This window comes from Nocardia sp. NPDC020380 (genome assembly GCF_044386975.1).
GTDB lineage: Bacteria > Actinomycetota > Actinomycetes > Mycobacteriales > Mycobacteriaceae > Nocardia.
Genome location: NZ_JBIRVQ010000004.1, coordinates 286284 through 398518, shown reverse-complemented (window position 1 = coordinate 398518; position 112235 = coordinate 286284). Strand labels below are relative to the sequence as shown.

Annotated in this window: 113 protein-coding genes, 3 pseudogenes and 1 riboswitch (2 of these 117 cut by a window edge); of the genes and pseudogenes, 59 read left to right on the top strand and 57 right to left on the bottom strand. The window is 67.5% G+C overall.

Translation table 11 applies throughout. The annotated features are described in order from the left end of the window. Nucleotides 1-426: the 5' end (the start) of an AMP-binding protein gene (locus ACH438_RS12625; protein WP_397004364.1), read on the bottom strand. It extends 1260 nt beyond the left edge of the window; only the first 426 of its 1686 coding nucleotides appear in the window; it begins with the start codon at nt 424-426; its stop codon lies off the left edge, out of view. A gap of 176 nt (nt 427-602) precedes the next feature. Between ACH438_RS12625 and ACH438_RS12620 the strand changes: the two genes are divergently transcribed. The 5 genes from ACH438_RS12620 to ACH438_RS12600 are packed head-to-tail and all read left to right on the top strand — an operon-like array spanning nt 603 to nt 6440. After that, a complete protein-coding gene (locus tag ACH438_RS12620; RefSeq protein ID WP_397004362.1) occupies nt 603-1826 on the top strand; it encodes a cytochrome P450 in 1224 nt (407 codons plus the stop codon). Beyond that, nucleotides 1823-3043, top strand: a complete 1221-nt coding sequence (locus ACH438_RS12615; protein WP_397004360.1) for a cytochrome P450 — start codon at nt 1823-1825, stop codon at nt 3041-3043. The genes ACH438_RS12620 and ACH438_RS12615 overlap by 4 nt, the downstream gene beginning before the upstream one ends. Beyond that, nucleotides 3040-4362 (top strand): FAD-dependent oxidoreductase, encoded by a 1323-nt coding sequence (locus ACH438_RS12610; protein ID WP_397004358.1) that lies wholly within the window; start codon nt 3040-3042, stop codon nt 4360-4362. Before ACH438_RS12615 ends, ACH438_RS12610 begins: the two co-directional genes overlap by 4 nt. After that, the gene (locus ACH438_RS12605) at nt 4344-5612 is read left to right on the top strand and encodes a cytochrome P450 (RefSeq protein WP_397004356.1); all 1269 of its coding nucleotides are present in this window, start codon (nt 4344-4346) and stop codon (nt 5610-5612) included. Before ACH438_RS12610 ends, ACH438_RS12605 begins: the two co-directional genes overlap by 19 nt. A 15-nt stretch (nt 5613-5627) precedes the next feature. After that, nucleotides 5628-6440, top strand: coding sequence for an amidohydrolase family protein (locus ACH438_RS12600; RefSeq protein WP_397004354.1), 813 nt, complete (start codon nt 5628-5630; stop codon nt 6438-6440). On the opposite strand, the gene ACH438_RS12595 is transcribed toward ACH438_RS12600, so the two are convergent. Genes ACH438_RS12595 through ACH438_RS12585 form a run of 3 tightly spaced genes read right to left on the bottom strand, consistent with a single transcriptional unit; the run spans nt 6437 to nt 8346 of the window. Next, on the bottom strand, nt 6437-6808 hold the full coding sequence (locus ACH438_RS12595; RefSeq protein ID WP_397004352.1) for a MerR family transcriptional regulator: 372 nt from the start codon (nt 6806-6808) through the stop codon (nt 6437-6439). The two genes, ACH438_RS12600 and ACH438_RS12595, sit on opposite strands and share 4 nt — an antisense overlap. A gap of 48 nt (nt 6809-6856) precedes the next feature. Next, the gene (locus tag ACH438_RS12590; RefSeq protein ID WP_397004350.1) at nt 6857-7717 is read right to left on the bottom strand and encodes an LLM class F420-dependent oxidoreductase; all 861 of its coding nucleotides are present in this window, start codon (nt 7715-7717) and stop codon (nt 6857-6859) included. A gap of 59 nt (nt 7718-7776) precedes the next feature. Next, nucleotides 7777-8346: a TetR/AcrR family transcriptional regulator gene (locus ACH438_RS12585; protein ID WP_397004348.1), complete on the bottom strand. Its 570-nt coding sequence runs from the start codon at nt 8344-8346 to the stop codon at nt 7777-7779. Between the two features lie 98 nt (nt 8347-8444). Between ACH438_RS12585 and ACH438_RS12580 the strand changes: the two genes are divergently transcribed. The 4 genes from ACH438_RS12580 to ACH438_RS12565 are packed head-to-tail and all read left to right on the top strand — an operon-like array spanning nt 8445 to nt 10398. Beyond that, nucleotides 8445-8864, top strand: coding sequence for a 4-oxalocrotonate tautomerase family protein (locus ACH438_RS12580; RefSeq protein ID WP_397004346.1), 420 nt, complete (start codon nt 8445-8447; stop codon nt 8862-8864). 42 nt (nt 8865-8906) lie between these two features. Next, complete coding sequence (locus ACH438_RS12575; protein WP_397004344.1) at nt 8907-9218, top strand: hypothetical protein; 312 nt, start codon at nt 8907-8909, stop codon at nt 9216-9218. After that, complete coding sequence (locus tag ACH438_RS12570) at nt 9212-9436, top strand: helix-turn-helix transcriptional regulator (RefSeq protein WP_397004342.1); 225 nt, start codon at nt 9212-9214, stop codon at nt 9434-9436. The genes ACH438_RS12575 and ACH438_RS12570 overlap by 7 nt, the downstream gene beginning before the upstream one ends. Next, nucleotides 9436-10398, top strand: coding sequence for an NAD(P)-dependent alcohol dehydrogenase (locus ACH438_RS12565; RefSeq protein ID WP_397004340.1), 963 nt, complete (start codon nt 9436-9438; stop codon nt 10396-10398). The genes ACH438_RS12570 and ACH438_RS12565 overlap by 1 nt, the downstream gene beginning before the upstream one ends. Nucleotides 10399-10404: 6 nt before the next feature. On the opposite strand, the gene ACH438_RS12560 is transcribed toward ACH438_RS12565, so the two are convergent. From ACH438_RS12560 to ACH438_RS12540, 5 genes are read right to left on the bottom strand one after another with little or no spacing between them, the layout of a single operon-like run. Continuing rightward, nucleotides 10405-11115, bottom strand: a complete 711-nt coding sequence (locus tag ACH438_RS12560; protein ID WP_397004338.1) for an SDR family NAD(P)-dependent oxidoreductase — start codon at nt 11113-11115, stop codon at nt 10405-10407. Next, nucleotides 11112-12038 carry a short-chain dehydrogenase/reductase gene (locus ACH438_RS12555; RefSeq protein ID WP_397004872.1) on the bottom strand — a complete coding sequence of 309 codons (927 nt, stop codon included), beginning with the start codon at nt 12036-12038 and terminating at the stop codon, nt 11112-11114. Before ACH438_RS12555 ends, ACH438_RS12560 begins: the two co-directional genes overlap by 4 nt. Nucleotides 12039-12040: 2 nt before the next feature. After that, nucleotides 12041-13534 carry a flavin-containing monooxygenase gene (locus ACH438_RS12550; RefSeq protein WP_397004336.1) on the bottom strand — a complete coding sequence of 498 codons (1494 nt, stop codon included), beginning with the start codon at nt 13532-13534 and terminating at the stop codon, nt 12041-12043. 21 nt (nt 13535-13555) lie between these two features. Then, the gene (locus ACH438_RS12545; protein ID WP_397004334.1) at nt 13556-14584 is read right to left on the bottom strand and encodes a PDR/VanB family oxidoreductase; all 1029 of its coding nucleotides are present in this window, start codon (nt 14582-14584) and stop codon (nt 13556-13558) included. Nucleotides 14585-14598: 14 nt separating this feature from the next. Continuing rightward, nucleotides 14599-15480 (bottom strand): metal-dependent hydrolase, encoded by an 882-nt coding sequence (locus ACH438_RS12540; RefSeq protein WP_397004332.1) that lies wholly within the window; start codon nt 15478-15480, stop codon nt 14599-14601. 97 nt (nt 15481-15577) lie between these two features. On the opposite strand from ACH438_RS12540, the gene ACH438_RS12535 reads away from it, so the two are divergent. Then, entirely contained in the window at nt 15578-16192 is a 615-nt protein-coding gene (locus ACH438_RS12535; protein WP_397004330.1) for a TetR/AcrR family transcriptional regulator, read from the top strand. Here ACH438_RS12535 and ACH438_RS12530 read toward each other — a convergent pair. Continuing rightward, the gene (locus ACH438_RS12530) at nt 16187-17464 is read right to left on the bottom strand and encodes a YhgE/Pip domain-containing protein (protein WP_397004328.1); all 1278 of its coding nucleotides are present in this window, start codon (nt 17462-17464) and stop codon (nt 16187-16189) included. The genes ACH438_RS12535 and ACH438_RS12530 overlap by 6 nt on opposite strands. Before the next feature lie 18 nt (nt 17465-17482). Continuing rightward, nucleotides 17483-17692 (bottom strand): hypothetical protein, encoded by a 210-nt coding sequence (locus tag ACH438_RS12525; protein ID WP_397004326.1) that lies wholly within the window; start codon nt 17690-17692, stop codon nt 17483-17485. Between the two features lie 823 nt (nt 17693-18515). Between ACH438_RS12525 and ACH438_RS12520 the strand changes: the two genes are divergently transcribed. After that, on the top strand, nt 18516-18941 hold the full coding sequence (locus tag ACH438_RS12520; protein ID WP_397004324.1) for a hypothetical protein: 426 nt from the start codon (nt 18516-18518) through the stop codon (nt 18939-18941). An 8-nt stretch (nt 18942-18949) separates the two neighbouring features. On the opposite strand, the gene ACH438_RS12515 is transcribed toward ACH438_RS12520, so the two are convergent. Then, a complete protein-coding gene (locus ACH438_RS12515) occupies nt 18950-19414 on the bottom strand; it encodes a MarR family winged helix-turn-helix transcriptional regulator (protein ID WP_397004322.1) in 465 nt (154 codons plus the stop codon). Nucleotides 19415-19509: 95 nt separating this feature from the next. Here ACH438_RS12515 and ACH438_RS12510 point away from each other — a divergent pair, with 95 nt between their 5' ends. Further along, nucleotides 19510-19953, top strand: coding sequence for an SgcJ/EcaC family oxidoreductase (locus ACH438_RS12510; protein WP_397004320.1), 444 nt, complete (start codon nt 19510-19512; stop codon nt 19951-19953). Here ACH438_RS12510 and ACH438_RS12505 read toward each other — a convergent pair. Continuing rightward, the gene (locus ACH438_RS12505) at nt 19939-21534 is read right to left on the bottom strand and encodes an NRAMP family divalent metal transporter (protein ID WP_397004870.1); all 1596 of its coding nucleotides are present in this window, start codon (nt 21532-21534) and stop codon (nt 19939-19941) included. The two genes, ACH438_RS12510 and ACH438_RS12505, sit on opposite strands and share 15 nt — an antisense overlap. A 146-nt stretch (nt 21535-21680) precedes the next feature. Continuing rightward, the gene (locus ACH438_RS12500) at nt 21681-23015 is read right to left on the bottom strand and encodes a magnesium transporter MgtE N-terminal domain-containing protein (RefSeq protein ID WP_397004318.1); all 1335 of its coding nucleotides are present in this window, start codon (nt 23013-23015) and stop codon (nt 21681-21683) included. A gap of 191 nt (nt 23016-23206) precedes the next feature. After that, nucleotides 23207-23378: riboswitch (M-box (ykoK) riboswitch) on the top strand. Between the two features lie 253 nt (nt 23379-23631). Between ACH438_RS12500 and ACH438_RS12495 the strand changes: the two genes are divergently transcribed. The 7 genes from ACH438_RS12495 to ACH438_RS12465 all read left to right on the top strand — a co-directional run bounded on the left by ACH438_RS12495 (nt 23632) and on the right by ACH438_RS12465 (nt 29908). Further along, nucleotides 23632-23814, top strand: coding sequence for a hypothetical protein (locus tag ACH438_RS12495; RefSeq protein ID WP_397004316.1), 183 nt, complete (start codon nt 23632-23634; stop codon nt 23812-23814). A 118-nt stretch (nt 23815-23932) separates the two neighbouring features. Further along, nucleotides 23933-25678, top strand: a complete 1746-nt coding sequence (locus ACH438_RS12490; RefSeq protein WP_397004314.1) for an NRAMP family divalent metal transporter — start codon at nt 23933-23935, stop codon at nt 25676-25678. 273 nt (nt 25679-25951) lie between these two features. Next, nucleotides 25952-26377 (top strand): response regulator, encoded by a 426-nt coding sequence (locus ACH438_RS12485; protein WP_397004312.1) that lies wholly within the window; start codon nt 25952-25954, stop codon nt 26375-26377. A 149-nt stretch (nt 26378-26526) separates the two neighbouring features. Further along, a complete protein-coding gene (locus ACH438_RS12480) occupies nt 26527-27510 on the top strand; it encodes a M23 family metallopeptidase (RefSeq protein WP_397004310.1) in 984 nt (327 codons plus the stop codon). Between the two features lie 83 nt (nt 27511-27593). Beyond that, the gene (locus tag ACH438_RS12475; RefSeq protein ID WP_397004308.1) at nt 27594-28169 is read left to right on the top strand and encodes a TetR/AcrR family transcriptional regulator; all 576 of its coding nucleotides are present in this window, start codon (nt 27594-27596) and stop codon (nt 28167-28169) included. A 38-nt stretch (nt 28170-28207) separates the two neighbouring features. Continuing rightward, a complete protein-coding gene (locus ACH438_RS12470; protein ID WP_397004306.1) occupies nt 28208-28957 on the top strand; it encodes an SDR family oxidoreductase in 750 nt (249 codons plus the stop codon). 63 nt (nt 28958-29020) lie between these two features. Beyond that, on the top strand, nt 29021-29908 hold the full coding sequence (locus ACH438_RS12465) for an alpha/beta fold hydrolase (protein WP_397004304.1): 888 nt from the start codon (nt 29021-29023) through the stop codon (nt 29906-29908). On the opposite strand, the pseudogene ACH438_RS12460 reads toward ACH438_RS12465, so the two are convergent. Beyond that, nucleotides 29896-30771: pseudogene (locus ACH438_RS12460) on the bottom strand (acyl-ACP desaturase); the annotation flags it as partial. The gene ACH438_RS12465 and the pseudogene ACH438_RS12460 overlap by 13 nt on opposite strands. Nucleotides 30772-30783: 12 nt before the next feature. Here ACH438_RS12460 and ACH438_RS12455 point away from each other — a divergent pair. The 3 genes from ACH438_RS12455 (at nt 30784) to ACH438_RS12445 (ending at nt 32052) form a co-directional block, all read left to right on the top strand. Next, nucleotides 30784-31044: a hypothetical protein gene (locus ACH438_RS12455; RefSeq protein ID WP_397004302.1), complete on the top strand. Its 261-nt coding sequence runs from the start codon at nt 30784-30786 to the stop codon at nt 31042-31044. Nucleotides 31045-31083: 39 nt separating this feature from the next. Next, entirely contained in the window at nt 31084-31461 is a 378-nt protein-coding gene (locus ACH438_RS12450) for a hypothetical protein (RefSeq protein WP_397004300.1), read from the top strand. Nucleotides 31462-31551: 90 nt separating this feature from the next. Continuing rightward, nucleotides 31552-32052 carry a hypothetical protein gene (locus ACH438_RS12445; protein WP_397004298.1) on the top strand — a complete coding sequence of 167 codons (501 nt, stop codon included), beginning with the start codon at nt 31552-31554 and terminating at the stop codon, nt 32050-32052. Here ACH438_RS12445 and bla read toward each other — a convergent pair. Next, nucleotides 32036-32962, bottom strand: coding sequence for a class A beta-lactamase (gene bla / locus ACH438_RS12440; protein ID WP_397004868.1), 927 nt, complete (start codon nt 32960-32962; stop codon nt 32036-32038). The two genes, ACH438_RS12445 and bla, sit on opposite strands and share 17 nt — an antisense overlap. 133 nt (nt 32963-33095) lie before the next feature. Between bla and ACH438_RS12435 the strand changes: the two genes are divergently transcribed. Further along, entirely contained in the window at nt 33096-34004 is a 909-nt protein-coding gene (locus tag ACH438_RS12435) for a LysR family transcriptional regulator (protein ID WP_397004296.1), read from the top strand. Beyond that, entirely contained in the window at nt 34001-34903 is a 903-nt protein-coding gene (locus ACH438_RS12430) for a serine hydrolase (RefSeq protein WP_397004866.1), read from the top strand. Before ACH438_RS12435 ends, ACH438_RS12430 begins: the two co-directional genes overlap by 4 nt. 16 nt (nt 34904-34919) lie before the next feature. Here ACH438_RS12430 and ACH438_RS12425 read toward each other — a convergent pair whose 3' ends face one another. Then, the gene (locus ACH438_RS12425; RefSeq protein ID WP_397004294.1) at nt 34920-37361 is read right to left on the bottom strand and encodes a phosphoketolase; all 2442 of its coding nucleotides are present in this window, start codon (nt 37359-37361) and stop codon (nt 34920-34922) included. A 282-nt stretch (nt 37362-37643) separates the two neighbouring features. Here ACH438_RS12425 and ACH438_RS12420 point away from each other — a divergent pair, with 282 nt between their 5' ends. From ACH438_RS12420 to ACH438_RS12410, 3 genes are read left to right on the top strand one after another with little or no spacing between them, the layout of a single operon-like run. Beyond that, nucleotides 37644-41618 (top strand): amino acid adenylation domain-containing protein, encoded by a 3975-nt coding sequence (locus ACH438_RS12420; protein WP_397004292.1) that lies wholly within the window; start codon nt 37644-37646, stop codon nt 41616-41618. After that, nucleotides 41615-42313 (top strand): DUF6875 domain-containing protein, encoded by a 699-nt coding sequence (locus tag ACH438_RS12415; protein WP_397004290.1) that lies wholly within the window; start codon nt 41615-41617, stop codon nt 42311-42313. The genes ACH438_RS12420 and ACH438_RS12415 overlap by 4 nt, the downstream gene beginning before the upstream one ends. A gap of 38 nt (nt 42314-42351) precedes the next feature. Further along, nucleotides 42352-43323, top strand: coding sequence for an alpha/beta hydrolase (locus ACH438_RS12410; protein ID WP_397004288.1), 972 nt, complete (start codon nt 42352-42354; stop codon nt 43321-43323). A gap of 12 nt (nt 43324-43335) precedes the next feature. Here the strand turns inward: ACH438_RS12410 and ACH438_RS12405 are convergent, their stop codons facing one another. Then, nucleotides 43336-43983, bottom strand: a complete 648-nt coding sequence (locus ACH438_RS12405; RefSeq protein WP_397004286.1) for a TetR/AcrR family transcriptional regulator C-terminal domain-containing protein — start codon at nt 43981-43983, stop codon at nt 43336-43338. 96 nt (nt 43984-44079) lie between these two features. On the opposite strand from ACH438_RS12405, the gene ACH438_RS12400 reads away from it, so the two are divergent. Next, nucleotides 44080-44535: an ester cyclase gene (locus tag ACH438_RS12400; protein ID WP_397004284.1), complete on the top strand. Its 456-nt coding sequence runs from the start codon at nt 44080-44082 to the stop codon at nt 44533-44535. Between the two features lie 16 nt (nt 44536-44551). Here ACH438_RS12400 and ACH438_RS12395 read toward each other — a convergent pair whose 3' ends face one another. Together ACH438_RS12395 and ACH438_RS12390 are read right to left on the bottom strand one after the other, a co-directional pair. Continuing rightward, nucleotides 44552-44962, bottom strand: coding sequence for a VOC family protein (locus tag ACH438_RS12395; protein WP_397004282.1), 411 nt, complete (start codon nt 44960-44962; stop codon nt 44552-44554). 55 nt (nt 44963-45017) lie between these two features. Next, nucleotides 45018-45764: an SDR family oxidoreductase gene (locus tag ACH438_RS12390; RefSeq protein ID WP_397004280.1), complete on the bottom strand. Its 747-nt coding sequence runs from the start codon at nt 45762-45764 to the stop codon at nt 45018-45020. 103 nt (nt 45765-45867) lie between these two features. Between ACH438_RS12390 and ACH438_RS12385 the strand changes: the two genes are divergently transcribed. Then, entirely contained in the window at nt 45868-46791 is a 924-nt protein-coding gene (locus ACH438_RS12385; protein ID WP_397004278.1) for a LysR family transcriptional regulator, read from the top strand. 32 nt (nt 46792-46823) lie between these two features. Then, complete coding sequence (locus ACH438_RS12380) at nt 46824-49112, top strand: molybdopterin-dependent oxidoreductase (protein WP_397004276.1); 2289 nt, start codon at nt 46824-46826, stop codon at nt 49110-49112. On the opposite strand, the gene ACH438_RS12375 is transcribed toward ACH438_RS12380, so the two are convergent. Continuing rightward, nucleotides 49081-49527, bottom strand: a complete 447-nt coding sequence (locus tag ACH438_RS12375; RefSeq protein ID WP_397004274.1) for a pyridoxamine 5'-phosphate oxidase family protein — start codon at nt 49525-49527, stop codon at nt 49081-49083. The genes ACH438_RS12380 and ACH438_RS12375 overlap by 32 nt on opposite strands. A 258-nt stretch (nt 49528-49785) precedes the next feature. Between ACH438_RS12375 and ACH438_RS12370 the strand changes: the two genes are divergently transcribed. The 3 genes from ACH438_RS12370 to ACH438_RS12360 all read left to right on the top strand — a co-directional run bounded on the left by ACH438_RS12370 (nt 49786) and on the right by ACH438_RS12360 (nt 52460). Then, a complete protein-coding gene (locus tag ACH438_RS12370; RefSeq protein WP_397004272.1) occupies nt 49786-50208 on the top strand; it encodes a Dps family protein in 423 nt (140 codons plus the stop codon). A 39-nt stretch (nt 50209-50247) separates the two neighbouring features. Next, the gene (locus ACH438_RS12365; protein ID WP_397004270.1) at nt 50248-51207 is read left to right on the top strand and encodes a LysR family transcriptional regulator; all 960 of its coding nucleotides are present in this window, start codon (nt 50248-50250) and stop codon (nt 51205-51207) included. Between the two features lie 128 nt (nt 51208-51335). Next, a complete protein-coding gene (locus tag ACH438_RS12360; RefSeq protein WP_397004268.1) occupies nt 51336-52460 on the top strand; it encodes a PLP-dependent cysteine synthase family protein in 1125 nt (374 codons plus the stop codon). 132 nt (nt 52461-52592) lie between these two features. Here the strand turns inward: ACH438_RS12360 and ACH438_RS12355 are convergent, their stop codons facing one another. The 3 genes from ACH438_RS12355 to ACH438_RS12345 are packed head-to-tail and all read right to left on the bottom strand — an operon-like array spanning nt 52593 to nt 54642. Further along, nucleotides 52593-52829: a hypothetical protein gene (locus ACH438_RS12355; protein ID WP_397004266.1), complete on the bottom strand. Its 237-nt coding sequence runs from the start codon at nt 52827-52829 to the stop codon at nt 52593-52595. Then, nucleotides 52826-53122, bottom strand: coding sequence for an antibiotic biosynthesis monooxygenase family protein (locus ACH438_RS12350; protein WP_397004264.1), 297 nt, complete (start codon nt 53120-53122; stop codon nt 52826-52828). The genes ACH438_RS12355 and ACH438_RS12350 overlap by 4 nt, the downstream gene beginning before the upstream one ends. A 29-nt stretch (nt 53123-53151) precedes the next feature. After that, a complete protein-coding gene (locus tag ACH438_RS12345) occupies nt 53152-54642 on the bottom strand; it encodes a class I adenylate-forming enzyme family protein (protein WP_397004262.1) in 1491 nt (496 codons plus the stop codon). 143 nt (nt 54643-54785) lie between these two features. Between ACH438_RS12345 and ACH438_RS12340 the strand changes: the two genes are divergently transcribed. After that, nucleotides 54786-55379, top strand: a complete 594-nt coding sequence (locus ACH438_RS12340; RefSeq protein ID WP_397004260.1) for a dTDP-4-dehydrorhamnose 3,5-epimerase family protein — start codon at nt 54786-54788, stop codon at nt 55377-55379. Between the two features lie 44 nt (nt 55380-55423). Here the strand turns inward: ACH438_RS12340 and ACH438_RS12335 are convergent, their stop codons facing one another. The 10 genes from ACH438_RS12335 to ACH438_RS12290 all read right to left on the bottom strand — a co-directional run bounded on the left by ACH438_RS12335 (nt 55424) and on the right by ACH438_RS12290 (nt 66896). Next, nucleotides 55424-56173, bottom strand: coding sequence for an ABC transporter permease (locus tag ACH438_RS12335; protein ID WP_397004258.1), 750 nt, complete (start codon nt 56171-56173; stop codon nt 55424-55426). 21 nt (nt 56174-56194) lie between these two features. After that, complete coding sequence (locus tag ACH438_RS12330; protein WP_397004256.1) at nt 56195-57172, bottom strand: ATP-binding cassette domain-containing protein; 978 nt, start codon at nt 57170-57172, stop codon at nt 56195-56197. Nucleotides 57173-57198: 26 nt separating this feature from the next. After that, nucleotides 57199-57846 carry a PadR family transcriptional regulator gene (locus ACH438_RS12325; RefSeq protein ID WP_397004254.1) on the bottom strand — a complete coding sequence of 216 codons (648 nt, stop codon included), beginning with the start codon at nt 57844-57846 and terminating at the stop codon, nt 57199-57201. Nucleotides 57847-58013: 167 nt separating this feature from the next. Further along, nucleotides 58014-59183: a class I SAM-dependent methyltransferase gene (locus ACH438_RS12320; RefSeq protein ID WP_397004252.1), complete on the bottom strand. Its 1170-nt coding sequence runs from the start codon at nt 59181-59183 to the stop codon at nt 58014-58016. Between the two features lie 85 nt (nt 59184-59268). After that, a complete protein-coding gene (locus ACH438_RS12315; protein ID WP_397004250.1) occupies nt 59269-60150 on the bottom strand; it encodes an aldo/keto reductase in 882 nt (293 codons plus the stop codon). Between the two features lie 2 nt (nt 60151-60152). Continuing rightward, nucleotides 60153-60920 (bottom strand): TylF/MycF family methyltransferase, encoded by a 768-nt coding sequence (locus ACH438_RS12310; protein ID WP_397004248.1) that lies wholly within the window; start codon nt 60918-60920, stop codon nt 60153-60155. Between the two features lies 1 nt (nt 60921). After that, nucleotides 60922-61674, bottom strand: coding sequence for a TylF/MycF family methyltransferase (locus tag ACH438_RS12305; RefSeq protein WP_397004246.1), 753 nt, complete (start codon nt 61672-61674; stop codon nt 60922-60924). 93 nt (nt 61675-61767) lie between these two features. After that, nucleotides 61768-64116, bottom strand: a complete 2349-nt coding sequence (locus tag ACH438_RS12300) for an ABC transporter (RefSeq protein ID WP_397004244.1) — start codon at nt 64114-64116, stop codon at nt 61768-61770. A 99-nt stretch (nt 64117-64215) separates the two neighbouring features. After that, the gene (locus ACH438_RS12295; RefSeq protein ID WP_397004242.1) at nt 64216-65700 is read right to left on the bottom strand and encodes an FAD-dependent monooxygenase; all 1485 of its coding nucleotides are present in this window, start codon (nt 65698-65700) and stop codon (nt 64216-64218) included. Nucleotides 65701-65747: 47 nt separating this feature from the next. Continuing rightward, nucleotides 65748-66896 carry a nucleotide disphospho-sugar-binding domain-containing protein gene (locus ACH438_RS12290; RefSeq protein ID WP_397004240.1) on the bottom strand — a complete coding sequence of 383 codons (1149 nt, stop codon included), beginning with the start codon at nt 66894-66896 and terminating at the stop codon, nt 65748-65750. 190 nt (nt 66897-67086) lie between these two features. Between ACH438_RS12290 and ACH438_RS12285 the strand changes: the two genes are divergently transcribed. Together ACH438_RS12285 and ACH438_RS12280 are read left to right on the top strand one after the other, a co-directional pair. Continuing rightward, nucleotides 67087-67722 carry a class I SAM-dependent methyltransferase gene (locus ACH438_RS12285; protein ID WP_397004238.1) on the top strand — a complete coding sequence of 212 codons (636 nt, stop codon included), beginning with the start codon at nt 67087-67089 and terminating at the stop codon, nt 67720-67722. Between the two features lie 4 nt (nt 67723-67726). Continuing rightward, the gene (locus ACH438_RS12280; RefSeq protein WP_397004236.1) at nt 67727-69271 is read left to right on the top strand and encodes an FAD-dependent monooxygenase; all 1545 of its coding nucleotides are present in this window, start codon (nt 67727-67729) and stop codon (nt 69269-69271) included. Nucleotides 69272-69273: 2 nt separating this feature from the next. Here the strand turns inward: ACH438_RS12280 and ACH438_RS12275 are convergent, their stop codons facing one another. Then, on the bottom strand, nt 69274-70071 hold the full coding sequence (locus ACH438_RS12275; protein WP_397004234.1) for an FkbM family methyltransferase: 798 nt from the start codon (nt 70069-70071) through the stop codon (nt 69274-69276). A gap of 102 nt (nt 70072-70173) precedes the next feature. On the opposite strand from ACH438_RS12275, the gene ACH438_RS12270 reads away from it, so the two are divergent. Then, nucleotides 70174-71310, top strand: a complete 1137-nt coding sequence (locus tag ACH438_RS12270; RefSeq protein ID WP_397004232.1) for a glycosyltransferase — start codon at nt 70174-70176, stop codon at nt 71308-71310. Nucleotides 71311-71314: 4 nt separating this feature from the next. Here ACH438_RS12270 and ACH438_RS12265 read toward each other — a convergent pair whose 3' ends face one another. Beyond that, on the bottom strand, nt 71315-72280 hold the full coding sequence (locus ACH438_RS12265; protein ID WP_397004230.1) for a Gfo/Idh/MocA family protein: 966 nt from the start codon (nt 72278-72280) through the stop codon (nt 71315-71317). Nucleotides 72281-72388: 108 nt separating this feature from the next. Here ACH438_RS12265 and ACH438_RS12260 point away from each other — a divergent pair, with 108 nt between their 5' ends. From ACH438_RS12260 to ACH438_RS12230, 7 genes are all read left to right on the top strand, one after another. Then, nucleotides 72389-73378 carry an aldo/keto reductase gene (locus tag ACH438_RS12260; protein ID WP_397004228.1) on the top strand — a complete coding sequence of 330 codons (990 nt, stop codon included), beginning with the start codon at nt 72389-72391 and terminating at the stop codon, nt 73376-73378. Nucleotides 73379-73439: 61 nt separating this feature from the next. Next, nucleotides 73440-74651, top strand: coding sequence for a nucleotide disphospho-sugar-binding domain-containing protein (locus ACH438_RS12255; RefSeq protein ID WP_397004226.1), 1212 nt, complete (start codon nt 73440-73442; stop codon nt 74649-74651). Between the two features lie 10 nt (nt 74652-74661). Next, nucleotides 74662-75852, top strand: a complete 1191-nt coding sequence (locus tag ACH438_RS12250) for a nucleotide disphospho-sugar-binding domain-containing protein (protein ID WP_397004224.1) — start codon at nt 74662-74664, stop codon at nt 75850-75852. Then, complete coding sequence (locus ACH438_RS12245; RefSeq protein WP_397004222.1) at nt 75849-76568, top strand: TetR/AcrR family transcriptional regulator C-terminal domain-containing protein; 720 nt, start codon at nt 75849-75851, stop codon at nt 76566-76568. Before ACH438_RS12250 ends, ACH438_RS12245 begins: the two co-directional genes overlap by 4 nt. A 1-nt stretch (nt 76569) precedes the next feature. Then, on the top strand, nt 76570-77763 hold the full coding sequence (locus ACH438_RS12240) for a nucleotide disphospho-sugar-binding domain-containing protein (protein ID WP_397004220.1): 1194 nt from the start codon (nt 76570-76572) through the stop codon (nt 77761-77763). A gap of 7 nt (nt 77764-77770) precedes the next feature. After that, complete coding sequence (locus ACH438_RS12235; RefSeq protein WP_397004218.1) at nt 77771-78823, top strand: class I SAM-dependent methyltransferase; 1053 nt, start codon at nt 77771-77773, stop codon at nt 78821-78823. Continuing rightward, complete coding sequence (locus ACH438_RS12230) at nt 78820-79842, top strand: methyltransferase (protein WP_397004216.1); 1023 nt, start codon at nt 78820-78822, stop codon at nt 79840-79842. Before ACH438_RS12235 ends, ACH438_RS12230 begins: the two co-directional genes overlap by 4 nt. Nucleotides 79843-79908: 66 nt before the next feature. Here the strand turns inward: ACH438_RS12230 and ACH438_RS12225 are convergent, their stop codons facing one another. Genes ACH438_RS12225 through ACH438_RS12200 form a run of 6 tightly spaced genes read right to left on the bottom strand, consistent with a single transcriptional unit; the run spans nt 79909 to nt 85293 of the window. Next, nucleotides 79909-80868 carry an SRPBCC family protein gene (locus tag ACH438_RS12225; protein ID WP_397004214.1) on the bottom strand — a complete coding sequence of 320 codons (960 nt, stop codon included), beginning with the start codon at nt 80866-80868 and terminating at the stop codon, nt 79909-79911. A gap of 15 nt (nt 80869-80883) precedes the next feature. Beyond that, nucleotides 80884-81345 carry a nuclear transport factor 2 family protein gene (locus ACH438_RS12220; RefSeq protein ID WP_397004212.1) on the bottom strand — a complete coding sequence of 154 codons (462 nt, stop codon included), beginning with the start codon at nt 81343-81345 and terminating at the stop codon, nt 80884-80886. Between the two features lie 11 nt (nt 81346-81356). Beyond that, nucleotides 81357-82433, bottom strand: coding sequence for a glucose-1-phosphate thymidylyltransferase (locus tag ACH438_RS12215; protein WP_397004210.1), 1077 nt, complete (start codon nt 82431-82433; stop codon nt 81357-81359). Between the two features lie 38 nt (nt 82434-82471). Then, complete coding sequence (locus ACH438_RS12210; RefSeq protein WP_397004208.1) at nt 82472-83242, bottom strand: cyclase family protein; 771 nt, start codon at nt 83240-83242, stop codon at nt 82472-82474. Next, nucleotides 83233-84489: an FAD-dependent monooxygenase gene (locus ACH438_RS12205; protein WP_397004206.1), complete on the bottom strand. Its 1257-nt coding sequence runs from the start codon at nt 84487-84489 to the stop codon at nt 83233-83235. The genes ACH438_RS12210 and ACH438_RS12205 overlap by 10 nt, the downstream gene beginning before the upstream one ends. A gap of 45 nt (nt 84490-84534) precedes the next feature. Next, nucleotides 84535-85293: a BTAD domain-containing putative transcriptional regulator gene (locus tag ACH438_RS12200; protein WP_397004204.1), complete on the bottom strand. Its 759-nt coding sequence runs from the start codon at nt 85291-85293 to the stop codon at nt 84535-84537. A gap of 422 nt (nt 85294-85715) precedes the next feature. Between ACH438_RS12200 and ACH438_RS12195 the strand changes: the two genes are divergently transcribed. Genes ACH438_RS12195 through ACH438_RS12185 form a run of 3 tightly spaced genes read left to right on the top strand, consistent with a single transcriptional unit; the run spans nt 85716 to nt 88507 of the window. Next, complete coding sequence (locus ACH438_RS12195; protein WP_397004202.1) at nt 85716-86984, top strand: beta-ketoacyl-[acyl-carrier-protein] synthase family protein; 1269 nt, start codon at nt 85716-85718, stop codon at nt 86982-86984. Beyond that, on the top strand, nt 86981-88195 hold the full coding sequence (locus ACH438_RS12190) for a ketosynthase chain-length factor (protein WP_397004200.1): 1215 nt from the start codon (nt 86981-86983) through the stop codon (nt 88193-88195). Before ACH438_RS12195 ends, ACH438_RS12190 begins: the two co-directional genes overlap by 4 nt. Before the next feature lie 54 nt (nt 88196-88249). Beyond that, nucleotides 88250-88507, top strand: a complete 258-nt coding sequence (locus ACH438_RS12185; RefSeq protein ID WP_397004198.1) for an acyl carrier protein — start codon at nt 88250-88252, stop codon at nt 88505-88507. 70 nt (nt 88508-88577) lie between these two features. On the opposite strand, the gene ACH438_RS12180 is transcribed toward ACH438_RS12185, so the two are convergent. After that, nucleotides 88578-89333 carry an SDR family NAD(P)-dependent oxidoreductase gene (locus tag ACH438_RS12180; RefSeq protein WP_397004196.1) on the bottom strand — a complete coding sequence of 252 codons (756 nt, stop codon included), beginning with the start codon at nt 89331-89333 and terminating at the stop codon, nt 88578-88580. A 5-nt stretch (nt 89334-89338) separates the two neighbouring features. Continuing rightward, nucleotides 89339-90958 (bottom strand): FAD-dependent oxidoreductase, encoded by a 1620-nt coding sequence (locus ACH438_RS12175; protein ID WP_397004194.1) that lies wholly within the window; start codon nt 90956-90958, stop codon nt 89339-89341. A 194-nt stretch (nt 90959-91152) separates the two neighbouring features. Here ACH438_RS12175 and ACH438_RS12170 point away from each other — a divergent pair, with 194 nt between their 5' ends. Continuing rightward, nucleotides 91153-92592: an NDP-hexose 2,3-dehydratase family protein gene (locus tag ACH438_RS12170; RefSeq protein ID WP_397004192.1), complete on the top strand. Its 1440-nt coding sequence runs from the start codon at nt 91153-91155 to the stop codon at nt 92590-92592. Here the strand turns inward: ACH438_RS12170 and ACH438_RS12165 are convergent. Together ACH438_RS12165 and ACH438_RS12160 are read right to left on the bottom strand one after the other, a co-directional pair. Next, nucleotides 92576-93100, bottom strand: coding sequence for a hypothetical protein (locus ACH438_RS12165; RefSeq protein ID WP_397004190.1), 525 nt, complete (start codon nt 93098-93100; stop codon nt 92576-92578). The genes ACH438_RS12170 and ACH438_RS12165 overlap by 17 nt on opposite strands. A gap of 81 nt (nt 93101-93181) precedes the next feature. Next, nucleotides 93182-93904: a TetR/AcrR family transcriptional regulator gene (locus ACH438_RS12160; protein WP_397004188.1), complete on the bottom strand. Its 723-nt coding sequence runs from the start codon at nt 93902-93904 to the stop codon at nt 93182-93184. A 160-nt stretch (nt 93905-94064) separates the two neighbouring features. Between ACH438_RS12160 and ACH438_RS12155 the strand changes: the two genes are divergently transcribed. The 5 genes from ACH438_RS12155 (at nt 94065) to ACH438_RS12135 (ending at nt 98971) form a co-directional block, all read left to right on the top strand. After that, nucleotides 94065-95453: an MFS transporter gene (locus tag ACH438_RS12155; protein WP_397004186.1), complete on the top strand. Its 1389-nt coding sequence runs from the start codon at nt 94065-94067 to the stop codon at nt 95451-95453. Beyond that, the gene (locus ACH438_RS12150) at nt 95428-96090 is read left to right on the top strand and encodes a response regulator transcription factor (protein WP_397004184.1); all 663 of its coding nucleotides are present in this window, start codon (nt 95428-95430) and stop codon (nt 96088-96090) included. Before ACH438_RS12155 ends, ACH438_RS12150 begins: the two co-directional genes overlap by 26 nt. Next, nucleotides 96083-97525: a sensor histidine kinase gene (locus tag ACH438_RS12145; protein ID WP_397004182.1), complete on the top strand. Its 1443-nt coding sequence runs from the start codon at nt 96083-96085 to the stop codon at nt 97523-97525. The genes ACH438_RS12150 and ACH438_RS12145 overlap by 8 nt, the downstream gene beginning before the upstream one ends. Then, the gene (locus ACH438_RS12140; protein ID WP_397004180.1) at nt 97522-98484 is read left to right on the top strand and encodes a TAXI family TRAP transporter solute-binding subunit; all 963 of its coding nucleotides are present in this window, start codon (nt 97522-97524) and stop codon (nt 98482-98484) included. The genes ACH438_RS12145 and ACH438_RS12140 overlap by 4 nt, the downstream gene beginning before the upstream one ends. A 106-nt stretch (nt 98485-98590) precedes the next feature. After that, complete coding sequence (locus ACH438_RS12135) at nt 98591-98971, top strand: hemophore-related protein (RefSeq protein ID WP_397004178.1); 381 nt, start codon at nt 98591-98593, stop codon at nt 98969-98971. Here the strand turns inward: ACH438_RS12135 and ACH438_RS12130 are convergent. The 6 genes and pseudogenes from ACH438_RS12130 to ACH438_RS12105 form a co-directional block, all read right to left on the bottom strand. Then, nucleotides 98965-99234: an ATP-binding protein gene (locus tag ACH438_RS12130; RefSeq protein ID WP_397004864.1), complete on the bottom strand. Its 270-nt coding sequence runs from the start codon at nt 99232-99234 to the stop codon at nt 98965-98967. The genes ACH438_RS12135 and ACH438_RS12130 overlap by 7 nt on opposite strands. After that, nucleotides 99194-99337, bottom strand: a pseudogene (locus ACH438_RS12125) (HAMP domain-containing protein); the annotation flags it as partial. The pseudogene ACH438_RS12125 and the gene ACH438_RS12130, both read right to left, overlap by 41 nt. A 301-nt stretch (nt 99338-99638) precedes the next feature. Continuing rightward, nucleotides 99639-99839, bottom strand: a pseudogene (locus ACH438_RS12120) (helix-turn-helix domain-containing protein); the annotation flags it as partial. A 169-nt stretch (nt 99840-100008) separates the two neighbouring features. Beyond that, nucleotides 100009-100947, bottom strand: a complete 939-nt coding sequence (locus ACH438_RS12115; RefSeq protein WP_397004176.1) for a Gfo/Idh/MocA family protein — start codon at nt 100945-100947, stop codon at nt 100009-100011. Nucleotides 100948-100978: 31 nt separating this feature from the next. Continuing rightward, complete coding sequence (locus ACH438_RS12110; protein ID WP_397004174.1) at nt 100979-102034, bottom strand: LLM class flavin-dependent oxidoreductase; 1056 nt, start codon at nt 102032-102034, stop codon at nt 100979-100981. Continuing rightward, nucleotides 102034-102546: an SRPBCC family protein gene (locus tag ACH438_RS12105; protein WP_397004172.1), complete on the bottom strand. Its 513-nt coding sequence runs from the start codon at nt 102544-102546 to the stop codon at nt 102034-102036. Before ACH438_RS12105 ends, ACH438_RS12110 begins: the two co-directional genes overlap by 1 nt. Before the next feature lie 85 nt (nt 102547-102631). Here ACH438_RS12105 and ACH438_RS12100 point away from each other — a divergent pair, with 85 nt between their 5' ends. Both ACH438_RS12100 and ACH438_RS12095 read left to right on the top strand, forming a co-directional pair. After that, nucleotides 102632-103138 (top strand): winged helix-turn-helix transcriptional regulator, encoded by a 507-nt coding sequence (locus tag ACH438_RS12100; protein ID WP_397004170.1) that lies wholly within the window; start codon nt 102632-102634, stop codon nt 103136-103138. A 33-nt stretch (nt 103139-103171) separates the two neighbouring features. Continuing rightward, on the top strand, nt 103172-105334 hold the full coding sequence (locus ACH438_RS12095) for an ABC transporter substrate-binding protein (protein WP_397004168.1): 2163 nt from the start codon (nt 103172-103174) through the stop codon (nt 105332-105334). On the opposite strand, the gene ACH438_RS12090 is transcribed toward ACH438_RS12095, so the two are convergent. Then, nucleotides 105335-106279 carry a GlxA family transcriptional regulator gene (locus ACH438_RS12090; protein WP_397004166.1) on the bottom strand — a complete coding sequence of 315 codons (945 nt, stop codon included), beginning with the start codon at nt 106277-106279 and terminating at the stop codon, nt 105335-105337. A 156-nt stretch (nt 106280-106435) separates the two neighbouring features. On the opposite strand from ACH438_RS12090, the gene ACH438_RS12085 reads away from it, so the two are divergent. After that, the gene (locus tag ACH438_RS12085; RefSeq protein ID WP_397004164.1) at nt 106436-106906 is read left to right on the top strand and encodes a DUF2269 family protein; all 471 of its coding nucleotides are present in this window, start codon (nt 106436-106438) and stop codon (nt 106904-106906) included. Between the two features lie 3 nt (nt 106907-106909). On the opposite strand, the gene ACH438_RS12080 is transcribed toward ACH438_RS12085, so the two are convergent. Continuing rightward, nucleotides 106910-107065, bottom strand: coding sequence for a DUF6131 family protein (locus ACH438_RS12080; protein ID WP_397004162.1), 156 nt, complete (start codon nt 107063-107065; stop codon nt 106910-106912). Nucleotides 107066-107191: 126 nt separating this feature from the next. On the opposite strand from ACH438_RS12080, the gene ACH438_RS12075 reads away from it, so the two are divergent. Both ACH438_RS12075 and ACH438_RS12070 read left to right on the top strand, forming a co-directional pair. After that, nucleotides 107192-107437, top strand: coding sequence for a hypothetical protein (locus ACH438_RS12075; RefSeq protein ID WP_397004160.1), 246 nt, complete (start codon nt 107192-107194; stop codon nt 107435-107437). Nucleotides 107438-107695: 258 nt separating this feature from the next. Further along, nucleotides 107696-108571 (top strand): cyclopropane mycolic acid synthase family methyltransferase, encoded by an 876-nt coding sequence (locus tag ACH438_RS12070; protein ID WP_397004158.1) that lies wholly within the window; start codon nt 107696-107698, stop codon nt 108569-108571. 210 nt (nt 108572-108781) lie between these two features. Here the strand turns inward: ACH438_RS12070 and ACH438_RS12065 are convergent, their stop codons facing one another. Together ACH438_RS12065 and ACH438_RS12060 are read right to left on the bottom strand one after the other, a co-directional pair. After that, nucleotides 108782-109327, bottom strand: a complete 546-nt coding sequence (locus ACH438_RS12065; protein WP_397004156.1) for a gluconokinase — start codon at nt 109325-109327, stop codon at nt 108782-108784. A gap of 9 nt (nt 109328-109336) precedes the next feature. Further along, entirely contained in the window at nt 109337-110761 is a 1425-nt protein-coding gene (locus ACH438_RS12060) for a GntP family permease (RefSeq protein ID WP_397004154.1), read from the bottom strand. A gap of 140 nt (nt 110762-110901) precedes the next feature. On the opposite strand from ACH438_RS12060, the gene ACH438_RS12055 reads away from it, so the two are divergent. Next, on the top strand, nt 110902-111633 hold the full coding sequence (locus tag ACH438_RS12055; RefSeq protein ID WP_397004862.1) for a FadR/GntR family transcriptional regulator: 732 nt from the start codon (nt 110902-110904) through the stop codon (nt 111631-111633). Between the two features lie 7 nt (nt 111634-111640). Here the strand turns inward: ACH438_RS12055 and ACH438_RS12050 are convergent, their stop codons facing one another. Next, nucleotides 111641-112235, bottom strand: partial view of a S1 family peptidase gene (locus ACH438_RS12050; RefSeq protein ID WP_397004152.1) — the 3' portion only. 98 nt of this gene lie beyond the right edge of the window; the window shows 595 of its 693 coding nt (coding positions 99-693); the start codon falls outside the window, past its right edge; the stop codon is at nt 111641-111643.

Sequence of the window (112235 nt, the reverse complement as noted above, 5' to 3'; positions counted from 1 at the left end):
TGTCGTATCGACGAATTCGACGTCCACGACGCCGTGCAGCAGCGGGACCAGCTCGGCGAAGCGCGGCGATACCAGAACGGTGCGCATGCCCGCCGCCGCGGTGATGGCCGCCAGCTGCTGCGGATATCCGCCCGCCCGGCGCGCGCCCGCCGGCAGCGGCAGGGGAGTGGCCGCGCCTCCGGCGGCGGCGATCCCGAAGAAACTCACCAGGAATTCCGGCGTATTGGGACACAGGATCCCCACCGGTTCGCCGCGGCGCACTCCGCGCCGCACCAGCGCCGCGGCGGCAGCCTGTGCCGTGCGGTGCAATTCGGCGTATTCCATGCTTTCGGCGGTCGACCAGAATGTCGTGGACACCCGGGGATGTGCGGCCGCGATTTCGGCGAGCCGATCCGGCAGGGTGCCTTCCGAATTCGAGGAATTCATACCGGCCACAACAACAGTGGAGTATGTCCGGGCGCTGAATTCGCTGTTAATCTCGGACGCCGATAAACAGCCTCGATCAACCAATTACGGTGGTCGATAAAGGGATACTGCGATCGGCCGATAGCTTCCCGCGATCGAGCGCCGCCGCGGTATCGGAAGCGCGCCACGATCGTGCCGTGACTTCCCAGGACGTGACCCCGGTGCAGCTGGCGGTCATCGACAGCGTGGCGCCGCACATGCGGCACAACCCGTACGACAGTTACACGGTGCTGCGCGGCGCCGGGTCCTTCGTACCCGGACCGCACGACACCCACCTGGTTACCCGCCATGCCGAGGCCCAGGCCATCCTGCTGGACCCGCGCTGGAGTCACGCCGAGGAACCCGAAATCCTGCACGGCGACAGCGATGTCGAACTGCCCGGCTCGTTCCTCTGGATGGAACCGCCCGACCATGCCCGCCTGCGCGGACTGGTCGGCAAGGCGTTCACCGCCCGCACCATCGGCGGTCTGCGCGAGCGGGCCCGGCAACTGGTCGACGAACTGCTCACCCGCATGCTGGCGGCCGGCGAGGTGGATCTGCTGGAGGCCCTGGCCTATCCGGTGCCGCTGACCCTGATCTGCGAACTGCTCGGCGTCCCGGCCGCAGCCCACGAGCAGGTGCGCGTCATGTCGGCGAGCATCGCCCGCGGCCTGGACCCCGATCTGCTGCTCGCGCCCGAAGAACTCGCGGCCCGCACCGCCGCCGTGCACGAATTCACCGAATTCTTCGGCGATCTGGTCGAACAGCGGCGACGCGCGCCGCGCCCGGACCTGATCACCGCGCTGGTGCAGGCCGAGGAGGCCGGCGTCCGCCTCACCCAGACCGAATTGATCGGAACCCTGCTCATCCTGGTGGTCGCGGGCCACGAGACCACGGTGAACCTGATCGGCAACGGCGTCCTGGCGCTCATCCGCCACGAGGACGAATTCCGGCGGCTGCGCGCGGATCCCGACCTCGCCGGTCCCGCGGTCGACGAGGTGCTGCGCTACGACGCCCCCGTGCACCTGACCACCCGCACCGCACACGCCGTGATCGAGGTCGGCGAACGGACCTTCGCCCCCGGCGAATCGGTCATCGTGCTGATGGCGTCCGCCAATCGCGATCCGGCCGCCTTCCCCGAACCCACCCGCTTCGATATCGGCCGGTACCTGCCCGGCCGCCGCACCGAACGGCACCTGTCCTTCGGTCTGGGCCTGCACTACTGCCTGGGCGCGCCGCTGGCGCGGCTGGAGATGAGCACGGTGCTGCACGCCATCGGCGTGCGCGTCACGAAACTGAGCCTGCTGGAGGAGCCGCCCTATCGGCCGAATGTGGTCGTACGCGGCATGTCCGAGCTGCGCGTCCGTCTGGAGGGCAAATGAGTACGGCTGTCCCTGAAGTCACCTTCGATGCTTTCGATCCGAGCAACCGGGCCGATCCTTATCCGGCCTACCGCCGCGTGCGGGACGAGGCGGCGCTGTTCCCTTATGAATTGGGGGATGTGCCCGTCACGCTCGTGACCCGGTACGAGGAATGCGCGACGATACTCACCAGCCCGCTGTGGGGGCACGGTTATGCGGCCGGGATCAGCCCGTTCCGCGACACCACCGCCGCGATTCCCGGCTCGTTCGTGCGTATGGACCCGCCCGAGCACGCCCGCTACCGCAAGCTGGTGGCCAAGGCTTTCACTCCCCGCATGATCGGCGAGCTCGCACCGGTCGCCGGACAAGTTGTGAACGATCTGGTCGACAAGGCCGTGGCGCGTGGCGAATTCGATGTACTCGAGGACCTGGCCGTCCCGCTCGCGGTGGCCATGATCCCGGTACGACTGCTCGGCGCCGACCCCGCCGACGGCGCCCGCTTCCGGGAATGGCAGCTGGCCATCGCCCGCGGCAGCGATCCCGACTCGCTGCTGGATGACGCCGCGGTCGAGGCGCGCGGCGCCGCCGCCATGGCCTGCATGGGTCACTTCGCCGAACTCATCGCCCGCAAGAAGCACACGCCCACAACGGATCTGCTCAGCGAACTCGTCGCCGCGGCCGAGGACGGCGAGATGCTGACCGAACCGGAAGTCATCGGCATCGCGCTGCTGCTCCTGGTCGCGGGCATGGAGACCTCGATCAACCTGATCGGCAACGGCATGCTCGCACTGCTGCGGAATCCCGATCAATGGCAGCTGCTGCGCGAACAGCCGGAACTGGTCGGACCGGCGCTGGACGAGATGCTGCGCTACGACGGGCCCACCCAGTTCACCATCCGGGTCGCCTTGGCGGACAATGAGGTCGGCGGGCGCGAGTTCCGGCGCGGCGACGGCGTCGTGGTGCTCACCGGTTCCGCCGGCCGCGACGACCGGGCCTTCCCCGACGCCGACACCTTCGACGTCACGCGATACGCCGGAAGCCGGCCCGCCCGTAAGCATCTCGGCTTCAGCCTGGGCATCCACTACTGCGTGGGCGCACCGCTGGCGCGCATCGAAGCCGAGGCCGCCGTGCGGACGCTGCTCGAGCGCGCCCCGGAACTGCGGCTGGGCGCCGGCACCGTCGAATACCGGCCGAGCCAGATCCACCGCGGCCTCATGTCCCTGCCGGTGACAATGTGACCGCAACCGGTACACACGCGGTCGTGCTGGGCGCGGGCATCGCCGGACTGCTGGCGGCCCGCGTGCTCTCGGAATTCTGTTCCCGGGTCACGATTCTCGACCGTGACGAGCTGGACGACGGCGTGCACCGCGGCGTCCCGCAGGGCCGGCACCTGCACGGACTGCTCGATCGCGGCCGCGCCGTCATGGAGGAGCTCTACCCGGGCTGTACCGCCGACCTGGTGCGCCGCGGCGCGAACACCGCCGAGGTGCTCGCCGAAACCCGATGGTATGTGGGCGGCGCCCGGCTGACACCCACCTCGACCGGGCTCACCTCGGTCATCGTGACCCGCCCCCTGCTCGAGGCGGTGCTGCGCGAACGCACCCGCGAGCTGCCGAATGTCGAACTGCGGGAACGGATCACGGTACAGAACCTGATCGGCGACAGCCGCTCGATCGCCGGCGTCGCCGTGACCGGAGCGCTCGGACCGGAAGTCGTGGCGGCGGATCTGGTGGTCGACGCCAGCGGACGCGGCTCGCGAATCATGGAGTGGCTGCGCACTATCGGCGCCCAGCCACCCGAAGAGGAATGCCTCGAAGTCGATCTCGGCTACGCGTCCCGCTACTACCGGCATCGGGACGGCCAGCTGGGCGGGCAGGCCTCGGTCATCATCTCCACCGGGCGCAACGGCCGCGGCGGCGGCGCCGTCCACGTCGAGGGCGACCGCTGGCTGGTCACCCTCGCGGGCATGCTGGGCGATCATCCACCCGCCGATCACGAGGGCTTCCACAGCTACGCCGCGTCCATCTCCGCGCCCGATATCCACGAGATCGTCACCGGCTCGGAGCCTTTGGACGATCCGGTGCGTTATCGCTTCCGGACCTCGGTGCGGCGGCGTTTCGACCGGCTGCCCGCGGTCCCGGCGGGCCTGATCGTGCTCGGCGATGGGCAATGCGCCTTCAATCCCCTCTACGCCCAGGGCATGACCGTGGCGGCGCTGCAAGCGGTCGCACTGCGGGAAACCCTGCGCGCCGGCCTCGACCCCGTGCTGGTGCCCGGGCAGTTCTACGCCACCGCCGCCGAACCGGTGGCGCTGGCCTGGCGGCTGGCCGCCTCCTCGGATCTGAGCCATCCGGGAGTCACCGGCCCGCGCACCCTCCGCACCCGGCTCACCAATGCCTATGTGGCGCGGGCACATCGCGCCGCACACCACGATCCCCAGGTGGCGCGCACCTTCATGCGCGTCGCGCACCTGGTCGAACCACCCGCCGCCCTGGCCCATCCGGCCACGGCGGGACGCATCCTGCTAGGAGGACAGTCATGGCCGCCCCGCATGTGAACACCGTTGCAACAGAAAACGATCCAGCCATCGCGACCGCAATGGCCCAGCTCTTCGGGCCGGACGGCCGGTCCGACCCGTACAGTGCGGCCAAGGTGCTGCGCGATGCCGGGCCCATTCATCAGACCCCGATCGGGCATCATGTGCTCACCCGGTACGAGGACTGCGCGGCCGTGCTGTCCACCACCGCGTGGAGCCACGCCGAAGAAGCCGGCATGATGCACCCGACCGTCAAACCCGAGAACGCGGCCGACGAACTGCCCACCTCGTTCCTGTGGATGGAGCCGCCGGACCACACCCGCCTGCGCAACCTGGTCACCAAGGGCTTCTCCCCGCGCATGGTGACCCGGCTGCGGCCGCGCATTGAGGAACTCTGCGAGCAGCTCGTCGACAAGGCGCTGGAGGCAGGCGAATTCGATCTGGTCGAGATGATCGCCTACCCGCTGCCGCTCATCATCGCCTGCGAGCTCATCGGCGTGCCGAAGGAGGCGTACGGGCAGGTGCACCAGTGGTCCTCGGATCTCGCCCGCGGCTTCGACCACGACTACACGCTGCCCGAGGAGTCCCTCAAGGCCCGCAGCGCGGCCTCGCGCGGATTCATGGGCTACTTCCGGGAACTGCTCAACGAGCGGCGGGTCGACCCGAAGGACGATCTGCTGAGCGTCCTGTCGCAGGTCGAGGACCGTGGTGATGTGCTCACCGAACAGGAACTGCTGGCTACCTGCATCACCACCTTCGTGGCCGGGCACGAGACCACCGCCAACCTGGTCGGCACCGGCATGCTGCGCCTGCTGCGCGCCCAGGACCAGATCCAGGCCCTGCGCGACCGCCCCGAACTGACCGCCTCGGCCCCCGACGAACTGCTGCGGCTCGAGCCCTCGGTGCAGATCACCACCCGCGCCGCCACCCGCCCGATCGAGGTGGCCGGGCACCACTTCGACAAGGGCGAAGGCGTAGTGGTGCTGATCAATTCGGCCAACCACGACGAGCGCGTGTTCGCCGACCCGGACCGCACCGATGTGGCCCGCTACTCCGATCCCATGAACCCGGCCAAGAAACACCTCGGCTTCAGTCTCGGCATCCACTACTGCCTCGGCGCGCCGCTGGCGCTGCTGGAGATGGAGATCCTCCTGGATGTGGTGCTGCGCAAGGTGAGCAAGCTGGAGCTGCTCGCGGAGAACCCGCCCTTCAAGCCCAATGTGGTCATCCGCGGCCTGGAGTCGCTGCAGGTGGGCTTCACGCCCGCATGAGCGGATGATTCGACCATGACCGTCGATGCCTGGGCGCAGCATCCCACCGCCCGCATGCTCGCCCACGAGATGTTCGCCTCGCTCCGGCGCTGGACCGGGAATGTCATTCCGGACGAACAGATTCCGCTGAAAGCCACGCTCGCGGTCATGGATGCCGCGGGCGTGGACCAGGCGCTCATCTCCGCCTGGCACGCGCCGGACGGCGTGCTCATCTCCAATGACGAAGTGGCGGACTGGGCCTCCGAAGCCCCGGACCGCCTCTTCGGCATTGCCTCGATGGACCTGCGCCGCCCCATGGAATCGGTGCGCGAACTGCGCCACCGCGTGCAGGACCAGGGCTTCAAGGCGCTGCGCGTGCTGCCCTGGCTGTGGGAGACGCCGCCCACCGACCGCCGCTTCTATCCGCTCTTCGCCGCCTGCGTGGACCTCGGGATTCCCTTCTGCACCCAGGTCGGCCACACCGGACCGCTACGCCCCTCCGAAACCGGCCGGCCGATCCCGTACATCGACCAGGTGGCACTGGACTTTCCGGAACTCACCATCGTCTGCGGCCACATCGGCTACCCCTGGACCGAGGAGATGATCGCGGTCGCCCGCAAGCACGAGAACGTCGTCATCGACACCTCGGCCTACACGACCAAACGCATCCCGCCGGAACTCGTGGCGTACATGAAATCCCGCAGCGGCCGCCGGAAAGTCCTGTTCGGCACCAACTATCCGATGATCTTCCCGCAGCACGCCCTCGCCGGGCTCGACGAGCTGGGCCTCGACGACGAGACCCGCGACCTGTATCTGGATGCCAACGCCCGCCGCATCTTCCGGCTCTAGCAGCAGGAATCGCCGTGTTTGGCCTGGGCGGCGGTGAGCCGGTCCGCCAGGCTCGCACGCACCGCCGAGAGCTGTGCGAGCAGTGCATCGATTTCGGCGAGGCGGCGGCGATAGACATCGATCGAGTCCGTGCAGGAGTCGCCCGTTTCGTGCCCGGCGCGCAGGCATTCCACGAACGGGCGGGTGTCCTCCAGGCTGAACCCGACCGCCTGCAACGTCAGGATCTCCTCGACCAGGCGGGCATCCCCGTCGCTGTAATCGCGATACCCGTTCGCCTCGCGGTGGGCACTGAGCAGGCCCTGTGATTCGTAGAAGCGCAGGGCGCGGGTCGTCGTTCCCGCCTGCTTGGCCAGCTCGCCGATCCTCATGAGCAGAACGTAAACATTGACCCTGACGTCAAGGCAAGCCCGGGTTGGCTAGACGGCGGTCAGGCCGTGGAGTTCGGCGAATTCCGACATCTGATCGAGCTGCTGGGCGAGATCGGCGCCGGCGAAGTTCACCACGAGCCGGGAGACACCGTGCTCGGTGTATTGCCGGACCCGTTCGGGGGACATATCGTTCGCGCCCCAGCGGGTGTATTCGATAGCGGTATCCGTGCGGCCGTTCTCCTTTGCCGTGGCGCGGGCGATTTCGAGCTGCCGATCGCGCTCGTGCTCGGTGAGCATTCCGCCCGCGAAGTAGCCGTCACCGCGCAGTCCGGCTCGGCGCGCGGCCGCCTCGCTGGATCCGCCGATGTGAATCGGGAGACTGGTCGCCGCATGGGGTTTCGGATAACTGCAGAGGTTCTCGAAATCGAAGAATTCGCCATGATGGCTGACGCCGTCCGGGCCACCCGCCCACAGCAGGCGCAGCACATCGATTGCTTCGTCGGCCCGGCGGCCGCGGGTGCGGTAGTCGATCCCCGCGGCGTGCGCCTCACCCGGCAGAGCGCCGATTCCGATGGTGAGCAGCCGCATCCGGCCCTTGGACAGTACGTCGATGGTGGCCAGCCGCTTGGCCAGCACCACGGGGTGCCGGTGGGGGAGTAACAGGACGCCGGTGCCGAGCAGGATTCGCTGCGTCGCCGCGGCGATGAAACTCAACGCGTCGAGCGGATCGAAATACGGCAGCGTGGCGGGCAATTCACCGCCGCCGTAATTCGCGCCGGGGTAGAGCGCGATGTGATCCTGCAGGTACAGGCCCTCGAAACCGCATTGTTCGGCGTGCTGGGCGAAGGCGATGAGCTTGTCGGGATCGGTGCCGTTGAAGGGCGTGCTGTAGCCGGTCGCGAATTCCACTCCCGCAACGCTAGAGATTGACGTCGGCGTAAAGGCAAGTCCGAGCGGCGCTCTCGCGATCAGCCCGCCGGGTAGCCGGCGCCCACCATGGCGATCGCGGCCTCGGCGGTGCGGTCGAAGGGGTCGACGGTGCCGGAAGCGCGGCACAGCACATGCGCGCCTTCCAGCAGGCTGATCAGCATGGTGGCGAGATTCGCTGCCGCCGTGGGAGTTTCGACCCCTGCGGCAGCGAGCCGGGCGGCCAATTCGGTGGTCCAGGCAGAGAATGCGCCATCCGCGATGCGCCGCAGGTCATCTCCATCGGGCGCGACGGTGACGGCCGCGACCGCGCAGCCGCCGCCCGCCGCGGAGGCCTCGACCACCGGCCGCACCGTGGACAGGAAGTTCTCGACGACGGCCACGGGGGTGTCGCCGGGGATGGCGGCCATGACCGTCCGCACGTCCGCGCCGTTGCGGGTGGCCGCTTCGGCGACGAGTTCGCCCTTGCCGCCGGGGAAGTGGTGGTAGATGGCGCCGCGGGCGGCGCCGGACTCGTCGAGGATTTCGGTGAACGACATCCCGGCCACACCGCGGCGCTGCAGTGCGCCCACGGCGGCGTCGATCATCCGGGAGCGAGTCTCGCCGGCCACGTGTCCTCCACCTGTCGACCCGTTGACTAGTACGTCCATCCTAACGCATACTTCGGCTAGCTAGTACGTGCGTACTAGTGATTCGAACAGGAGAAGCCATGCCCATCACCGTCACCGCTCCCCGTGGCGTGCTCACCGACCTCGGCGAGCGCGAAATCCTGCCGCAGCTCACCGCCGCACTCATCGAAGTGAGTGGCGCGACCGGGAACCCGTTCTTCACCTCGATCGTGGGCGGCACCGTCCACCTGCTCGACCCCGCGGATGTCTACGCGGGCGGCGGCAATCGGCCCGTCGTCATGGTCGAGTTGAAGCTCCCGAATATCGGGCTGCCCGATCCGGACAGTCGCGCGGCCTTCATCCGGGCCGCCACCGATATCGTCGACCGCCTCGCCATCGCCGGGCATGACCGGGCCGACACCTGGGTCAACATCCTCAATGCGCCCGAAGGGGCTTGGGGGATCGGCGGAGTCGCCTACACGGGCGACGCCCTGATCGCCGCCGTGGGCGCCGCGATGTAAAAGATTCTTCACATCATGTCGAACATTCTTTACACTGGGTGAATGTCCTACGAGGAGAAGCGAACCTGGATCCTGGGGGTCACGGCCTTGCTGTCGTATGCGATCTACCTGGTGATAGTGCTGCTGCGAGCGCGGGAAACCGCGCTCGCGGCGGTGTCGTACGCGGCGCCGCTGCTGTGGGCGATCGGCGGGGCCTTCGTGGCGATCGGCGCCGGGCTCGGCATGGTGCTGGCACTCACCGACGTGGACCGGTTCTGGATCGCCAATGCGATCTACCTCGGCTTCACTCTCGGCGCGATCGTGAGCGCGAGCGCCAAACTCGTCGCCTACCGGCGCGGGTTGAGGCCGTGGTGAAACCCACCAAGGTGACCAACAACATTCGCGCGCTCCGCTTTTCGAACGGCGAGATGACCCAGGCCGAACTGGCCGATCGGCTCGGGGTGACCCGGCAGACCGTCATCGCCATCGAACAGGGCAAGTATTCGCCGTCCTTGGAGGTGGCATTCCAGATCGCCCGGGTGTTCCGCGCCGCCCTGGACGAGGTATTCGAATACCCGGAAGAAGAAATGTGATGAAGGCGATCACCCAGGATGCCTACGGCACCACCGAAATGCTTTCCTGCACCGATATTCCCGTGCCGGAGGTGGGGCAGGACGGCGTGCTCATCCGCGTGCGCGCCGCCGGCGTCGACCGCGGCGTCCAGCACTTCATGACCGGTCTGCCACTCGTTTCGCGCCCCGCACTGGGCCTGCGCAAGCCCCGGCAAAGAGTGCGCGGGATGGATGTGTCGGGCATCGTCGAACAGGTCGGGCCGCGGGTCACCGGATTCCGGCCCGGTGACGAGGTACTCGGTACCGCCCCGGGCGCCTTCGCCGAATTCGCCTGCGCGCCCGCCCACCGCCTCCGCCATAAGCCCGAGAACCTGAGTTTCGAACAGGCTGCGACACTGCCGATCTCGGGCATGACCGCCCTCGGCGGCCTGCGCGACTCGGGGCGGATCGAGGCGGGACAACAGGTGCTGATCATCGGCGCGAGTGGCGGCGTCGGACACCTCGCGGTACAGCTGGCCAAGCATTTCGGCGCGGAGGTGACCGGCGTGTGCAGCGGGTCCGCGGCCGAGTTCGTGCGCTCACTCGGCGCCGACCACGTCATCGACTACACCAGCGAGAACCTCACGGGCCGTTACGATCTCATCCTCGATATGGCCGGAAACCGCCCGCTCCCGCTGCTGCGCGCCCTGCTCACCGACTCCGGCGCCCTGGTGCTCGGCGGCGGCGAGGGAGGCGGCCGCTGGTTCGGCGGGCTGGAACGGTCCCTGTCTGCCCAGCTGCGGTCGCCCTTCGTGAAACAGCGCCTGCGCGTACTGCTTTCACTCCCCAGGCCGGAGGCGTTGCAGGCCGTGACCGAACTCGCCACGGCCGGCACCCTCATCCCGCGCGTGACCCGCACCTTCACCCTCCCCGAGGCCGCGGCGGCCGTCGATCACCTCATCGACGGCCATCCGCGTGGGAAGATCGCCCTGCGCATCGGCTGATTCGCCCTACCAGGGCAGCGGGCCCTGATTACCGAAGAAGCCGCCCGTCGGGCCGTCCGGCGCGACCAGCGCCATGCGCACGATGATCTCGGCACCCTGCTCGACGGTCTGCGCACCACTGTTGCGGTTCAGGTCGGTCGAGGTGAATCCCGGTTCCACCGCATTGATCCGCATCTGCGGGAACGCCTTCGCGTACTGAATGGTCAGCGCATTGACGGTGGTCTTGGACGCCGGGTACGCCACACCCGGATAGTTGTAGCCCGGACCGCCGGGCGTGCTGATCCGGCTCAGCGATGCCAGCCCACTGCTGACATTCACCATCACCGGCGCGGCGGACTTCTGCAGCAGTGGCAGGAACGCGTGAATCACGCGCACCAGCCCGAACACATTGGTCTCGAACGTGTTCCGTATGAGGTCCACGGTCAGGTCCGCGGCCCCGAGCACATTATTGTCGGGACCCCATTCCCCGGCGACGCCGGCATTGTTGACCAGCACGTCCAGCCCGCCCTCGGCGGCAATGGTTTCCGCCGCGGCCGCCACGGACGCGTCATCGGTGATATCGAGCTGCACCGAGCGCGCGCCCAGCTCCTCGGCCGCGCGCGCACCCGCCTCGGCATCGCGGCTGCCGATATAGACGGTGTGGCCCGCCGCGACGAGGCGGCGAGCGGTTTCGAATCCGAGCCCCTTGTTGGCTCCGGTGACCAGTGTCGTTGTCATCGCTCGACGTTAGAAGTTCGAGCCCGCTCCAAGTCAAGGTTTTGCCGCCGTGTCGGCCGGCGTTGTTCTATCGCGCGCATCAATTCGTGCACCGACGGATCGGCGGCGAGCCGGCCGTCGAGCAGCACATTGATCACGCCGCGGAACAGGGCGTACGGCTGCCAGCTGCTGGGTGCGATGGTGCGCGGGGCGCGGCGGGCGATGCCGTCGGCAATGGTCCGGGCCGCGTGCTCGGCGCTGATCCGGACGCTCAGCGGCCAGGGCAGCAGATCGTCGATGCGGTGGCCCAGCTCGTCGGCGTCGAGCATCTCGTGGGTCATCGGGGTGTCGACGATGCCGAAGTAGGCGACCCCGGCGCTGGCCCCCGCACCGGCCAGCTCGACGCGCAGGGCCCGGCCGAGCTGCTCGACCGCGGCCTTGCTGATCATGTACGGCGCACCACCCGCACCGGGGGCGAAGGCGGCGCACGAAGAGACCACCACGACATGGCCTTTCGACCACACGATGTGCTCGAGGGCCGGGCGCACGGTATTGAACACGCCGGTGAGGTTGACGCGCATGACCCGATCGAAATCGTCCGGATCCATGGTGCGCAGGGTGGCGGGCACCGGCGTCACCCCGGCATTGGCCACCACCACATCGAGCCGGCCGCATTGCCCGGCCATGGTTTCGACGGCCCGTTCCATCTGCTCACGATCGGCGACGTCCACACCGACCGCGTAGGCGCGGGCGCCGAGTTCCGTTGCGGCGCGCTGAGCCAGGAACTCGTCGATATCGGCCAGGATCACCCGCGCGCCGCGGGCATGCAGCAGCCGGGCCAGTGCGAGGCCGATGCCCTGGCCCGCACCGGTGATGAACACGACCTTGCCGGCCACGTCGTAGGCAGGGGAGAACCAGCTCGCGGGATTGAGCACCGTGCGCATCATCAGGCCGTCACCTCGTAGGAGTTGGTATCGAATCTGCTTGTACGCCTACGGTATTCGAAGCTCCAGCCCGGATACAGTCCGGCATTGCCGCCGGCGGGCGTGGTGTAGTAGCTGCGGCAGCCGCCGGTCAGCCACACCGTGGACGCACTGCGCCGGCGCATCTCCTCGATGAAGGCATCCTGCGCTTCGGGCCGCACCTCGACCCGGCGTGCACCCTGATCGCGCACGGTGGTCAGGGCGTCGACGATGTAGGCGATCTGGGATTCGATCATGTAGATGGCGGACTGATTTCCGGCCGCGCCGAAAGGGCCCAGGGTACAGAAGAAGTTGGGGAACCCGGCGACGGTCGCACCCAGGTAGGTGCGGGGTTGCTTGTGATACAGGTCCACGATCGACAGACCGTCACGGCCGATGATGCGCTCGAAGGCGGTGGGAATCGACTCGAAGCCGGTGCCGAAAATAATGGTGTCCACCGGGATCTCGGCTCCGGACCGGGTGCGGATGGAATGCGGGCGCACCTCGGCGATGCCGTCGGTGACCACATCGACATTGTCCCGGTCGAGCGCGGGCAGATAGGCATCGGAGAAGATGGCGCGTTTGCAGCCGATCATGTAGTCCGGCGTCACCTTCGCGCGCAGGCCCGCATCACGGATCTGCCGCCGCAATTGCAGGCGGCCGAGCAGTTCGAACGGATGCCGGAAACGATTGTCCACGAAGCCGACCAGGCCGAACCCCTCGATGAGGCCGTACCAGGTCGCGCGAACGGCCCGCTGCGTCAGCGGAATCCGCCGCAACAGCAATCGCTCCAGACCCAGTGTCGGCCGGTCCAAGCGCGGGATGATCCAGGGTGCCGACCGCTGGAAGACCGTCAGCGCGGCCACTTCCGGCTGGATCTCGGGAATGAACTGCACCGCCGACGCGCCGGTGCCGATGACCGCGACGCGCGCACCGCGCAGATCGTGCTCATGATCCCAGTGCAAGGAGTGAAATGTGGTGCCCTCGAAGGTCTCCATTCCGGGCAGCTCGGGATACTTCGCCTCCGCGAAAATGCCTGCGGCCGAGAGGAAATAGTCGGCGGTGAGTTTCCCGCGCGAGGTTTCGATGCGCCACAGCCCCGCCGCCTCGTCCCAGCGTGCGTCGAGTAGTTCGGTGCCGGTGCGAATGTGGCGCTCCACATCGTGGGTGGCGGCCACCGACTGCAGATAACCGAGGATTTCGCGCTGCCGCCCGTAAGTGCGCGACCAGTCCGGATTGGGGGCGAACGAATAGCTGTACAGCTGCGAGGGCACATCGCAGGCGCAGCCCGGATAGGTATTGGCCTGCCAGGTGCCGCCCAGCCGGTCGGCGCGTTCGAGCAGGACGAGGTCGTAGAACCCGGCCGCGCGCAGCTTGACGGCCAGGCCGATACCGCCGAAACCCGCGCCCAGAATCACGATCTGCCGGTGTTCGGGAGTGGCCGGCGCAACGCGCAGGGGGATGGGACCGTCTGTCATGGGACCGAAAGCCTTTCGAGATCAGAGATCGAGGGTCAGTGGTCCACCGGCCGAGCGGGAGACGCAGGTGAGCAGATGGTCGGCGCGTTCAGCGGGCGTCAGCAGCCGGTCCCGGTGATCGACTTCGCCGGTGAACACACGGGTCTTGCAGGTGCCGCAGAACCCTTGCCGGCAGGAATACGCGACGCCGGGCAGCGTCCGGCGGATGGCCTCGAGCGCGGTCTCTCGCGCACCCACGTGCACGGTGCGGCCGGTGCGCGCCAGGGTGAGATCGAAGGCGTGACCGTCGAGCACTGGCAGCGGTGAAAACCGTTCCGTGTGCAGCGAACCCGTGGGGTTGAGCGCGAAGAAGCACTGCTGCGCGGCCGCGAGCACCGGCGGGGGACCGCAGACATACACGGCGGCACCGGGATCCGCGCGCGCCAGCAGAGCTGGGATATCCGGTGTCCCGAACTCGGTGTCGGGCCGGATATCGGCATGCTCGGGCAGTTCGTCCAGGAACGGCATGCTCGATCGGGACCTGCCCAGATACACCAGCCGTCCACGCGGGCCCGCGGCCCGCACCATCGGCAGGATCGGGGTGATGCCGATGCCCGCGGCGAGAAACAGATATGACGGCGCGGTCTCGATGAAGGTGAACGCATTACGCGGCCCGCGGATCATCAGCTCGTCACCCGGTACCAGCGCGTGCATCTCCGGCGATCCGCCCTCCCCGCCCGGAATGCGCCGCACCGCAATGCGATAACGCCGCCGATCACGGGGATCCCCGCACAGTGAGTACTGCCGCTGCCGGCCCGAGGGCAGGAACACGTCGAGGTGCGATCCGGGCCGCCACGCCGGCAATTCCTCCCCGCCGGGGCGTTTCAGGTGCAGGCTCACCACGTCCTCGGCCTCGTCGAACACCTCCTCGACCACCACGTCGAGATCGAAGCCCCGCAGCCGCACCGGATGCGGCCGGGCGAGCGCGGGCGTGGTGAACACCCGCTTGTAGACATCCATGGCCGCACCGAGCACGCGCAGTCCGGTCATGGCAGGGTCGGCGCGGTTCATCTCCAGGACTCTGTTCATGCCCGTGCCGCCGGTGAGTGCGCCAGGTACCGCAGCGCATTGTTCATCGAACCCAGTTGCGAGGGATGGAATCCCGGCCGCAGATAGCGGGGCATCTCGGTGAAGAAGGTGGTGAAGCTCGGGATCACGCCGCGCGCGGTGGCGCTCACGAACTGCAGCCCCCAGAACCGCCCCTTGTCGGCGCTGCGATCCTTGCGATACAGGTAGGCGGTCGATATCACGAACAGCGGCAACAGCATTCCGCTCGCCAGCAGCCCGGTGCGCAGGCGCCGCGCGTACCCGCCGTCGATATGCATGTAGGCGTCGAAGACCACATTGCGATGCTCGACCTCCTCGGCGCCGTGCCAGCGCACCAGATCCAGCATCGTCGGATCCATGCCGAGTTCCTCGAGCCGCCGCGATTCGAGCATCCATTCGCCGATGACGGCGGTGAAATGTTCCATGCCCGCGAACATTCCGAGGCGTTCCTTGAGCCATTCCTCCTTGGCGCGCCCCGACAGGCCGTGATCGCCGAGCACCCGGTCGATGAGCCAGGCGATCTTCTCGACATAGGATTCGACATCCAGGCCGATGTCCTGCAGATGCCGGCGGGCGCCCTCGTGGCTGCTGGCGTGCATGGATTCCTGGCCGATGAATCCGGTGACCTCTTCGCGCAGGCGTTCGTCGTCGATGAACGGAAGGGCTTCGGCGAGACAGGCGGCCATGGCTCGTTCGCCTTCGGGCAGTACCAGGTGCATGACATTGGTGACGTGGGTCGCGAGGACTTCGCCGGGGATGTAGTGCAGGGGGACCGACGAGAAGTCGAAGTGGACGTCACGTGCCTGGATCGCATGCTCTTCGTCCTGATAGGAGCGCGTCTTTGCACCGGTATCAGCCATGTCCAGACCGTACGATGCAACAACATGGATTGCAATGTTGCAGCTACAGAATGGCTGAAATTGTTGCAAACGAAGGGTTGGCTGCTAGCGTCGAGGCGTGCCGTCCACCGCCGCCACCTCGGCGAACTCCAAGGCCGATCCGGCCATCGAAGAGCGCATCCTCGATGCCGCCCTGCTCCGGTTCGGGCGCGTGGGCGTCAAGAAGACCACCATCGAGGACATCGCCCGCCAGGCCGAGGTGGATCGGGTGACCGTCTACCGGCGCATCGGCTCCCGCGATGACGTGGTGCGCGCGGTGACCGATCGCGAGATACGGCGACTGCTCGCCGAACTGGGCGAAATCCCTTCGCGGCACGAGACTTTCGAGGACACGGTGGTCGACATCTTCGTCACCGTGATCACGCGGTGGCGCAGCCATCCGCTGGTGGAGCAGCTGCTCACCCTCGAACCCGAACGGCTGCTGCCGCAACTGACCATCGAGGGCGGGCCGTTCTTCACGCTTTCGATCGCGGCCGCCACCGGAATTCTGCAAGATGTGGTGCGGGACAAGGGAATCCCGGATGTTCCGGACCTGGCTGCCCGGGTAGAGGTGGGCGGGCGGCTGGTGCATTCGCTCATCCTGCAGCCCGTCGGCGCCATCGACACCGACTCCGAGGAGGCGCTGGCCGCCTTCGCCCGCGACTACATCGTGCCGATCCTCATGCGTTCATGACTGTGCGGTCGCGGGCTTGCGATGCAGGCCCTTCCGGTCGTAGTACCGGGTGACGACCGCGCCGAGCAGCAATCCGATCCCCAGGCCGAGCAGCGTCATCCAGACCGCCCGGGCCAGGCCCGCATCCGCGCCCGCATCGAAATAGAGGATGGCGCGAATCCCGAGGAAGACCTGGTGCATCGGTTCGAAACCGGCAAGCCAGGCAAGCGATTTCGGTATCGCCTCGACCGGAATCGTGCCGCCCGAGGACGGCAGGCCCAGCACGATGAACAGGATCAGGTTGATCAGCAGGCCCGCCGTGCCGAAGGCGGCGACCACCGACAACGCGGTCACGCCGACCGCGATGATGGCGAAGGTGGTGTAGAGCCACAGCGCCGGCGCGCGATCGATGGGCATGCCCAGCCAGGTCGCCAATCCCATATAGATGGCCGCGACGATGGGTGCCGTGCAGGTGATGATGCCCCACTTGATGAGCAGCGTCTTGAGCCGGGACACCGACGCCGCCGGATAGTGCACGTACCAGGGCCCGAATTCGGTGGGCGCGAAGCCGAGCGCGGAATCGACCATGCCATTGATGACCATGGCCCCGGTGAAGCCCGCGAGCAGCACCATCATGGCGTAGAAGAAGGCCACCAGTCCGCCGCCGGTGCCGGACGGCAGCGGACGGTAGGCCGTGGTGAGCACATTGATCGGCTGGGCCAGCATCAAACGGCTCAGCCCGGTGAGTTCGGTGGTGCTGCCGTTGGGCTGGCGCAATTGGGCATTCACCGTGTCGCCGAGCTGTTTCCCGACGGTCTCGTTGACCTTGCTCAAGGCGGTGCCGGTGATGGCCTGCACGAGCGAGACCGAGAACGAGCCCATGCGCGGGCTGGTGTTCACGGTGATGGTCGGCTGCGTGACATCGCCGGGTACCACGCTCGCGGTGGCGAAGATGCCGAGCCGCTTGGTGAAGTCGGTCGGAATGATGATGGCGCCGTAGATCTTCGCGCTGCCCAGGTCGTGCTGGGCCGAGTTGATGCCCATGACGCGCAGATCGACCTTGTCGGAGGGGATCTGCGCGAGCAGGGCGTCGGAGATCTGCTTGCCCACGTTCATCGGCTTACCGCCGATGGTGTCGCCGTCGTCCTGGTCGACGAGGGCGATCGGGAAGCGGTGCAGATGCGAGGCCGGGTCCACCACGTAGGCCAGGTACATGGTGCCCAGCAGCGACATGAGCAGGGTGATGACCACCATCGGCCCGACCCACATCCGCACCCGCTTGCGCATGGTCATGGCCGCACGGTAACGGCTCTACGGGTGGCTCGCCCTGTGCTGGACCCGCGTGTCGCCGACCCGCTCGTGGATCTTGTCCAGCAGGCCGTTGATGGCCGCGAGAGAAGACCAGTGATCGGCGTTGATCAGTCCGGGAAATTGCTCGGTGCGCGCGATGTAAGCGTCCTCGGGATCGGACCATTGGACGTGGATCGCGGACAACGGGACGGCGCAGTCGATGTCGTCCATGAGCCTTTCCCTCTCCTCGGTGGGTGCACAGGTTGCCATCCATCCATGATGCCAGAAGCTACTACGCTGCGTAATAGCCCAAAGTTCCATGGGCGTAAGGAATCCGGAAAAGTCGCCGGGGAGGTGAGCGAGGTCACTCCGAGTTCGCCGGGCGGTCGCCGGGCCCGGATCGGCACGGCCGGGGAGGGTCGCCCAGGCCAGCGCGGAGAAAGAAATACGCCCCCGCGTGGAATCATGCGGGGGCGCTTCGGATTCGGTAGCGATTGCGTCGTCGGAATTCGCTGTTTCGGATGGATGGACAGTTCGAGGGATATCGATTTCAGAGGGTGGGGCAGAGCAATCCTCCGGCCGGCGGCGGAACGGGAACGATCCTTTCCGGCGCCGGACCCACGCCGCCCGGTCCGGCCGGACCATTTCCGGCGGGCGAGGGGACGCCGGGGGAGGCTCCTGGGCCGTTTGAGGGACCGCCTCCGATGTCGCCCGAACCCCACGCAGCTGATGGATTCAGCACGAACACGGCGGCACAAACGAACGCACCGACAAGCAGGCCGATGAGCTTCTTTTGCGTCATGAGCTACGACGGTACAACCAGCTCAACGTATTTCGCGGTAATGCGGCTTTCTCGGAATGTCGCGGCCGGGTCGGGGGTGTGGGCGGCATTGAAATCGCTTGCCGTGCAAGGGCGTAACCGGACGGAATAAACCGTTTTCACATTTAGTCGGAACGCACTGTTTTCACATAACGGTCCGGCGTGTCTACCGCTGACGTGGCGATCCGTGCTGTTCAGTTGGTTGTCAGGTGTCGCCGAGGGGAAGGGCAGGTCATGGGCGTGCGTGCGGTGTCGAGGATCGCCGCGGTGGTGACGGCTGGAACTGCGCTCGGCGCGGGGATGTCGGCGCTGGCGCCCGTGGGGAACGCCGCCGGATTGTGCGGCGCCGACCTAGGGGATTACCGCGGGGAATTCGCGGCGCAGGAAGAAGCCGGCAATGTCCTGCAATTCGACGGCGCGGGCGGCATAACCTTCCGCAGCGCACAGCACGGTAACGGCAGCGGGATCTACGCGGTCATTCCCTCGGGCGGCTTCACGGCCAGTCTCCGAATGGACGCCAAAGGACCCGGAGCCCCGGCCAATGCGACCGGAATGGTGAAGACCACGACCTTCTACTGCGCCGCTCCGGGCACGATTGTCACCTCGTTCACCTCACTCGACCAGAGCGGCGGCCGATTCAACTACAGCCGGGCGAATTGAAAAGCAGTTCAGCCTTTTTCGCGCAGTAGCGCGGTGACGTGCACGGAAGTCTCGTGCAGCCGGTTGAAGATTTCCAGCAGCAGCGCCAGCTGTTCGTCGGTGTAATCATCGGCGATCTTGGCGAATTCCCTTGCCAGCACCTCGTAATGGGGTGCGATCTCATCGATGCGGTCCGCTTGCGCGGTGATGATGACCCGCCGCCGGTCCTTGGAATCGTGCTCGCGCCGGACGAATCCGCCGGCCAGCAGACGGTCGATCATGCGGGTGATGGCGCCGGTGGTGAGCCCGGTGCGCTGGGCGAGTTCCCCGGCGGTAGCGGGTCCGCCTACCCGTAGCAGGTTCAGGCAGCGCAGATCGGTCACATGCAGGCCGAGCTTGTCGGCCATGGCGCCGTGCAGCATGACGGCATCGGTGGCGCTGCGCTGGGCGGCGGCGGTCAACGCGGCGCCGAGCTGATCGTGTGTCGTGGTCATCACTTGACAGCTTAGTCTGATCGGGACAATATCTTATTCATTCAACTACTTCCTGATTCACTTGATGAAACGTTCAGATTGTTCGAGGGGATGTCATGACCACACAGCAGCTCACCGACGAAGCCGCCGTCCGGGCCCTGTTCGATCGGTCCAACCAGGCCTGGGAAGCGGGGGACGCGGTGGCCTATGCCGCGGTCTTCGCACCCGATGCGGACTATGTGACGTGGTTCGGTCAGCATCTGAAGGGGCGGGCGGCCATCGAGGCGAGCCACACGCCGCTGTTCGAGAAGTACCTCGAGGGCACGCGCATGGACGGCGAGCTCACCGGATTGCGTTTCGTCACACCGGATGTCGCCGTGGCGCACGGCCGCGGGGCGCTGGTGAAGGGCAAGCGCCGGCGCGGCCGGTTCAACACCAAGGTGAACGTCTATGTGGCGGTGCGCAGGGACGGCGAATGGGAATTCGCCGCCTTCCACAACACCAAGTACAGCTGGCTGTTCAATACCCTGTTCGCGGGTAAGGATTCAGCCCCGGCCTAGCTGAACGGCCTTGACCACCAACAGGACCGCACCGACGACTAGATAGCCGCGCAGGGCCAGCATGCCGAGTTTCGTCCCGGAGGACCAGGTCACCGGTTCGAGCAGGGCCAGCGGCGGCATCCGCCAGGAATCCCGCTCGGCCATATCGAATTTCGGTGCGGCCGGCGGGGCCGGAGCGCGTCGTTGCAGGAACTTCAGCACGCCGACCGTGATGATCGCCAGCACGACCAGCGCCACCGCCAGATACTCGGCCGTGCTGATCACGTTCAGGTTCGGGAACAGCGTGGTGGCCATCAGAATGCCCGAGAGCAGCAGCAGGACACCGACGATGAACCCGGCCACCACATTGAGCCAGGTCTTGTTCACCCACGGGCCCAGCACCTGCGGATCGTTGCACAGCAACAGCAGGAACACGCTCGCACTGGGCAGTAGCAGCCCGGCCAGCGCCTGCACGGCGGTGGTGATCAAACCCAGTGGCGCGCCGGGAATCAGGACGATCGCGGCCGCCACGATCACCATGGCGATGTAGGACAGATAGAACTGCTTCGCATCGCGGAAGCCGCGGTGCAGCGAATGCTTGATGCCGAACACATCACCGAAGGCGTAGCTGGTCGCGAGCGTCACCGCGGCCGCGCCGATGATCGACGCGTCCAGCAGCACGATCGCGAAGATCGAACCCAGGGCGTGGTGCGCGTCGCCGAGCACCCGGGCGATATCGCCCGCGTCCACGAACTTGCCGACCGAACCGGTCGCCCGCGCACCGAAATCCGCGGTCATGACGATCGCGGTCGCACCGATCACCACCACGAAGGCGCCGATGGTGGTGTCGGCGCGCTCGTAGCCGATGAAACGCGGCGTGATGCGCTTGTCGACCACATTGGACTGCTGGAAGAACAGCTGCCAGGGCGCGACCGTGGTGCCCACGATGGCGATGATCAGCAGCACGGCATCGGAAGTGATGCCACCGGAGACGCCCGGCACCACGAAATCCTTTGCCGCCCGGCCCCAGTCGGGATGCGACAGCAGCAGCATCGGAATCTGCAGCACGCTGAAGGCGATGAAGATGAACATCGCCCGCTCCCAGCGCCGGAAGCTGCCGCTGGCCATGATGGCGACCAGCGCGACCGCCGCGATCGGCACCACGATGTACTTCGAGACGCCGAAGTAGCCCGCGGCCAGGCTGACACCGATGAACTCGGTGACGATGGTGAGGAAGTTCAGGATGAACAGGTCGCCCACCGAGAACCAGCCCCAGCCGCGGCCGAAGCGCTCGTTGATCAGCCGGGCGTGGCCCACACCGGTGACCGCGCCGAGCCGGACCACCATCTCCTGATTGACGATCAGCACCGGAATCAGCAGCAGCAGCACCCACAGCAGGCTGTAGCCGTAGTTCTGCCCGGCCTGGGCGTAGGTGGCGACGCCACCGGCGTCATTGTCGCCGACCATGACGATCAGGCCCGGGCCGACAATGGCGAGCAGGGTCAGCATGCGGGTCTTGAAGGTGCGGGAATGCTCGGTATCGCCGACCTTGATCCGCCCGAAGGCGCCCTCGATATCGCCGAGGTGCGCCGAATCCAGCACGGCCGATTGCCGATTCGCGGCGGCCTTCGGGGCGCGGGCGGCCGGTGCGGTTTCGGCGGGCGCGGCGTTGTCCGTGGCCGGGGCGGCCGGTCTCTCGGTTCTCGGCTCGGATTCTACTGGTACAGAGCGGTTTTCGGAAGTATTCGTCATAGCTGCGCCGCGCCGTCCGAGTTCTGGGTGGGGTTCTTGACGGTCGGGGCCGGTTCGCGCGCCGGCCGCGGCGCGGGCTCACGGCGCCGCCAGTCGTCGGGAATGATGTCCTCCAGCACATCGTCCACGGTGACCACGCCGAGCACGCGATCCTCGTCGTCCACGACGGGCAGCATGTAGAGGTTGAAGTCGGCCATCAGCAGCGCGATATCGGTGAGGTCGGCATCGGGCGCGATGCGCACCGGATCGGCGTCCATGATGTCGGTGACGGCGCTGTCCGGTTCGGCCTGTAGCAGGGCGATGACCGAGACCACGCCCGCCAGCCGCCCGGCATCGAGCACGTGCACCTTGAGCAGCGCCTCGGGCTGCAGCGCGTGCGCCGACCGGATGATCGAGAGTGCCTGCGCCACGGTCGAATCGGGTGTGCAGGAGACGACGTCCACATTCATCAGGCCACCGGCGCTGTCCGGGTTGAAGCCCATCAGCGTGATGACCTTGACCCGCTGCCCGGCCGGCATGAGGTCCAGCACCCGGCGCCGGCGGGACTGCCGCAGTTCCATGATGGAGTCGGCGGCATCGTCGGCGCGCATGCGGCCGAGCAGGGCCGCGACCTCGGAATCGGACATGGCGTCGAGCAGGCGGCTGGACTTGTCGGAGTCCAGTTCCTCGAACACATCGGCTTCCAGCTCGGGATCACCGTGCACCTGGTCGAGGATCTCGCCGCGCTCGTGCTTGTCGGCATCCTCGAGCAGGTCGGCGATCTGGGCGGGCTTCAGCCCGCGCACACGCGCGCTCACCCCGCGAATGGTCATCGACTGGCTGTGCCCGATGAGCGGTTCGAAGGCCTTCCAATCCCGGGAGGCATGCCCGCCGGAGGATTTGAGCAGCCCGAAGAAACGGGCCGGGCGGCGGGTGTCGAGGCGGGCCAGCACCCAGCCCTCGGGGGTCTCGTCGAGTTCGACATCGTAGGCGCGGACCAGTTCCGCGGCCGCGACATCGATGAGCCGGTGGCCGAGAATATCGGCCTTCAGTAGGACTTCACCGTCGCGGCGTTCGAACGATCGTAGGTCGACCTTGTTGACCGACAAGACGATCCGATCCGCGCCGAACTCGGCGATGCGCTCGGCGGAAACGAACACCTCGCGCCCGCCCACGCCCACGACCACACCGGTCACGGGCGGATAGGCGTCACCGCCGGGCAGGCGCACGATCAGATCGTCCACGCGGCCGATGGACTCGCCGGATCCCGCGATGACGGGGGATTTCAGCAGCTGCGACAGATGGATGGTCGCAACCGGCTGCGCACTCGGCTGCGAGGTGGGTTCGGTCATATGAGCTCCTGTCTCGGCGTCCCCGGAAAACCGGCGACCACGGCCACACCTTGCACCCCGGCTGGTGCCATCTCTCGAATTCTGTCTCAACACCGAGCATCCGACAGGCCAACGAAACACCGCAGTTCGGCCGGGCCGGAAACCCGTTGCCCGACTTGACGAACAATACATAGCGGGTTCACTATGTGTTGTCAGCACCTCGCTAGGCGAGGCTCCTGTACGAACACAGGCCACTGATCCGACGACGTCGAGAGACGCCCAGGATCAGGACAGGTTTCCCCGGATTAAGGGGTTACCCCAGGTGGCTTCCCGCGTAGTGGGATACGTCGTGCAGTGCCGAAGCTCTGACGAGAGGGGTGCCTCACCCGCCGATCCGGCGGGATCACCCCCTGCGTACTGGCGTACCCGTAGCGACGTCCCCGTACGTCACGGCAGCAAGGAGGTGAGGGACGAGAAGTGAACGGTGATGACCCGTACCCGAGTAGGGCTCGGCACATTTCGTACCCAGCTTGCTGCGGCTTTCCGAACGCCTGACGCACCGCGTAATCGACCGTCGGCCGATTTCGGCGTGCCCGGAAAACCTTGCGGCGGTTGGCTTCACGCCAAGGAGCAAGTCATGGCAGTAATCGCTTTCCCGGCGCGCGACCACGTATCCCCGTCCGTCGCGCTGAACGGCATCCTCCGCCGATTCTGGACCCGCGCCCGGCTCACCGAGCAGGAGCGCGTCAATATGCGGGCCGCCCGGCCTCGGGCAGCTCTCTACACCGCCTCCCTGGGCGGTCACCCCTACCACTGGTAGCGGGTAGCGGCCGGCAGTCCCGGGCCTGGGTGAACATGCGCGTATCACCCCGTCCCGGGCTGTCGGCTGTCCTGAAGCTGTAAGTGCCACAACTGATTTCAGAGAGGGAGAAACGGTCATGGCCTTGTTCTCCGCCGGCGGGAATCGCCGTAATACCTCCACTGCCGAAGACAACCCCGCCCCGGGCGGCGCTGTCATGGACAGCGCGCACGTCGGCGATATCGTCGGCGCGCTGGGCCGCATCGGTCAGCACGACACCGCCGAAGGCCGGACCCGTTGGCAGCGGTTCCGCATGTTGCTCGCGGTCCTCGGACCCGGGCTGATCGTCATGGTCGGCGATAACGACGCGGGCGCCGTCACCACCTATACGAACGCCGGTCAGAACTATGGGATGGCCCTGGTCTGGACCCTCGTACTGCTCATCCCCGTGCTCTACGTGAACCAGGAAATGGTGGTCCGCCTGGGCGCGGTCGCCGGCGTGGGACACGCACGGCTCATCTTCGATCGCTTCGGCAAGTTCTGGGGCGCGTTCAGCGTCGGTGACCTGTTCATCGTCAACGCGCTGACCATCGTCACCGAATTCATCGGCGTCTCCACGGCACTGAATTACTTCGGCCTGCCCAAGTCGATTTCGGTGCCGCTGGCAGCGGTGTTGTTGTTCGCTGTCGTGGCGGGTGGTTCGTTCCGGCGTTGGGAGCGTTTCCTGTTCGCGTTGATCGCGATCAATATTGTGCTGTTCCCGCTGGTCTTCATGCTGCACCCGAGCGTCACGGCGACCGCCAAGGGGCTCATTCCGTCGCTGCCGGGTGGTTTGAATTCGACATTGCTGCTGCTCATCGTCGCTATCGTGGGCACGACGGTCGCGCCGTGGCAGTTGTTCTTCCAGCAGTCCAATATCGTCGACAAGCGGATCACCCCGCGCTGGATCAAGTTCGAGCGCTACGACCTGATCGTCGGCATCGTGATCGTGATGATCGGTGCCGTCGCGCTCATGGCGGCGGCGGCCTTCGGCCTGCCGCCCGAGGTCATGGGTAACTTCACCGATGCGGGCGCCGTGGCGCAGGGGTTGCACGACCATATGGGCAAGACCGTGGGTGCATTGTTCGCGATCCTGTTGCTGGATGCCTCACTCGTCGGCGCTAATGCCGTCGGCCTGGCCACGACTTATGCGCTCGGCGATACCTTGGGCAAGCGGCATTCGCTGCACTGGAAGATTACCGAGGCGCCGGTGTTCTACGCCGGTTACGCGGCGCTGCTCGCGGTTGCCGGTGCGGTGGCGTTCAGCCCCGATCATGTTCTCGGTTTGCTGACTCAGGGTGTGCAGGCCCTGGCGGGTGTATTGCTGCCCTCGGCCACGGTGTTCCTGGTGCTGTTGTGCAATGACAAGGCGGTGCTCGGGCCATGGGTGAACTCGGTGCGGCAGAACGTCGTCGCCGGCGTGATCGTGTGGACCCTGGTACTGCTGTCGCTGGCGCTGACGGCCAGCACCTTCTTTCCCGACCTGTCCACGGAGACACTCGAAATCGGGTTCGGTGCCGGTGCGCTGGTCGGCATCATCGGCGGCGTACTGATGGTGCTGACCGGTAATCGCAACGGGCGCAGGGAGATCGAGCGTACGGCCGCCGAGCTCGGTGGCCTGGATCCGGATCAGGTCGAAGAACTGGATTCGACGCCGCTGAGCCGGGCCGAGCGCAAGGCGATCCGGGCGGTGGACCGCGACACTTGGCGGACTCCCGCCCTGGACACTTTGGAACGGCCGGAATTCTCCACCGGGCGATTGGCGGGCATGATCGCGCTGCGCGGCTATCTTGCCGTGGCTGTCGTACTGGTGGTGGTGAAGATCGTCCAATCCATCGGTAGCTGATCTCCGCGCGGGCGGCCGGGCAACGTTTCGCCCGGCCGCCCTTCGGGTAAACCCGGGGTAAGCATCCGATCTCGTTTCGGGTGTCAGCGAGACCCGAAAATCGCCGGAAGGGCAACCAATGATCAAGAAACGGTCGCAATCGTCTTTTCCGGCGGGTTTTTCTCACGGTGCTATTGCTGGATGGTTGCGGGAGGGCATAGCGTCGAGTTCCGTTGATCGCATGACGTGACGCGGATGGCAAGGGTCGGGGACCAGCCAGTGAAGAGAACAGTCATGACTCGAAATCAACTTTCGCCCGCGAAACGACACGAATGCTCGCCCGCACCGGCCAAGGTGCTGATCGTCGAGGGTAATCCCGCGAACGCGGAGATGGCGGTGCTCGTGCTGGCGCATGCCGGTTACGACTCGCTACGCGTGCCCACCGGCGCGCAGGCGGTGGCCGCCATCCCGCTCTGGCACCCGGACCTGGTGTTACTGGATCTGGTGCTGCCGGATCTGGATGGTTCGGAGGTGTGCCGCCAAATGCGGCTGAGCACCGCGGCGCCGATTCTGATCATCTCGACCGAAACCGATGCCGCCGTCATCGATCTGGCGATGGCCGCGGGCGCCTCCGACTACCTGCGAAAACCCTTCCGCACCGGTGACCTGCTGGGCCGGATCCACGCGCGGCTGGCAACCGGAAGCGCTGCGGCACAATAGCGCCAGCAGCGAATTCGCTCTCTGGCAGGGCATCCACAGCTGAAAGTGTTACGGTTCTGCATCGAAGCAGGACGCGTGGTCGGCTGTGCTCATGAGGCGCTCCGCACCGGACTGCTACCGTCGGTTCCGCGTAGGAGGGCTCAGTTCTGTTGCAGGGCAATACTTCCTGGGATGGTCGCAGGTACGAATCCGATAATCGCTGGGATACGTATCAGGATGCGCCGGGCTATCCGGTGGACGATTCGCCCGGGATGTCCTGGGGCACAGACGAGTCGCCCGATGCCGGTTGGGACGCGTGGCAGGAGCCCGGAAGTCCCAGTCGGGACGGCTGGCCCGAACAGGCCACCGTCGGTGGCCTCGCCGCCCGGCAGGCCTGGCGGGCCACGCCGAAGCGCGCGCCGCGCGACCCGGGCGCTCACCGCCGGCCGTCGCTGACCATGCTCAAGGGGCGTGCGGTGATCGCCGCGGTCGCCGCCGGTGCGGCCGTCGCCGCCACCCAGTGCGCCTTCCAGGATTCCGTGCGTGAACACAAGGGCGCCGCCGATACGCAGGAACTGGCCGCCATGACGAAGGCGGATCCCAAGGGTCCGCCGCTCACCGGCACCGATGCGCACTTCCCGGAGATCCTCGACGCCAACCCGGTGGAGGATCCCAGCCAGTTCCAGGACATCCTGCAGAACGGCAAACAGTACGAAGAGGATGCCGCCGCCGAGAACGACAAGCATCTGCGCCCGCTCTGGGTGAAGTTCGCGTCGGGTGTGTTCACCTCGGGTTTCGGAACGCGCTGGGGTGCGCAGCATCTCGGTGTGGATGTGGCGGCACCCATCGGCACTCCCATTTACGCGGTGGCCGACGGCACCGTGATCAGCGCGGGCGCGGCCTCCGGCTTCGGTATGTGGGTGCGGTTGCAGCATGATGACGGCACCATCACCGTCTACGGTCACGTGGACACGGCCACGGTCTCGGTGGGTCAGCGGGTGATGGCCGGCGATCAGATCGCCACGGTCGGCAATCGCGGTTTCTCCACCGGTCCGCACTGCCATTTCGAGGTGTGGCTCCCGGGTGGCACCAAGATCGACCCGCTGCCCTGGCTTGCCAGTCGCGGCATCAACCTTGGTCCTGAAGAGGACTGACACACTTTCGCCCGCGTGCGGGGTTTGAATCATCGATTCAGTCAGTGATTGAAAAAGCGGCCGAGTCGTGATTGGCTCCGCATGTGACAGGCAAGGTTTCCGCGGGCACCCGTACCCGTTTGCTCGCCGCCGCCGAGCGGCTGTTGCTGACCGAGCGCTACGACGAGGTGTCGGTGCGTGCGATCTGCGCCGAGGCCGGCGCGAATCCGGCCGCGGTGCACTATCACTTCGGGTCCAAGGAAGAGCTGGTCGCCGCCCTGCTCGAGGATCGGCTCGGACCCCTGTGGGCGGATCGGCTCGCGGTGGCCACCACCGGCGAACGGTCCATCGCGACCGTGGTCGACGCCGTGCTCGCACCCTTCGTCGAACTGTCCGATGATCCCGTGGGCCGCTTGCATCTTCGCCTGCTGGCCCAATTCGTGCTCGGCCGGCACGCGGCGCTGTGGCAGCAGCCCTGGTTCCGGATGGACTCCTGGGTCGGACTGCTGCCCGACCTCAGCGAGCGGGAGAGCCGGCGGCGCTGGAGCCTGGCCTTCGATCTGATCATCATGCGTTTCGGCGGCGCGGGCACCGCGGGCCGGCAGATGTCGGCGGCCACGGTGACCGCGCTGCGCGAATTCGTGGTGGCCGGACTGACCGCGCCCGCGAAACAGCAGTAGTGACAGGCGTGTTCGCGCCACCGAATAGAAGAGGTTCGATGAGTAGCAGACTGGCGGGCCGGGTCGCGTTGATCAGCGGTGCGGCCTCGGGCATGGGCGCATCCCACGCGCGGGCCTTCGTCGCGGAGGGCGCCGCGGTGGTGATCGGCGATATCGCCGACGCGGCCGGCGCGGCACTGGCGGCGGAACTGGGGGAGCGGGCGGCCTTCGCGCACCTGGACGTCACGCGGTCCGAGGATTGGGACGCCGCGGTGGCGGAGGCGGTTCGGCGGTTCGGCAAGCTCGATGTGCTGGTCAACAATGCGGGCGTCCTCGATGGCGGACCCATCGGCACCTACACCGAAAAGCAGTGGCAGCATGTGCTTTCGGTGAACCTCACCGGTCCTTTCCTGGGGCTGACCGCCGCCCGGGACGCCCTCGTGGCCGCGCGGCCGGCCGCGGTGGTGAACATTTCCTCGGCCGCCGGTATGCAGGGTGTGGCGGGCATGCACGCGTACACGGCGTCGAAGTTCGGGCTGCGCGGGTTCACCAAATCGGCTGCGCTGGAACTGGCTCCGCACGGTGTGCGGGTGAATTCGGTCCATCCGGGCGGCATCGTCACGCCCATGATCGGTGCCATGACCGGGGACGTCACCGTCGATCGGGATGCCGACACGTTGAAGCGATTGGGCGCGCCGGAAGAGGTGACGAGTCTCGTCGTGTTCCTGGCCAGTAGCGAGTCGAGCTATTGCAGTGGTGCCGAATTCGTGGTCGACGGCGGTATGACCGCTGGGTCCACTTTCGGCTGAATTGCGGTGTGTGGGGCGACCCCTGCCGCCCCGTTCGCGCCCGACAGCCCTTAATCTGCTTGGGTGACCTCCTCCGATGTTCGAGCGATCTCGGTGTCCGGTAATGAGGTAGGCGTCGCCGAGTACGGGGATCGGTCCGGCCGTCCCGTTCTGTACTGTCACGGCATTCCCGGCTCGCACATCGAGGCCGTCGCCTTCGATCAGGCGGCGGTCACGCTGGGCATGCGCGTCATCGCCGTCGACCGGGCCGGCATGGGCGCCTCCGCACCGGTGTTCCCGCGCCGCGTGCTCGACTGGGCCGATACCGTTGCCGCCCTGGCGGATTCACTCGGGCTCGGCCGGTTCGGCATCATCGGCGTGTCGGGTGGCGGACCGTACGCGCTGGCCTGCGCCGCGGCTCTGCCCGAACGAGTGACCACCGCGGTGCTGGTGAGCGCACCCGCGCCACTCGACGAACTCAGCGCCACCGGCGAACTCGACGATGCCGCGAAGAAACGCCACCGCGGCCTGAGCATGCTGCGCCGCTTCCCGATCCTGGCCCGCCCCGCCGCCGCGCAAATGGCCGCCTACGCGCGCAAACCTGGCGGCGTCGAAGGCCTGATCGCGCAGATGTCACCCCTCGATCGCGAGCGCGTCCTTTCCGACCCCGAGCTGACCGCCAAGCTGGAAGCCAATCTGCGCGAGGCATTCCGGCAAGGCAGCCGCGGCTTCGCGCTCGACCTGCAGATCCTGGTGGCCCGGCCCTGGGGTTTCCGCCTCGCCGACATCACCGTGCCGATCCGGATCTGGCACGGCGACGCCGACCAGAACGTCCCGCTGTCCGATGGCCGTCACCTGGCGGCGGCCCTGCCCACCAGCCGACTCGAAATTGTCAGCGGCGCAGGCCATCTACTGTTCGTGGACCGCGCCGCCGACATTCTGCAATCGATCTCCGACGATCAGACCGACTGAGGCTCCCGCTTCCCGGCCAAGCGGGCCGCGATACGGTCGCGCCGCTCCTCGAACCGGAGCACATCCTTCTCGAATTTCTCCAGATACTCGGCCAGCTGCTCCCGGGTCTGCTCGCCCGCCGCGGTGAAGTCGTTGCGCTCGAAGATCTTCCAGGTACGAAGAACAGGCATGACCACGGATTCGAGATGCTGGCGCAGGTCGTAGATGCCGTGTTTCGCCATCAATGCGCCGTATCGCCGGAAGTTCGGGTTCTCGGTGCCCGGCATTTGGAAGTTCATCACCATCACCGCGATGGCTTGAATCGCTTGATCCGGGGCCAGATTCAGCGCGGCCTCGCACATGTTCCGGTAGAAGATCATGTGCAGGTTCTCGTCCGCGGCGATGCGCTGCAGCATGCGGTCGGCCACGGGGTCGTTGCAGACGGCCCCGGTATTCCGGTGGCTGAGCCGGGTGGCGAGCTCCTGGAAGGTCACGTAGGCGACGGCGTGCAGGAAGCTCTCGTCGGGCACGTCGTCGGGATGGATATCGGTCAGGTTCACGCCGGACATCGGATCGAATCCGCGGGTCATGGACAGCATCCGGGCCTGTTCGAGCTCCACCGGATCGACGCCGCGGGTGACGACGAGATAGTCCCGCATCACGATGCCGTGCCGGTTCTCCTCGGCGGTCCACCGCCCCACCCAGGTGCCCCAGGTGCCGTCCTGCGTGAAGTGCTGGGCGATCACGCGGTGGTAGGAGGGGAGATTGTCCTCGGTCAGCAGATTCGTGATCATCGCCGCCTTGGCGACGTCGGACAGTCGCGACTGCTCCGGATCCCAGTCGATGCCGCCCATGGCCGCGAAGTTGCGGCCCTCGTCCCACGGTCCATCGGCGGCGTGCACGCCGAGCACGGCTGGTCCGAATTCTCGCTCGATGATGCGGCGGTCAAACAGGCCGGGCTGGCGCAGGCCGCGACCACGATCGCGGTAGCGGACGCCACCAAACTCGGTGTGCGGGCCTTCAGCCAGGTGGCGCCGCTGGGAGCGGTGGACACCTTCGTCACCGATGAGAGCGCCGCCGATGCGGACACTCATCCGGGCGGCCCGCGCACACTGGAGGCGCTGCGCGAGGCGAATGTCGAAATTCTTTTTGCCTGAGGCTGTTTCAGAAATCTGGTTCACAAAGGAGCGCTCATCATGACCACCGTGTCCGGTCCACAGATGATCTTGGTTGCCGGTCCCTATCGCTCGGGAACCGGGGACGATCCGGACAAACTCGCGGCCAATGTGCAGGCGATGAACGACACCGCGCTGGTGCTCTTCCGGGCGGGACACCTGCCCGTCACCGGGGAGGCGCTGGCGCTGCCCCTGCTGGAGACCGCGGGCAATACCCGGCCCGGAGATCCGGTGTACGAGGAGATCTTTCACCCCATCGCCGAACGTCTGCTCGCGCGCTGCGATGCGGTCCTGCGCATCGGCGGGCCCTCGGAAGGCGCCGACCGCATGGTCGCCCAGGCTCGCGCCGAGGGAAAGGCCGTTTACACCGATCTCGGTCATATTCCGGACGTGCGGTAGCCGTACGGATTTCGTCAAGGACTACGCGCGGTGCGCTAGGAGGCCGTTAATCCGGCCCACGCGGACTCGCCGGCGGGACTGGATAGTCCTGTGGAAAGGGTATTTCGGAGAGACGCGGCGAGCGTCGTGCTGATCGCGGCGCTGATCGCCCTGCTGGCGATCCCGCTGGCGCTGGCGGCCGGGACCGCCGTGTACACCGATACGGCGACGCGTATCCGAGCGGACGATGCCTCGAAGACCGCGGTGGCGGCGACGATCCTGGACGATCCCGTGATCGGCGCCGGCCATCACCGGCAGGCTCAGGTGAGCTGGCCGGACGGCGATCGGACCCGCACCGGGCTCGCGGCGGTCCCGAACTTCGTCGGTCGCGGCGCGCGGATACAGGTGTGGCTCAACCCGGACGGCAGCCCCACCGACCCGCCCGCACCGCCGGATGCGGCTGTGCTGCAAGGGATCGGCACGGGCCTCGGGCTCGCCGCCGCCGTCTGGGCCATCGTGGCGATCGGTGTCGCCTATGTCCGGCATGCGCGGGAGCGGCACCGGGAGCCGTGGTTCGGCGCCCGGTCGCCCGGCTTCAGTTCAGCGCTGTGACAGCGGTTTTCGCGGCCGCGGCGATGAGCGCGTTGTCGTAGGGTGCGTCCTGCTGATCCTTGGCGGACATGACCGCGAGGACGAGTGGGGCGCGGTTGGGCGGCCAGATCACCGCGATGTCATTGCGGATGCCGTAGCCGCCATTGCCGGTCTTGTCGCCGACCACCCAGCCCTGTGGGACTCCGGCGCGAATCAGCGCGTCGCCGGTGGTGTTGCGGCGCAGCAGATCGGTGAGCATGGCGCGGTCCTCGTCGGTGAGGGCATCGCCCAGGACGTAGGCGCGCAGGTCGGTGGCGAGGGTGCGCGGGGTGCTGGTGTCCCGCAGGTCGCCGGGCGTGCCGGTGCTGAGTTCGGTTTCGAAGCGGTCCACGTTCGACACCTGGTCGCCGATGCCGCGCAGGTCCTGTTCGAGCCCCTTCGGGCCGCCCAGGTGATTCAGCATGAGATTGGCGGCGGTGTTGTCGCTGTAGCGGACGGCCGCGTCGATGACATCGCGCAGCGGCATCCCGTCGGCGACGTGCTTTTCGGTGATCGGCGAGTAGGTCACCAGGTCGGCCTGGGTATAGGTGACCTTCGCGTCCAGATCAGCGGGTGTGGTGCGTTTCAGCAGGGCGGCCGCGGCGACGGCTTTGAAGGTGGAGCAGAAGGCGATTCGATCGTCGGCCTTGTACTCGACGGTGCGGCCGGATCCGGTGTCGAGGGCATAGACGCCGAGGTGCGCGCCGAATTGGGTTTCCAGGCGCTGGAATTCGCTGTCCATGCGCACGGCCGATGCGGGCGAGGCGGTCGTGGTGCCGGCCGCCGATTTTGCGGCCTGGTGATCCGCGCAGGCCGCGAGGGGAACGAGCAGCGCGGCCGCGGCCGCGGTCAGAGCGGAGCGGCGGGCAAGGGAGCGGGTCGAGCTGAGCATCATCGTCGCTTTCCATCCGTCGGGTGCCGCTGGGATGCGGCGGTTCGCGATAGGGAGCTTCACATCCGCGCATGCATGCTGTCCAAGACAGAATTATGGGAAACCATGCCGAATTGGCATACAATCCGGCGCTGTGGATGTGGTGGCGGCGTGCAGAGCCTTCGTAGCGGTCAGCGGCCACGGTAGTTTCACCGTGGGCGCGGCAGCAGCGCGGATTCCGCAGTCCGTGGCCAGCCGCCGGATCGCCGCCTTGGAACAGCACTTCGGTGCGAGACTGCTCGACCGCACCTCGCGCACCGCGACCCTCACCGCATTCGGCCGCGACATCCTGCCCACCGCCCGGCGACTCGTGGAGCTCGCCGAGGCCATGGAATACGAGGCCGAACGCGCCAAACTGCGCCCGCTCCGCATGGCGGTACCGGAAATCTGCGCCCCGCTGCCACTGGCCCGCCTCGTCGCGGCCGGACAGGAGCAGCACGTCAATCTCGATCTCTGCCAGGCCGCACCGCGCGAGCGCGCGGAACTGGTCCGCACCCAGGAGGTGCGCGCGGCCCTGATCGCAGTCCCCGCCGACCAGGGCAGCTGGCGAATCCCCTTGGGGCTGGCCGATACCGAGGGGCCGCACGCGCTGCCGATGTATCTGGAAACCCTGCGGGCCGGTCGTGCCGACCGCGACAGCAGGCGCCGCCGGATCTGGCTCCAACCCGAGGACGATGTCCCGCACATCCGTGACCGCATCAACCGGCTGCGTGATGCGCTCGGTTTACAGCCCACCCAGGTCGTGCTGGCATCCTCGCTGGTGACAGCGGTGGCGGAGGTGCTCGGCGCCGGCGATCTGCTGCTCTGCTCGCCCGCCCAGTCCCACGCGCTGGGCCTGCACTGGCGCGAGATCGGGGAACTCGACCTCGCCCGAGGTTACGACATTGCCGCAGGTCAGCATTCGGATGCCGAGCGCCTGCGCGCTCTGCCGGCGGACGCGATCGGAAACTGCCTCGGCACCAATGGATTCGGATCGGAAGGTGGACGACAGCCGTGGGAATGACCGCCGCCCTGCACGCGGCTCGGCGGGAACTGGAGGATGCCGGACTGCGCGGCTCGTTCCTGGTCCGCGACCTCGACACCGGCGACGAGCTGGGCATCGACACCGAAACCGAATGGCCCATCGCCTCATTGGTCAAGGTGCCGCTGGCCGTGGCCACCCTGGAACGCGTCGCGCGCGGCGAGCTCGACCCGGCCACGCCGATCACGGTGGCGCCCGGCGGCCTCTCCACGCCCGGCCCGACGGGTACCGCGAAGTTCCGCTATCCGGCCACCCTCGCGCTGGATGATCTGCTGTACCTGTGCCTCGCCATCAGCGACAATGGCGCCGCCGACGCCCTGTTCGAGCTCACCGCGCCCGCCGCGGTGACCGCCGAGCTGCGCCGGCTCGGCTACGACGGTTTCGTGGTCCGCCACCTCATGCACGATCTCAGCGAGACGCCGGTGGAGTGGCTCGAGCCCGACCGCAAGCATCTCGCGCACACCCTCGCGATCGCCGGCGCTACCGCCGACCGCGGCCACTCGCTACCGCAACTCGACATCAGCCAGGCCAATACCGCGAGCGCGCGGGCCTTCGTCGACCTGCTGCACGGACTGTGGCGCCCCACCCGCATCGAACCGGGCGCCGCGGCACGCGTGCGAAACATTATGGCGGACAATCTGATCCGCCAGCGCCTGGCGCCGGACTTCAGCTCCGACGCCTCGCGCTGGTCGTCCAAGACCGGCACCCTGCTCAACCTGCGGCACGAGGCCGGCGTGGTCGAGCATGCCGACGGTCAGGTGCTGGCCGTGGCCGCCTTCACCGAATCCCGGGTCTCCGCCGCCGTGCAGCCGGGCGCGGAGGCGATCATGGCGAAGGTGGCGCGGATCATCCACAACGAGTTGCGGATCCGGCCCTACTGATCACGACCGTTCCCGATCACGACCACTGCCAGTCGGCGACGGCCGGAATGTCCTCGCCGTGCTCGCGGGTCCAGAGGCGGGCCTGCCAGCGCGCGTCCACCATCTCCTGCCGCAGCCCGGCCGCTTTCTCACCGAGTTCGGGGACGCGGTCGATGACATCCATGACCAGGTGGTAGCGGTCCAGGTCATTGAGCATCACCATGTCGAAAGGCGTTGTGGTGGTGCCGCGTTCCTTGTAGCCGCGCACATGCAGGCCATTGTGATTGGTGCGCCGGTAGGTGAGCCGGTGCACCAGCCACGGATAGCCGTGGAAGGCGAAGATGATCGGCTTGTCCTGGGTGAACAGGGTGTCGAACTCGCGGGAGGGCAGTCCGTGCGGATGCTCGTCGTGCGGGACCAGGCGCATCAGGTCCACCACATTGACGACGCGGACCCGCAGCTCCGGTAGCCGCTGCCGCAGAATCGACGCCGCGGCAAGGGTTTCCAGCGTCGGTACGTCCCCGGCGCAGGCCAGCACGACATCGGGGGACACGCCCTCCACATCATTGTTGCCCGCCCACGGCCAGATGCCGATGCCGCGCGCGCAATGCACGGCGGCTTCCTCGACCGACAGCCAATTCTCCTGCGGCTGTTTGCCCGCCACCACGACGTTCACGTAATGACGCGACCGCAGGCAGTGATCGTAAACGGAGAGCAGGGTATTGGCGTCCGGCGGCAGGTAGACGCGGATGATCTCGGGCTTCTTGTTCAGCACGACATCGAGGAAGCCCGGGTCCTGATGGGTGAAGCCATTGTGGTCCTGCCGCCAGACATGCGAGGACAGCAGGTAATTGAGGCTCGCGATCGGCTGCCGCCACGGCACCGCGGAACTGGCGTCCAGCCATTTGGCGTGCTGGTTGAACATGGCGTCGATGATGTGGATGAACGCCTCGTAGCAGGTGAACACGCCGTGCCGGCCGGTGAGCAGATAGCCCTCGAGCAGGCCCTGGCACATGTGCTCGGACAGCACCTCGATGACGCGGCCGGTGCGATCGAGTTTCTCGTCGTATCCACCGATTTCGGCCTGCCAGTCGCGGCCGGTGACCTCGAGGATGTCCTGCAGGCGATTGCTCGCCAGTTCGTCGGGGGCGAAGGTGAGGAAGTTGTCCGGGTTGTTCCGGGTGACCTCGCGCAGCCAGCCGCCCAGTACGCGGGTCGCCTCGTTCTTGGTCGCGCCGGGTGATGCCACCTCGACGCCAAAGTCACGCCAGTCGGGGATGGTGAGGTCGCGGGCGACGCCGCCATTGGTGATCGGGTTCGCGCTCATGCGGCGCACGCCGGAGGGATTGCGGCGCAGCAATTCCTCGACCGGATGGCCTTTCTCGTCGAACAGCTCCTCGGGCCGGTACGACTTCAGCCAGGCCTCGAGCACGCTCCGATGCACCGCATTGTCCCGGGCGCCGGGCAGCGGCACCTGATGGGCGCGGAAGGTGCCTTCCACCTGTTCACCGTCCACCACGGGCGGGCAGGTCCAGCCCTTCGGGGTGCGCAGCACGATCATGGGCCAGCACGGGCGCTCGTCGGCGCCCTGCTCGCGGGCCGCGGTATGAATGGCCGCGATGCGGTCCAGGCAGGTATCGATGGCCGTGGCCATGGCCTGATGCACCAAGCTGGGATCGTGGCCCGAGACCACGATCGGCTCGTATCCGTATCCGCGCAGCAGCGACACCAGCTCCGATTCGGGTATGCGCGCGAGGATGGTCGGGTTCGCGATCTTGTACTGGTTCAGCGCCAGGATGGGCAGCACCGCGCCGTCGCGGACCGGGCTGAGGAACTTGTTGGCATGCCAGCTGCCCGCCAGCGGACCGGTCTCGGCCTCACCGTCACCGATTACGCAGAACACCGTCAGATCCGGCTTGTCCAGGGCCGCGCCGAAGGCATGCAGCAGTGAATAACCCAGCTCACCGCCCTCGTGGAACGACCCGGGCGTCTCCGGCGCACAGTGACTCGGCACGCCGCCGGGAAACGAGAACTGCGCGAACAGGGCCCGCATCCCGTCGCAGTCCTGCGGAATGTGGCTGTACAGCTCCGAGTACGTACCCTCCAGCCACGCACACGCATTCGGTCCCGGCCCGCCGTGCCCCGGGCCCGCCACGAACACCGCGTCCAGATCCCGCGCCAGAATGGCCCGATTGGCATGCGCCCACACCAGATTCAGCCCCGGCACGGTCCCGAAGTGACCCAGCAGCCGCGGCTTGATGTGCTCGGGCGCCAGCGGCTCGCGGACCAGCGCATTGTCCATGAGGTAGATCTGCCCCACCGCAAGATAATTCGCCGCCCGCCACCACGCGTCGACGGCCTCCAGTTCCGCCGGCGCGAGCGGACCCGGCACCTCCTCGAGCCGGTAACCGGGAGGCGCGAGCGTCTCCCCGGCGCCGGAGGTGATGTTGTCCGCCGCCGTGTCACTGGTAGTGCTCACCGCTCCACCTTTCGCGCCGGGTCGCCGACCCGGAAACCGTGTCGATGTGGCCAGTCGTCAGGGAGAATTCGCGCGCGATCCATCCCCACCGTACCGATGCCCGCTGCCGCGGTGCGCGAACTGCGCGCGCCCGATTCGATGTTCGGGTGTCGTTCGCCTGACCGTCATCGATCCGTGCCCGGGCGGGCGGATGTCGGCGGTTCGCACGGAAACAGCCTGGTGAATGCCGTAAGTTTGCTGACTGGACGCGGTATCGATGCGATGCGGCCGTGAGGAGGCACCTTGGCGCGGGTCGACGGAAACCTGGAGGTCGGTGGTCCGGGGGCCGCCACGGCACGCGCCGAGCCGGTACAGAGCGGGAATCTGCCGCTGTCCGACGCCCAGATGCGATGGTGGGTGGCCCAGCAGCTGTATCCGGGCGTGCCCAACACGGTCGCCATGTACCTGGATCTGCGCGGGCCCCTCGACGTGCGGCTGCTGCGCTCGTGCGCCGGGCGCGCGGCGTGGGAAATGCAGTCGCCACATGTTCGCTTCCGCATGGCCGACGGGTATCCACGGCAGTATCTGGACCCCGATGCCTTCGAAGCGATGCGGTGGGAAGACCTCAGCGGATGCGCCGATCCGGTGCGGGTCGCGCTGGCCGCCATGGATCGCGATCACGACTCGCCACTGGACCTGCTCGCCGATCGGCTGACCGTGGCGATGCTGTTCCGGATCACGGCCGAACAGCATCTGCTGTATCTGCGCAGCCATCACATCGTGCTGGACGGGGTCGGCTCCGCGGGCGTGCTGCGGCGCACCATCGAGTTGTACGCCGGCGCACAGGATTCGGCCTGGCCGCCCCTGGGCCGGACCGCTCCCGCCGCCTCGCACGGGCCGCTGACCATCGCCGAGTTGCTCGAGGACGAACGGGCCTACGCCGATTCGCCACGCGCGCAATCGGATCGCGAATACTGGGCGCGGGAAGTGGCCGGAATCGGCGAACCCGCACGCCTGGCCGGACGACTGGCCGCCGGAGCCCGGCCGCACCGAGTGTGGGCCGAGGCCTCCGGTCGGACCGTGCAACGGCTGGCGGCGCTGCGGCACGACTCGGCGAGCACCTTCCCTGAACTGCTCATCGCGGCCTTCGCCTGCTACCTGGCCGCCATGACCGGCGCCGCGGACATCGTGCTGACACTACCGGTGACCGCCCGGCCCACCGCCGCGCTGCGGGCCTCGGCGGGGTCGATGTCGAACGTGGTTCCGCTGCGGCTGCGCGGGATTCGCGACGCGACGGTGTCGGACGTGATCGCGCAGGTCCGGGCGCGGGTGGTCGGGGCGCTGCGGCATCAGCGCTGCCGATACGAGGACATTCAGCGCGGCCTCGGCGAGAACCACACCGTGCGAGGCGGTTTCGGGCCCGTGGTGAACGCCATCCGCATACCCGAGACCCCGCACATGGGAGGCAGTTCCGTGCAGGCGCATCTGCTGGCCTTGGGGCCGGTGGAGGACCTGCTGGTGAACGGCTATCAATTCGGGCCGGACGAGCATTCGATCATCATCGGGATGCAAGCCAATCCGGGGCTGTACTCGGCGGAGACGCTGGAACTGCATCATCGGCGGTTCCTCGAGTACTTCGAGGGATTCCTGGCCGATCCACGGCAGGCGGTGCGCAGCCTGGACCCGGAACCGGTGGCGCCGAGTGCTGTTGTGCCGGGAACCGATCGACTCTTGCCGGATCTCTTGCGTGCCAGGCTCATCGAAGGCGGCCGGTCCGGCGTTGCCGACGCCGTGGCGCTGCAGGATGGCGACCGCTGCTGGACGTATCGGGAACTGGACGAGATGTCCTCGCGGTGGGCGCGCGAGTTGATCGAATCGGGTGTGGGGCCGGGCACATTCGTGCTGGTCGCGGTGCCCCGGTCGGCCGAGTCGGTGCTCGCGGTCTGGGCGGTGGCCAAGACCGGCGCCGCGTTCGTCCCGGTGGATCCCGCGGATCCGGCCCGGCGACTGGGCGCCGTGGCCGCGGATTCCGGTGCGCTGCACGGCCTGACCGTGACGGCGGTCCGCGCTGGACTGCCCGCCGCGGTGGAGTGGCTGGCTCTCGATGACGCGAGTACCCGGGCCCGGGTGCAGCAACGATCCGGTGCGCCGATCCGCGCCGCGGAGTTGCTTGTGACGCCGTCCCCGGATCATCCGGCCTATCTGATCTACACATCAGGTACCACCGGTACTCCGAAGGGCGTGGTGGTCACCCATCGCGGACTGGGACCGCTCGCCGACTACCTCGTCGAACACTATGGGGTGGACGGGAATTCACGCGTGCTGCATGCGCACGCTCCCTCGTTCGACGCGCATCTGCTGGAGTTGCTGGCCGCCTTCGCGGCCGGGGCGCGGCTGGTCGTCGAGCCGCCGGAGATCGTGGCCGGAGCCGAACTGGCAGGGCTGCTGAGCGCGTCCGGCATCACCCATTTCCTCACCACCCCGGCGGTATTGGCGACGCTGGATCCGGCCGCTGTGCCGGATCTGCGGGTCGCCGTGGTGGGTGGTGAGGCCTGTCCCGCCGATCTGGTCCGCCGATGGGCGCCGCACCTGCGCCTTTACAACGGCTACGGCCCGACGGAAACCACCGTCATGGCAACACAATCCGACTCCCTGGTACCTGGCGGCCCCGTGCCGATCGGGCCGCCGCTGCCCGGGGTCCGGGCGATGGTGCTCGACGCCCGGCTACAGCCAGGCGCGCCGTGCGGCAGCGGTGAGCTGTATGTAGGCGGGCCGGGAGTCGCGCAGGGCTATCGCGGACGACCGGGGGCGACGGCAGAGCGCTTCGTCGCCGACCCGTCCGGCGTCGGTGGCCGCATGTATCGCACCGGTGACCTGGTCCGGTCGGCGCCGGACGGCGTTCTCGAATTCCTCGGCCGCGCCGACGATCAGGTCAGCGTGCGCGGTCGCCGCGCCGAGCCGGCCGAGGTGGAGGCCGCGCTGCTCGCCCTGCCCGGAGTGGTCGGCGCGACCGTGACCGCCGATGACGGGCCACACGGCATCCGCCTGGTGGGTTACATCGTTGCCGCACAGGGTATCCGGCTCGATCACGCCGATCTCATCCGGCAACTGCGCGAACGGCTGCCCGCCGCACTGGTTCCCGCGCAGCTGGTGGACCTGGACCGGCTGCCGGTCACCGCGCACGGCAAGGTGGATCGCGCCGCCTTGCCCGCGGCGCCGGCCGTGCAACGGCCCTATCGCGCACCCGAATCCGGCCTGGAACAGCTGGTGGCCGCCCGGTTCGCGGCCGCCACCGGCCGGGAACGCGTCGGCCTGGACGACGATTTCTTCGAGCTCGGCGGCAATTCGCTGCTGGGCGTGGCGCTTTCGGCCGAACTGGCCGCCGAGACCGGCCTGCCGGTGACGGTACGCTGGCTCTACACCGCGCCGACCGCGGGGGAGCTGGCCGCCCGGCTGGCCGGGCACGAGGGCGACTCCGCCGGGGACGACGCCCTCGGCGTGGTACTCACCCTGCGCCGCAAGGGAACCCGGCCACCACTGTTCTGCGTACACTCGGCCGTTCCGCTCGCGTGGTGCTATTCGGGTCTGGCTCGACATGTCCCGGACCGCCCCGTGTACGGGCTACAGGCGCTGACACTCGCGGGTGAGCCGCAATCCGGTGTCACCATCGACGATCTCGCCGACGGCTATGTCGCGGAGATCCTGCGCGTGCAGCCCGCCGGTCCCTACCATCTGCTGGGCTGGTCGCTGGGCGGGCAGATCGCGCACGCCATCGCCCTGCGGCTGCGGGCGCGCGGCGCGGCCGTCGAGACCCTGGCCATGCTCGACAGTGTCGTCTTCCCGGACGATATGCCGCCACCGCCGGTGCCGCGCATGCGGGATCTGCTCACCCATCTGCTCGGTGAGGAGCCCGAGAACGCCGATGAGCTGCCGGATCTCACCGCCGAGGAGGCGGCCGCCGAATTGGCCTCGGCCGCGGCCTCGTTCGGCACGGGCCTGACCGCCGATCAGCTGGATCGGCTGCATCGCGGCTACATGGACGGTGTGCGACTCTCGCACGGTTACGAACCTGGGGTGTTCGACGGTGATCTGGTCTACTTCTCGGCCGCCCGGGGCGTGACCGAATCGGTGGGATCGGATATGTGGCGGCCCTACGTCACCGGCACTCTGATCGAGCATCCCGTCGCGGCCACGCACGCCCAGCTCACCAACGCCGACGTCGTGGCCGTCATCGGCCCGCTGCTCGCCGCCCACCTGGACCGCGCGGAGCTCCGATGATCACCGGTGCGCGGACGGGCGTGCGGTGGTGGAGCGTGTACGAGGACCCCGAGCGGTGGAACCGGGAGGGCCCGGAAGCGCGGGCGCTGCTGCGATGGGTGGACGAGCATGTGCTGAAGCCACATCCGGAACTCGGGCGGCCCGGCCCGGTATGTCCCTTCATGCGGCACAGCGTGACCCGTCAGCTGATCTGGGCGGGTTCCGTGGCGGGTGGCGACGCGGTGCCGGGGGAGCGGCTGCACGCGATCGTGGACGACGCCTTCGAGGCCTACCGCGGCCTGCTGCGGGAAAACCCGGCCGACGCACGGGGTCTGGCCCTGATCACGCTGTTTCCCGGAATGACCCGCTACGACCTCATCGAGGACGTGCACGGCGCCCGCAAGACACAGGTGGTCGGCGAGGGCCTGATGCTGGGCCAGTTCTATCCGGGCTGCCCGGTGCCGGGCCTGTGGAACAGCGCCTTCCACCCGCTCGATGCCCCGGTGCCCATGCTGGTGCTGCGGCCCATGATGAGCACCGATTTCCCGTTCCTGGTGGCCCGGACCGACTGGCTGTACGCGTATTTCACCCGCTTCGCCCCTGAGCTGCCGCGCAGACTGCGCTGGGCAATCTCGGAGCGAATGCGGGTCATGGGTCCGGCGGCGGCGGAGATCACAGCGCTGCGCGTGCATTCGGCGGATGAACACGCGCGCTGATCACCGAAAACGCTGCCGTTGCGGGGGATACTCCAACAATGCATCGGCTTCTGCGCTGTCTGATCGTCGCCGTTTCACTATTCGCGGCCTTGACGCCGGCCGTGGCAACGGCCGATCCCGCACCCGGCATCGTCGGCGTGCGCCCGCTCGGTGGCCGCCAGTTCGAGGTCGACGTCTATTCGGCTGCCATGAACCGGACGATCCCGGTGTGGATCTCGCATCCGGACGGCCCGGCCCCGGCCCTGTACCTGCTCAATGCGGTCGACGGCGGCGAGGACGGCGGGCCGTGGACCACGCGCACCGATGCCGCGCAGTTCTTCGCGGACAAGCAGGTCAATGTGATCCAGCCGATCGGCGGGCGCGCCTCCTTCTACACCGACTGGGTCTCCGACGATCCGGTGCTGGGCCGGAACAAATGGGCGACCTTCCTGCTCGACGAACTGCCGCCGCTGCTGGCGGACCGCTTCCAGTTCACCGGGCGCAATGCGGTTGCGGGAACGTCGATGTCGGCCACCTCGGCGCTGGACTTGGCGATTCAGGACCCCGGCCGATTCCAGGCGGTCGGCTCGTACAGTGGCTGCCCGCAGACCGAGGACACCGCCGCGCGCAGCATGGTCTATTCGGAATTGCAGCTGTTCGGGGCGAACGCGAGCAATATGTGGGGCGGTCCCGGCGATCCGGCCTGGGCGGCACACGATCCGGTGCGCAATGCCGATCGGCTCCGCGGTGTGGCGCTCTACATTTCGGCCGGCAACGGCGCGCCCGGCGTGCACGAGGCGCTCAACGATCCGTCCATCGCCGGGAACGTGGGTGCGCTGGCCGATCGGATGACGGTCGGCGGGGCCATGGAATCGGTGGTGCGCGGTTGCACGGCCGCGCTGGTCGATCGGCTGGGCGCGCTCGGCATTCCGGCGGATGTGGTCTACCGCAATGGAACTCACGCCTGGCCGTACTGGCAGGACGATCTGCACGATTCCTGGCCGGTGTTCGCGGCGGCGCTGGGGGTGTAGCCGCCGGCGCGGTCAGCGCAGCGCGTCGAAGCCGTGCAGCATGGCGGCCACGGCGAATTCGAAACGCGTCTCGTCGTCGGTGCCCGCGCCGGTGCGGGCCGCTTCGGTGATGAGCGGGAACTCCGCGGGGTCCATCGTGTTCAGGTAATCGACCGAGCCCGGTCCTTGCGCCTCGTTGACGCGCGTCGTGTGCGCTTCCGAGGTGGCGTGCGCGATCACGAACAGGGTCAGCGCATTCACGATGTCCAGGGCCTGGCCCAGTGCGAATCCGGCTGTGCAGAGCACGGACAGGCCGTGTTCGGCGGTGCGCAGGGTCTGCGGGGTGACGGCGATCCGGGTGGCGACCAGTGGCAGGGCGCCTGGGTGGCGTAGCAGGGCCAGGCGCAGTGCGCGGGCGTACTCGGTGAGCGAGGTCCGCCAGTCGCCGTCGGCGACACGGATTTCGGCCGCGGACATGACGCGTTCCACGATGCCGTCGAACAGGGCGTCCTTGTTGGGGACGTAGTGGTAGAGGGTCATGGCCTCGACGCCCAGGTCCGCGCCCAGTTTGCGCATGGACAGGGCCGCGAGGCCGTCGCGATCGGCCATGGCGAGGGCGGCGTCGAGCACCTGTTCGCGGGAAAGCCCTGCTCGTTCGGCTCGTGTTCGTTTGGGCGGCACCTATTTTCCTCTCCGGGTTGACACTCTTACGTCGTAAGTGGATAGTACTCCACAGAAGCTCTTACGACGTAAGAGTGCGATTCACGGGAGAGACCGATGAGCATCACCGTCACCGACAACAAGGCCACCATCACCGCGTTCATCGAGGCGCTCAATCACGGTGTGGACGGCGACGAAGGCTGGGTGCGGTTCCTGTCACCGCAGGTCATCGACCACAACAAGATCATCTTCGGTGAGGAGGACGAGCCCGGCGCCGCCATCGAAGGCTTCCGCCAGCAGCTCGCCGCATTCAGCCGCACCGAGGCCGAGCACTCCGGAATCCTGGTGCAGGAACTCATCGGTGAGGACGACCGCATCGTGGCGCGCCTGCGCGTCGTCGGCTCCCACACCGGCTGCCACGTCCGCATGCCCGAGCCCACCGGCCGCAGCTGCGATGTCGAGCAGATCTGGATCTTCACCCTCGCCGAGGGCCGCATTGCCGAAATCCGTGCCGTCAGCGACCGTCTCGGCATGTTCCTGCAGCTGGGCTGGGACTGGCCGACCGTCGACTGACCCCGATCACTACCGCTTACAGCAGTTCTTGAATGCGGATCTGATTGCCCGCGGGATCGCTGACGGCGCAATCACGAATCCCGTAGGGCTGCACGGTCGGTTCCTGGATCACGGGCGCACCGCCGGCGCGCGCCCGGGCGAAGGCATTGTCGATATCCTTGCTGGCCAGCACGATGCGGGCGTACGTGCCCTTGGCCATCATCTCCGTGATGACACGCCGCTCGTCCGCGGTGATGCCCGGCTCGATCGTGGCCGGATGCAACACGATCGAGGTGCCGGGCTGATCGGGCGAGCCGACGGTGATCCAGCGCTTGGTGCCGTTGCCGACATCCTTGCGGACCTCGAAACCGAGGGCGTCCCGGTAGAAGACCAGGGACGCCTCGGGATCGGTGTGCGGGAGGAAGATCCAGTGAATGCTGATGTCCATGGCATAAACGCTAGGTTCGGCCATGGGGCCGGAGCTTCTCGATTCCTGACCGGTCTCAGAGCTGGGAAGCGCCACCGTCGACGGCGAGTTCGGCGCCCGTGGTGAAGGTTGCCTCGAAACCGAGGAACTGTACCGCCTTGGCGATCTCCTCGGCGGTGCCGAAACGCAGCATCGGATTGCTCGCGCGCAGAGTCTCCGTGAAGGCCTCGGCCGCCTCGGGGGTCAGCGCGCTCTTGCCGAGGATCGGCGTGGTGATCGGGCCGGGGCTCACGGCGTTCACCCGGATGTTGCGGGGCAGCAGTTCACGCGCCAGCGAACGGGTGAGCGAACGCAAGGCCGCCTTGCTGGCCGCGTAGGCGCTGACCTGCGGGATGCCCGCCACATTCGCGATCGAGGTGGTGAGCACCACCGCGCCGCCGTCCTCGATCAGCGGGGCGAGCTTCTGCACGGTGAAGAACGGGCCCTTGGTATTGATGCCGAGTACCTCGTCGTAGGCGGCCTCGTCGACATCCTCGAACGCGGCGAAGCTGGCGATGCCGGCGTTCACGAAAAGCAGGTCCACCGTGCCGAATTCGGTCTTCACCCGATCGGCCAGCGCATCGATATCGGTCAGCGAGGCGGCATCGCTGCGTACTACGACGGCGTTGTCGCCCAATTGTTTCCGCGCCGCGTCGAGGGTGGCCTCGGTGCGGCCGGTGACCAGGACGCGGGCGCCCTGACCGAGCAGCAGTTCGGCGGTCGCCAGACCCATTCCGGTGGTGCCGCCCGTGATGACCACTCGTTTGCTCTCGTAATTTCCCATGACTCGACTCTGTGCCCGCGGCGCGGTCCTGGTCCAATGAATGTTCCGCAAGGCACATCCCGGAATATGCATCGTCGCAGCTCATTACGGCTACTCTCGAGATATGACGTCTGTATCCGCGCCCTCCGCCGACCTCGATCTGCGGCTGGTGCGCTGCTTCCTCGCCGTGGCGGAGCACCGGAACTTCGGGCGCGCCGCCGACTCGGTGTTCCTCACCCAGTCCTCGCTGAGTCGCCAGATCGCCCGGCTGGAAAGGGATCTGGGGGTGCGGCTGCTCGATCGCACCCCGCAGCGCGTGCAGCTCACCGAGGCGGGCGCGGTCTTCCTGCCGCTCGCCGAGGAGTTGCTGCGCGGGGCCGACCGGGCGGTGGCGCGGGTACGGTCCGCCGGGGCGCCCGGTCGCCTCACCATCGGATTCACCACCGGGCTGATCATCACCCCGGCCGTGCGCGCGCTGCGTCAGCGGTTTCCCGAGGTGGAAGTGCGTACGCAGCATCTGGATTCGTGCGAGCCGCGCGCGGCATTGCTCGAGCATCGGGTGGACGCGGTGGTGTCGCGGACGCCGTTTCCCGCCGATCAGCTGCGGGTGACGGCTCTCTACGACGAGCCACGGGTGGTCGTGGTCGCGGCGGATCATCGGCTGGCGGGCAAGGAGTCGGTCACGCTGGCCGATATCGTGGACGAACCGCTGGTCCGGGTGCGGCAGGCCGATCCGGACTGGTGTGCCTTCTGGCGGCTCGAGCCGCGGCCCGACGGGCGGCCGGCCCCGGGCGGGCCTATCGTGGAGAACATCGAGGACCGATTCGAGGCCGTGGCCGCGGGCGACGCGATCACCATCGCGGCCGCGCCGACGACGCTGCGGCCCGATCTGATCACGATCCTGCTCGAGGGCGTGGAACCCAGCCACGTCGTGCTCGCCACCCGCGCCGAGGACCGCAATCCGCTGCTGCCCGCCTTCCGGGAATACGCCGGTGCCCGCCTGCACTCGGCGGCGCAGGTAAGGGCCACAGCACAATCGGGGTCGTGAAAGGTGTCGGAGGGCGGGCGTATGTTGGTCGAATGGTCACGCATCTGACCCATTGGGGCGCATTCGAGGCGGACAGTGACGGCACCCGCTTGACGGCGGTGCGACCTTGGCGTGGCGATCCGGAACCGACGCCGCTCATCGAGAATGTGGCCTCCGCGCAGCATCACCCGGCGCGGATCGATCAACCCTATGTGCGCAAGGGCTGGCTCGAGCACGGGCCCGGACCGGCCGCCCGTGGCGACGACACCTTCGTACCGGTTTCGTGGGATACCGCGCTGGATCTGCTGGCCGGCGAATTGGCCAGGGTATACCGGGAATTCGGGCCGCAGGCGGTGTACGGCGGATCCTACGGCTGGGCCAGCGCGGGGCGGTTCCATCACGCGCAGAGCCAGGTGCACCGGTTCTTGAACGGGCTCGGCGGGTACGTGTCCCATCGCAACAGCTACAGCCTCGGCGTCTCCCAGGTGCTGCTGCCGCATGTGCTGGCCGATATGGGCACGCTCATGGCGCGGTCGACCACGAAATCCGTGCTGGCGCGGCATTCGGAGCTCATCGTGTCCTTCGGCGGGTTGTCGCCGAAGAATTCGGCGGTCTCGCCGGGCGGGGTCTCGCGGCACAATACGCGCGGCTGGATCGAGACGGCCCAGGAGAACGGCTGCCGTTTCGTCACCATCAGCCCGCTGCGCGACGATATTCCGGCGCAGGCCAATGCGGAATGGATCGCCCCGCGCCCCGGTAGCGATGCCGCTCTCATGCTGGCGCTGGCGCAGGTGCTGGACTCGGAAGGGCTGGCGGACAACGATTTCCTGGACACGCATGCGGTCGGCTACCCGCGCTTCGCGCAGTATCTGCGCGGCGAAGTAGACGGTGTGGTGAAGGATCCGGAATGGGCCGAGCAGCTCACCGGTATTGCCGCGCAACGGATCCGGGAGCTGGCCCGCGACATGGCCGCACACCGGACACTCATCACCGTGAGCTGGTCGCTGCAGCGCGCCCGATACGGTGAACAGCCGCTGTGGCTCGGCGTGGTGCTCGCGGCCATGCTCGGCCAGATCGGGCTGCCCGGTGGCGGATTCGGGCACGGCTATGGCTCGGCGGCCAATGTCGGCCTGGCCGTACGGGTCAGCTCGCCGCCGCGGCTGCCGCAGGGCGAGAACGGCGTCGACGACTTCATTCCCGTCGCACGCATCGCCGATATGCTGCTGAATCCCGGTGCGCCCTACGAGTACAACGGTGAGCACCGGGTGTATCCCGATATCCGGATGGTCTATTGGGCCGGCGGGAATCCCTTCCACCACCACCAGAATCTGGCCCGGCTGCGCTCCGCGTTCGCCCGGCCGGACACCGTCGTGGTGCACGATCCGTTCTGGTCGGCCACCGCCCGGCACGCCGATATCGTGCTGCCCTCGACCATGACCATCGAACGCGACGATTACGGTGCGGGGGAGGGGGATCGGTTCTTCTTCCCGATGCCCGCGCTCACCGCCCCGCATGCCGAAGCCCGCGACGACTACTGGATGTTCGGTGAACTGGCCGAACGACTGGGCTTCGGAAAGGAATTCACCGAGGGGCGCACGGCCTCGGAGTGGCTGCGGCACCTCTACGACGAGTGGCGTCAGGGTCTCGCCGAAAAGGGCCATGAACTGCCCGATTTCGAGGCGTTCTGGTCCGGTGCGGCGCTGGAACTGCCCATCGAGGCCGAGGAACACATCGCCTTCGCCGATTTCCGGGCCGATCCCGCCGCGCACCCGCTGAGCACACCGAGCGGCCGCATCGAGATCTTCTCCGAGACCATCGCCGGTTTCGGCTACGACGATTGCCCCGGCCATCCGGTCTGGCTCGAGCCCGAAGAATGGCTGGGCAGTGCGCGGGCCGCGGCGTTCCCGATCCAGCTGGTGGCCAATCAGCCGCGCACCAAACTGCACAGCCAGCTGGATATCGGCGCGCACAGTCAGTCCACGAAAGTCGAGGGGCGCGAACCGGTTCGACTACATCCGGACGAGGCCGCGGCGCGTGGCCTGCACACCGGGGATATCGTGCGGATCTTCAATGACCGCGGCAGCTGCCTGGCCGGATTGCTGGTCGACGATGCGGTGCGGCCCGGAGTGGCCCAGTTGTCCACGGGCGCCTGGTACGACCCGGATCCGCGGGATGCGTCGTTCTGCCGGCACGGCAATCCGAATGCCGTCACCGCGGATCGGGGATCCTCGCGGCTGAGTCAGGGCTGCACCGGCCAGTTGTCGCTGGTGGAGATCGAGCGGTACACCGATCCGGTACCGGAACTGACGGTCAGCGGTCCGCCGTCGATCGAGCGGGTGTGAACCGGTAGGCGGATTGCTCGGGGCTGCGCAAGTATTCCACCCCGGTGATGATGTCGGGGTGAATGCGCACCATACGGTCGCGCGGTCCCGGAATGGCCGAGTGCAGCAGCAGTCGCATGCGGGCGATCTCCTCGCGTGAGGTGACCTCCTCGGCGGTGCCGCGGACGATGACACACCAGCCGGTCTGGGTGACGTGATCGATGGTGTCCGCCTCGAAGGCCACGATCTGCCGTGCGCCGGTCAGAGCGCTCGCATTGGCGGGGATCACGATGGTGCCGTTGTGCACGATGTGATTGACCGGGCGAATGGTGGGCATGTCATGTCGAGTGAACACGACCCGCCCGAAGCGGACGCCGCTCAGCAACCGGAGCGCCTCCGCGGTCGACAGCTCGCGGGCTCCGAGTGATTCGTTCATCGCACCCTCTCCGGAATACGCTCGTGCACCACCGATTTCAGTGAGTGATCTGCTGCAGTGAGATTTCGCGCGACATTGAGCGGCCAGCGATTCGTGGCACCGAACGGTCAGAGAACGAAACCGAGCGGCCGGTGAATGCTGATCCTTTCATGGTTCCCGCATGTGTGGCGAGCGAAACATGGCCAAGCGAAGCACGCGAAGCTAATCTGGAATCGTTCCAGAAAACGAAACCGGGGTGATCCCCTGAGAGGAGTAGTCGTGACCAGCACACTGTCCAAGGGCGGCGTCATCACCAGCCCGCTCGCCGCGGCCGATACCGAGATCGTCGGAGCGGTCCTGCAGGAAGCGCTCACCGATCTCATCGATCTCTCGCTGACCGCCAAGCAGGCGCATTGGAACGTGACCGGCCCGCATTTCCGGTCCCTGCACCTGCAGCTGGACGAACTCGTCGACAGCGCACGGCTGTTCTCCGACGCGGTCGCGGAACGGGCTGCGGCACTCTCGGTTTCGCCCGACGGCCGGGCCGCGGCGGTAGCCGCTGCCGCCCAGCCGTTTCCCGCCGGCTATCTCGCCGATCGCGACGTCGTGGGGCTGATAGGCCGTGCACGGTGGACTCCAGGCGGGCGACGCAGGTCGTGTTCATCACCGCCGATCCCGGCTCGCCCTCGGCCCGGATACTGAGCGGAATTGCCGCGCGGTTGCCGTGACTAGGATGGTCGCATGCTGGAGATCAGGCAGCTGAAGATCTTCCGGGCGGTGGCGCGCAGTGGTTCGTTCTCCGCCGCGGCCCGCACTCTCGGCTACACGCAACCCGCGATCAGCCAGCAGATCAAGGCCATGGAACGGACGCTGGGCACCGCGCTGGTCATGCGCTCCGGCAACCGGCTGCAGCTCACCGAGGCGGGCGATGCGCTGTCCCGGTACGCCGCCACCATTCTCGGGACCATGGACGCGGCCGAGGCCGAGATCCGCGCCCTCACCGAACTCCGTGCCGGACGCGTGCGAATCGCGGCCTTCCCCAGTGCCTATTCGCTGCTGCTGCCCAAGACCATCGCGGGAGTGCAAGCGGCACAGCCGAAGCTGCGCGTGACCCTGATCGAGGCCGAACCGCCGGAGGCGGTGAGCATGCTGCGCACCGGCGAATGCGAGATCGCCCTGGTCTTCGACTATCCCGCCGGCCGGGTGCCGGACGGTGAGAGTGCCGGTGAGGTAGGCAGTCCGGACTACGCCGACCTGAGCGTGCACACCCTCTTCACCGAGCGGCTGCGTGTCCTGCTGCCCCCGCGTCACCGACTGGCGGGCACCGCGCGCACCCAGCCGTTGAAACTCGCCGAGCTGGCGGGGGAGCGGTGGATCGCCGGCTGTCCGCAGTGCCGCGCCCATCTCGTCGACGTGTGCAAGGAAGCGGACTTCCATCCCGAAATCGACTACACGACAGAGAACTTCGCCGCCGTCGTGGGTTTGGTCGCCGAAGGGCTGGGCGTGGCGCTGGCCACCGAACTGGCCATCTCCGGTCTCCCGGCCGCCGGGGTAGTGCGGTCCTTGCCCCTGGAACCGGCGATGGAACGCCGCATCTCGGCGGTCACACTCCCCAAAATGGAGGCCGTGCCCGCGGTGGATGCGGTGATCCGCCAATTGCGGGCAACCACCCCGCTGATCGAGGCTGCCGTCGCGCGCTAGCGGCCGCGCGCCCATTATCGATAGTTTCAGCCCCTATTAGAGACTGTTGGGGTCAACCGCCCGAGGTCACATTTCCTGGGCCTTTGCATCGGATAGGTTTGAATTCCGATGAATTGGAGGGAAACGAAATGACCACGGCGTCCGATCTGCCCGTCGTCGACGAGACCGATATCGACCGTTACGACCCCGAGTACCGCGCATGGTTGCGCGAGGCCGTGCGCAAGGTGCAGGCCGACGGCAACCGGTCAGCGGACACCCACCTGCTGACGATTCCGCTGCCGCCGGAGTGGGGTATCGACCTCTATCTCAAGGACGAATCCACCCATCCCACCGGCAGTCTCAAGCACCGGCTGGCGCGCTCGCTGTTCCTGTACGCGCTGTGCAATGGCTGGCTGCGCCCGGGCCGCCCGGTCATCGAGGCCTCCAGCGGTTCGACGGCGGTGTCGGAGGCGTACTTCGCCAAGCTCATCGGGGTGCCGTTCATCGCGGTCATGGCGCGTTCCACCGTGCAGTCCAAGATCGACCTGATCGAATTCCACGGCGGCCGATGTCATCTGGTCGACAACCCGTGCGAGGTCTACGAGGTCGCCGCCCGCCTGGCCGAAGAGCAGGGCGGACACTACATGGACCAGTTCACCTACGCCGAACGCGCCACTGACTGGCGCGGCAACAACAATATCGCCGAATCCATCTTCCGCCAGCTGGACCAGGAGCGTTACCCCGAACCAGCCTGGATCGTCGCCACCGCCGGCACCGGCGGCACCTCGGCCACCATCGCCCGCTACGTCCACTACACCATGCGCAACACCGGCATCTGCGTCGCCGACCCGGAAAACTCCGCCTTCCTCGCCGGTTGGCGCGACGCCGACCGGAACGCCAGCTCCGACAACGGCTCCCGCATCGAAGGCATCGGCCGCCAGCGCGTAGAACCCAGCTTCATCCCCGGCTCCGTAGACCGCATGATGCGCGTCCCCGACGCCGCCTCCGTGGCCACCATCCACCTCCTCGAACGCCTCCTGGGCCGCAAATGCGGCGCCTCCACCGGCACCGGCGTCTGGGCCGCATTCCGCGTCATCGCCGAAATGCTCGCCCAGGGCCGCCACGGCAGCGTCGTCACCCTCCTCTGCGACCCGGGCGAGCGCTACCTCGACAAGTACTACTCCGACACCTGGCTTGCCGACCAGGGCATCGACCCCGACCCGTATTCCGCTCGCCTGGAACATTTTCTGCTCACGGGCGACCTCGGATGCTGATGCCCGGGTTGACCAGCCGACGGGCATGGTGACCGGTGACTTGGCGCCAGGTGTGCGCCGAAGCAGTTGTGTGCGACCACGTGCTCGACGACCGTCTCCTCGACTGACCCGTCGGCGTGACCGCCGGGGCCGTCATGGACTGCGCAGCCAGATGCCGTCCATGTTCACTTCGAAGATGTCGTCCAGGACGACCCGGGGTGCGCGGCCCTGCGGTATTGCGAACCATTCGATCGGCACGACGACCCCGTAGATGCACGCCATCGGGGCAAGCACCGGCAGCACGGTGACGATCCGCTCCGCGACTGTGGTCCACCACGGCTTTCGGGCACGGTCGCTGTCGTGAAGCCGTGGTTGCCCGGACCCGGTCACTCGTCGACATCCCGGAAGACATCCGGCTCGGCCGTGGCCAGGGCGGACAGCTTCCGGACGTAGCCGTGGAACACCTCGTGCTGCATGGCGTTCCGGTGTGACTCGGCGTCGGTCCAGCGCGCCATCTCCACATAGATCGCCGGATTGCGCAGCGATCGGCACAGCCGATGCTCGACGAAGCCCGGCTGGGTGCGCATGTACTTGGTGATATCGCCGAGGATCTGTTCGAACTCGCTGGTGTCGCCGGTGACCGTGAGCCGGTTGATGACGGTGGCGAACTCTTTGTCGGCCATTGCTGGTGCCTCACCTTCGTTGTCGGTTGTCATTCGGATGCCTTTGCCCGGCGGACGATCTCGCGCAGATCGCGGCGGGACACCTTCCCATTGGGGGAGCGCGGAATGTTCTGCGTGACGGCGATCGCCTGCAGCTGCTGGTATTCCGGCAATTGCGCATTGGCCCAGGTGGCGATCCCGGCGCCGGTGGCGCCGGTGGCGCGGTCCAGTACCACCAGGGCGGCCGCGACATGTCCGCGGAATTCGTCCGGCAGATCGACGACGACGCAGTCGGTGACACTGTCGTGCCGGCCGAGGACCTCTTCGATCTCCGACGGGGCGACCAGCCAGTTGTCGCATTTGAAGACGTCCTTGATGCGGTCGACCAGCACGAGCCGCCCGCCGCGGTCGAGATAGCCGACATCGCCGGTGGCGAACCACCCGTCCGCGTCGATCTCCGGAGTGTCTTCGCGGCCCAGGTAGCCGCTCATCAGCTGTGGTCCGCGCACTCGCACCTCCCCGCGCTCACCGCAGGCGAGGAGATCGCCGGTGTCCAGATCCGTTATGCGGCACTCGGTATCGAAGACGGGGCGGCCCACCGACCCGATCGTCGGATCGATGGGGTCGTCACTGTGCGTCAGCGGGGACATCTCCGCGAGGCCGTACCCTTGGGCCACCGGCACCCCGAAATGCGCGTGCAGTGTCTCGGCCACCCGTGCCGGCAGCGCCGATCCGCCCGAGAGGAAGGACGGGCGCGCGGTCAGTCGCAGTCCGCGTAGACGCGGGTCGGCCGCCAGCCGGGCCAGCCGCACCGGCAGGCTGTAGAAGTGCGTGGCCCGATGGGCATCGACAGCCGCGAGCGCGTTCACCGAATCCGCATCCGCGCAAAGGATCTGAACGGCCCCGGCCGCCACGGCGGCGTTCAGGTGCATCGGATGATAGGTCGGCAGGTGGTTCACGGTCACCGACGTCTCGTCCAGGCGGTGTGCGGTGGCGACCTGCCGGGCATTGGTCGCCACATTGTGGTCGGTGAGCCGGACGCCCTTGGGCAGACCTGTTGTGCCGCTGGTGAATTGGACGCAGGCGGTGCGGGCGCTGTCGGGCTCGGCGAGAATGGGCCCGGCGCCGGACGGCAGGGCATCGAGCGGCACGATCGCGGTGAGCAACGGCAAGCAGTCGCGGACGTGGGCGAGCCGGTCGGCCACCTCGGCGGTGACCACCGCGATCCGCACGCCACCCGTCGCCAGCACATGGACCAGCCGCTCGGCCGGCAGCAGCGGATTCAGGACCACAACGGTATTGCCGCTGCGCACCACCCCGTAATACGCGGCAGCAAACTCGGGGACCAGCGCGTTCGTGATCGCCACCGGCTGCTGCGGCGCGTCGAGCTCGGCGGCCAGCCAAGAGGCGAAAGAGCCTGCCGCGGCGTCCAATTCGGCGAAGGTCACGACGCCGCCGGGGGTGCGGATGGCGGGCCGGCCGGGTCCGCTGCGGGCCTGGGCCCGGAGCAACCCGTCGAGCGTGATCGAAGATCGGGACACGAGCGGTCCTTTCGCGGGCTCCACTGGATCGCTCGCCACGATGTCACCGCGCGCTCGAGCCACGAGGTGCGCGTCCCTCGAGCCGTGCTCGATGCCGGCCGGTCATGGTGGAGCGCAACGGGACTCGATGAAGGAGTGGGTCGATGAAAATCGAAGAACTGGCCGTGCCGGACGCATACCGGATCATTCCCGAGAAATGGCCGGACATACGCGGATACTTCTACGAGGCGGCCCGCACCGAGAATATCGGCGAGGCGATCGGGCATCGATTCGAGATCGCCCAGGTGAATTTCTCGGTCTCACACCGCAATACGCTGCGCGGGGTGCACGGGGTGACGATCCCGCCCGGACAGGCGAAATTCGTCAGCTGCCTGCGTGGCGCCGCACTCGACATCGTGGTCGATCTGCGGATCGATTCACCTGCCTTCGGCAGGTACAGCGTGAACATCCTCGATGCCTCCAGTGGGGTCGCGGTGTACATCGCCGCCGGACTCGGGCACGGATTCCTGGCGCTCGCCGACGACACCTGCGTCGGCTACCTGTGCTCGACCACCTATGTGCCCGAGGCCGCCTACGAAATCGATCCGCTGGACCCCGAACTCGACTTGCCGTGGGGGCTGACCGAACCGCCGATCACCGTCAATCGGAGTGCTGCGGCGACCAGCCTCGCCAGCGCCATCGAATCCGGCGTGCTGTCCACTTACCAGGAGTGCAAGGAATATTACGAGAATTTCTGAACCGCTGGTGCGCTGGGCAACGCCCAGCGCACCAACGTGCTTGCTCAGGCCGTCCGGCGGTTGAAGATCCGCAGTCCGTACCAGGTGGAAAGGATCGCGAGACCGAATGCCACCAGGACGCCGATACCCACGCCGCCCGCGGTGTACTGACCCGCGAACAGATCCCGGATCGCATCGACGATGTAGCGCAAGGGATTCGCGTGCGCGATCCAGTCCAGCCACTTGGGCGCGAACGACAGCGGCAGCAGAATGCCCGACAGCAGCATGAGCGGCACTGCCACCGAGTTGAGCACCGGCGCGAACAGGTACTCGTTCGGCAGCCCCAGCGCGAGCGTGTACGACAACGCGGACAGGCTGACACCCATCACGAGAACGAAAATCAGACCGATCAGCACACCGAGAATCGGCGCCCGCATGCCCATGATGAATCCCATGATGAGCAGCGGAATCGCCTGGATGAGCAGGACGACCGCGTCGCGGATCATCCGGCCGAGCAGCAGTGCGAGCCTGCTGACGGGTGTTACCCGCATGCGCTCGATGAATCCGCTGCGCATGTCCGGAATCAGATTGAAGCCCGCATATCCGGTCGCGAACAGACCCAGCTGCACCAGCAGACCGGGAATGTAGAACCGCCATGCGTCATGGCCATTGGGCAAAGCCCGGGTGAGCAGTGGACCGAACAATAGGAGATAGACGAAAGGCTGGATCAATCCGATGATGAGCGCGAACTTGATTCGCATCGTCATCGCCAGCTCGTTGCGGAAAATGATGTAGACATCTTGCACCGTACGCATGAGCATCCCTTTCGAAATAAGTCAGAATCCCGCAGCGTGCGGTATGGCGGGCGCCTCCTCCGCCGCCCGCCCGGTGATCGACATGAACACGTCGTCCAGCGTCGGTCGTTCGATCTGCGTGGAACGCACCTTGATGTTCTCGTCGTGCAGCGCGAGCAGGTACTCCATAAGCAGCTGATCGCCGTTTTCGCACGAGATCCGCACCGTCGAACCGTCGACCGCGATATTGCGGCCACCGGGTCGCGCCGCGAGCGCCGCGTAGGCCGCCTCCACGTCACCGTCGATCTCGATGACGATGACATCGTTACCGAGGATCTGCTTGAGATGCGCCGGGCTGTCCTCGGCGAGGATCTTGCCCTTGTCCAGGATCAGGATTCGATCGCAGAGCGTATCGGCTTCTTCGAGATGATGGGTACTCAGGAAGACCGTCGTCCCGTAGTCGTCACGCAGCTGACGGACCAACTGCCACAACGAAATACGGCTCGCGGGATCGAGGGCCGCGGTCGGCTCGTCGAGGAAGATCACCTGCGGGCGATGCACGAGCCCGAGCGCCACATCCAATCGCCGGCGCTGCCCGCCGGACAGGGTGATCGTGGTGCGCTCCTCCAGCCCCGACAGATCCAGCGCCGCGATCAGTTCCTCGGCGCGAGTCCTGGCCTTGGCCTTCGGCATTCGATACAGCAACGCCTGCAGCATCAGTTCGTCCATGACCGTGGCGGTCGGCCGGGTGCCGCCGGTCTGTGCGACCAGCCCGATCTCCAGTCGCACACCCTGCGGATCGCGGAGCAGATCGCGACCGGCGACGGTGGCGCTGCCACTGGTCGGGGGCAGCAGAGTGGTGAGCATTCGCATGGTCGTGGTTTTCCCGGCGCCGTTGGGTCCGAGGAAACCCACCACCTCGCCCTGCTTCACCTGGAAGTCCAAGCCGTGCACCGCATCGACCGGACCCTGCTTGGTATCGAATCGTCTTGCGAGACCTTGGGCCTCGATCATCAGCATGATGGGCTCCTTCTACTCGGCTCGGGTTACTTGGCTTGGGCGATGTGCTTGGTGACGCCGGAATCGGTGGTGGTCCAGATCGCCTGGCCGTCCACCAGTTGCTGCTGCGGCCAGCCCAGCGTGCCGTCCTCGATATCGCTGATGAGCTGGGTCACCCAGGCCAGCTCCGCCTCGATGACCCGCAGCGCGTACTCCACCTCGATGACGAACAGTCGCGGCACCCCGGTCTCGAGAATGCCGGCGAGTGAGGTGTTCGTGGCCTGTGAGTCGGCGGCCAGGCGTTCGCGTCGCTCGGTGAGCGCGGAGATCGCGCCCTCACGCCCCAGCGCGCCCAGATAGCCGACCGCGGTGAGGAACTTCGGGTACTCCTTCGCAGGGGTGCGGACCAGTTCGTCCAGCCAGCGGATGAACTCCTGTCGGCCGAGTTCGGTCTGGGTGTAGACGGTCCGTTCCGGCCGGCGACCGTCGCGCTCGATCGCCTGTTCCTCGACCCAGCCCAGCTTGTTCAGTGTTTCGACGATGTCGTAGAGCGAGCTCTTGGTGACCTTGACGCTCGCATCTTTGTTGCGCTCGAGCAGCGTGTTCACCATTTCGTACGGATGCATCGGCTTCTCGATGAGGAGACCGAGTACCGCGAGCGCCAATGTGTTGCGGACAGTGCCTGGTTGTGCCACCGATTCTCCATATGGTCGGTTCCGACTAATATTTGGTCGGTTCCGACTATACGGTTCCGACTGATCCGATGGCAAGCAGCCGAGCCCGGCCGCTGCACGCCTGCGCCCAGACACGCGAACGGACCCGAGATGACCTCGGGTCCGTTCGAAAAAGGTTCGGCGAGTGGCTAATTCGGCCCGTCGACCAGTGCGTCGAACGAGCGCGGAATCCAGGCCGGCACACCGCCCTCGGCATTCAGGCCGCGTTCGATGACCGCCAGATTGTGATAGACGTGCAGCCCCACGATCAGCTCGGCCGGATAACTGCCGGGTTCGCCCAGGCGGTCCTGGAAGTGCAGGTGGTCGAGCACCGACTTGAGCATGCCGATGGAGGTGCCGGCCGGCGCCACCGGATCCTCCACGCCACCGAATCCGGGGCAGTATGTTGTGAACAGATCCTCGATGACATACACCCCGCCTGGCCGCACGTGCCGGAACAGTGTCTGGAACGACGTGATGACGTGCTCGTTGATATGGCTGCCGTCGTCGATGATCACATCGAACGGCCCGTACTTCGCAGCCAGCGACTCCAGGAAGGCCGGATCGTTCTGATCGCCCTGCACGGTACGCAGGCGAGTCTCGTCCAATCCGTGCTTGGGGAAGATGTCCAGACCGGTCACGATGCCGCGCGGGAAGAACGCCTTCCACATCCGGAGCGATGCACCACCGTCGGCGGGATCCTTGTAGCCGCCGATCCCGATCTCCAGAACTCGCACGGGCTCATCGCGCAGCTGGGCGAGATGTTGCTCGTAATGGGGGGTGAACCAGTGCAGCATCCCCCACTTGTCCGAACCGTAGCGGACCGACAGATCGTTGAGATCCGGTCTGCGCGAAGAACATCCGCTCAGTACGGTATCGACGGCCTGGCCGATGGAGAACCATGCCTCGCGCAGCACGGACAGATACTGCTCGCGCACCGCGGGCTGTTCCAGCCGCAATTCGACGCGATGCGTGCCCGCCGCGCGCTCGCGGGGCGGGCCGTACAGGATGCGGACCAATTCGGTGAGATCGAATTCCAGCCGCACGATCGCGGTGTCTGCGGCACCCTCGGTCACGCTGATCGGTTCGCCGGACCGGACGCCGAGGGTCCGGCTGAACCGCTCCGCGCCGTGCATGAGGTCCAGCTGGATCTGCATGAGATGCGTATTCGACGGCGGGCGGCTGCGATACAGCACCTCCTCGACGGCCAGGGCGGTGACCTGCTTCGCACCGATCGCGTCGATGACTGCGACGAGTTCCGTATCCCGGCCTCCCGCCGCCAGGATGAGGCGTTCGGCCTGCTCGGTATTGGCTTGCATGAATCTCTCCCTGCTGTGATCGGTTCGCCCCACTCTGCGGCGTGCGCCTCGAGCTGGGGTGGAGCCGTGTTGAAAGCCGTTCCCGCTATTCGGGTGGGTGATCGAGCCGCGCCAGTTCCCCAGCGGTGAGCTCGATTTCGGCCGCGGCCGCGGAAGCCAGCACCGACTCCGGGCGGCTCGCCCCGGGGATCGGGATGACCGTGGGGGCCTTGGCGAGATGCCAGGCGAGACAGATCTGTTGCGGGCTCACGCCGCGCTCGGCCGCCACCGCCGCGAAGGCGGGATGGCGCGCGCCCAGCGTGCCGGCCTCGGCGATGCTGCCGAGCGGGCACCACGGTAGGAAAGCCAATCCGGCTGTGCCGCAATAGGTCAGGTCGCCCTCGGTGGCGCGGTGGTTGGGTGCGAACCGATTCTGCACGCTGACCAGCGCCGAACCCAGTACGCGCCGGGCGATTTCGATCTGCTCGATCGACACATTGCAGATGCCGACCATGCGGATCTTGCCCTCGGCCCACAGCTCGCGCAGGGCGCCGAGACTCTCGGCATAGGACACCGCGGGATCCACCTGATGATGCTGATACAGCCCGATCGTCTCCACTCCGAGTCGCCGCAGACTGTTCTCGCAGGCGTGCCGCAGGTATTCCGGCGTCCCGCGGACTCGCCAGTCGTCGCCGGTCGGGCGGAGATATCCACCCTTGGTCGCCACCAGCACGGCATCGGCGCTGCCCGGCCGGGCGGCGAGCGCCGCCGCGACCAGGCGTTCGCCGTAGCCGAACTCGGAAGGCCCTGCGCAATAGGAATCCGCGGTATCGAGGAGAGTCAGTCCGGCGTCGATCGCCGCGTGGATGGTCCGGACGCAGCGGTCGCGGGCGGGACGGAACGGCAGGGTCAGCCCCAGCGTGCCGAGTCCGATCGCGCCCACCGTGACGACGCCGACGGTCTCGTTGCCGAGGCTGCGCGTCCGCATCGCTATTCCTCGCGCCGCCAGCATGCCGAAGAGATGTCCACCGGGCGCAGCCGATCCGAAATGCCGTGTTGCCGACGATATTCCAGCACCGCTTCGTGCACCGGCGGGAGTACGTAGTCGTCGATGATGACGTAGCCGCCGGGGGAGAGTTTGGGGTAGAGGTGGGTGAGGGAGTCGAGGGTGGATTGGTAGAGGTCGCCGTCGAGGCGGAGGATGGCGAGTTGGTCGATGGGTGCGGTGGGGAGGGTGTCGTGGAACCAGCCGGGGAGGAATCGGACTTGGTCGTCGAGTAGGTCGTATTTGGCGAAGTTCTGTCGGACTTGTTCGAGGGGGATGCCGAGGACGTGGTTGGCGCGGTGGAGTGCGAGTCGGTGGTCCATGGGGTGGCCGTCGGGTCCGATTTCGGGCATGCCTTGGAAGGAGTCGGCTACCCAGACGGTGCGGTCTTTGATGTCGTGGGCGCGGAGGTAGGCGCGCATGAAGATGCAGATGCCGCCGCGCCAGACGCCGGTTTCGATGAGGTCGCCGGGGATGGCGTCGGCGGTGATGGTTTGCAGGCAGTGGTGGACGTTGTTGAGTCGTTCGGTGCCTGCCATGGTGTGCGCGACACTCGGCCAGTCCTCGCCGAGTGCGCGTTCGGTGGGGTCGTACCCGTCCGACGGGCTGCGCCACGGCACCTGGACGTCGTCGGACAGTTGTACCGGCGGGTCCTCGTAGACGGAATTGACGAGGGTCTTCTTCATCAGGTCCAGATACAGTTCACTGCCCATGTCAGGCTCCTCGACGCCAGTACATCGCCGCCATGTCGATCCGTTCCAGGGGGTCGGTGATGCCGTGGCGATCCCGGTATTCGTGCACGGCGCGGCGGCAGGGGGCGAGGCTGTAGTCGTCGATGATGACGTAGCCGCCGGGGGAGAGTTTGGGGTAGAGGTGGGTGAGGGAGTCGAGGGTGGATTGGTAGAGGTCGCCGTCGAGGCGGAGGATGGCGAGTTGGTCGATGGGTGCGGTGGGGAGGGTGTCGTGGAACCAGCCGGGGAGGAATCGGACTTGGTCGTCGAGTAGGTCGTATTTGGCGAAGTTCTGTCGGACTTGTTCGAGGGGGATGCCGAGGACGTGGTTGGCGCGGTGGAGTGCGAGTCGGTGGTCCATGGGGTGGCCGTCGGGTCCGATTTCGGGCATGCCTTGGAAGGAGTCGGCTACCCAGACGGTGCGGTCTTTGATGTCGTGGGCGCGGAGGTAGGCGCGCATGAAGATGCAGATGCCGCCGCGCCAGACGCCGGTTTCGATGAGGTCGCCGGGGATGGCGTCGGCGGTGATGGTTTGCAGGCAGTGGTGGACGTTGTTGAGTCGTTCGGTGCCTGCCATGGTGTGCGCGACACTCGGCCAGTCCATACCGAGCGCACGATTGTCCGCCGCGAAATCCGCCGACCCCGACCACGCGTCGATCGGCGGATCCTCGTAGATGACGTTGGTCAAAACCTTCTTGATCAACTCCAGATACAGCGTGCTGCCCATGTCCTGCATTCCAGCGTCCTTTCCGGCCCGAATTCGTGTATCCCCCAGCGTGCGGGGCGGCACTCGAACGGAACTGGAACTTCGGCTCAGCGGGCAGCCGGCTCAGGACAGCAAGGTACGCAGATACGTCGAGGTCGGCCCTGAGCCTTCGGCAACGATCTCCGGCGGCCCCTGGTTGATCAAGCGCCCGCCGTCCGGACCCGCGCCCGGGCCGATGTCGAGTAGCCAGTCGACGGCGGCGGCCAGGTGCAGATCGTGTTCGGCGACGATGACCGTGTTCCCGGCCGCCAGCAACGCCTCGAAGGCGTCGACGATCCGCTGCACATCCGCCGGATGCAGACCCGTGGCCGGTTCGTCGAGAATGACGACGCCTCCGCCCTCGGTGGTGCCGCGCAAGATCGCCGTCGCCAGCTTCATGCGTTGCGCCTCACCGCCCGACAGCTCCGTGGCGCTCTGCCCGAGCTGCAGATAGCCCAGCCCGACCTGATCGAGTGCACGGAGAATGCCGACCAATTTCGGTGCGCCGGAAAAGAATTCGACGGCATTGTCGACGGTGAGCTCGAGCACCTGATCGATGGCCAGCCCCCGATAGGTGACAGCAAGGACTTCCGGCTGGAATCTCCGGCCCTCGCAGACCTCGCACACCACCCACATATCGGGCAGGAACTGCATATCCACCTGTCGCCGCCCGTATCCGGTGCAGGCCTCACAGCGGCCGCCGGGGGAATTGAAGGAGAAGGCCGTGGCCTTCAGCCCCGCCGCGGTCGCCTGCGGGGTGGCGGCGAACAGTTTGCGGATGGTGTCGAACGCCTTGGTGTACGTCGCGGGATTCGAGCGCGGGGTGCGGCCGATCGGATCCTGATCGACCACGGTGGTCCAGGCCACCCGCTCCAACCCGGCAGCCGAGCCCACTGCGGCACCGTCGCCGCCGGTCAGCGCGATCGCCACCGCCTCGTTCAGCAGACTGCTCTTACCGCTGCCGCTGACTCCGGTGATCGCGGTGAGGGTGCCGAGCGGGATCCGGAGTTCCTCGATGCGCACATTGTGTACCGCGATATCGCGGAAGGTGAGCCAGCGATCAGCGACGGGCACTCGGCGCTGCCGATTCACTCGTGGCCCGAGCCCATTCAGGTATGCGGCGGTGAGGGATTCGGGCACCGCAGCGACTTGTTCTGGTGTGCCCTGCGCGATGAGCCGCCCGCCCTCGGTGCCGGCGCCGGGACCGAGATCGATGATCCAATCGGCGTGCCGCATGAGATCCGGATCGTGCTCGACCAGCAGGACGGTGTTGCCGCGCTCTTTGAGTTCGTGCAGCACCAGATGCAGTTCCTGTTTGTCCGCGGGATGCAGTCCGGCACTGGGCTCGTCGAGGACGAAGGCGATACCGGTCAATGCGGTACTCAACTGCGCCGCGATCCGCGCGCGTTGCATTTCGCCACCCGACAGTGTGGGCGCGGTGCGAGAGAGCTGGACGTGCCCAAGCCCGAGCCGGCCGAGCAGGCGCAACCGTTCGTGCAGCACGGGTAGCAGTTCGGTCGCGACTTCTCTTTGCGTGCCGGTCAATTCGTCGGTCAGCCGGTCGGTCCATTCCCGCGCGGCACTGACATCGAGATCCATGATCTCGGCGTAACGCAGTCCGCCCAGGATCACGGTGCGCCCGACGAGACCGAGCCCGGTGCCCCCGCAGACGGGGCAGGGCTCCCAGCGGATGAACGGTGCGTATCGGTCCCGGCCGGGGCCACCGGCCGCAGCCTGATAGAGGCGTTCGACGTCGGCGAGCACACCGCGCAACGGCTGACTGTGCTTGACGTTGATCGCGGTCCCGGATTTCTTGAGCGTCGTGTTGACTTCGATATCGATCGGTTGGTCGCCGGTACCGTACAGCACCGCGTGCCGGAACTTCTCCGGCAGTTCCTGCCAGGGTTGTTCCAGATCGATGCCGAAATGCCTTGCCAGCGAGGGCAATGCGGATTGTTCGGCGGAATATCGTCCGCTGAACCACGGCGCGCCGCCCGCGGTCAGCGGCAGATCCGGCCGGGTGATGATGAGCTCCGGATCCGAATGCCCGGCGCCGCCGATGCCGAGGCAGGTCGGGCACGCGCCTTCCGGGGTGAAGCGCCGGAACTGGGCGGCGGTGAGCCGTAGGCCCAGTGCGGGATCCCAATCCGGCGCCAGCGGTGGCAGCCGCGAGAACACCAGGCCGAGATAGTCGTCGATCGTGGTGATGGTGGCGAGCGTGGATTGGCTGCTGTGGTTGAGTTTTCGCTGATCCACCGCCAGGGTGGCGACGAGTCCGTCGATGCGGTTCACCCGTGGGCGGTCTTTCGGAGTGATGAATTGCCGGACGAATGGGGCCATGCCCTCGAGATAGCGCAGTTGCGCTTCGGCGTGAATCGTATCGATGGCCAAGGAGGTTTTGCCGCTGCCGCTGACTCCGGTGAATGCGACCACTTTCCCCTTGGGTACCGATACGTCTATCCCCTGTAGATTATGCGTTCGAGCGTCGAAGACATCGATTGATTCGCTCTGCATTTCTCCCCTGATTCGGTATCAATTTGTCAGTGGTGGTCCGAACCAGCGCCGCAGGGCCGATCGGAGATCGTGCGCGTCGCCGCCGTTGGGCACCACCCAGGCAGTGTAGCCATCCGGGCGGATGAGCAGGCCGTCCACATCGATCGGCCGGTCGACCGACCCGATCACGTAATCGACTCTGTCCTTCCATGATTCGGCGGCAGTGCGGAGCTCGGGCCTGCCGAGTACATCGATGAACACGCCACGAGCGTCGTGCAGCAGATCGGTCAGCGGCGTCAGCCGCACCGAGAGATGACCGGCGAAGCGGCCGAGCAGCGGATGCGCCGAGGCGCCGGACTGTTCCGGGGGCAGGTATCGGACATCGGATCCGCTGATCATCGCGGCGAAATGGCGATTGGCTTCCGGATATGCGAGCAGGTCTTCGACGAGATCGCGGAGCGGCGAGGTGTGGTCATTGTCGGGATTCATGAGCGCCAATTGCGCACGCGTATTGGCCAATACGCGTGCGGCCGCCGGATGGCGTTCGGCATGGTAGGTGTCGAGCAGTTCGGGTGAGCCCCAGCCGTGAATTCGCGCCGCCAGCTTCCAGCCGAGGTTGACCGCATCGTGCAGGCCGGTATTGCAGCCCTGGCCGCCGATCGGGAAGTGCACGTGCGCAGCGTCTCCGGCGAGCAGTACCCGGCCGGTGCGATACTGCTCGGCCTGCCGGCTGACGTCGGTGAAGCGTGACATCCACAGCACCGGCTCGGTGAGTGTCAGTTCGGCGCCGCGGACGCGGGTGACCGCGGCGGCCAATTCGTCCAGCGTGACCGGTTTTTCGCGATCCGGGCGGGGGCGGTCGTATTCCACGGTCACCACCCGGCCGATGCCCCCCTCCGGCGGAAACGACAGCACCAGCAGGCCCCGCTCGGTGCGTTCCCAGCGCCGGGGCACGTCGTGTTCGGGTGTGGTCACGTATCCGATCAGAGCCTGGACGTGCCCGTCCGTACCCGCGAAGGGGATGTTCGCGAGCCGCCGTACCGTGCTGCGCCCGCCGTCGCAGCCGGCCACGTAGGCGGCCCGCAACAGACGTTCACCGGCCGGTGTGCGAACGGTCAGTTCGACGTTGTCGGCCTGCTGGGTGAGTCCGACGACCTCGTGTTCGCGCCGGATCTCGACATCGAGTTCGCGGGCGCGCGCGGTGAGCAGTTCCTCGATCCGGGATTGCGGTACCAGCAGGCTGAACGGCCGGCGGGTGGGCAGCAATCGAAAGTCGAGGCCGCGCCGGAACATTCCCGCAAAGGGGAGTCCGTGCACGATGTCGTTGCCTTCGAGGAACCGTTCGAGCAGGCCGCGCATATCGAGCAGTTCCACGCTGCGCACGTGCAGGGCGCCGGCGCGATCGTGCCCGGCCGGTTCGGCGAGGCGTTCGATCAGTAGCGGCCGCACCCCGCCCAGTCGCAGTTCGCAGGCGAGCATCAGACCCACCGGGCCGCTGCCGACGATGATGACGTCGTAATCCATGGGAATTTCTCCTGAACGGGTGGGTCTGCTGGTGGTCCGGCGGCGAATCAGGCTGCGCCCGTGAGAGATTCCAGGCGTCCGACCACTGCCGCAGGTTCGGGCCGGGCAAGGCTCTCGGAACGCAGCGCGGCCGCTCCGGCGTGGTGGGCGGGATCGTTCAGCAGTGCGGCGGTGGCGGCCAGGATGTTCGCGGTGGTCGCTTCTGCGGCGGGCAGATGGCGTCCGGCGCCGGTTGCGGCCAGGCGTTCGCCGTGCAGCTTCCGCTCGAACATGTGGCTGATGATCAGTTGTGGCACACCGGCGATCGCGGCACCGAGCATCGTATTGCCGCCGCCGTGATGGATGATCGCGGCGCAACTGGGCAGCAGCAGGTGCAGCGGCACCGATTCGGCGATCCGGACGTCGGCGGGCAGGTCGCCGAGCAGGGCCCGGTCGGCCGCGGTGGTGGCGATCACCGGTTCCACCTCGAGTTCCCGGAGCGCTTGCACGACTTCGGGTACGAGGTACGAGCCTGGCAGGCCTGCGGAGAACGTACCCCAGGTGATGCAGATCCGCGGTCGTGCCGGCGGGGTGGTGAGCCATTCGGGTATCGCGCCGCCGATATCGGCGGCCACGTACCGGATCGCGATCGGTGTGCCCTCGCCATACTTCTGGAGACCGTCCGGGCACGGGTCGATGCTCCACTGGCTGAGCAGTTCCGGCGGTGTCGCGCCGTAGCCGGTGAAGAGCGGGTCGAGGCGTTCCCGGAGTAGGCTCAGCAGCCATAATCCCTCGTGCGTGCCGAAGAGGTCGGGGCCCCAGAGCTGGCGTAAGGCGGGCACTCCGATCGCGGCCGCGGCGATCTCCGCGGCGAAGGTGATCGGGTCGCGGACCACCAGCTGTGGCCGCCATTCCTCGGCGAGGGCGACCAGATCGGGGACCATCATCTCGGTGACCGTGTGGAACATGACGGCGAGGGTGTCCTCGGACCGGTACTCTCGTTGCCCGCCGGTCGCGCGGCGCTGCCGGTGCCACTCGGCGAAATCCAGATCGGAGCCGATGGTGACCGCCGGCAACGCCGATCCGAGCGCGCAATCACGTTGTCCTGGTTGACAAGCGACGAGCACGTCGTGGCCGGCGGCGCGCAGCGCCCAGCCGAGCGGGATCATCGCGGTCAGGTGGGAGTGGGCGACCGATGCGGCGAGCAGCACTCGCATGGACACACCTCTTTCGAAGTTCCGGCAGGCGAGTCAACGGACAGGTCGACGCTAGGACGCGCGACTCGAATCGTGGTCGAGGCGGTTTGACCCCGTTTCGACCGCGGCTATACGTGGGTGCCGGACCGTGAGCGATGGCACAGGCGGTATCCGGTGCAGTCGAGGCGCCGCCGCCCCATTAGGAGGGCCGATGGTTCCGGAGTTTGTCTCTCGCTTCGAACGCGCGTATCTCAGTGGCGCGCAACTGCCGTGGGAACTGGACGGGCCGGCGGAGTTCGTGGTCCGGCTGGCCGAGGAGGGGGTGTTCCGCGGGCCGGTGCTCGATGCCGGCTGCGGTACCGGGGAGAACGCGCTTTTCCTGGCGGGCCGTGGTTATGAGGTGGTGGGGGTGGATGCGGCGCCGACGGCCCTGGCCCGGGCGCGGGCCAAGGCCGAGGAGCGTGGTGTCGACGTGGAATGGTCGGCCGACGATGTGCGTGAATTGCCCGGCAGGCGTGACTTCTTCGGCACCGTGCTGGACAGCGGGCTGTTCCACAATCTCGATGAATCCGATCAGCGCCGGTACGCCGACACGCTGTATCGCGCCTGCCGGTCCGGCGCCGATGTCTATTTGTTCGCGATGAACAACAATCCGCTCAATTTCGCTGAGCCGCACCGTTGGTCGCCGAGTTGTGATCGCCACGGGGTGCGGCTCTCGGCCATCGAGCAGGCCTTCGCCGGTGATTGGAACGTGGCGGCGATCGACGAGACTCGGATGACGGTTTTCGTTCCGCACCAAGGGGATCGGGTGCGTTATTTCTGGCTTGCCCGGCTACACAAGGGCTGAGCAGATGGCGGAGGTTCCGGTCCTCATCGCAGGTGGTGGACTGGTCGGACTGTGTGCTGCCGCGTTCCTGCACTCGCACGGGGTGCCCGCGCTCACCGTCGAGCGGCATACCGGCACCTTGGCGCTGCCGCGGGCGCGGGTCGTGAATGTGCGCTCGATGGAGCTGTTCCGCAGTCTCGGCCTGGAACAGGCGATTCGGGCCGCGCCCCGGTCGGTGTTCGCGGATCGGCCGCTGTCGATCCGGGCCCGGACGCTGGCCGGACCGGAGCGCGCCCGGATGCCGCGCCAGCCGGAAGGCGCTGCCGCGGAGTGGAGTCCCGGCGGACCAGCCTTCATCGACCAGAATGTGCTGGAGCCCTTGGTGCGCGCGCACCTCGAAGCGGCGGGCGCCGACCTTCGCTTCGGTACTCGGCTGGTGTCGTTCACAATAGGCGACGACGGCGCCACCGCATTGCTCGCCGATGCGCGGAGCGGCGAAACCTGTTCGGTCCGTTGCCGGTACGTGATCGCGGCCGACGGGCATCGCTCGGGGATTCGTGACACGCTGGGCATCGACATGACGGGCGAGACCATCGCCCGGTTCGTGACGGTCATCTTCCGGGCCGATCTGACCGGGCCGCTGGCCGCGCGCGCGATTTCACTGGCCTACCTGGACGAACCGGCGCCGGGAACGCTGCTGACTCCGTTCGACGGCGACGGCAGCTGGGTGCTGATGGTGCCGTTCCGCTCCGAGTCGGGCGACGCCGCCGAGTCTTTCGACGGTGATCGTTGCCTGCGCCTGATCGATGCGGCGATCGGGCGCCCGGTGGACGCGGAGTTGCTGCTGCCGCGGTCCGCACCGGTGCTCGGCTGGGAACTCGCCGCCCGGGTGGCCGAAACCTACCGGCGGGGACCGGTTTTCCTGGTGGGTGATGCCGCGCATGTGATGCCGCCGGCGGGCGGTTTCGGTGCGAACACCGGGATTGCCGACGTGCACAATCTGGCCTGGAAGCTGGCAGCGGTGCTGCGCGGCAGCGCCGGCGCGGCACTGCTGGACAGCTATGACGCCGAGCGCCGGCCGGTGGCGGAAGCCACCTGCGCCTACTCGGCCGGTCTGCTGCGCGCGCGGCACGATGGCGCTGCGGACGGTCGTGCGGTGGCGGACCCGGTGACCATAGCGCTGGGCTATCGGTACCATGCGGACGGCCCGGACTTCCGGTCGCCGGGTGAACTGCACGGCGAAATCGGCACGCGGGCACCGCATCTCGTACTCGAACGGGACGGTGAATCGATTTCGACATTGGACCTGTTCGGTCCGGACTGGGTGGTGCTCACCGAGTCGGCAGAGGTCGCCGCGGCCGTGCGCGCCCGTGCGATCGAGGCGGTGTGTATCGGGACGGATGTCCGAGATGTGACCGGGCGCTGGGCGAACGCGTTCGATATCGAACCCGGCGGCGCGGTGCTGGTTCGCCCCGACGGTTTCGTCGGCTGGCGCCTGCCGGGTCCGGTGGCCGATGCCGGCGCGGTGATCGCGGCCGTGCGCGCCCGGTTGTCGATGCGGCCGCACTGAATTCAGCGACGGGCGCTGACCATGTAGAGGTTGGTGCCCGCCATCGCCGGATCCTGTTCGACCTCCGTCCGGAAGCCGCGTTCTGCCAGCAGGTCGACGAGTTGTCCCACCCGGCCGTCCACGTCGTGCGCCTCGGCGACGACGCGGTCGATGCCGCGCCAGTGGGCAGCGGTGATGCCCTGTGCGACTTCGAGTTCGGCCCGTTCCACGTCGATCTTGAGCAGTGCGACCCGGTCGATCCGGAAGCGGTGCAGCAGTTCGGAAATCGTCGTGATGGGCACGACGGTCGTGACGGTATGCCGGAACTTGGCGACGACGGCGCGTTCGCGTGCGGCCCGGATCTCCGCGGGCAACTGCATGGTGCCGAGATAGGTGTGCCCGACCCGGACGGTGTCGTCGAAGTCGGCGTGCAGGGTCGAGTTGGCGGGCGAATCCGGGTAATAAGTAAATTCGCCGCTGCCGCAGACAGATCCGACGGCGCTGTGTACCGCCGTGCAGCCCGGTGCGTGGCGGGCGAGATTGACCGCGAGTGCGCTGTAGCTCGCGGCCGCAGGCTCGGCGGCGATCACTCGCAAGCCGGGAGCCTGTGCGACGAAGTGGAGGGTGGTCAGGCCGATGTTCGCCCCGATGTCGAGAACGACGTCTCCGCCGGTCAATTCGGCGGCGCCGGCCCCGTAGTAGGGATCCTGTGACACGGATTGCCAGAGAAAACCCGCTTGCTGTGGATTCGGGGCAACGATCCGGCGGCCGTCCGGGAGTGTGACGTCGGCCAGGGCGCCGGGGGAGTGCGGTGATGGCATGGCACCCACGGTGCGGGAGAGCACTCGAACTGGGCTGCAGGGTGCCTCGAAGGTCGAGCCGGACTCGACTCGCGCCCGGGGCGGGTTCGGTACCCATGACGCATGCGAATTCTTGTGACCACCGGACCGATGGTGGGGCACTTCTATCCGATGGTGCCGCTGTCGTGGGCCTTGCGCACCCAGGGGCATCATGTGCTCGTCGCCACCCCCGACTACTTCGCGCCCGCGGTCGTCGCGTGTGGGTTTCCGGTGGTGGGGTTGCCGAGTATCGATATCGCGCAGGCGATGTCGCGTGACCGGCAGGGCAATCCGGTGCCGGCCGACTATTACGAGCCGGCTCGAATGCGCCGCAGCGGGCGGGGATGGGGCCGGCTCGCCGCGGACGGACTCGACGGGGTGCGACGGGTGATCGCCGAATGGCAGCCGCAGTGCGTGCTCAGCGATCCGATGGAGATGGCCGGGCGGCTGGCGGCGGCGGAACGCGAGGTGCCATGGGTCGAGCACGGCTGGGGAGTCCGGCCGAGTCCGTACTTCGAGGAGGCGGCCGCGGCCGAGCTCGTCCCGGAACTTCGCCGCCTCGGCCTGGATCGGCTGCCGCGGCCCGGGGTAACACTGGACGTCTGCCCGCCGGGATTCGATGTCCCCGCCGCGGTTCCGGGCCGGCCCATGCGGTACGTGCCGTTCAGCGGTCCGGCCGAGCGCCCGCGCAGGTACGCCGATGGCCGGCCGTTGATCTTCCTCACCTTCGGAACCCTGCTGCCGCGGGCGAATCCGGAACAGGCGCTGGGCTTGCTGGAAGCTCTGATGCGTGAATTGACCGCCGGTGGCCTGGATTTCCTCGTCGGCATCGATCCGGACCTGGTCGCGGGCATGCGGCCGTTCCCGTCGGGTGCACGGGCGGTCGGGCGGATTCCGTTGGACCAGGCGCTGTCCGAATGCGCCGCGGTGGTGCACTACGGCAATTCCGGAGCCATGATGACCGCACTGGCACACGGCGTCCCGCAGGTGGTGCTGGCCGCCCCGGTCGCGGACGCACCCGACAATGCGGAACGGGTGGCCGCGAGCGGGGCCGGCATCCGGATCGGGGCGGGGGAGGTGACCGCCGCCGGCGTGCGTGAGGCGTGCCTGCGCGTGATATCCGAACCGGAATACCGCGATCGGTCACGCGCGCTCGCGGCGGCGATGCGCGGATTGCCCAGTCCCGCCGAGATCGCGCGGCGGAGTGCGGAATTGGTCTGACGGTTCACCGGATGCGGCGGGCGGCGGTCGCCACGGCTTCGACCAGTGCCGCCTGCCGTACGATCGAATCCACATCCGTCTTCTCGGAATTCCGGATCGCGCGCGCGAAAGCGGCCAGGCCGTTGGTGAATTGCGCATCCGGTGCGAGGGTCCGCTCCTCGATTCCGCTGTGCCGCATGATCCGCACGACGGGAGTGAAGTCATCCGGGAATGTGAAGGCGCGGTGCACGCTGATCCGGCCCTGTTCACCCCAGAGCGTGTAGGCGCAGCGGTACGAATGCGCGAAGCCGAAGTGCAACTGCGCGGGGATGCCGACCGGGGACGTCAGCAGCGCGGAGCCGGCGATATCGACACCGTATTCGGGTGACATCGTGAGTGTGGCACCCGCGACCTCGAGGTCCGGGCCGAGGAACAGCTGGGCAGCCCGGATCGGATAGACCCCGGCGTCGAAGAGCGCACCGCCGGCGAGTTCCGGCTGATAACGGATATCGCCGGCCGGCAGCGGCGGAAACGCGAAATCGGCGGTGAATGCGCGGAGTTCACCGATCACACCGGCCGCCAGCAGCGCCCGGACCTCCGCGTGCGCCCGGTGATGCAGGAATGCGAAGTTCTCGACCAATACGCGGTCGCGCGCCACGGCGGACAGCGCCAGCTCGTTCGCGGCCGATTGTGTGGTGGCGAGCGGTTTCTCGACGAGCACGTGCAGTCCCGCCCGCAGGGCGGCGTCGATCCATTCCGGGTGCAGGGAGGCGGGCAGCGGGATGTAGACGGCGTCGATGTCGGGGCGGTCCAGCAGCGCACGGTATCCCGATACCGCTTCGCCGCCGAATCGCCGGGTGAACTCCGCCGCCTTGGCCGGATCGCGGCTCGCGATCGCGGCCACCGTCAGTTCGGGCAGGCGGGCGAGGGAGGGGAGGGTGCGTCGCCATGCCACGCCGGCGCAGCCGAGCACCCCTAGTCGAAGGGTCATGGACGTGCACCCTGCGGTATCGGGGTCGGGCCGGACTCGAATTCCGCTGGGCGCCGGGATCGATCGTGGTTCGAGTGCAGTTCGAGCCGGTCCGCCCAGGGTTTACCCATGGAATTTCGCCAACTGGGCAGCAGTGGTCTGCGAATCAGCGAAATCGTGTACGGCAACCTGCTGTATCCGCAGGACGAGATCTCCGACGAGGCGGTCATATCCGCGATCCGCACCGCTCGCGAGGTCGGGATCACCACCTTCGACACGGCCGATATCTACGGCCTGTTCCGCTCGGAGAACCTGCTGGGGCGCGCGCTGGCCGGGGAACGACGCGAGGAACTCGTGCTGTGCAGCAAGGTGTGCATGCCGGCGGGGAGCGGCCCGAACGGCTGGGGGCTGTCGCGCAAGCACATCATGGATTCGATCGACGGTTCCCTGCGCCGCTTGCGCGTCGATCACCTCGATGTGTACATCGCGCACCGGCACGACCCCACCACTCCGGTGGCCGAAAGCCTGCGCGCCTTCGCCGATCTGACCCGCTCGGGCAAGATTCTGTATGCGGGACTGTCGGAATGGCCGGTCGAGCGGATCCGGGAGGCGAAGCCGATCGCCGACGATCTCGGCCTGCAACTGGTCGTGCACATGCCGCGCTATTCGATGCTGTGGCGGGTGCCCGAGCACGAGGTGATACCGGCCTGCGCCGAATTCGGTATCGGCCAGGTGCCGTACTTCACGCTGGAGCAGGGCGTGCTGACCGGGAAATACCGTTCCGGCGTCGGCTATCCCGAGGGATCGCGGGCCACCGACCTCAAGGGCGGGCGGGCACCGCTGATGCTGCGCTGGCTCGAGGACGCGCAGGTGCTCGATCGGGTGGAGCGGTTGCGGCCGCTCGCCGCGGAGGCAGGGCTGCGCAGCCTGGCCCAGCTGGCGGTCGCGTGGGTTCTGCAGCGCGACGGCGTGTCCGGGGCAATCATCGGTTCCTCGCGCGCGGAACAGATTCCGGAGACCGCGGCGGCGGCCGGAACCAAGCTGGACGCGGATCTCATGGCCCGGATCGACGAGATCCTCGACCCGGTCGTCATCCGGCGCGACCCGATGCTGTCATAGCCGCCGTGGGCCTCGGAATTCCCGGCGCACCACAAGTTTTCGCAGAGAGGACGGGTCGATCATGCGCATATTGTGCACGACGTTCCCCTGGCATTCGCACCACTTTCCGATGGTGCCGCTGGAGTGGGCATGCCAGACCGCGGGACACGAGGTCCGGGTGGCGAGTACGCCGGCCTTGACGGACACGATCATCGAATCCGGGTTGCCGGCGATCGCGGTCGGCAAGGACGTCGACCTCGTCCGGATGTCCACCGATCGCCGGCGCAAGGCCTGGCACACCCAGGAGCGCTGGCCCGAGGATTGGCCGATCCGGCCCGAGCTGCTCGGTGCGCGGCAGCGCGAGCTGATCGCGGACCTGGGCCGGATGCAGGTCGCCATGGCCGAATCGATGGTCGACGATCTGATCGAATTCGGCAGATACTGGCGGCCGGACCTGATCGTGCACGACGCGGTGACCCTCGCGGGCCCGGTGGCGGCCGCGGTGCTGGGCGTGCCGAGTGTGAGCCATCTGTGGGGCGCGCCGGGGTGGCAGCGCATCGAGATGCGTGACCTCGGTGACGAGCCGCTGCCCGAATACGCCGCGCTGTACGCCGCCCGGGGCTCCGCGATCCGCGTGGTACCGGATGCCTGGATCGATCCGTGCCCGCCCGCGATGCGCTATGCCATTGCGGGTCACTGTCTTCCGATGCAATACGTCCCGTACAACGGGCCCGGCGTGCTGCCGGAGTGGCTGCTCGAGCCGGTCGAACGGCCCCGGGTCTGCGTGACCTGGGGTGGCACCGCCGTGCGGCTCGATACCGCGCCGATCGAATTGGTGCGCAAGGTGATCGAGGCGGCCGCCACCCTCGAGGTGGAGGTGGTGCTGGCCGTGACGCAGCAGCTGGCCGACCGGCTCGGTGTGCTGCCCGCGGGAGTGCGCACGGCGGTGGATCTCCCGCTCACGCTGCTGCTGCCCAGCTGCGCCGGAGTGGTCCATCACGGTGGCGCGGGGACGACGGTGACCGCGGCCCGGCACGGGGTGTCGCAACTGAGCATCACCAGCCGGCCCGAACCGGCACTCACCGGTTCACGATTGGCGGCCACCGGAGCGGGACGTCATCTGGCGGCGGCCGAGCTACCAGAGGGCGCGGCGGCCGTGGACATTCTGCGCGCGGAACTGGCCGTGCTGCTGAACGAGCCGTCCTACCGGGCCGCCGGCGCGGAGGTGCGGGCCGGAATCGTGGGGCAGCCCACGCCGGCCGAGGTCGTCGGATCCCTCGAACAGCTGGTGTGAGGAGACGGCGATGAGAGTCCTGTTCGGCGTATCCGGCTGGCAATCCCACTATTTCACGGTCGCCCCGTTGGCCTGGGCCTTCCGGGTCGCGGGTCACGAGGTGCTGGTGACTACGCAGCCGTCGCTCACCGAGGTGGTGCGCCGCTCGGGTATCGCCACCGCGCCCGCGGGGCCCGACGTCGATCTGGTCGCCATCCGGCGGCAGAGCCTGGCCTTTCAGGCCGCCGAGGCACACGAGGGCGAACTGGGCAGCGGTCCCGCGCCGGAGATTCTGGAATTGTGGCGTGCGGCAACGCAATCCAATCTGGACGGCGTGGTGGCGCTGGCCCGGCAGTGGCGGCCCGATCTGGTCGTCGCCGATCCCATGTGCCCGGCCGGGCTGGTCGCCGCCCAGCTGCTGGGCGTACCCGGCATTCGATATCAGCTCGCGCCGGACCCGATCGTCGGTTCCGCCGCGGGCGAGGCGATACTGCCGCACCTACCCGGGTTCTATGAGCCCTACGAGCGTTTCGGCCTGCACCCCGAGGGCGATCCGGCGCTCCGCACGGTGGATCCCTGCCCGCCCAGTCTGCTGCCGCCGCCCGCCGCGAATCGCGTGCACATGCGCTACGTGCCCTACAACGGTCCGGGCCTGGCTCCGTCCGAGTTGCCGCCCTGCGGCAACGGCCGTCCCCGGGTGTGCCTGACCTGGGGTACCACGCTGGCGCGGACGTTCGGTAACGACTTCGTCGGCGCGCAGAATCTGCTCATCGACGCGTTGGCGGCCCTGGATATCGAACTCGTGGTCGCCGTCGACGAGTACCAGGGCGCGATGATCGGCGACACCGCGCCGAATGTGCACGTCGTCGTCGGTGCGCCCTTGCATATGCTGATGGCGGATTGCGCCGCGATCCTGCATCAGGGCGGAGCGGGGAGCGTACTTACCGCGGCAACATACGGATTGCGGCAGTTGTCGGTGTCGTTCCTGCCGGATCAGGCGCATGTGGCGAGGGTGCTCGCCGATACCGGCGCCGGAATCCATTTGCCCGGTTCGGATTCCGGGCCGGCGGAGATCCAGGCGGCCGTGCGGGCACTGCTGGACGAGCCCGGCTACGGCGCCGCCGCGGCCGTGCTGCGATCGGAGATGGCCGCCCAGCCCGGTCCGCACCGGATCGTCGGCGACCTGGCCGAACTCACCGGCGCATACGGAGGGATACGATGACCGAGACTCGTTGGCTGTTGTGGCAGCGGATGGACCCGTCGGTCCGGGGTGCCGCTGCGCTGCGCACCGAAATCACTTCCACCGCAGTTCGATTGGCCGATTCCGAGGGCTTGCAAGCGGTCACCGTCGACCGCATCGCCGCCGAATTGCACCTGGCGGCAAAGGATCTGGACGGCTGTCTGGAGCGGGAGACCGATCTGACCGACCTATTGCTGGACGCCGCGTTCGCGGAACTCGAGCTGCCAACGGAGCCGTCCGGTGACTGGCGGGCCGACCTCGGCCTGCACGCCCGGCGGCTGTGGGCCGTGCTGAAGGCACATCCGTGGCTGGCCGTGGTGGCCAGCACCCGCCCGCTGCTGTCACCGAATGCCTTGCGCCAGCTGGAATTCTCCTTCGCGGCCCTGGACGGCCTCGGACTGGATCCGCAGCGACTCGCGCTGTACGCCGGTATGGTCACCGGCCTCGGCTACGGCCCGACGCTGGCCCGGTTGCAGGAGCGTGAATCCTGGAATCGGCTCTACCAGCGCGAGCCGGCCGACCAGCTGCACGAACCGATCAGCGGTTTTCTGCAGGACATCGTCGCTGCCGGCGACCATCCGCGGGTCGGCGGCTTCCTGGCGGCCGGAGCGCCGCACGCGGGGGACGACGAAGCCTTCGAGATCACGCTGGAATGCCTGCTGGACGGGCTGGCCGTGCGCCTGGGACAAGGGAGATGAGATGCGCGTGCTCTTCGCCACGTCGCCGTGGCCGACACACTACTTCATGACCGTGCCCACGGCCTGGGCCTTCCGGGCCGCCGGCCACGAGGTGATCGTGGTCAGCCAGCCCTCGATGGCGGAGCTGATCGCCCGGTCCGGCATGGCCGCGGCCCGTGTCGGCCCCGACATCGATCTGGTGGCGATCCGGAAACGCACCCTGCCGTTCGAGCGCAAAGCCGGGGCGCCGCCACCCGCCGATGGCGAGAACGACGGCGCGGACCAGGTTTTCGACGCCTGGCGAGCGGCCACCACCGCCAACGTCGACCCCCTCGTCGACTTCGCCAAGGCCTGGCGGCCCGATATCGTGCTCTGCGATCCCATGTGCCCGGGCGGTCTGGTCGCCGCCGCGGTGCTCGGCGTGCCCGGTATCCGGCACCTGTGGGCGCCGGACTTCCTCGGCTCGGCCGGCGCCGAGCAACTGCTGCCCCAATTGCCTGGTTTCTACGAGCCTTTCGAGCGGCGTGGCGTGCGAGTCGAAGGCGATCCGGCGCTGCGCACCGTGGATCCGTGCCCGCCGAGCATGGAGCCGCCCCCGTCGGATCGGCGCATCCACGTGCAATTCGTGCCGTACAACGGAACCGGTGTGCTGAGCGATCGGCTGCCGCCGCGCAGCGGAAGGCCGCGCATCTGCCTGACCTGGGGCATGTCGGTGACCCGGATCATCGGTTCGGCGGCTTTCCTGCTGCCGCAGATCATTTCGGCCCTCTCCGGGCTCGACGCCGAGATCGTGGTGGCGGTGGACGCGACGCAGCGGGCGATGCTCGGCTCGGTCGCGGACAATGTTCGGGTTCACGAGTCCGCGCCGCTGCACATGCTGCTGCCCACCTGCGATGTCATCGTGCATCAGGGCGGGGCGGGCAGCACACTGACCGCCGCCCGCTACGGGGTCCGGCAGCTGGCCATCACCCATCTGCCCGATCAGGCGAATGTGGCGATGGCCTTCGCGGGCACCGGCGCGGGTATCCACCTCTCCGGGGAAGAGATCACGCCCGCGGACATCCGCCGCGCTGTGCACGATCTGCTGGCCGATCCGGGCTACCGGGCCGGCGCCGATCGGCTCCGGGGCGAAATTCTGGCCCAGCCCAGTCCCATCGACGTGGCCGGGCAGCTGTGTGCGCTGACCGCGGCGTCCCCGGCCACCGTGCAGAGATGAGAATGTCGTGATCGAGGATGAAATGCGGATCACCGAACTGGATCTGCTGCAACTGACACAGACCGTGCGCCGTGTCGCGATCCTGCGCGCCGCGATCAAACTCCGCGTCTTCGATTCGATGGCGGCGGGTCCGGCAACGGCGGCGGACATCGCTGCGGGGCACGATCTGGATGCGCGTGGCACGCGTATTCTGCTCGACTCACTGGTTGCCATCGGGATGCTGCACACCGCGGACAGCCGCTATCGCCTGGCCGCCGGCGCCACCGAGCTACTGGTCAGTACCAGTGCTGGATACTTCGGGGCCGCAATCGAACTCACCGCGAGCGATTACGAGTGGGAAGCGCTTGGACGGTTGGCCGACTCCGTCCGGCAGGGTGGGACGGTGCTCGACCAGCACGCCGAGCTGCCCGACTATCCGTTCTGGACCGATCTGGCCCGAAATCCCACCGCGCACACCGCATTCGTGGCCGGACTGCTCGCCGACACGGTGGCGCCGCGGGTATCCGCCGCCGGGTGGTTCGATGTGCTGGATGTGGCGTGTGGTCACGGCCTGTACGGATTCGGTGTGGCGCAACGGTTTCCGACGGCTCGAATTCGCTCGGTGGACTGGCAGGACGTCCTCGGTGTCGCGGCGGCGCATGCCCGGGAGCTCGGTGTCGCCGAGCGGGTCGAGTTCACCCCGGGCGATATGTTCACGGTCGATCTGGCGGGGCCCTACGACCTGACGCTCATCACCAATGTGCTGCACCACTTCTCGGCGGAACGGGCGACTGTGATGCTGCGTCGGCTCGCGTCCGTCACGAAGCCCGGCGGCCTGATCGGCATCGTCGCGATCACCGCCGATCGCGAGGCGCCCCGGGCCGATCCGGTGCCGCATCTGTTCTCCGCGCTGATGCTGGCGTGGACGCACGGTGGCGAATCACATTCCCTCGATGACTACTGCGCCATGCTCACCGCCAGTGGTTTCACCGCGCCGACGGTACACACGCTGCCCGCGATACCGCTGCGCCTGCTCCTTGCCGAGCGCGAACAAGACTCACGTCGGAAAGACTTGCCATGACCGAGGTTTCAGCTGCCCGTGAGATCATCCTGCTGAGTCAGGCCTACGCCCGGGCGCGGGTGCTGCACAGCGCGGTCGATGTGGGCCTGTTCGAACTGCTGGCGGCGGGACCGCGCGAGGTCGCCGGCATCTGTGCCGCGCTGGGCCTGCATCCGGCCCTGGTCCCGGATTGGCTGGACGCGCTCGTCGGCCTGGATCTGCTGGTGCGCACCGAGCGTGGCTACGGGAACAGCGCCGCTGCGACGGCCTTCCTGGTACCGGGCAGCCCGGCCTATCTGGGCGGCGCCGTCGCACAGCACGGGGCCGTGCACTACCCGCTGTGGCAGCGATTGACCGAGGCGCTGCGGGACGGACATGCCAAGTCGGATCGATCCACGCTGGCCGGGGCGGTCCAGGACGAGCAACGCGACCTCGAGCGTGCGCGGCGTTTCCTGTCGCATATGGATACCTTCAACGGTTTCGTCGCGGACGACCTGGTGCGGGCGCTGGACTGGCGGAACTATACGAAGGTGCTGGATGTCGGCGGGGCACGGGGGAATATCGCGGCCGCGCTGGTCGCGGAGCATCCGCACCTGCGCGCGGCGGTCTTCGACCTGCCCGGCGTGCGTCCGCTGTTCGACGAACATATGCGGCGGCTCGGCACCGCCGACCAGGTCGACTTCCATGGTGGCGACTTCTTTCACGATCCGCTGCCGCCGACGGAGGTGGCGATCCTCGGACACGTGCTGCACGATTGGCCCGTCGAGTCGCGCCGGCGGATCCTCGAGGGCATCGCTGCCGCGGTCCAGCCGGGGGGCGCGCTGCTGATCTACGACGCCATGCTCGAGACGGACGCCGCGGATCCGCACGGCCACGTGCAGAGCCTCATCTGTTCCATGATCCGGGACGGCGGTTCCGAATACTCCGGGGAGGACTGCCGGATCTGGGTGGAACAGGCGGGATTCCGGGTGGATCGGGTGATCCCGTTGCAGACCATCACCCGGGACCGGCTGCTGATCGCTCACCGTCTCGACGTCTGAGGGCCTAACCCGGAATACGACCGGGCCCGAATCCTGCGACAGGATTCGGGCCCGGTTCGTGTGCGGTCAGGGCTGCCGGCGGGCGAGCCCCGTGCGGAGTTCGGTGAATTCCTTGGCGTGACGCAAAGTGTTCAGGCTGTTGCCGCTGAGAACCCGGCGCAGATACCGCCGCGCGTCCGCCACCGTGGCATCGGGACCGAGCAGGGACAGGGCCGCCGGTTTGATCACGACCGTGTGCCGGGCCTCGGCGACGACGCCCTCCGGGGCGGTCGTGAACAGCCAGTGCCCGGTATGGGCATCGAGCAGCTTGGGCAGCTGAATCTGTTTGTACACGATGAGCTGCCGTGGAAAGCACAGCCGGACCGATCGGGTGGTGTGTGCCGCGCCGTCCGGCGTATGGGTGTCCATATCGAAGAACTGCACGCCGGGAATGTCTTCGGTCATCTCGAGACCGTTGACGTGCTCGACCCGCTCCGGCCACTTGTCCGCTTCGTAGAGGAAGGCGTACGCGTCGTCGACCGAGCCACCGATGAACAGCGGATCCGTGAAGGAGAGCAGGAGCTCACCGCGGGCTTCGGGGCGCGCGGCATCGGCTATCGCGGCCAGTTGCCGCGGGCCGCTCCGCTGGATTCGTTCGGCGAACTGCGCGGTGAAATCGGCTGCCGAGGAACCGAATTCGTGACGCAACCGGATCCGCGACTCGGTCTCGGAGAGCGGCTCCACGGTCCAGATCACCGTCGAATCCACCAGCGGCGGACGCGGATCGAGCCGATGCTGCTCGATCCGCAGTCGCGGCCGATCGAGAATTCGATGGGAGAGCAACAGGTCGACCTGTTCGCCGGAAAGCAGCCAGTGCCGGACGACATCCGCGTTATGGCTGCGTACCGGGCGATCGGCATAGACCGACGGCTCGTGGAACTGCGGCCAGCGCTCGACCTCGGCGATCAGGTCGAAAAGGGTCTCGGGGGCGGCGGTGACGACGATCGTGTGCTCGATGACCTCGGGGGCGGCCGGAAGTGTGCTCATGGGTAGACCGTTCTTTCAGCTCGGGAGGGTGAAGCCGTCGTCGCGGGTGACGCGGCGAGAGCGGACGCGCAGTGCGCCTTCGGTGCGGGTCAGCACGTCCTCGCAGACGCAGGCCCGATGCAGCCGGGTGTCACCGCCTCGTGCAGTGGCGAACACGAGGGCGTAACAGCGCACCGCGAGTGTGCCGTCGTCGTGCGGGGTGATGGCCACCATGCCGTGCCAATGGCGGTGTACCTCACCCGCTTTCGCCTGCTGCTCGGCGGCGTGCCGGATGGCCGCGGCCAGCGCCGCCCTGCCCTGCACCGGAGCGGGCAGCGTGGGCACATCGAAAGTCCCATCCGCACAGAAGGTTTCCGCCCATTCCGTGGCGGCGCCGGAGTCCAGTAGATGCATGTGCTCGGCGTAGAACTGCATCACCTCGGCGTAGAGTTCGCCGAACGTGACCGGCGTTCCGTTTCGAATGTGTTGGTCCAGCACGTGTTTTCCTCTCATCCGTGGTCGGAGCTGATCTGCACCCGGCTGTGGTCGCCGAGTACGAAGCGATGGGCGCGCGGTGCGCGCGGGCTGGGGGTGACCTCCACGTTTCGCCCGATCAGCGAGGATTCGATCCGGCGAACCCCCTCGATGGAGGAGCCGCGGAGGATGATCGAGAATTCGATTTCGCTGTCCACGATGCGGCAGTCCTCCGCAATGGAGGTGAACGGGCCGATATAGGAGTTCACGATGCGGACGCCGGCACCGATGATGACCGGGCCGACAATGCGCGACCCGGAGATCTCCGCCCCGGCCGACACCGTTACCCGGCCGACGATTTCGGACTCGGCGTCGATCCGGCCGGCCAGCCCGCCGGGCAGCGTCTCCAGCACGAGGCGGTTGACCTCGAGCATGTCGGCGACATTGCCGGTGTCCTTCCAGTAGCCCGAGATCGGGGTGGCCTGTACCGCGCAGTCGTTGTCGACCAGCCATTGGATGGCGTCGGTGATCTCGAGTTCACCGCGGCCGGAGGGCTGGATCCGCCGTACCGCGGTGTGCACCCGGGCCGTGAAGATGTAGACGCCCACCAGGGCGAGATCGCTGCGCGGCGACTGTGGTTTCTCCTCCAACCGCAGCACCTTGCCGTGCTCGTCGAGTTCGGCCACACCGAACGACTTCGGATCCGATACCCGGGTCAACAGGATCTGCGCGTCGGGCCGGTTCGCCTCGAACTCCTTCACGATGGGCACGATGCCGCCGACGATGAAGTTGTCGCCGAGGTACATCACGAAATCGTCGTCACCGAGGAAGTCCCGGGCGATGAGCACGGCGTGGGCCAGCCCGAGTGGTTCCGGTTGCCGGATGTAGGTGACGGTCAGGCCGAAATCGCTGCCGTCGCCCACCGCCTCGACGATCTCCCGGGAGGTGGTGCCGACGACGATGCCGACATCGGTGATCCCCGCGTCGGCAATGGATTCCAGCCCGTACATGAGGACTGGTTTGTTGGCCACCGGAACGAGCTGTTTCGCCGATGTGTGGGTGATCGGGCGTAGTCGGGTGCCGGAGCCGCCCGAGAGAACCAAGGCTTTCATTGTGTCCCTTTGCAATCCGGCGACCACCGGGGCGGCGATCACTCGATGATGGCGACCACCCGCGCCCAGCCCGCCCCGGCTCGGGCGATCTTGACCGGGAAGGCGCTGACGCGGAATCCGTGTGGCGCGGGCAGGGATTCGAGATTGGTCAGCCGTTCGATCTGGCAGTACGGTCGTCGTCGTCCCGCGAAATGCGCGGGCCAGAGCAGGTCCCGGCGGCCGGTGCGCTGGTACTCGCGGATCATCCAGGTGAACGGTGCGTCCAGGCTGAAGGCGTCGGTGCCGATGACCCGGACGCCGAGGTCCAGGAGCAGTTCGACCGCGCTGCCATCCAGGCCGGTGAAGTCGGTAAAATACTTGGGTGTGCCGTTCAGGTCGGCCGCTCCGGTGTGCAGCAGCACCATGTCGAGCGCGGAAGGCCGGTACCCGATGCGGTGGAACTCCGCACGGAGTTCGGCGGCGTCGACCGTTCCGACAGGGCAGTGCCGCAGGTCCAGCCGGACTGCCGCGGCATAGAACCAGTGCAGCGGCACCTCGTCGATCGTCATGGGCGCGCCGGTGGGCCCCCGACTGCCGTAGTGCGCGGGCGCATCGACGTGAGTGCCGGTGTGCGTGGTCAGTGTGAGCGTGTCGATGGACAGCAGCTCTCCGTCGGGCAGGAGTTCCGGGGTGAAGTCGAGATCGAAGTGCCGGCGCATCTCGTCGCGCATGTGCCGGGCGCCTTCCGCAGGCGTGAGGATGGTGTGCGAAATATCTTCGGGCTCCCACTGATTGGTGTCGATGGGGCTCGACAGATCGATCAGGCGCATGGGTTTCTCCGGTCGGCCGTGAACAGATCGGTGCGAACATGAATATCCGGGTCGCCGTAGGCGATACGGTGCGATATCCGGGGGAATACAGGTGTGCGCCTTATCAATCCGAGCACGCCGGCGCGCACCGTGGCGGCCAGTCGTCCCTGGGAAAACATGGTCCGGCTCTGCACGCCTTGGAATCTCATGATGCGATCGACTTCCGGAGTGCGGCGGGCCGGAAACGCGGACAGGGTTCCGGCGCCGAAGTCGTTGCGCCGCCGGGCCTCCAGCAGGATGGGATGCAGGACCGCGGCATCCTGCAGGGCCAGGTTGATGCCCTGCGCGCCGAGTGGGCCGTGGGTGTGCGCCGCATCGCCGACCAGCACGATGCCGTCGGCGACCCACTGCCGCGCTCGTCCCGCGAAGACGTCGAGCAGTGTCATCCGGCCGAGATCGGTGATCTCGGCATCGATGGCATCGGCGTAGCCGGGGAGTGCACGGGCGACTCGCCGTCTTATTTCCGCCGGCCCTTGCACCGCGAATTCCCGATATTGTCCGCGCGGCATCGCCCAGCCTATCTGGACCATGTTCGGATAAGAACGATGAATGACGACCGCGCTACCGGCGGAATTGATTATACGCACCGTATCCGGTTCCGCTTCCGTGGCCGGAATGCGGAACCACAGCAGATCATGGCCGGATATGTCCGAGCGGTCGTATTCGATCGCCGCGAGGCGGCGGATCTTGGAATGCCGGCCGTCGGCCCCGATTACACAAGGCGTCCGGACCTCCAGGGATCCGGCCGCGCCGCCGACCTGGATTCCGGTGATCCGGCCGGTATCGGTCCGCAGTTCGTCGGGGTGGCTGCCGTCGATGTAGGCGAATTCCTCGTACCGGCGACACTGCGTGAGCAATTCCTGCAGGAGTTGTTGTTGCGGAATGCTCAGCAGGTATTTGTAGGGTCCCGGTACGCGACGATAATCGACTTCCATCATCGTTCTTCCCTCGGCCGTCATCCGAAAGCCGGAGAGTCGGTGCGCGCCTGTGCCGATCACCCGGTCCAGCACACCGATTTCATCCAGCACGGCCAGTCCACCGGGCTGCAGGATCTCCCCACGGAATTCACGCACGAAGGAACGGCTTCGTTCCACCAGCGCGACGCTCGCCCCCGACCGTAACAGCAGCAGGGCCAGCGTCAGCCCGGCGGGCCCGGCTCCGACGATACAGAATTCCGCGTCGATCCGATTCGTATTCGACGTCGTCACCCTATCGATTGTCGGCAGCCCCCTCGACTGCGACTCGAAGGTGAGTCAGACCGACAGATACTCGATGCCGGAATCCGCCAGGACCGCCTGCTGGACCCGGTACAGCATGCTCGACGGTTCGAGCCCGACCTCGTCGATCATGCGAGTCCGGAGCCGTCGGAAGATGTCCAGCGCTTCCAGCCGGCGACCGGCCCGATAGAGGGCGACCATGAGGTGCCCGTGCAGCTTCTCGTCGAACAGATGCTCTCCGGTGAGTTCGGCGAGTTCGGCCAGTACTTCCCGGTGGCGGCCGAGTCGCAGGTCGGCGTCGATGCGCTGTTCGAGGGCGACCAGCCGGGCTTCTTCCAGGCCGCGGACCTTCGGTTGGAGCACCTGGCCGACCGGGACGTCGGCGAGCGGGTGGCCACGCCACAGGCACAGGGCCTGACGCAGCAGGTCGGCGGCCTCGGCGATCCGGCCCTCGGACATCGCCCGGCGGCCGCGGAGTGAGAGATCGTTGAAATCGTGCAGATCGAGCTGCCCGGGACGTATCTGAAACGTATAGCCGGCGGGCTCGGTGACGAGAATGGTCTTGGCCACCTGTTCCGAGCTGATCTGCAGCGATGTGGTAAGAAATTTACGTAAAAGCAGAATATAGGTTTGTATCGTTGTCATGGAACTGCGTGGCGGATTTCCTCCCCATAATTCCTCCATCAGTTTCTCGACCGCTACCGGGCGATTCGGATTGAGGAGAAGGAGGGCCAATACTTGGCGCGGTTTGTACGCGCTCAGCGTGAATTTGCGGTTGTTGCTCGTCAGATGCATCGACCCTAGGACGGAGATTTTCATGTCCAAGTCATCGCGGATATTCATGTCTGCTCTCTCGCCGAATGCCGTGTGCCGGATCGAAATGCGTGAGCTTGTATTCCCGCATTTCTGACCAGCGTCGTAATACCCCTTGTGGGGATGCTTCCGAACCGAATACTGCTATTCGAGATGCTACCAAGCAAAAATATAACCCCTTCGGCAAGATATCACGGCTCGAATGCACGGTCAAGGTTCGCTCGAGAAATGAATGAAGGTTTCTGTATTGTTGCTGGAGTGTGGGTAGAGCCGCGTTCCGGCTACGTTCCAGGTAACTTATCGGGCGCTCGATCGCACTCGACCGTGGCTTGAACGACCTGCGAGTCCGGGCCCCGAAACTTGCCCGAGGAACTGCCGATGTCCGGACAGGTAGGAAGAATTACATGAGACGGCGGGTCGTAATAACAGGTGTCGGTGTGATCGCCCCCGGCGGTATCGGTGCGAAGTCGTTTCTCGAACTGCTGTCCTCGGGTGTCACGGCAACTCGCAGGATTTCGTTTTTCGACCCGGGTGCCTATCGGTCGCAGGTCGCGGCCGAATGCGATTTCGACCCGGTGGCGCAAGGCCTGACGCCGCAGCAGATCCGCAGAATGGATCGCGCCGCCCAGTTCGCCCTGGTCTCGGCCCGGGAGGCATGGCAGGACAGTGGATTGGAGGCCGATGACATCGCGCCGGAGGATCTCGGCGTCAGCCTCGGCAGCGCGGTCGGCTGCACCATGAGCCTGGAACGTGAGTACGCGGTCGTCAGCGACGGGGGTGCGCACTGGCTCGTGAATCAGGGGTACGCGGTGCCGCACCTCTTCGATTATCTGGTGCCCAGCTCGATGGCGATCGAGGTCGCCAGGGATCTCGGCGCCGAAGGCCCGGTCGCTCTGATTTCCACCGGATGCACCTCGGGACTGGATTCCATCAAGCATGCGCGGGATCTGATCATGGAGGGCTCCGCCGAGGTGGTCCTAGCCGGCGGCGCCGATGCGCCGATCTCGCCGATCACGGTGGCGTGCTTCGACTCATTGCGCGCCACCACACCGAGCAACGACGATCCGGAACATGCCAGCCGTCCGTTCGATCGGCGCCGCAACGGATTCGTACTCGGTGAGGGGGCCGCCTTTCTGGTACTCGAGGAGTGGCACCGGGCGCGGGCCAGGGGCGCGCACATCTACGCCGAGATCGTCGGAGCGGCCTCGCGCAGCAATGCCTTTCATATGACCGGCCTGCGCCCGGACGGCCGGGAGATGGCCGCGGCGATCACCAGCGCCCTCGACGAGGCCAGACTGGATCCGACGGCCGTCGACTACATCAATGCGCACGGATCGGGCACCAAACAGAACGACCACCACGAGACGTCGGCGTTCAAGGCGAGTCTGGGCTCGCACGCCTACCGGACGCCGGTCAGCTCCATCAAATCCATGATCGGGCACTCGCTCGGCGCCATCGGCTCGATCGAAATGGCCGCGTGCGCACTGGCTATCGAGCATTCGGTGGTACCACCGACCGCGAATCTGCTGGAGCCGTCCCCGGAATGCGATCTGGACTATGTTCCCCTGCAAGCGCGGGCGCAGCAGCTGAACACGATACTCAGCGTCGGCAGCGGCTTCGGCGGCTTTCAGAGCGCGATCGTGCTGGTCGCTCCGGACCGGGCGGCGGCATGACGGATCGGATGGTGGTCACCGGAATCGGCGTGCTCACGCCGACCGGGGTCGGGGTGGACGAATTCTGGTCGGCGACACTGGCCGGGCGCTCCGCGATAGCGCCGGTGGAGCGGTTCGATACGGACAGTTACTCGGTGCAGCTGTGCGGTGCGGTCACCGGCATCGATCCGGCCGCGGAACTGCCGGGCCGGTATCTGCCACAGACCGACCACATGACCCGGCTCGCGCTCGTCGCGGCCGAGTGGGCGCTGGCCGATGCCGGCGTGGACCCGCAGACGCTGCCGGAGTTCGAAATGGGCGTGGTCACCGCGAGTTCCGCAGGCGGATTCGAATTCGGGCAGCGCGAGCTGCAGAAGTTGTGGGGCCGTGGCAACCGGTTCGTCAGCGCGTATCAGTCGTACGCCTGGTTCTACGCGGTCAACACGGGGCAGATCTCGATTCGCCACGGCATGCGCGGACCCAGCGGGGTGGTGGTGAGCGAGCAGGCGGGCGGGCTGGACGCACTCGCGCAGGCCCGCCGGCATCTGCGGCGCGACTGCCGGTTGGTTCTCGCAGGCGGTGTCGACAGCAATCTGTGCCCGTGGGGCTGGATCGCCCAGATCGCCGGCGGCGGTTTGAGTTTCGGCACCGATCCTGATCGTGCGTACCTGCCCTTCTCCGAGGAGGCTTCCGGTTCGATCCCCGGGGAAGGGGGCGCGCTGCTGATCACGGAGAATGCCGAGTCCGCGGAACTCCGGGGTGCGCGCCGGCGCTATGGCGAGCTGACCGGGTTCGGCACGGCCTTCGACCCGGCCCCGGTTTCCGGGCGGCCGCCGAACCTGCGGCGTGCCATCGATCGTGCGCTCGCCGACGCCGGGATCGGGCCGGACGATATCGATGTCGTATTCGCCGATGCCTCGGGTGTCCCGGAACATGATCGGGTCGAAGCAGACGCGCTGGCAACGGTTTTCGGGCCGAGTGGTGTTCCCGTGACGGCGCCCAAGGCCGGCACCGGGCGGTTGTCGGCCGGAGCCGGCGCGGTCGATGTGGTGACCGCATTGCTGTCGTTGCGCGATCAGGTGATCCCGCCGACGCCGAACGTCGATCGTCCGGCCCCCGGCTATGGGATCGACCTGGTCACGGGGGAGCCCCGGGCATCGGTGCTCCGCAACGCCCTGGTGCTGGCCAGGGGACACGGGGGTTTCAATGCGGCGGCGGTGTTGGGGCGCTGAGCCGCCACCCGCCTGTCGCCGCGCCCCGATATATCAGTTCAGGAGGGAGAAGTCATGCGACAGTTCACCATTGCGGATCTGTGGCGGATCATCCGGGAGTGCGCGGGGGAACCCGATGCGATGCCCCCGGGCACGGACCTCGACGGTGCGACATTCCGCGATCTCGGCTACGACTCGGTAGTCATGCTCGAGGCCGCGACCAAACTCGATCAGGAATTCGGGGTGGCATTGTCGGATGAGGTCGTCTTCGATCTCGCGACGCCGCGGGCATTCCTGGACGCGGTGCGGGAGCGGCAGGTAGCGGAGGCCTGAAGCGGTCAGCGGCCCCCGGTCCGGATGTTCCGGGCCGGGGGCCGTGCGCGGAGTTGCCGCGACAGCGGGCTCAGCGACCGCCGGAAACGGTGATCGCTTCGCCGGTCAGGTTGGCGTTCGAAGCGAGCAGGAGCACGGCGTCGGCCATCTCCTCCGGGGTGCTGAGCCGGCCGCTGGGCGTTCCGGCCAGTTCCCGCTCCAGCACCGTCGCCGGTAGGTTCGCCAAAACGCCTGGGGTGGTGGTCAATCCGGGGCACAGTACGTTGACCGGAATGCCGTAGGGGCCGGTATCCCAGGCCAGGCTGCGGGCGAAGCCGTGCAGCGCGGATTTCACCGCGGCGTAGAACTCCTGACCGCGCTGGCCGTCGCGGACCACATGCGAGGAAACCAGTACTATTCTGCCCCAGCGACGTTCGCGCATGCCGGGCAGCACCGCAGATACCGTGCCGAGGGTGCCCGCCAGATTGTCGGTGACGAAGCTACGCCAGGACTCGGGTGGCACCTGTTCGAAATGCGCATCCGCGCCCCGGCGGGGCAGGCGGTGCACCGCATTGGCGACCAGGATGTCCACCCCGCCCCAGCGCTGTTCGATGGCGTGTACCGCCGATTCCGGGGAGTCCGGTTCGTCGAGTGCGTAGCGCACGGCCATGGCGCGGTCGGCCCCGCCGCCCAGTTCGGCGGCCAGTTGTTCGGCGGTGTCGCGCTGGGTGCGGTAGGTGAGCGCGACCCTGGCGCCCTCGGCGGAGAAGGCCCGGGCCACGGCCGATCCGATGCCGCCGGTCGCGCCGGTGACCAGGACGCGGCGTTCGTGAAATCCGAAATCCATGGTGCTCAGGCCTTTCCTGCGCCGAGCCCGGCCAGCGGCACGTCGGCGAGGGCCCGGTCGATGGCGTCCGGGTGCGCGTGCGATCCGCGGGCGGCGACGTAGCCGTCCGGGCGGACCAGCAGCCAGCCGCCGCGGCTCAGCCCGGTCGTCTGGGTCAGCACCCCGTCCGGATCGGCGATGGTGTCGGCGATGCCGGATCGGCCGTCGGTGCGTGCGACCACGCGGACCGCGAGCCAGGACCGGTGGTCGTCGGCGACCGGGTTCAGGAAGCCGAGGTTGCTGCCGTCCGGTCCCGGGGCCGCGAGCAGCAGCCAGCGCGGGTCCCGCAGCTCCCGCAGCACCGAGGCCCATCCGGGCGAGCACGCGTGCTGACCGCCGACCTGCGCGAAGCGTTGCCCGGGAACGGGATTCGCGTGCTGCCCGGTGGAGGTGGTCAGGCCGCTGTCCCGGTAGCTGAGCTGCAGCCCGGAGATTCCGCCAAGGATCTTGGCCTGCAATCGGCGGCGGAGCGGTGGGAAGGTGCGGACCGCCCGGAACATGACGGGCAGCACCCGATCCGCGACGGGGGAGCGCAGTTCCACGAAATTGGTTGCCCGCTTGGCCGATCCGAGCAGCTTCCGGCCGATCGGCACCCGCTCCTCGGAATAGGTGTCGAGCAATTCGGGCCGCGCCGCCCGGTGCACCACCATGGCGAGTTTCCAGGCGAGGTTCACGGCCTCCTGGATGCCGGTGTTCATGCCCTGCCCGGAGGCCGGACTGTGGACATGCGCGGCATCGCCGGCGAGCAGACACCGGCCCACGCGCATCCTCGACACCATCCGCTGCTGGGCGGTGAAGACCGAGATCCAGGCCGGCTCGCCGACCCGCACCACTGTCCCGGTGCCGCGGGAGAGCTTGCGGGAGAATCGATCCCGGACGGCTCGTGGATCGCTGTCGGTGTCGGCGGTGTCGAGCAGCCGCCACCGACCCTCGGTGCGCAGCGGGACCGCCATCACTGTGGCCTCTTCGGTCCGCACCCAGTAGATACTGTCGCGGGGGAGGTCGGTGTCCAGCGGTGCGTCGGCGAGCAGCCAGGTCTGGTTGGCGCGACCGGTCAACGGAACGCCGAGCGTCTTGCGGACGGTGCTGTGGCCGCCGTCGCAGCCGACCAGCCAGGGTGTCGAGTAGTGCTCGACGGTACCGTCGCGATGGGTGAGTTGTGCCGTGACCCGGTCGGCGCCGGAGCGGATGGTGTCCAGCCGGACACCCCATTCCGGCGCGATGTTCCGCTCCGCGAGCGCTTCCCGCAGGACGGCTTCGGTGGCCGTCTGCTCGACGGCCACCGTGAACGGGAAGCGGGTCGGCATCGTGCGATAGTCGGCGTCCAGTCGGATCAGCTTGCGGCCTTCCTGATACACGGTGAAGCCGCTGATCACCTGGCCGCGCGCGATGATTCGGTGCACCAGCCCCATCTGGTCGAAGGTTTCCAGGGTGCGTGGATGGGTGGCGATCGCCCGGCTGGTGGTGGCGGGGCCGTCGGCGGCGTCGATCAGCCGGACTCGCACGCCGTGGCGGCACAGCTCATGGGCCAGCGTGAGCCCCACCGGTCCGGCGCCGACAACGAGTACGTCTGCTTCCGCGGGCATGGCCTTACCTCCGTCGTATCGGGTCCGGCACGCGTCGCGCACGATGCGCACCTCGGAGTCCCAGGCTGCGTGCCGGCTCTCGGACGGGGCTGGAATGGCGGTACATCGGTGAGATCGGCTGTCCTCGAGCGTGATTCGAGTAGACGGGTCGATGCTTGCCGGGCGTGACGATTCTCGATACAAGGAGGTGCTGGGTGTCCCAGGCGATACCGCCCCGCCTGCTGCGGCCCGGGCACGATGCCGGCGACCGGATCCGGTTGGCGAATTCGGCGAGCATCATCGAGACCGAGACGTCCTCGGCCGCCGAATTCGCGCGGTGGTGGGACGAGCTGAGCTCGAATACCGTCTTCGAGGTCGAACGGGTGCCGTTCACCAGCCTGCGAAAATGGGAATTCCACTGGGAGACGGGCAATCTCGTACACGACACCGGCCGCTTCTTCAGCGTGCAGGGGTTGCGGGTGCGGTCGCCGGGCGGCCCGGGTTTGGAGTGGACCCAGCCGATCATCAATCAGCCCGAGGTCGGCATACTCGGGCTGCTGGTCAAGGAATTCGACGGCGTGCTGCATTGCCTGGTGCAGGCGAAGGCCGAGCCGGGGAACATCAATGCGATCCAGGTGTCCCCGACCGTACAGGCCACCCGGAGCAACTATACCGGTGCGCACGGCGGTGAGTCCGTGCCGTATCTGGAGTACTTCACCGATTCGAGGCGGGCCCACGTCCTGGTCGACGTGCTGCAATCCGAACAGGGCGCGTGGTTCTACCGGAAGCGGAATCGCAACATGGTCGTCGAGGTGACCGGGCCGGTGCCGGTTGCCCCGGGTTATCGGTGGATAGCGCTCGGGCACCTGCGCCGTATCGCGGCCGCCGACAACATGATGAACATGGATCTTCGGACCGTGTTCGCGTGCATCCCGTTCGAGCAGTGCTCGGAGGTGCTGGCACAACACACCGTTGATCCGTTCCAATTCGCGCTGGCGCGTTCGCTGGCGCTGGACGCCGGCGCACTGCACACGACCACCGAGGTGATGAGCTGGTTCACCGACATCAAATCCCGGGACATCACGTCCGCGATTCCGATGCCGTTGCGGGACATCCGGGACTGGCATCGGACGGATCACGCGATCGTCCACGATTCCGGGAAGTACTTCAGTGTGATCGCCGCCGCGGTGCGCGCCGGTCGCCGGGAGGTCGTGGAGTGGACCCAGCCGTTCTTCGAACCGCAGAGCATCGGCCTGATCGCCTTTCTGGTCAAACGGTTCTCCGGAGTCCTGCACGTGCTGGCGCACGCCCGGGTCGAGCCGGGATTCCTCGATATCGTCGAGTTGGCGCCCACCGTGCAGTGCGCGCCGGAGAACTACGCCGACTGGCCCGCGGAACACCGGCCGCCCTTCCTCGATGCGGTGCTGCGCGCGGTGCCGCAGCAGATCCGTTACGACGCAATCCAATCCGAGGAGGGCGGCCGGTTCTTCCGGGCGCAGAACCGCTATGTGATCGTGGAGATCGATCGGGAGCCGGACATCCCGGCGGACTATCGGTGGATGACGATCGGGCAGTTGACCGGATTGCTCGAGCACAGCCATTATCTGAATGTGCAGGCGCGCAGCCTGATCGCCTGTCTCAATGCGCTGTGGTAGCGATCGTGCGCGTCACGAGTATCCGGAGGATCCGGACCGCCGCGCCGGTCGCCTCGACCTGGATCGTGAAGTCGCGGTGCAGGTCGTCGTCGGTGTAGAGGCGATCGTCCACGGTGCTGACCACTGGCTGCCACAGCACCGCGCCCCCGCCGTAGTCCGGCCAGTCCGGGATCGGTGCCGCCGCCGCGTGTACGGCAAAACTGCGGCGCGCCAGCGCTTTCCCGATCAGTGTCAGATCGTCGGCGAGCGCCACGCCGGAGTCCGGGACGAGCTGCCGGAGCTGGTCGAGCAGACTCTCCGCCGGCCTGGTGAGATCGGCTGTGGCATCGAGAATTCGCACTGCCAAGCCGAGTACCTGCTCGGTTTCCGCGGCCTGCGCGGTGATCAGCCCGCGCAGCCGGTCGAGTTCCGGGCTGTCGGGGTATCCGGCTTCCGCTGAATAGTTCGTGTTCCAGACGGATCGCCACGATCGGACATCATGTACCTGACGGGATTTGCTGAATATCACCCGACGAAGAATGGCACCGCGGGGTCGAGAACCGCTCGACCAGCGGTAGACCTGCTTGCGCGCGAATGAATCCGGCCGGGTTCATCCGCTGCCGCGGACATCCGCGCCCATGCCGTGGATCAGGCAGTCGAGGCCGAAGCCGAAACTCTGATCCGCGGTGTCCTGGTCGGAACCGTTGACCACATAGTCGACCAGCCTGGGGTAGCGGCCCGACTCGATGAGTTCGGCGCGGTACGGATGGTAGGCGCTGCGCGACATCTGCCGTTTGCGGGCCACTTCAGCGGCTGCGGCGCCCTGCGCGTACGCGGTGACGGAGGTGAGCATGGCGATCCTCGCGTCCGCGTCGATCTCGAGCGTGTCCATCGAGGCGAGGACCTGTTCGGAGAGTTCGGCCAGGCGCGGGGTCAGGATGCCGGGCAGGCGGGCGTATATCTGTACCAGCCAGGGATGACGCACCGTGACGCGGCGTAGCTGCTCGGCATAGCTGCGCAACGTCTCGGCCCATCCTGTGCCGGGCACCGGGAGGGCGACATCTTCGTGCACCGTATCGACCATGGTCTCGAACAGGTCGTCCTTGCCGGAGATGTAGCGGTAGGGCGCCATGGTCGTGACGCCGAGATTCTCGGCCAGCCGCCGCATGGAGACCGCGGCGAGTCCGTCGCTGTCGGCGAGCTCGATGGCCGCGGCGGCGATCCGATCGTAGGTCAGTGGCTCTCGTGTCGCGGCCGACGTGCGATCGCACCGGCCCCAGGGCCCGCGATGGCCATTCGTGGTCCGATCTCCTTGTCCGCCTGCTGACTTCACGAAGCCCGCTCCCTACCTCGACACTGCCCGAATCGTACACAGCGGGCAATCGTCCTAAGGGATGGTTAGGAAACCGCGGGGGCTCTTCTGTCGGGGTGTGTCGCCCGACACAGTGGGGGGCGAATGCGATGGGGCATTCGCTGCAGTGAGGAGAACCCCCGTGAGTAGGACAGTGCCGGCTGGTGAGGGTCGGGTTATCGCCAATGTGTTGCGTGGCTCGGTCGGTAACCTCGTCGAGTGGTACGACTGGTATGTCTATGCGGCATTCAGTGTGTATTTCGCGAAGACGTTCTTCCCTGACGGGGATGCGACCGCGCAATTGCTTTCCACCGCGGCGGTTTTCGCGGTCGGGTTCCTGATGCGGCCGATCGGCGGGTGGGCGTTGGGCCGGTATGCCGATCGGTTCGGGCGGCGGTCGGCGCTGACGCTGTCGGTGACGGTGATGGCGGCCGGGTCGCTGTTGATCGCGGTGACGCCGAGTTATGCCTCGATCGGGTTGGCGGCGCCGGTGATCCTGTTGCTGGCGAGGTTGCTGCAGGGGTTGTCGGTGGGTGGTGAATATGCCACCAGTGCAACGTATCTGTCGGAGGTGGCGTCGGCGGGGCGGCGCGGGTTCTACTCGAGCTTTCAGTATGTGACGCTGGTGGCGGGGCAGTTGATCGCGCTCGGGGTGCAGATCGTGTTGCAGCAGGTGCTGACGTCGGCGCAGATGTCGCTGTGGGGGTGGCGGATTCCGTTCCTGATCGGTGCGGCCGGGGCGCTGATCGTGATGTGGTTGCGGCGCGGCATGGATGAATCCGACTCGTTCCGCAGCGAAGCCGATGCGGCGCAACCGAATTCGAGCCGTGGCTCGTTGCGGGCGCTGCTGGCGTATCCGCGGGAATGCCTGCTGGTGGTGGGTCTGACCATCGGCGGCACGGTGGCGTTCTACACCTATACGACCTACATGCAGAAATACATGGTCAACACCTCCGGCATCTCGAAGGCGACGGTGGCGTGGATCAACTTCGTGGCGCTGCTGGTGTTCGTGGTGCTGCAGCCGGTGGCGGGCGCGCTGTCCGATCGCATCGGCCGGCGCAAGTTGCTGATCGGGTTCGGGGTGGCGGGCACGATCTGCACCGTCCCGATCATGACCCTGCTCGGCGACACCCGGAATCCGTACGCGGCGTTCGCGCTGATGCTGGCGGCGCTGATCATCATCACCGGCTACACCTCGATCAATGCGATCGTGAAGGCCGAACTGTTCCCCACCCGCATCCGGGCGCTCGGGGTCGGGCTGCCCTACGCGCTGACCGTCGCCATCTTCGGCGGCACCGCCGAGATGATCGCCCTCGCCCTGAAGAAGGCCGGGCACGAATCGGTCTACTTCTGGTACGTCTCGGCCTGCGTGCTGATTTCGCTGGTCACCTACTTCTTCATGCGTGAGACCTCCGCCGACTCCGCCATCGATGCCGAGGCGGCCGACTCCGGGCCGGGCAAGTCCGAGGACCAGCCGGTTTCGCATGCAGGAGAGAATCGCCGTCATGCGGTTGGCAGTAGTCGAGGATGACGACGGAGTAGGTGATGCCCTCGTCGAGGCGTTCGGAGTCCGCGGACACCGCGCGGTGCGCATGCGCCGCGGCGCCGATCTGCTGACCGCGCACCGCGGCTTCGACGCCGTCGTCCTGGACCTCGGACTGCCCGACGCGGACGGACTGACCGTGCTGCGGCGACTGCGCGAGGTCAGCACGGTGCCGGTGGTCATCCTCACCGCACGCAGCGACGAACGCTCCATCGTGCGCGGACTGCGCGGCGGCGCCGACGACTACGTCGTCAAACCGCCGCGCATCGCCGAACTGCTCGCCCGCATCGAGAACGTCATCCGCCGCGCCACCCCACCCGCACCGGCCGACACGGCACACACCGTGCACACCGGCGACGTCCTGGTGGATCTCGATGCCCGCCGCGTCGATGTCGGCGGCGTCGAGATACCGCTCACGCCAAAGGAATTCGAGCTGGTGCGGGTGCTGGTCGAGAAGCCCGGGGCGGCGGTGAGCCGCCAGCAGCTGATGGACCGGATCTGGGGTGACGCGTTCGTGGCGGTCTCGCGCTCGCTGGACGTGCACATGACCGGGCTGCGCGCCAAACTCGACCGGCCCGGACTGATCACCACCATCCGCGGCTACGGCTACCGGTGGGGTGAATGAGCGCATGCGCCGCCGCCTGCTCATCGCCCTGACCGTGTTCTCCACCCTGGCCGTGTTCGCCTTCGCCGTGCCGCTGTGCCTGACCGCCGCCACCAGCCGCACCCAGCAATTCGTGCTGGCCCGCACCGGCGACGCCGACCGCTTCGCCGGCCTCGCGGTCACCGCCGACCGGCTCGGCGACAATCGCGCGCTGAGCGTGGAGGTCGACCGCTACCGCGACCTGTACGGCGAATCGGTGCTGCTGGTCGATGCGCGCGGCACGCCGATCGTGAATGCGGGCGTCGATACCGCCGACACCGCGGTGGCGGCCGCGCTCGCCGCGGCGCGCCGCAATCAACGCCCCGCGCCGGTGACGCGGCTGCTGCCGTGGAGCCCTGGCAAGGTGCTCATCGCCCGCCCGGTGGGCTCGGATACGCATGTCCAGGGCGCGGTGCTGATCACCGCGTCCACCGCCGCGGCACGCAGCGATATCACCGGGGTGTGGACGATCGTCGCAGTCGGGGCGCTGGTCGCCATGGCCGTGTTCACCGCACTCGCGCTGGTGCTGTCACGGTGGGTGCTGCGGCCGCTGGCCGGATTGTCCGGCGCGGTCGCCGAACTCACCGCCACCCTGCCCAAACCGCGCGGTGGCACGCCGGTCACGCGCCGCCACGGCGGCCCTCCGGAACTGCGGGCGGTTGCCGAATCGTTCGACTCCATGGCCACGGCCGTACGTGATTCCGCGCTCGCGCAACGACGCCTCGTCGACGACACCGCGCACGCCATGCGTAACCCGCTGGCCGCCTTGACCATTCGACTCGACTCGCTCGAACCCGCTATCCCCGAGGGTGCCGCGCCGACCTTCCACGGCGCGACCCGGGAGGTGGAGCGGCTCACCGGACTGCTCGACGGACTGCTCACCCTCGCTGTCGCCGAAGGCACCGACTTCGACCCCGCCACGGTCCCGGCGAGCGAGCACTGTGACGCAGTGCAGGTCGTCGAGGATCGAATCGACGCCTGGCGCAATGCTTTCGAAGCCGCGGGCATGACCCTCGTCCAGGTCGCGGGCAACCCGCCCACCGATGCCGCCATCTCCGCGGAGGTCCTGGCTCAAATCCTGGACGTACCGCTGAGCAACGCCTGCCGCTATGCCGGGCCCGCCGCCGTCACCCGCATCACCATCACGGCTGATCCCGGGGAGGTCGTCCTCACCGTTGCCGACAATGGAACCGGCGTCGCCCCAGGCGAACTCGATCAACTCACCACCCGATTCTTCCGCGGCGAATCGGCCGCCGGTGTGGGCGGCTCCGGCCTGGGCCTGCCTATCGCCGCGGCCCTGGTGAACGCCCGGCACGGCACCCTCACCATGGAAGCCGTTGCCCCACAAGGCTTGGCGGTCATCATTCGCCTGCCCGCGGCCAACCTGCCCGGCACACCGTCATGGGACGCCCTGTGACCGCCGGGCCGGACTCCGTGCCCGACGCACCGCACCGAGCCCGTCACTACACGCGTCGTCACCTGTTGCGCAGCGCCGCCGTCCTCGCCGCCGGACTGGCCTTGCCTGTGGGCGTGGGCAGTTGCGGGCGGGGGAGCGGCGACACCACCGTCCGGCTCGCGGCCGGCGAAGCAGGCGGCTTCTACCACGCCTTCGCACTGCTCCTGGCCCGCGCGGCGACCCCCTACGACTTGCACATCGACGTGATCGAAACAGCCGGATCCGTGGACAACCTGACCATGCTGTCGCACGGCGCCGCCGATACCGCACTCGTGCTGGCCGATTCGCTCGCCGAGGACCCCGACCGTCCCCCGGCGATCGGCCGCGTCTACGAGAACTACCTGCAACTCGCGGTCGCCTCGACCAGCGCCTACCACGCGGTCAGCGACCTGCGCGGCGCCCGCATCAATCTCGGCGCCGCCGGCTCCGGCGCCACCCGCATCGGTGAAAAGCTGCTCACCGCAGCCGGTCTCGCCCCCTCCGACGTCACCCGCACCCACCTGCCACTACGCGATGCCGTGACCGCGGTCGCCGAGGGCCGCCTCGATGCCCTGCTCTGGGCGGGTGGCGTCCCCACCGCCGCCCTCGAATCCCTGCGCCTGCTGGACCTGGACCCCCTCGCCGCGACCATGCGCGACCGCTTCGGCTACCTCTACGACCCGGTCCTCATCCCCGCCGGCACCTATCCCGGTGCCCCGTCCGTGCACACCATCGGCGTCGCCAACCTGCTCGTCGCCGCCCCCACCCTGCCCGACGCCACCGTCACCACCCTCACCGAAGTCCTGCTCACCCACCCCGATGCCCTCGTCCCCGCCGAGGCCGCCGGCACCCAATTCCTCGACGCCCGTTCCCTGGTCGGCACCGGCACGGTCCCCCTGCACCCCGGCGCGGCCGCCGCCTACCGCCGCCACCACGGCTGAGCGACGCGATTCCCTAGCGGTGGCCAAACGCTCTTGTTGGTGGACTGTGCCAGGGTCACCGAACGTCAGGTGATCCCGACATTCACGACGGAAGGGTCATCGGAATATGACACGCATCGGCACTCGGATCATCCTCGTCTGTAGCGGATTGGCTGTCGCCGGTTCGCTTTTGGCACCGGCACTGGCCGCGGCGGATCCCGGCGGATCCGGAATGCTCAGCACCACCTGCAGTTTCGATCAGATCGACGCTGCCCTGCGGGCGCAGGCACCCGATCTCGCGGCGAAACTGGATGCGAATCCCGAGAAGAAGGCGCGGTTGCAGGATCTGCTGAATCTGCCGGTGGACCAACGGCAACAGAAGATCCAGGAGTTCCTGAACACGCATCCGGATGCGCAGGCGAAGATGCAGGAACGGCGGAACTCACCGGAATTCCAGCAGCACGCCGATACTCTGCGCGCGGTGCTGGACAGCTGCCACAACTACTGACGGATATCCAGCGGCACTGTGACGGTGACGGTGAGCCCGCCTTCGGGGCGGGCCACCGCTCGGACTTCGCCCGCATGGGCGTGCGCGACCGACCGCACGATGGACAACCCCAGCCCGGCACAACGGGCGGGGTTCGCCGGCCGCTGGGCAGCGGCCAGGCGGCGGAACGGTTCGAGCAGGCCGTCCACCTCGAACGGCGTCGAAAGCGCGGTCCAGCCGTTCCAGCATCGCGTCGAAAGTGTCTGCGAGATCCTTGATCTCATCACTCGGACCCGACAGTGCGATGCGCTCGTGCAGGCTGCGGTCGGCCACCCGGCGCGCGGTCGTGGTGATCCGCTGCAACGGCCGCAGGGCCCGCCCGGCCATCAGCCAGCCGACGGCGCCGGCCAGCACACCCAGCACGCCCAGCGCCACCAGCGAGCGGATCAGCATGACCCGCAAGGTATCCCGCCGCATCTGTTCGGCCTGCGGGGCGAGAGCCGAGAACAGACTTCCGGAGCCGGCGGATTCACTGCGCGCGATCAGCCATTCGCGCGCGAACTGCGGTGCGTCGGCTCCTGGTTTGCGGCCCATGAACTGATAGAGATTCAGGTACATGACCGCGATCAGCAGGGTACCCGCGAGCGGGAACGCGACCGCGTACAGCAGGGGCAACCGCGCCGGATGCTCATCGGATGCGATATCCCACGCCAGGTTCGGTATCGATCACCGGTGGATCGCCCAGCTTCCGGCGCACCATCATGATGGTGTAGCGCACCACCACGGTGAACGGGTCGATGTTCTCGTCCCACGCCTTCTCCAGCAGCTGCTCGGCCGACACCACCCCGCCGTCGGCCCGCAGCAATTCGGCCAGCACCGCGAACTCCTTGCGCGACGCCACCGTCGTGCACCGCGTCCACGGCCATCGCATGCCGCCGTAAACCCTGAGCAATGGCATCCGCCAGCAACTGCTCGTCTTCGACCACCAGAACCCGCATCCCCACATAGTGCGCAACCATTCTGTTGGGCGCCTGTGAGGAAACCGGATCGCGAACCGGCTAGCCGTCGATCTCCCGGACGATCTGCTCGCAGACCTCGTGGGTGCGCAGCGCGTCCCGGGCGTCGAGTGTCTTTCCGGCGCGGACGGCGTCCAGGAAATGATCGACCGCCTGCTGGATACCGCGCTGGCTGCCGACCGGGGTCCAGTCGCCGCGCGGGAGCGCGGTGGCGACGCCGCCGGTGTAGTCGACGCCGTCGCCGAGGTTGACGACCTTGTATTTTGTATTCCCGCCGGAGATTTCGAGGATCTCCTCCGTGATCCCGCTGCACCGGTTCATGATTCCGAGGGCGGTGACGCCGTCGCCGGACAGTTCCAGGACGACGTGCTCGAGCTCTCCGTTCTCGGGCGATCCGCGAAAACGCGTCCGGACCTCGGTGATCTCGGCCGGCATCAGGAAGCGCAGCGTGTCCACGACGTGGATGAAGTCGTCATAGACGAACGTGCGCGCGACCTCCGGTTGACCGTGCCGGTTCTTCTGCAGCACGATCAGCGATCGATCCCGCTGTGCCGCCTCGGTATAGGCCGGGGCGTATCGGCGATTGAAGCCGACCATGAGGCTGCGTTCGCGGCTTTCGGCCAGCTCCACCAACCGGCGTGCACCCGCCAAGGTGTAATCGAGTGGCTTGTCGACGAATACATCGATTCCCGCCTGCAGCAGGGCCTCGCACAACTCCACATGCGCGCTGGTGGCCGCGTGCACGAAGGCCGCCCGCACACCGGAAGCCAGCACACTGTCCAGCGTGGAATGCCGGTTCGGCAGCCGGTAGCGATCCGCGACCCGATCCAGCCGCTCCCGGTTACGGGTCATGAGATGAATATCCAGCCCCGGCTCGGCCGTCAGCACCGGCAGGTAGGCCTTCTCCGCAATGTCACCCAGCCCGATCACCGCGACCGGTAGCAGCCCGCTCTCCATGCGGGCCAGCTTGTCATGCGGCAACCGGGCGGATCAAGATCGTCGAATGCGGCCCCTAGCGGCTGTTCGCCGGGGCGAGTCCACGGACCAGGTCGATGCCGCGCCCGAGATTGTCGAGCCGGGCGGTGAGGGTGTCGCCGGCGGGGTAGAGGCGGACGGTGTCGACTCCGGTGTCCTGCCAGGTGCGCAGGCGCTCACGGACCATGTCCTCGGTGCCGATCAAGGTTGTGGCGAGCACCATGTCATCGGTGACGAGGGCGGTCGCGCCTTCGCGGTCGCCGGCCTGCCAGCGTTCGCGGACCTGCGCGGCGACGTCGGCCCAGCCCTGGCGGCTGTAGGCATTGTTGTAGTAGTTGGTGGATCCGGAACCCATGCCGCCCAAGGAGAATGCGAGTTCCTTCTTGCGGCTGCCGACCACTGCGGCCAGCTGGGCCTCATCGGCGACGATATTGATCTCCGCGCCCTGACAGACATCGAGGTCCGCTCGGTCGCGCCCGGCGCGGGCCAGGCCGGCGTCGAGATGGTCGAAATAGGCTTGTGCGCCTTCGGGAACGAAGCTGGTGCCCAGCCAGCCGTCGGCGACCTCGCCGGTCAGTTCGAGCATCTTCGGCGAGAGCGTGGCCAAGTAGATCGGCACGCTGGCGGGTTGCAGGCTCAATCGCATGGGGCGGGCGTCGCCGCCGGGGCGCGGGATGGTGAACTGCTCACCCTGGTAGTCGATCTTCTCGCCGGTGAAGACGCTGCGGATGACCTCCACCGTTTCCCGCATGCGCGCCAGCGGCCGCGCGAAGGGAAGTCCGTGCAGTCCCTCGATGACCTGCGGCCCGGAAGCGCCCAGCCCGAGCAGGAATCGGCCCTCGGACAGCAGGTTCAACGTCATGGCGGTCTGCGCGATGAGGACCGGGGAGCGGGTGCCGAGCTGGATGATGCCCGAGCCCAGCAGGATTCGCTCGGTACGCGCGGCCAGGAATCCCAGCGGTGACGGGGCATCGGTACCCCACGCCTCGGCCACCCAGCAGATGTCCAGTCCGAGGCGTTCGGCCTCGACCACGAATTCGGTGATGCCCCGCCAGTCGCCCGCCGAGCCCTCGATCGTTGTGGCGGTGCGCATCACGACTCCTGTTCCACGAGTTCGCGGATGGCCTCGAGATTGGCCTTGATACCGGTCTCGAACTCGCGCAGGCGGACGAACACGATCTTCTGTTCCTCGTCCGGCATGGCGTCGATGGCGTAACTGAGGCCGGAACGCGCCGGTCCCATCTGCGTCCACTGCTCGAGCACCGTGCCCGTGCCCTCGGGGCGCAGCGTGAAACGCCAGATGCCGGAGGGATTCTCGGGGTCACCGACGGCCCAGGCGAAGCTGCGCGGCGCGTCGTATTCGACGACGGTGCTGATCGTCTCCCAATCGCCCAGCGCTTCGTGCGCATTGCGGCCGCTGAAGCGGGCGCCGATCGCGGGCCCGGTCGCCTCGTCGAGCCAGCGGACCTCCTGCAGCTCGCTGCTGAGCCGGGGCATGAGGTGGATATCGCTCACGCAGTCCCACACCCGTTCGGGCGCCGCCTCGATGTAGGCCTGCGCCGACACGGTCGGCGTATCGGCATAGACCTGGCCCGTCCACTCCATTGCGGACTCCTTCTCTCGACTACCACCATAGTTGCGTAGATAGACTTACCAGCACAAGGCCCCCGACACCCGATAGGATCGCGATATGAAGCGCACCTCGTTCGCGAACTGGCCCTGCTCGGTGGCCAGGACCATGGACCTGCTGGGCGACTGGTGGACCCCGCTGGTACTGCGCGAAGCCTTCTACGGCATCCGCCGCTTCGACGAGTTCCAGCAGGAACTCGGCATCGCCCGCAACACCCTCGCCGAGCGATTACGCCGCCTCGTGGACGCGGGCCTGCTCGAGAAACACGTCTACGAGACCATGCCCGTGCGGCACGAGTACCTGCTCACCGCATCGGGCCGGGACTTCTACAGCGTCATCGCCGCCATGACCGCCTGGGGCGACCGCTGGCTCGCCGACGAAACCGGGCCGCCCGTCCTCACCCACCACGACACCTGCGGGCACGACGCCCAGGCGGAAGTGGTGTGCTCGCACTGCAAAGAACCCCTGGAAGGCGCCGAGGTCACGCCGCGGCCCGGGCCCGGATATCCACCAAAACTCTTGGCGCGTCCTGACGTTCGGCGGCGGTTCCGGCTCGACGACGTGTAGCGTTCGATTCGTCTCTGGTGTCGAGGGGGGCGAATGCTGTGCGTGGGTGACGTTTTCGCCGGTTACGTGATCGAGCGGGTGCTCGGTGGCGGCGGTATGGGCGAGGTGTATCTCGCCCGGCATCCCCGGCTGCCGCGCTCGGTCGCCTTGAAACTGCTGAACGTGGACTTCGCCACCGACACCGAGATCCGGGGACGGTTCGAGCGCGAAGCCGATCTGATCGCCCGGCTGGATCACCCGAACATCGTGTCCGTCTACGATCGCGGCGTCGAAGACGGCCGCATGTGGATGTCGATGCAGTACATCGACGGGATCGACGCCTCGGCAGTGGATCCGGCCCCCCTGCCGCCGCAGCGCGCGGTGCACATTGTCGGCGAGATCGCCAAGGCGCTGGACTTCGCGCATTCCACCGGTGTGCTGCACCGGGATGTGAAACCCGCCAACATCATGATCGCCCGGCCAGCTCCCGGCTACGGTGAGCGAATCCTGCTGGCCGACTTCGGCATCGGCCGTCTGCGCGACGACACCGGGCACCTCACCAGAACCGGTCACCTCACCGCCACCCTGTCCTATGCCTCGCCGGAACAGCTATCGGGTGCCACGCCGGGACCTCGCTCGGACCAATACTCCGTGGCCTGCAGCCTGTTCTGGCTGCTGTGCGGAACTACACCGTTCGCGGCCGAGAGCGTCGCCGCCGTCGTCGCGGGCCACTTGCATTACCCGCCGCCCCCGGTTAGCGCGCGCCGACCGTTCCTGCCGCCCGCTCTCGACGGGGTTCTCTTCCGCGCCTTGGCCAAGAACCCCGACGAGCGATTCGGCTCCTGCACCGAATTCGCGCAGGCCGCCGCCTCCGCGTTAGCCGTGCCCACAGCCGTCGTGCCGCCGGAACCGACCCGGGCGCAGATGCCTGCGGCCGAAGCCCGGCGTCCGTGGCGCAGGATGGCACGATGGCGGTTGCCCGCCGCGGCCGCAGGCCTGGTCGTGGTGCTCGCGGCGGTCATCGGAATCGTCTGGGCGACAACGAGTTCCGGCAGCTCCGGATCCTCGAGCACTTCCAGTACCACAGCTCCGACCAGTAAGCCTGCCATTCCACCCGCCGCCGTGGTCAGCGGTATGCAGCCGATCGGTGAGCTCGACGAGCAGGGGAATCTCGTCGGAAGCACTGTGCCCGGGCCGTATCCGGCGGTGGACGGACCGGTCAACTGTGCGCCGGTGAGCATTGCGATGGCGGGCCCGCTCTCCGGCGCGAACGCGGTCCTCGGTGGCAACGTGCTCGGTGGGGTGCGACTGGCCGTCGACCAGTTCGACCGGAAGAATCCCGGATGCCAAGTGACGGTCAAGAACTACGACACCCTCGCCGACCCGATCAAAGCAGCGCAGCTGGCGCCCGCCATCGTGGCCGACGCGTCGACCGTCGCCCTGATCGGCCCGACCTTCTCCGGCGAGACCCAGGCCACCGGCCAGACCTTCTCGAACGCGGGTCTGCCGTTCCTGTCGCCCTCGGCGACCAATGTCACGCTGCTGAGCCATGGTTGGCACAGCTTCTTCCAGGGGTTGGCCATGGACACCTTGCAAGCGCCCGGGATGGCGCGGTACCTGGTCGCCAAGGGCTACCACCACGTCTGCGTGGTCGCCGACAACAGCGACTACGGCGCCGGGCTGGCGCGCGCGACCACCCAGTCGCTCGGCGGCGCGTCCCTGTCGTCGTGCGCGGTCACCGTGCAAACGGGTGCGAAGGATTTCGGCGACGCGGTGAAGGAGATCACCGCCGCCGCACCCGATGCCGTCTTCTACGCCGGGTACTACACCGAGTCGGGCGGGCTGCTGCAGCAGTTGCGCGCGGCGGGCAGTACCGCCGTGTTCGCCTCCGGTGACGGCAGTTTCGATCCCGGGTTCCTGTCCGGCGCCGGATCCGCGGCGTCGGGCGCACTGCTGTCGTGCCTGTGCGGTCCGGCGTCCGCGCCCTTCGACTTCGATTACCGGACCCTGATCAATACGGCGCCGGGCGTCTATTCGCCCGAGGCCTACGACCTGACCGCAATCGTGTTGCACGGCATCGCATCCGGCCACGTCACCCGGGCGGATCTGCTCCGATACATTCAGAGCTACTCGGGGGACGGCATCGCCCACAGCTACCGCTGGACCAGCACGGGTGAACTGGCCGAACCGCGAATCTGGCTGTACAAGGCTCGTTAGCTACCGGACGTGGAACGAAGACCGGTATCGGTTCGGGGCAACACCGGCGATGCGTTTGAAGCGGTCGCGGAACGCGGTCGGGGAGCCGAAGCCGGCCAGGGCGGCGACGCGGTCCACCGAATGGTCGGTATTCTCCAGCAGGTGCTGGGCGCGGCGGACGCGGGCGCGCAGCAGCCACTGTAAAGGCGTGGTGCCCAGCTGTTCCCGGAAGCGGCGGCTGAAGGTGCGTTCGCTCATGCCGGCGCGGGCCGCCATATCGGCGAGGGTCAGATCATCGTCGAGATGATCCTCGATCCAGGCGCAGACCAGTTCCAGGTGTGAGCCCGCGGGCGTGGGCGGCTGGTGGTGCACGACGAATTGGGCTTGCCCGCCTTCGCGTTCCAGCGGCATGACCGCCATGCGGGCGGCGTCTGCGGCCACCGCGGAACCGAAGTCGCGGCGCACCATGTGCAGGCACAGGTCGAGTCCCGCGGCGGCGCCCGCCGAGGTGAGGATGGCGCCATTGTCGACGTAGAGCACATCGGGTTTCACATCGATGGCGGGATAGGTGCGGGCGAGATGATCCGCGGCGAGCCAATGGGTGGTGGCCGCAAGGCCATCGAGGAGTCCGGCCGCGGCGAGGGTGAAGGCGCCGGAACAGATGGAGGCGATGCGGGTGCCCTGCCGGGCGGCCGCACGTAACGCCGCCACGATCGGTTCCGGTTCGGGCACAGCGATTTCCGATCGTCCCGGGACGATGATGGTGTCGGCGGTGGCCAGGGCATCGAGGGGCCAGGGCGGGCGCAGCGCGAAGGCTCCGGCATCCACTTCGGTGCTCTGTCCGCAGACGCGGACGCGATAGGGGCTGCGGCCGTCGGGCAGACGCGCGCGGCCGAAGACCTCCAGGGGAACGGCCAGATCGAAGGCGACCACCCGATCGAGGGCCAGGACGGCGACGGTGTGCACAAAGGGAACTATAGGCGGATTCTCGCCAAGAATGTGACCTGCTTTTTCAGGTCGATGTGAGTGGAAACACGATGTCATCGCCGATGGCGAGAATCAGTTGATCTTTGGCATTCCAGCCTCTGGGCAGCCGGGATGGGTGGCTCTAGCCTCGGTCCGGTGACGAAAGCCCTTCTCGCCATTCATGTGCTGGCCGCGATCATCGCCATCGGCCCGGTCACCGTGGCCGCCAGCATGTATCCGGCCGCCGCGCGGCGTGCCACCGGAGTGGACGCGTCCTTGGAGACCGTCCGTGTCCTGCACCGCATCTGCCGCGTCTACGCCTTCCTCGGCCTGGTCGTGCCGGTCGTCGGTTTCGGGTTGGCGCAGAGCATGAATGTGCTCGGCAGCGCGTGGGTGATCACGTCCATCGTGCTCACCGTGGCGGCCGCCCTCATCCTGGGCCTGCTGATCCTGCCCACCCAGGACGCGGTGCTCACCACGCTCACCGGTGCACGCACGGCGGGCGTCGCGGTTCCCGACCTGCCCGCCGCGGCGCGGCTCGCCATGCTGACCGGCATCTTCAACCTGTTGTGGGCGACGGTCACCGTCTTGATGATCGTGCGCCCGGGCTCCACAACCGGCGTCTGAGGATCAGTAGTAGTGCCGCCGCCCGCCGATCGCGCGTCCGGTCGCGCCCAGTAGTGCCAGGCCCGCGCCCACGATCAACAGGATCACCCCGAGCACGGCGAGAATATGGAAGCCGACAACGAAGCCGACTACGAGCAGAATGAGGCCGAGGATGATCACGGCAACTCCCTTGTAGTGCTGAAACTGACGTCCCCGCCATTCCCCGTGCGCCCCACTTCAAACGGACCGACCGCCTGCCATGATCAACCCCGGAACCGCCATCGGTAGCTGGGAGGGTGCAAAACCATGTCGACGATTCCCGAATGGGCGCAGCAGATTTCACACGGCGTCCGCATCGACTGGGGTGCGGCCGGCGCCCAGGCCATCGGCCCCAGCAGCGCGGCGATCATCGTGATCGACGTCTTGTCCTTCAAGACCTCGGTCTCGCTGACGCAGGGGAGCAGAACTCGCGGTGGCCGGCGAACCGTCTCTGTCGAACAGCCCTGGCGGCCAAGGCTTGCTATGGCGGGATCGCTGATGTTGCGGCGTTGATCGGGGAGTATGCGTCCGGGCGGGAGTTGCGGAGCCAGGGGTTTGCCGAGGATGTCGCGGTGGCTGTCGAGGTGGGTTGCAGTGAAACTGTTCCGGTTCTGGTTGACGGGGCCTTCGGGGATGCGGGCTGAGACCGGTTGGTGTGTTTATACTGCGTCGCCGGAAGTCTTCGGTTCGTTCAATCATCTTCGTGTTATTCCCCGGTCGGGGGGCCGGGTGGCTCTGTCCTATCCACAGCACGGACTACGGAGGTAACGGATGAGTCGGCACACGCCTTTCTATGCCGATGTGCGGTCGCACTACGATTTATCTGATGATTTCTTCGGGTTATTTCTCGACCCGACCAGAACCTACAGCTGCGCCTATTTCGAAGAGGAGGATTACAGCCTCGAACAGGCGCAGCTGGCGAAGATCGATCTGGCGCTCGGGAAACTGGGCCTGCAGCCCGGTATGACCTTGCTGGACATCGGATGTGGGTGGGGAGCGACGCTGATGCGGGCGCGGGAGCGCTATGACGTGAATGTCATCGGCCTCACCTTGAGTCGCAACCAGTACGAATACGTGGGGGAGTTGCTGGAACGCCAGGCGGGCGCGCGCAGCGGCGAGGTCCGGCTGCAGGGGTGGGAGGAATTCGACGGCCGGGTCGATCGGATCGTGAGCATCGGCGCGTTCGAACATTTCCGAACGGAAAGGTATTCGGATTTCTTCCGGTTCGCCTACGACGCCCTGCCCGCCGACGGGCGAATGTTGTTGCACACCATCGTGGCGTACACCCAGGGTTATCTGCACGACCACGGGATCTCCTACACGCGCGACGACCTCGAGTTCCTGAAATTCATCCGCAAGGTGATCTTCCCCGGCGGAGCCCTTCCCTTTCCGGACAGCACGGCCTTCGGCGGCGTCAAACAATTCGCCGAGGCGGGCGGATTCGAGGTACAGCGCATGCACGCGCTGCAGCCGCACTACGCGCGCACCCTCGACTGCTGGGCGGACGCCTTGCGGGAGCATCGAACCGAGGCGATCGAACTCTGCGGCGAGGACACCTACGACACCTACATCCGCTACCTCACCGGGTGCGCGGAACGCTTCCGTTCGGGACTGATCGATGTCATGCAGTTCACGTGTGCGAAGTAGCCGGCAGACCCGCACCGTCCAGCGGTGGAATCCCGAGATGACCTGCGACACCACGGATGTCGCGTCGAACTGATGGCTGAGCTTCCCGATCAGCACCCGCGGTAGATATTGGCAGAGGACCGGGCTCGACCCTGCGCCCCCGGCGTGGCCGGAGGCGATCGGACCGGTCCTCGGCAATGATCCGGTCGATCACCGCCGCACAGCCGAAGATCAGGCGCGGTCCCGGATGGCGGTCAGGGTGGCGGCCGCGACCTCGGCGGGCGGCGGGCCGATCTCGATGCGCACCACATCGTGCTCGTCCGCGGCCGGCGCCTCCAGGGTGTCGAGCTGTGAATCCAGCAGGCCCGGCGGCATGAAGTGATCCATGCGGGCAGTCAGACGGTGCTGCAACAGTTCCCGTGAACCGGTCAGGTGCACGAAGGTCAGCACCGCCTCCGGATGCCCGGTCATGGCCTGCCGCAGAATATCCCGATAGGAATGCTTGAGCGCCGAGCAGGTGACCAGGCCGGAGCGGCCAGCGCTCACCTCACCCGACATCCAACGGGCGATCGCCTCCAGCCAGGGCCGGCGATCGGCATCGGTGAGGGCATGGCCCGCATGCATTTTGGCGATGTTCGCCGCCGGATGCAGGTCATCGCCCTCGAGCAGATCCCAGCCCAGCCGGGTGGCCAGGATGCCCGCGACGGTCGATTTCCCGGATCCGGATACGCCCATGAGAACCACGATCTGCGGACGAGCAGCAGTCTCCGACGACACCCGGACCTCCTAGACGATCACGCTGAGCGCCAGCACACCGGCCAGCCCCGCGAGGGAAATGATGCATTCCATGACGGTCCAGGATTTCAGGGTCTGCGCCACGTCGATGCGCAGGTACTCCTTCACCATCCAGAACCCGGCATCGTTGACATGCGACAGGAACAGCGAACCCGCACCGATGGCCAGCACCATCAGCGACACATGGGAATTGGTGAGGCTCGCGGCCACCGGCGCGAGAATGCCGGAGGCGGTCACGGTCGCGACGGTCGCCGAACCGGTGGCCACCCGGATGAGCGCGGCCACGAACCACGCCAGCAGCAGCACCGGCAGGCTGCTGTCGCGAATGGCATTGGCGATGGTGTCGGCGATCCCGGTGTCGACGAGCACCTGCTTGAACCCGCCACCCGCGCCGACGATCAGCAGAATCCCCGCGATCGGCGGCAGCGCGTTACTCATGGTGGCGGACACGGCTTCCCGTGTCATGCGCCCGCCCCGGCCCAGCACGAGCATGCCGACGATGAGCGCGATACCCAGCGCCACCGGCGGCGTGCCGAGCACATCCAGGACCTTCTTCAGCTCGCCCCCGGACTTCGGCGACACCACATCGACCACGGCGCTGCCGAGCATGAGCACCACCGGCAACAGGATGGTGGCCAGCGTCGCGGCGAAACTGGGCCGCGGCTTGCTCTCCTTGACGTCGCCGGCCGCGTTGTCCTGCTCGCCCTGATCGGGCGCCGAGAACAGTTCGGGCACCGGCACATTCACCCAGCGGGCGGCCAGCTTGCCGAACAGCGGCCCGGCCAGGATCACCGTCGGCACCGCCACGAGCACGCCCAGCCCGAGCGTGAGACCCAGGTCCGCCTTCAGCGCGGCCACCGCGACCAGCGGTCCGGGATGCGGCGGCACCAGCCCGTGCATGGCGGACAGTCCCGCCAGCGCCGGAATCGCGATGGACATCAACGGCAGTCGTGAGCGGGTGGCGACCAGCAGGATGACCGGCATCAGCAGCACCACGCCGATCTCGAAGAACATGGGCAGCCCGATGATCGCGCCCACCAGGCCCATCACCCACGGCAGCGCCCGCGGCCCGGCGCGTCCGACGAGGGTGTCGACGATCTGATCGGCGCCGCCGGAGTCGGCGAGCAGTTTGCCGAACATGGCGCCGAAGCCGATGAGGATGCCGACGCTGCCCATCGTGGCGCCGAAGCCCTTCACGAAGGAGGCCACGGTGTCGGCGGCGCCGAGCTTGGCGATCAGGCCCACGGTGACCGCGCCGATGGCGAGTGCCAGGAACGGGTGCAGTTTCAGCCAGGTGATGAGGGCGACGATCAGCGCGATGCCGATCAGCGCGGCGGTGACGAGCTGGGCATTGCCGGCGTGCGGCAGGGCCTTGTCGGCCAGGCTCGGCAGGGCGAGCGGGGTGATGTAGTGCATGACGCTTCTTCGAGTCGGGGTGGAGTGATCCACGGCACTATGTCCGAATATGGAGGACTATATCAAGCCGATAGAAGAATAAGTACTACGTATTGAGCAGCGCGCGACCATACATACGCCGAGTGTGTGAGACTGAACCCATGGTCGAGGGCGCCGACACACGGCAACTGCACGAATCGGTACTGGACCGTCTGGGCTTCGACATCGTCAGCGGTGCCATCCCGGCCGCTGCCCGCATCTCCTCGGAGGAGATCTCCGAACGCTTCGGCGTCTCGCGCACGGTGGCGCGGGAAGTTGTCCGGGTGCTCGAATCGCTGGGCCTGGTGAGCATCCGCCGCCGCGCCGGCATCACCGTGCTCGATCAGCGCGAATGGCAGGCCCTGGACCCCAAGGTGATTCGCTGGCGGCTCGCCGGTCCCGAGCGCTTCGCCCAGCTGGCCTGGCTCGCCGAACTACGGTCGGGCGTCGAACCCCTGGCTGCCCGCCTGGCCGCCACCAATGCCACCCCCGACGAATGCGGCGCGCTCACCGCGGCCGTGGTCGGCATGTCCGCCACCGCCCGCGCCGCCAACAAGGCCGCCTATCTGGGCCACGATGTCGACTTCCACGCGACTCTCCTTGCCGCCTCGGGCAATCCGCTGCTGCAGGTCTTCGCCCCGATCGTGCGCGAGGTGCTGGCCGGCCGGACCGAGCATGCTCTCATGCCCGAGCATGCCGATCCGGTCGCGGTCCAGCTGCACATCGACGTGGCGGCGGCGATCGGAGCCCGCGATGCCGCCGCCGCGGAGGCCGCCATGCGGGAGATAGTCCTCGAATCCGCAACGGCCGTGGCGGATCTGCAGACCGCGGTGCAGCCCGCTACGCAGCGCTGATGCCGCGTCAGATGGGCTGGTAACCCGTCCCCGGCCCGCCGGTCGCGTCGATCGAGGAGAGGATCTGATCGATCGGCCGGTAATAGGTGGGGGAGTGAATGGGGAATGCGGCCGTCACACAAGGGATGTCGACGGTGAGCGCGCCATACCCGATCAGCCCGCCCTGCAGCATCCCCACGAGCCGATCGCCCGAGGTGATCGGACCACCGGAATCGCCGTGGTTGGAACAGGTCTGGCCGAGGTCGATGTCCTCCAGCGGCCCCCAGTTCACACTGCAGTTGAAACCGGTGGTGCGGCCGTCACTGCAGATCTGGGCGCCGGGCCCGGGTGCGGGCGCGGTGCCCGCGATGGTGGTGGCGCCGATGGTGCGCACCGGCACCACCTTGTCCGGCTCGAATTCGATGACGGCGTAGTCGAGTTCGTCATCGGCGGCGGTGATGGTGCCGACCGGTCCTGCGAACTTGTCCTTCTCCGCGGAGACCAGCGTGCCCGCGGGACCGCAGTGCCCGGCCGTGAGGCCGACGAGCCGGCCCGCATTGTCATGGCCGATGGTGGTGAGCGAGCAGACCGTGTGATTGCTCAGGATGATTCCCGAGCCGCCC

Bases quoted from the DNA above. Each gene is read 5' to 3' on its own strand.
- ACH438_RS12225 (WP_397004214.1), bottom strand. From the start codon at position 80,868: ATGAGCACACTTCCGGCCGCCCCCGAGGTCATCGAGCACACGATCGTC.
- ACH438_RS12395 (WP_397004282.1), bottom strand. From the start codon at position 44,962: ATGGACATCAGCATTCACTGGATCTTCCTCCCGCACACCGATCCCGAG.
- ACH438_RS12290 (WP_397004240.1), bottom strand. From the start codon at position 66,896: ATGCGAGTGCTGCTCGCCGCATCGGTCGCCCACTCCCACCTGACCGCG.
- ACH438_RS12380 (WP_397004276.1), top strand. From the start codon at position 46,824: ATGGTCACGCATCTGACCCATTGGGGCGCATTCGAGGCGGACAGTGAC.
- ACH438_RS12360 (WP_397004268.1), top strand. From the start codon at position 51,336: ATGACCACGGCGTCCGATCTGCCCGTCGTCGACGAGACCGATATCGAC.
- ACH438_RS12335 (WP_397004258.1), bottom strand. From the start codon at position 56,173: ATGCGTACGGTGCAAGATGTCTACATCATTTTCCGCAACGAGCTGGCG.
- ACH438_RS12595 (WP_397004352.1), bottom strand. From the start codon at position 6,808: ATGAGGATCGGCGAGCTGGCCAAGCAGGCGGGAACGACGACCCGCGCC.
- ACH438_RS12495 (WP_397004316.1), top strand. From the start codon at position 23,632: ATGGCAGTAATCGCTTTCCCGGCGCGCGACCACGTATCCCCGTCCGTC.
- ACH438_RS12555 (WP_397004872.1), bottom strand. From the start codon at position 12,038: ATGCGCACGGTGCTCAATCCCGCGAGCTGGTTCTCCCCTGCCTACGAC.
- ACH438_RS12150 (WP_397004184.1), top strand. From the start codon at position 95,428: ATGCGGTTGGCAGTAGTCGAGGATGACGACGGAGTAGGTGATGCCCTC.
- ACH438_RS12510 (WP_397004320.1), top strand. From the start codon at position 19,510: ATGACCACACAGCAGCTCACCGACGAAGCCGCCGTCCGGGCCCTGTTC.
- ACH438_RS12275 (WP_397004234.1), bottom strand. From the start codon at position 70,071: ATGCCATCACCGCACTCCCCCGGCGCCCTGGCCGACGTCACACTCCCG.
- ACH438_RS12295 (WP_397004242.1), bottom strand. From the start codon at position 65,700: ATGGATTACGACGTCATCATCGTCGGCAGCGGCCCGGTGGGTCTGATG.
- ACH438_RS12255 (WP_397004226.1), top strand. From the start codon at position 73,440: ATGCGCATATTGTGCACGACGTTCCCCTGGCATTCGCACCACTTTCCG.
- ACH438_RS12315 (WP_397004250.1), bottom strand. From the start codon at position 60,150: ATGCGGACGCGCAGCCTCGGCAACGAGACCGTCGGCGTCGTCACGGTG.
- ACH438_RS12100 (WP_397004170.1), top strand. From the start codon at position 102,632: ATGAAGCGCACCTCGTTCGCGAACTGGCCCTGCTCGGTGGCCAGGACC.
- ACH438_RS12095 (WP_397004168.1), top strand. From the start codon at position 103,172: ATGCTGTGCGTGGGTGACGTTTTCGCCGGTTACGTGATCGAGCGGGTG.
- ACH438_RS12075 (WP_397004160.1), top strand. From the start codon at position 107,192: ATGTCGACGATTCCCGAATGGGCGCAGCAGATTTCACACGGCGTCCGC.
- ACH438_RS12415 (WP_397004290.1), top strand. From the start codon at position 41,615: ATGATCACCGGTGCGCGGACGGGCGTGCGGTGGTGGAGCGTGTACGAG.
- ACH438_RS12450 (WP_397004300.1), top strand. From the start codon at position 31,084: ATGACCACCGTGTCCGGTCCACAGATGATCTTGGTTGCCGGTCCCTAT.
- ACH438_RS12330 (WP_397004256.1), bottom strand. From the start codon at position 57,172: ATGCTGATGATCGAGGCCCAAGGTCTCGCAAGACGATTCGATACCAAG.
- ACH438_RS12560 (WP_397004338.1), bottom strand. From the start codon at position 11,115: ATGACAACGACACTGGTCACCGGAGCCAACAAGGGGCTCGGATTCGAA.
- ACH438_RS12280 (WP_397004236.1), top strand. From the start codon at position 67,727: ATGGCGGAGGTTCCGGTCCTCATCGCAGGTGGTGGACTGGTCGGACTG.
- bla (WP_397004868.1), bottom strand. From the start codon at position 32,962: ATGCTCAGCTCGACCCGCTCCCTTGCCCGCCGCTCCGCTCTGACCGCG.
- ACH438_RS12245 (WP_397004222.1), top strand. From the start codon at position 75,849: ATGACCGAGACTCGTTGGCTGTTGTGGCAGCGGATGGACCCGTCGGTC.
- ACH438_RS12470 (WP_397004306.1), top strand. From the start codon at position 28,208: ATGAGTAGCAGACTGGCGGGCCGGGTCGCGTTGATCAGCGGTGCGGCC.
- ACH438_RS12490 (WP_397004314.1), top strand. From the start codon at position 23,933: ATGGCCTTGTTCTCCGCCGGCGGGAATCGCCGTAATACCTCCACTGCC.
- ACH438_RS12515 (WP_397004322.1), bottom strand. From the start codon at position 19,414: ATGACCACGACACACGATCAGCTCGGCGCCGCGTTGACCGCCGCCGCC.
- ACH438_RS12285 (WP_397004238.1), top strand. From the start codon at position 67,087: ATGGTTCCGGAGTTTGTCTCTCGCTTCGAACGCGCGTATCTCAGTGGC.
- ACH438_RS12135 (WP_397004178.1), top strand. From the start codon at position 98,591: ATGACACGCATCGGCACTCGGATCATCCTCGTCTGTAGCGGATTGGCT.
- ACH438_RS12105 (WP_397004172.1), bottom strand. From the start codon at position 102,546: ATGGAGTGGACGGGCCAGGTCTATGCCGATACGCCGACCGTGTCGGCG.
- ACH438_RS12400 (WP_397004284.1), top strand. From the start codon at position 44,080: ATGAGCATCACCGTCACCGACAACAAGGCCACCATCACCGCGTTCATC.
- ACH438_RS12375 (WP_397004274.1), bottom strand. From the start codon at position 49,527: ATGAACGAATCACTCGGAGCCCGCGAGCTGTCGACCGCGGAGGCGCTC.
- ACH438_RS12600 (WP_397004354.1), top strand. From the start codon at position 5,628: ATGACCGTCGATGCCTGGGCGCAGCATCCCACCGCCCGCATGCTCGCC.
- ACH438_RS12305 (WP_397004246.1), bottom strand. From the start codon at position 61,674: ATGCAGGACATGGGCAGCACGCTGTATCTGGAGTTGATCAAGAAGGTT.
- ACH438_RS12130 (WP_397004864.1), bottom strand. From the start codon at position 99,234: ATGAGATCAAGGATCTCGCAGACACTTTCGACGCGATGCTGGAACGGC.
- ACH438_RS12215 (WP_397004210.1), bottom strand. From the start codon at position 82,433: ATGAAAGCCTTGGTTCTCTCGGGCGGCTCCGGCACCCGACTACGCCCG.
- ACH438_RS12540 (WP_397004332.1), bottom strand. From the start codon at position 15,480: ATGGCTGATACCGGTGCAAAGACGCGCTCCTATCAGGACGAAGAGCAT.
- ACH438_RS12270 (WP_397004232.1), top strand. From the start codon at position 70,174: ATGCGAATTCTTGTGACCACCGGACCGATGGTGGGGCACTTCTATCCG.
- ACH438_RS12230 (WP_397004216.1), top strand. From the start codon at position 78,820: ATGACCGAGGTTTCAGCTGCCCGTGAGATCATCCTGCTGAGTCAGGCC.
- ACH438_RS12185 (WP_397004198.1), top strand. From the start codon at position 88,250: ATGCGACAGTTCACCATTGCGGATCTGTGGCGGATCATCCGGGAGTGC.
- ACH438_RS12240 (WP_397004220.1), top strand. From the start codon at position 76,570: ATGCGCGTGCTCTTCGCCACGTCGCCGTGGCCGACACACTACTTCATG.
- ACH438_RS12580 (WP_397004346.1), top strand. From the start codon at position 8,445: ATGCCCATCACCGTCACCGCTCCCCGTGGCGTGCTCACCGACCTCGGC.
- ACH438_RS12430 (WP_397004866.1), top strand. From the start codon at position 34,001: ATGACCGCCGCCCTGCACGCGGCTCGGCGGGAACTGGAGGATGCCGGA.
- ACH438_RS12310 (WP_397004248.1), bottom strand. From the start codon at position 60,920: ATGGGCAGTGAACTGTATCTGGACCTGATGAAGAAGACCCTCGTCAAT.
- ACH438_RS12615 (WP_397004360.1), top strand. From the start codon at position 1,823: ATGAGTACGGCTGTCCCTGAAGTCACCTTCGATGCTTTCGATCCGAGC.
- ACH438_RS12070 (WP_397004158.1), top strand. From the start codon at position 107,696: ATGAGTCGGCACACGCCTTTCTATGCCGATGTGCGGTCGCACTACGAT.
- ACH438_RS12055 (WP_397004862.1), top strand. From the start codon at position 110,902: ATGGTCGAGGGCGCCGACACACGGCAACTGCACGAATCGGTACTGGAC.
- ACH438_RS12175 (WP_397004194.1), bottom strand. From the start codon at position 90,958: ATGCCCGCGGAAGCAGACGTACTCGTTGTCGGCGCCGGACCGGTGGGG.
- ACH438_RS12605 (WP_397004356.1), top strand. From the start codon at position 4,344: ATGGCCGCCCCGCATGTGAACACCGTTGCAACAGAAAACGATCCAGCC.
- ACH438_RS12530 (WP_397004328.1), bottom strand. From the start codon at position 17,464: ATGACCATGCGCAAGCGGGTGCGGATGTGGGTCGGGCCGATGGTGGTC.
- ACH438_RS12320 (WP_397004252.1), bottom strand. From the start codon at position 59,183: ATGCAAGCCAATACCGAGCAGGCCGAACGCCTCATCCTGGCGGCGGGA.
- ACH438_RS12410 (WP_397004288.1), top strand. From the start codon at position 42,352: ATGCATCGGCTTCTGCGCTGTCTGATCGTCGCCGTTTCACTATTCGCG.
- ACH438_RS12575 (WP_397004344.1), top strand. From the start codon at position 8,907: ATGTCCTACGAGGAGAAGCGAACCTGGATCCTGGGGGTCACGGCCTTG.
- ACH438_RS12545 (WP_397004334.1), bottom strand. From the start codon at position 14,584: ATGAACCGCGCCGACCCTGCCATGACCGGACTGCGCGTGCTCGGTGCG.
- ACH438_RS12500 (WP_397004318.1), bottom strand. From the start codon at position 23,015: ATGACCGAACCCACCTCGCAGCCGAGTGCGCAGCCGGTTGCGACCATC.
- ACH438_RS12565 (WP_397004340.1), top strand. From the start codon at position 9,436: ATGAAGGCGATCACCCAGGATGCCTACGGCACCACCGAAATGCTTTCC.
- ACH438_RS12525 (WP_397004326.1), bottom strand. From the start codon at position 17,692: ATGGACGACATCGACTGCGCCGTCCCGTTGTCCGCGATCCACGTCCAA.
- ACH438_RS12550 (WP_397004336.1), bottom strand. From the start codon at position 13,534: ATGACAGACGGTCCCATCCCCCTGCGCGTTGCGCCGGCCACTCCCGAA.
- ACH438_RS12520 (WP_397004324.1), top strand. From the start codon at position 18,516: ATGGGCGTGCGTGCGGTGTCGAGGATCGCCGCGGTGGTGACGGCTGGA.
- ACH438_RS12190 (WP_397004200.1), top strand. From the start codon at position 86,981: ATGACGGATCGGATGGTGGTCACCGGAATCGGCGTGCTCACGCCGACC.
- ACH438_RS12200 (WP_397004204.1), bottom strand. From the start codon at position 85,293: ATGCATCTGACGAGCAACAACCGCAAATTCACGCTGAGCGCGTACAAA.
- ACH438_RS12195 (WP_397004202.1), top strand. From the start codon at position 85,716: ATGAGACGGCGGGTCGTAATAACAGGTGTCGGTGTGATCGCCCCCGGC.
- ACH438_RS12340 (WP_397004260.1), top strand. From the start codon at position 54,786: ATGAAAATCGAAGAACTGGCCGTGCCGGACGCATACCGGATCATTCCC.
- ACH438_RS12180 (WP_397004196.1), bottom strand. From the start codon at position 89,333: ATGGATTTCGGATTTCACGAACGCCGCGTCCTGGTCACCGGCGCGACC.
- ACH438_RS12110 (WP_397004174.1), bottom strand. From the start codon at position 102,034: ATGCGCACCGCCACAACGATCGAGGGCTCGGCGGGCGACTGGCGGGGC.
- ACH438_RS12060 (WP_397004154.1), bottom strand. From the start codon at position 110,761: ATGCACTACATCACCCCGCTCGCCCTGCCGAGCCTGGCCGACAAGGCC.
- ACH438_RS12385 (WP_397004278.1), top strand. From the start codon at position 45,868: ATGACGTCTGTATCCGCGCCCTCCGCCGACCTCGATCTGCGGCTGGTG.
- ACH438_RS12365 (WP_397004270.1), top strand. From the start codon at position 50,248: ATGCTGGAGATCAGGCAGCTGAAGATCTTCCGGGCGGTGGCGCGCAGT.
- ACH438_RS12350 (WP_397004264.1), bottom strand. From the start codon at position 53,122: ATGGCCGACAAAGAGTTCGCCACCGTCATCAACCGGCTCACGGTCACC.
- ACH438_RS12260 (WP_397004228.1), top strand. From the start codon at position 72,389: ATGGAATTTCGCCAACTGGGCAGCAGTGGTCTGCGAATCAGCGAAATC.
- ACH438_RS12390 (WP_397004280.1), bottom strand. From the start codon at position 45,764: ATGGGAAATTACGAGAGCAAACGAGTGGTCATCACGGGCGGCACCACC.
- ACH438_RS12485 (WP_397004312.1), top strand. From the start codon at position 25,952: ATGACTCGAAATCAACTTTCGCCCGCGAAACGACACGAATGCTCGCCC.
- ACH438_RS12210 (WP_397004208.1), bottom strand. From the start codon at position 83,242: ATGCGCCTGATCGATCTGTCGAGCCCCATCGACACCAATCAGTGGGAG.
- ACH438_RS12265 (WP_397004230.1), bottom strand. From the start codon at position 72,280: ATGACCCTTCGACTAGGGGTGCTCGGCTGCGCCGGCGTGGCATGGCGA.
- ACH438_RS12250 (WP_397004224.1), top strand. From the start codon at position 74,662: ATGAGAGTCCTGTTCGGCGTATCCGGCTGGCAATCCCACTATTTCACG.